116 protein-coding genes, 2 tRNA genes and 1 other RNA gene (2 of these 119 only partly in view) are annotated in these 115,343 nt (G+C 41.8%); 88 read left to right on the forward strand and 31 right to left on the reverse strand.

The window, feature by feature from the left end; translation table 11 throughout:
• Window positions 1-82 carry the final stretch of a MarR family winged helix-turn-helix transcriptional regulator gene (locus tag R8389_RS02970; RefSeq protein ID WP_317637998.1) on the forward strand. The gene continues 344 nt to the left of window position 1, outside the view, so the window shows 82 of its 426 coding nt (coding positions 345-426); its start codon lies off the left edge, out of view; its stop codon occupies window positions 80-82.
• Window positions 83-144: 62 nt separating this feature from the next.
• Here R8389_RS02970 and guaB read toward each other — a convergent pair whose 3' ends face one another.
• Both guaB and R8389_RS02980 read right to left on the reverse strand, forming a co-directional pair.
• Window positions 145-1,290, reverse strand: coding sequence for an IMP dehydrogenase (gene guaB, locus R8389_RS02975; protein ID WP_317637999.1), 1,146 nt, complete (start codon window positions 1,288-1,290; stop codon window positions 145-147).
• Window positions 1,291-1,341: 51 nt separating this feature from the next.
• A complete protein-coding gene (locus R8389_RS02980; protein ID WP_317638000.1) occupies window positions 1,342-2,247 on the reverse strand; it encodes a LysR family transcriptional regulator in 906 nt (301 codons plus the stop codon).
• 106 nt (window positions 2,248-2,353) lie between these two features.
• On the opposite strand from R8389_RS02980, the gene R8389_RS02985 reads away from it, so the two are divergent.
• The 4 genes from R8389_RS02985 to R8389_RS03000 all read left to right on the forward strand — a co-directional run bounded on the left by R8389_RS02985 (window position 2,354) and on the right by R8389_RS03000 (window position 6,542).
• Entirely contained in the window at window positions 2,354-3,220 is an 867-nt protein-coding gene (locus R8389_RS02985; RefSeq protein WP_317638001.1) for an aldo/keto reductase, read from the forward strand.
• Between the two features lie 11 nt (window positions 3,221-3,231).
• Complete coding sequence (locus R8389_RS02990; protein WP_317638002.1) at window positions 3,232-4,092, forward strand: aldo/keto reductase; 861 nt, start codon at window positions 3,232-3,234, stop codon at window positions 4,090-4,092.
• A gap of 157 nt (window positions 4,093-4,249) precedes the next feature.
• Complete coding sequence (locus R8389_RS02995; protein WP_317638003.1) at window positions 4,250-4,621, forward strand: cupredoxin domain-containing protein; 372 nt, start codon at window positions 4,250-4,252, stop codon at window positions 4,619-4,621.
• Between the two features lie 16 nt (window positions 4,622-4,637).
• A complete protein-coding gene (locus R8389_RS03000) occupies window positions 4,638-6,542 on the forward strand; it encodes a copper-translocating P-type ATPase (protein ID WP_317638004.1) in 1,905 nt (634 codons plus the stop codon).
• A 349-nt stretch (window positions 6,543-6,891) separates the two neighbouring features.
• On the opposite strand, the gene R8389_RS03005 is transcribed toward R8389_RS03000, so the two are convergent.
• The 5 genes from R8389_RS03005 to R8389_RS03025 form a co-directional block, all read right to left on the reverse strand.
• Window positions 6,892-7,440 (reverse strand): hypothetical protein, encoded by a 549-nt coding sequence (locus R8389_RS03005; protein WP_317638005.1) that lies wholly within the window; start codon window positions 7,438-7,440, stop codon window positions 6,892-6,894.
• 246 nt (window positions 7,441-7,686) lie between these two features.
• Window positions 7,687-8,532: a helix-turn-helix domain-containing protein gene (locus R8389_RS03010; protein WP_317638006.1), complete on the reverse strand. Its 846-nt coding sequence runs from the start codon at window positions 8,530-8,532 to the stop codon at window positions 7,687-7,689.
• A gap of 18 nt (window positions 8,533-8,550) precedes the next feature.
• Window positions 8,551-9,270 (reverse strand): antibiotic transporter permease, encoded by a 720-nt coding sequence (locus tag R8389_RS03015; RefSeq protein ID WP_317638007.1) that lies wholly within the window; start codon window positions 9,268-9,270, stop codon window positions 8,551-8,553.
• On the reverse strand, window positions 9,267-9,998 hold the full coding sequence (locus tag R8389_RS03020; protein WP_317638008.1) for a multidrug ABC transporter permease: 732 nt from the start codon (window positions 9,996-9,998) through the stop codon (window positions 9,267-9,269). The genes R8389_RS03015 and R8389_RS03020 overlap by 4 nt, the downstream gene beginning before the upstream one ends.
• Window position 9,999: 1 nt before the next feature.
• Window positions 10,000-10,764, reverse strand: coding sequence for an ABC transporter ATP-binding protein (locus R8389_RS03025; protein ID WP_317638009.1), 765 nt, complete (start codon window positions 10,762-10,764; stop codon window positions 10,000-10,002).
• A 242-nt stretch (window positions 10,765-11,006) separates the two neighbouring features.
• On the opposite strand from R8389_RS03025, the gene rsgA reads away from it, so the two are divergent.
• From rsgA to R8389_RS03040, 3 genes are all read left to right on the forward strand, one after another.
• Window positions 11,007-12,035, forward strand: coding sequence for a ribosome small subunit-dependent GTPase A (gene rsgA / locus R8389_RS03030; protein WP_317638010.1), 1,029 nt, complete (start codon window positions 11,007-11,009; stop codon window positions 12,033-12,035).
• Between the two features lie 21 nt (window positions 12,036-12,056).
• A complete protein-coding gene (locus tag R8389_RS03035; RefSeq protein WP_317638011.1) occupies window positions 12,057-12,629 on the forward strand; it encodes a GrpB family protein in 573 nt (190 codons plus the stop codon).
• Window positions 12,630-12,787: 158 nt separating this feature from the next.
• Entirely contained in the window at window positions 12,788-13,000 is a 213-nt protein-coding gene (locus R8389_RS03040) for a hypothetical protein (protein ID WP_317638012.1), read from the forward strand.
• Window positions 13,001-13,090: 90 nt separating this feature from the next.
• Here R8389_RS03040 and R8389_RS03045 read toward each other — a convergent pair whose 3' ends face one another.
• From R8389_RS03045 to R8389_RS03060, 4 genes are all read right to left on the reverse strand, one after another.
• Entirely contained in the window at window positions 13,091-15,877 is a 2,787-nt protein-coding gene (locus R8389_RS03045) for an FtsX-like permease family protein (protein WP_317638013.1), read from the reverse strand.
• Between the two features lie 12 nt (window positions 15,878-15,889).
• Window positions 15,890-16,591 carry an ABC transporter ATP-binding protein gene (locus R8389_RS03050; RefSeq protein ID WP_317638014.1) on the reverse strand — a complete coding sequence of 234 codons (702 nt, stop codon included), beginning with the start codon at window positions 16,589-16,591 and terminating at the stop codon, window positions 15,890-15,892.
• Window positions 16,592-16,643: 52 nt separating this feature from the next.
• Window positions 16,644-17,456, reverse strand: coding sequence for a Cof-type HAD-IIB family hydrolase (locus R8389_RS03055; protein ID WP_317638016.1), 813 nt, complete (start codon window positions 17,454-17,456; stop codon window positions 16,644-16,646).
• A gap of 145 nt (window positions 17,457-17,601) precedes the next feature.
• Window positions 17,602-19,257 carry an APC family permease gene (locus tag R8389_RS03060; protein WP_317638017.1) on the reverse strand — a complete coding sequence of 552 codons (1,656 nt, stop codon included), beginning with the start codon at window positions 19,255-19,257 and terminating at the stop codon, window positions 17,602-17,604.
• A gap of 213 nt (window positions 19,258-19,470) precedes the next feature.
• Here R8389_RS03060 and R8389_RS03065 point away from each other — a divergent pair, with 213 nt between their 5' ends.
• From R8389_RS03065 to ssrA, 14 genes are all read left to right on the forward strand, one after another.
• Complete coding sequence (locus R8389_RS03065) at window positions 19,471-20,199, forward strand: YebC/PmpR family DNA-binding transcriptional regulator (RefSeq protein ID WP_317638018.1); 729 nt, start codon at window positions 19,471-19,473, stop codon at window positions 20,197-20,199.
• A 157-nt stretch (window positions 20,200-20,356) separates the two neighbouring features.
• On the forward strand, window positions 20,357-21,376 hold the full coding sequence (locus R8389_RS03070) for an aldo/keto reductase (RefSeq protein WP_317638019.1): 1,020 nt from the start codon (window positions 20,357-20,359) through the stop codon (window positions 21,374-21,376).
• Window positions 21,377-21,402: 26 nt separating this feature from the next.
• Window positions 21,403-21,930, forward strand: coding sequence for an NAD(P)H-dependent oxidoreductase (locus R8389_RS03075; protein ID WP_317638237.1), 528 nt, complete (start codon window positions 21,403-21,405; stop codon window positions 21,928-21,930).
• 119 nt (window positions 21,931-22,049) lie between these two features.
• Complete coding sequence (gene comGA / locus R8389_RS03080; protein WP_317638020.1) at window positions 22,050-23,024, forward strand: competence type IV pilus ATPase ComGA; 975 nt, start codon at window positions 22,050-22,052, stop codon at window positions 23,022-23,024.
• Entirely contained in the window at window positions 22,990-23,994 is a 1,005-nt protein-coding gene (locus R8389_RS03085) for a type II secretion system F family protein (RefSeq protein ID WP_317638021.1), read from the forward strand. The genes comGA and R8389_RS03085 overlap by 35 nt, the downstream gene beginning before the upstream one ends.
• A 12-nt stretch (window positions 23,995-24,006) precedes the next feature.
• Window positions 24,007-24,351, forward strand: a complete 345-nt coding sequence (gene comGC / locus R8389_RS03090) for a competence type IV pilus major pilin ComGC (RefSeq protein WP_317638022.1) — start codon at window positions 24,007-24,009, stop codon at window positions 24,349-24,351.
• An 85-nt stretch (window positions 24,352-24,436) separates the two neighbouring features.
• The gene (locus R8389_RS03095; RefSeq protein ID WP_317638023.1) at window positions 24,437-24,763 is read left to right on the forward strand and encodes a Prepilin-type cleavage/methylation protein; all 327 of its coding nucleotides are present in this window, start codon (window positions 24,437-24,439) and stop codon (window positions 24,761-24,763) included.
• Window positions 24,750-25,028, forward strand: coding sequence for a hypothetical protein (locus R8389_RS03100; RefSeq protein WP_317638024.1), 279 nt, complete (start codon window positions 24,750-24,752; stop codon window positions 25,026-25,028). The genes R8389_RS03095 and R8389_RS03100 overlap by 14 nt, the downstream gene beginning before the upstream one ends.
• On the forward strand, window positions 24,988-25,524 hold the full coding sequence (locus R8389_RS03105; protein WP_317638025.1) for a competence type IV pilus minor pilin ComGF: 537 nt from the start codon (window positions 24,988-24,990) through the stop codon (window positions 25,522-25,524). The genes R8389_RS03100 and R8389_RS03105 overlap by 41 nt, the downstream gene beginning before the upstream one ends.
• 168 nt (window positions 25,525-25,692) lie before the next feature.
• Complete coding sequence (locus R8389_RS03110; RefSeq protein WP_317638026.1) at window positions 25,693-26,694, forward strand: class I SAM-dependent methyltransferase; 1,002 nt, start codon at window positions 25,693-25,695, stop codon at window positions 26,692-26,694.
• A gap of 42 nt (window positions 26,695-26,736) precedes the next feature.
• Complete coding sequence (locus R8389_RS03115) at window positions 26,737-27,921, forward strand: acetate/propionate family kinase (RefSeq protein ID WP_317638027.1); 1,185 nt, start codon at window positions 26,737-26,739, stop codon at window positions 27,919-27,921.
• A 159-nt stretch (window positions 27,922-28,080) separates the two neighbouring features.
• Entirely contained in the window at window positions 28,081-28,494 is a 414-nt protein-coding gene (locus tag R8389_RS03120; RefSeq protein ID WP_317638028.1) for an HIT family protein, read from the forward strand.
• Window positions 28,491-29,300, forward strand: coding sequence for a Cof-type HAD-IIB family hydrolase (locus R8389_RS03125; RefSeq protein WP_317638029.1), 810 nt, complete (start codon window positions 28,491-28,493; stop codon window positions 29,298-29,300). The genes R8389_RS03120 and R8389_RS03125 overlap by 4 nt, the downstream gene beginning before the upstream one ends.
• Before the next feature lie 77 nt (window positions 29,301-29,377).
• Window positions 29,378-29,746: a transfer-messenger RNA gene (ssrA, locus tag R8389_RS03130) on the forward strand.
• A gap of 164 nt (window positions 29,747-29,910) precedes the next feature.
• On the opposite strand, the gene R8389_RS03135 is transcribed toward ssrA, so the two are convergent.
• The gene (locus tag R8389_RS03135; protein WP_317638030.1) at window positions 29,911-30,780 is read right to left on the reverse strand and encodes a LysR family transcriptional regulator; all 870 of its coding nucleotides are present in this window, start codon (window positions 30,778-30,780) and stop codon (window positions 29,911-29,913) included.
• 126 nt (window positions 30,781-30,906) lie between these two features.
• Between R8389_RS03135 and glpK the strand changes: the two genes are divergently transcribed.
• The 4 genes from glpK (at window position 30,907) to R8389_RS03155 (ending at window position 35,768) form a co-directional block, all read left to right on the forward strand.
• Window positions 30,907-32,418, forward strand: a complete 1,512-nt coding sequence (glpK, locus tag R8389_RS03140; RefSeq protein WP_317638031.1) for a glycerol kinase GlpK — start codon at window positions 30,907-30,909, stop codon at window positions 32,416-32,418.
• Between the two features lie 36 nt (window positions 32,419-32,454).
• The gene (locus R8389_RS03145; RefSeq protein WP_317638032.1) at window positions 32,455-34,197 is read left to right on the forward strand and encodes an FAD-dependent oxidoreductase; all 1,743 of its coding nucleotides are present in this window, start codon (window positions 32,455-32,457) and stop codon (window positions 34,195-34,197) included.
• Window positions 34,198-34,383: 186 nt separating this feature from the next.
• The gene (gene manA / locus R8389_RS03150; RefSeq protein ID WP_317638033.1) at window positions 34,384-35,352 is read left to right on the forward strand and encodes a mannose-6-phosphate isomerase, class I; all 969 of its coding nucleotides are present in this window, start codon (window positions 34,384-34,386) and stop codon (window positions 35,350-35,352) included.
• Window positions 35,353-35,372: 20 nt separating this feature from the next.
• On the forward strand, window positions 35,373-35,768 hold the full coding sequence (locus R8389_RS03155; protein ID WP_317638034.1) for an SdpI family protein: 396 nt from the start codon (window positions 35,373-35,375) through the stop codon (window positions 35,766-35,768).
• A gap of 291 nt (window positions 35,769-36,059) precedes the next feature.
• Here R8389_RS03155 and R8389_RS03160 read toward each other — a convergent pair whose 3' ends face one another.
• On the reverse strand, window positions 36,060-36,929 hold the full coding sequence (locus tag R8389_RS03160; protein ID WP_317638035.1) for an SPFH domain-containing protein: 870 nt from the start codon (window positions 36,927-36,929) through the stop codon (window positions 36,060-36,062).
• A gap of 45 nt (window positions 36,930-36,974) precedes the next feature.
• Window positions 36,975-39,164, reverse strand: coding sequence for an LTA synthase family protein (locus tag R8389_RS03165; RefSeq protein ID WP_317638036.1), 2,190 nt, complete (start codon window positions 39,162-39,164; stop codon window positions 36,975-36,977).
• A gap of 143 nt (window positions 39,165-39,307) precedes the next feature.
• On the opposite strand from R8389_RS03165, the gene R8389_RS03170 reads away from it, so the two are divergent.
• Both R8389_RS03170 and R8389_RS03175 read left to right on the forward strand, forming a co-directional pair.
• Window positions 39,308-39,931, forward strand: coding sequence for a VanZ family protein (locus tag R8389_RS03170; RefSeq protein ID WP_317638238.1), 624 nt, complete (start codon window positions 39,308-39,310; stop codon window positions 39,929-39,931).
• Window positions 39,932-40,008: 77 nt separating this feature from the next.
• A complete protein-coding gene (locus tag R8389_RS03175) occupies window positions 40,009-41,358 on the forward strand; it encodes a glucose-6-phosphate isomerase (RefSeq protein ID WP_317638037.1) in 1,350 nt (449 codons plus the stop codon).
• Between the two features lie 135 nt (window positions 41,359-41,493).
• Here the strand turns inward: R8389_RS03175 and pgmB are convergent, their stop codons facing one another.
• The 3 genes from pgmB to R8389_RS03190 are packed head-to-tail and all read right to left on the reverse strand — an operon-like array spanning window position 41,494 to window position 46,671.
• On the reverse strand, window positions 41,494-42,153 hold the full coding sequence (gene pgmB, locus R8389_RS03180) for a beta-phosphoglucomutase (protein WP_317638038.1): 660 nt from the start codon (window positions 42,151-42,153) through the stop codon (window positions 41,494-41,496).
• Window positions 42,134-44,953 carry an alpha-L-rhamnosidase gene (locus tag R8389_RS03185; RefSeq protein ID WP_425604656.1) on the reverse strand — a complete coding sequence of 940 codons (2,820 nt, stop codon included), beginning with the start codon at window positions 44,951-44,953 and terminating at the stop codon, window positions 42,134-42,136. Before R8389_RS03185 ends, pgmB begins: the two co-directional genes overlap by 20 nt.
• Window positions 44,954-44,967: 14 nt before the next feature.
• Window positions 44,968-46,671 (reverse strand): glycoside hydrolase family 3 protein, encoded by a 1,704-nt coding sequence (locus R8389_RS03190; protein WP_317638039.1) that lies wholly within the window; start codon window positions 46,669-46,671, stop codon window positions 44,968-44,970.
• A 185-nt stretch (window positions 46,672-46,856) separates the two neighbouring features.
• Here R8389_RS03190 and R8389_RS03195 point away from each other — a divergent pair, with 185 nt between their 5' ends.
• From R8389_RS03195 to R8389_RS03210, 4 genes are all read left to right on the forward strand, one after another.
• On the forward strand, window positions 46,857-47,867 hold the full coding sequence (locus tag R8389_RS03195) for an AraC family transcriptional regulator (protein WP_317638040.1): 1,011 nt from the start codon (window positions 46,857-46,859) through the stop codon (window positions 47,865-47,867).
• A gap of 165 nt (window positions 47,868-48,032) precedes the next feature.
• Window positions 48,033-49,307, forward strand: coding sequence for a PTS sugar transporter subunit IIC (locus R8389_RS03200; RefSeq protein WP_317638041.1), 1,275 nt, complete (start codon window positions 48,033-48,035; stop codon window positions 49,305-49,307).
• Window positions 49,308-49,309: 2 nt separating this feature from the next.
• The gene (locus R8389_RS03205) at window positions 49,310-50,734 is read left to right on the forward strand and encodes a glycoside hydrolase family 1 protein (protein ID WP_317638042.1); all 1,425 of its coding nucleotides are present in this window, start codon (window positions 49,310-49,312) and stop codon (window positions 50,732-50,734) included.
• A 403-nt stretch (window positions 50,735-51,137) separates the two neighbouring features.
• Window positions 51,138-51,314, forward strand: a complete 177-nt coding sequence (locus tag R8389_RS03210) for a hypothetical protein (protein WP_317638043.1) — start codon at window positions 51,138-51,140, stop codon at window positions 51,312-51,314.
• Window positions 51,315-51,341: 27 nt separating this feature from the next.
• Here the strand turns inward: R8389_RS03210 and R8389_RS03215 are convergent, their stop codons facing one another.
• The 3 genes from R8389_RS03215 to R8389_RS03225 all read right to left on the reverse strand — a co-directional run bounded on the left by R8389_RS03215 (window position 51,342) and on the right by R8389_RS03225 (window position 53,408).
• The gene (locus R8389_RS03215) at window positions 51,342-52,352 is read right to left on the reverse strand and encodes a serine hydrolase domain-containing protein (protein WP_317638044.1); all 1,011 of its coding nucleotides are present in this window, start codon (window positions 52,350-52,352) and stop codon (window positions 51,342-51,344) included.
• A gap of 160 nt (window positions 52,353-52,512) precedes the next feature.
• Window positions 52,513-52,968 carry a DUF3021 domain-containing protein gene (locus R8389_RS03220; protein ID WP_317638045.1) on the reverse strand — a complete coding sequence of 152 codons (456 nt, stop codon included), beginning with the start codon at window positions 52,966-52,968 and terminating at the stop codon, window positions 52,513-52,515.
• Entirely contained in the window at window positions 52,965-53,408 is a 444-nt protein-coding gene (locus R8389_RS03225; protein ID WP_317638046.1) for a LytTR family DNA-binding domain-containing protein, read from the reverse strand. The genes R8389_RS03220 and R8389_RS03225 overlap by 4 nt, the downstream gene beginning before the upstream one ends.
• Before the next feature lie 250 nt (window positions 53,409-53,658).
• Here R8389_RS03225 and R8389_RS03230 point away from each other — a divergent pair.
• The 5 genes from R8389_RS03230 (at window position 53,659) to R8389_RS03250 (ending at window position 57,354) form a co-directional block, all read left to right on the forward strand.
• Window positions 53,659-53,730: transfer RNA gene (locus R8389_RS03230), tRNA-Glu, on the forward strand.
• 10 nt (window positions 53,731-53,740) lie between these two features.
• Window positions 53,741-53,812, forward strand: a tRNA-Gln gene (locus R8389_RS03235).
• A gap of 508 nt (window positions 53,813-54,320) precedes the next feature.
• Entirely contained in the window at window positions 54,321-54,704 is a 384-nt protein-coding gene (locus R8389_RS03240; protein WP_317638047.1) for an ArpU family phage packaging/lysis transcriptional regulator, read from the forward strand.
• A gap of 1,478 nt (window positions 54,705-56,182) precedes the next feature.
• Window positions 56,183-56,770 (forward strand): hypothetical protein, encoded by a 588-nt coding sequence (locus R8389_RS03245; protein WP_317638048.1) that lies wholly within the window; start codon window positions 56,183-56,185, stop codon window positions 56,768-56,770.
• Complete coding sequence (locus R8389_RS03250) at window positions 56,752-57,354, forward strand: hypothetical protein (protein ID WP_317638049.1); 603 nt, start codon at window positions 56,752-56,754, stop codon at window positions 57,352-57,354. Before R8389_RS03245 ends, R8389_RS03250 begins: the two co-directional genes overlap by 19 nt.
• Window positions 57,355-58,234: 880 nt before the next feature.
• Here the strand turns inward: R8389_RS03250 and R8389_RS03255 are convergent.
• Window positions 58,235-59,065: a hypothetical protein gene (locus tag R8389_RS03255; protein WP_317638050.1), complete on the reverse strand. Its 831-nt coding sequence runs from the start codon at window positions 59,063-59,065 to the stop codon at window positions 58,235-58,237.
• 638 nt (window positions 59,066-59,703) lie between these two features.
• Here R8389_RS03255 and R8389_RS03260 point away from each other — a divergent pair.
• The 4 genes from R8389_RS03260 to R8389_RS03275 all read left to right on the forward strand — a co-directional run bounded on the left by R8389_RS03260 (window position 59,704) and on the right by R8389_RS03275 (window position 62,104).
• Entirely contained in the window at window positions 59,704-60,072 is a 369-nt protein-coding gene (locus tag R8389_RS03260; RefSeq protein WP_317638051.1) for a hypothetical protein, read from the forward strand.
• A 12-nt stretch (window positions 60,073-60,084) separates the two neighbouring features.
• Window positions 60,085-60,663: a hypothetical protein gene (locus R8389_RS03265; protein WP_317638052.1), complete on the forward strand. Its 579-nt coding sequence runs from the start codon at window positions 60,085-60,087 to the stop codon at window positions 60,661-60,663.
• Between the two features lie 223 nt (window positions 60,664-60,886).
• Window positions 60,887-61,204: a hypothetical protein gene (locus R8389_RS03270; protein WP_317638053.1), complete on the forward strand. Its 318-nt coding sequence runs from the start codon at window positions 60,887-60,889 to the stop codon at window positions 61,202-61,204.
• A 528-nt stretch (window positions 61,205-61,732) separates the two neighbouring features.
• Entirely contained in the window at window positions 61,733-62,104 is a 372-nt protein-coding gene (locus R8389_RS03275; protein ID WP_317638054.1) for a hypothetical protein, read from the forward strand.
• A gap of 202 nt (window positions 62,105-62,306) precedes the next feature.
• On the opposite strand, the gene R8389_RS03280 is transcribed toward R8389_RS03275, so the two are convergent.
• From R8389_RS03280 to R8389_RS03290, 3 genes are all read right to left on the reverse strand, one after another.
• On the reverse strand, window positions 62,307-62,645 hold the full coding sequence (locus R8389_RS03280) for a hypothetical protein (RefSeq protein WP_317638055.1): 339 nt from the start codon (window positions 62,643-62,645) through the stop codon (window positions 62,307-62,309).
• Window positions 62,646-62,796: 151 nt separating this feature from the next.
• Complete coding sequence (locus R8389_RS03285) at window positions 62,797-63,330, reverse strand: ClbS/DfsB family four-helix bundle protein (protein WP_317638056.1); 534 nt, start codon at window positions 63,328-63,330, stop codon at window positions 62,797-62,799.
• A gap of 402 nt (window positions 63,331-63,732) precedes the next feature.
• Complete coding sequence (locus R8389_RS03290; protein WP_317638057.1) at window positions 63,733-64,353, reverse strand: NUDIX hydrolase N-terminal domain-containing protein; 621 nt, start codon at window positions 64,351-64,353, stop codon at window positions 63,733-63,735.
• A 302-nt stretch (window positions 64,354-64,655) separates the two neighbouring features.
• On the opposite strand from R8389_RS03290, the gene R8389_RS03295 reads away from it, so the two are divergent.
• The 3 genes from R8389_RS03295 to R8389_RS03305 are packed head-to-tail and all read left to right on the forward strand — an operon-like array spanning window position 64,656 to window position 67,168.
• Window positions 64,656-65,585, forward strand: a complete 930-nt coding sequence (locus R8389_RS03295; RefSeq protein WP_317638058.1) for an ABC transporter ATP-binding protein — start codon at window positions 64,656-64,658, stop codon at window positions 65,583-65,585.
• A gap of 6 nt (window positions 65,586-65,591) precedes the next feature.
• Window positions 65,592-66,386, forward strand: a complete 795-nt coding sequence (locus R8389_RS03300; protein ID WP_317638059.1) for an ABC transporter permease — start codon at window positions 65,592-65,594, stop codon at window positions 66,384-66,386.
• A gap of 2 nt (window positions 66,387-66,388) precedes the next feature.
• Window positions 66,389-67,168, forward strand: coding sequence for an ABC transporter permease (locus tag R8389_RS03305; protein ID WP_317638060.1), 780 nt, complete (start codon window positions 66,389-66,391; stop codon window positions 67,166-67,168).
• A gap of 133 nt (window positions 67,169-67,301) precedes the next feature.
• Here the strand turns inward: R8389_RS03305 and R8389_RS03310 are convergent, their stop codons facing one another.
• Window positions 67,302-68,654 (reverse strand): Mur ligase family protein, encoded by a 1,353-nt coding sequence (locus R8389_RS03310; RefSeq protein WP_317638061.1) that lies wholly within the window; start codon window positions 68,652-68,654, stop codon window positions 67,302-67,304.
• 147 nt (window positions 68,655-68,801) lie between these two features.
• Between R8389_RS03310 and R8389_RS03315 the strand changes: the two genes are divergently transcribed.
• The 18 genes from R8389_RS03315 (at window position 68,802) to R8389_RS03400 (ending at window position 82,774) form a co-directional block, all read left to right on the forward strand.
• Window positions 68,802-69,401, forward strand: a complete 600-nt coding sequence (locus R8389_RS03315) for a thymidine kinase (protein WP_317638062.1) — start codon at window positions 68,802-68,804, stop codon at window positions 69,399-69,401.
• A gap of 21 nt (window positions 69,402-69,422) precedes the next feature.
• A complete protein-coding gene (prfA, locus tag R8389_RS03320) occupies window positions 69,423-70,511 on the forward strand; it encodes a peptide chain release factor 1 (protein ID WP_317638063.1) in 1,089 nt (362 codons plus the stop codon).
• Window positions 70,504-71,352: a peptide chain release factor N(5)-glutamine methyltransferase gene (gene prmC / locus R8389_RS03325; RefSeq protein WP_317638064.1), complete on the forward strand. Its 849-nt coding sequence runs from the start codon at window positions 70,504-70,506 to the stop codon at window positions 71,350-71,352. The genes prfA and prmC overlap by 8 nt, the downstream gene beginning before the upstream one ends.
• Window positions 71,352-72,356 carry an L-threonylcarbamoyladenylate synthase gene (locus R8389_RS03330; protein WP_317638065.1) on the forward strand — a complete coding sequence of 335 codons (1,005 nt, stop codon included), beginning with the start codon at window positions 71,352-71,354 and terminating at the stop codon, window positions 72,354-72,356. The genes prmC and R8389_RS03330 overlap by 1 nt, the downstream gene beginning before the upstream one ends.
• 82 nt (window positions 72,357-72,438) lie before the next feature.
• Window positions 72,439-73,068, forward strand: a complete 630-nt coding sequence (upp, locus tag R8389_RS03335; RefSeq protein WP_317638066.1) for a uracil phosphoribosyltransferase — start codon at window positions 72,439-72,441, stop codon at window positions 73,066-73,068.
• Window positions 73,069-73,173: 105 nt separating this feature from the next.
• Entirely contained in the window at window positions 73,174-73,887 is a 714-nt protein-coding gene (gene atpB, locus R8389_RS03340) for a F0F1 ATP synthase subunit A (protein WP_317638067.1), read from the forward strand.
• Window positions 73,888-73,905: 18 nt separating this feature from the next.
• A complete protein-coding gene (atpE, locus tag R8389_RS03345; protein WP_317638068.1) occupies window positions 73,906-74,130 on the forward strand; it encodes a F0F1 ATP synthase subunit C in 225 nt (74 codons plus the stop codon).
• Window positions 74,131-74,173: 43 nt separating this feature from the next.
• Window positions 74,174-74,686, forward strand: a complete 513-nt coding sequence (gene atpF, locus R8389_RS03350) for a F0F1 ATP synthase subunit B (RefSeq protein ID WP_317638069.1) — start codon at window positions 74,174-74,176, stop codon at window positions 74,684-74,686.
• Complete coding sequence (gene atpH, locus R8389_RS03355) at window positions 74,686-75,234, forward strand: ATP synthase F1 subunit delta (RefSeq protein ID WP_317638070.1); 549 nt, start codon at window positions 74,686-74,688, stop codon at window positions 75,232-75,234. Before atpF ends, atpH begins: the two co-directional genes overlap by 1 nt.
• Window positions 75,235-75,248: 14 nt before the next feature.
• Window positions 75,249-76,760, forward strand: a complete 1,512-nt coding sequence (gene atpA, locus R8389_RS03360) for a F0F1 ATP synthase subunit alpha (protein WP_317638071.1) — start codon at window positions 75,249-75,251, stop codon at window positions 76,758-76,760.
• Window positions 76,761-76,769: 9 nt separating this feature from the next.
• A complete protein-coding gene (locus R8389_RS03365) occupies window positions 76,770-77,732 on the forward strand; it encodes a F0F1 ATP synthase subunit gamma (protein ID WP_317638072.1) in 963 nt (320 codons plus the stop codon).
• 23 nt (window positions 77,733-77,755) lie between these two features.
• The gene (atpD, locus tag R8389_RS03370; protein WP_317638073.1) at window positions 77,756-79,195 is read left to right on the forward strand and encodes a F0F1 ATP synthase subunit beta; all 1,440 of its coding nucleotides are present in this window, start codon (window positions 77,756-77,758) and stop codon (window positions 79,193-79,195) included.
• An 11-nt stretch (window positions 79,196-79,206) separates the two neighbouring features.
• Window positions 79,207-79,644 (forward strand): F0F1 ATP synthase subunit epsilon, encoded by a 438-nt coding sequence (locus R8389_RS03375; RefSeq protein WP_317638074.1) that lies wholly within the window; start codon window positions 79,207-79,209, stop codon window positions 79,642-79,644.
• A 73-nt stretch (window positions 79,645-79,717) separates the two neighbouring features.
• Entirely contained in the window at window positions 79,718-79,948 is a 231-nt protein-coding gene (locus R8389_RS03380) for a DUF1146 domain-containing protein (protein WP_317638075.1), read from the forward strand.
• Between the two features lie 83 nt (window positions 79,949-80,031).
• Window positions 80,032-81,021 (forward strand): rod shape-determining protein, encoded by a 990-nt coding sequence (gene mreB, locus R8389_RS03385; RefSeq protein ID WP_317638076.1) that lies wholly within the window; start codon window positions 80,032-80,034, stop codon window positions 81,019-81,021.
• A gap of 13 nt (window positions 81,022-81,034) precedes the next feature.
• Window positions 81,035-81,328, forward strand: a complete 294-nt coding sequence (yidD, locus tag R8389_RS03390; RefSeq protein ID WP_317638077.1) for a membrane protein insertion efficiency factor YidD — start codon at window positions 81,035-81,037, stop codon at window positions 81,326-81,328.
• An 8-nt stretch (window positions 81,329-81,336) separates the two neighbouring features.
• Entirely contained in the window at window positions 81,337-81,564 is a 228-nt protein-coding gene (locus R8389_RS03395) for a DUF2969 domain-containing protein (protein ID WP_317638078.1), read from the forward strand.
• Window positions 81,565-81,580: 16 nt separating this feature from the next.
• A complete protein-coding gene (locus R8389_RS03400; RefSeq protein ID WP_317638079.1) occupies window positions 81,581-82,774 on the forward strand; it encodes an FtsW/RodA/SpoVE family cell cycle protein in 1,194 nt (397 codons plus the stop codon).
• Window positions 82,775-82,839: 65 nt separating this feature from the next.
• Here the strand turns inward: R8389_RS03400 and R8389_RS03405 are convergent, their stop codons facing one another.
• From R8389_RS03405 to rpsD, 5 genes are all read right to left on the reverse strand, one after another.
• The gene (locus R8389_RS03405; RefSeq protein ID WP_317638080.1) at window positions 82,840-83,289 is read right to left on the reverse strand and encodes a universal stress protein; all 450 of its coding nucleotides are present in this window, start codon (window positions 83,287-83,289) and stop codon (window positions 82,840-82,842) included.
• A gap of 44 nt (window positions 83,290-83,333) precedes the next feature.
• On the reverse strand, window positions 83,334-83,615 hold the full coding sequence (locus tag R8389_RS03410) for a hypothetical protein (RefSeq protein WP_317638081.1): 282 nt from the start codon (window positions 83,613-83,615) through the stop codon (window positions 83,334-83,336).
• A gap of 441 nt (window positions 83,616-84,056) precedes the next feature.
• Window positions 84,057-85,370: a replication-associated recombination protein A gene (locus R8389_RS03415; RefSeq protein ID WP_317638082.1), complete on the reverse strand. Its 1,314-nt coding sequence runs from the start codon at window positions 85,368-85,370 to the stop codon at window positions 84,057-84,059.
• Window positions 85,367-85,840, reverse strand: a complete 474-nt coding sequence (locus R8389_RS03420; RefSeq protein ID WP_317638083.1) for a YueI family protein — start codon at window positions 85,838-85,840, stop codon at window positions 85,367-85,369. The genes R8389_RS03415 and R8389_RS03420 overlap by 4 nt, the downstream gene beginning before the upstream one ends.
• A gap of 68 nt (window positions 85,841-85,908) precedes the next feature.
• Window positions 85,909-86,520 (reverse strand): 30S ribosomal protein S4, encoded by a 612-nt coding sequence (rpsD, locus tag R8389_RS03425; protein ID WP_317638084.1) that lies wholly within the window; start codon window positions 86,518-86,520, stop codon window positions 85,909-85,911.
• Window positions 86,521-86,890: 370 nt separating this feature from the next.
• Here rpsD and ezrA point away from each other — a divergent pair, with 370 nt between their 5' ends.
• The 10 genes from ezrA (at window position 86,891) to mreD (ending at window position 99,148) form a co-directional block, all read left to right on the forward strand.
• A complete protein-coding gene (ezrA, locus tag R8389_RS03430) occupies window positions 86,891-88,603 on the forward strand; it encodes a septation ring formation regulator EzrA (protein ID WP_317638085.1) in 1,713 nt (570 codons plus the stop codon).
• A 138-nt stretch (window positions 88,604-88,741) separates the two neighbouring features.
• Complete coding sequence (locus R8389_RS03435; protein WP_317638086.1) at window positions 88,742-89,899, forward strand: cysteine desulfurase family protein; 1,158 nt, start codon at window positions 88,742-88,744, stop codon at window positions 89,897-89,899.
• A 4-nt stretch (window positions 89,900-89,903) separates the two neighbouring features.
• A complete protein-coding gene (thiI, locus tag R8389_RS03440; RefSeq protein WP_317638088.1) occupies window positions 89,904-91,121 on the forward strand; it encodes a tRNA uracil 4-sulfurtransferase ThiI in 1,218 nt (405 codons plus the stop codon).
• A gap of 264 nt (window positions 91,122-91,385) precedes the next feature.
• Window positions 91,386-94,025, forward strand: a complete 2,640-nt coding sequence (locus R8389_RS03445; RefSeq protein WP_317638089.1) for a valine--tRNA ligase — start codon at window positions 91,386-91,388, stop codon at window positions 94,023-94,025.
• Between the two features lies 1 nt (window position 94,026).
• Window positions 94,027-95,304 carry a bifunctional folylpolyglutamate synthase/dihydrofolate synthase gene (locus tag R8389_RS03450; RefSeq protein ID WP_317638090.1) on the forward strand — a complete coding sequence of 426 codons (1,278 nt, stop codon included), beginning with the start codon at window positions 94,027-94,029 and terminating at the stop codon, window positions 95,302-95,304.
• Complete coding sequence (locus R8389_RS03455; protein WP_317638091.1) at window positions 95,285-95,962, forward strand: HAD family hydrolase; 678 nt, start codon at window positions 95,285-95,287, stop codon at window positions 95,960-95,962. The genes R8389_RS03450 and R8389_RS03455 overlap by 20 nt, the downstream gene beginning before the upstream one ends.
• Before the next feature lie 35 nt (window positions 95,963-95,997).
• The gene (locus R8389_RS03460) at window positions 95,998-96,621 is read left to right on the forward strand and encodes a JAB domain-containing protein (RefSeq protein WP_317638092.1); all 624 of its coding nucleotides are present in this window, start codon (window positions 95,998-96,000) and stop codon (window positions 96,619-96,621) included.
• 97 nt (window positions 96,622-96,718) lie between these two features.
• Entirely contained in the window at window positions 96,719-97,723 is a 1,005-nt protein-coding gene (locus R8389_RS03465; protein ID WP_317638093.1) for a rod shape-determining protein, read from the forward strand.
• 46 nt (window positions 97,724-97,769) lie between these two features.
• Window positions 97,770-98,621 carry a rod shape-determining protein MreC gene (gene mreC / locus R8389_RS03470; protein WP_317638094.1) on the forward strand — a complete coding sequence of 284 codons (852 nt, stop codon included), beginning with the start codon at window positions 97,770-97,772 and terminating at the stop codon, window positions 98,619-98,621.
• A complete protein-coding gene (gene mreD, locus R8389_RS03475) occupies window positions 98,621-99,148 on the forward strand; it encodes a rod shape-determining protein MreD (RefSeq protein WP_317638095.1) in 528 nt (175 codons plus the stop codon). Before mreC ends, mreD begins: the two co-directional genes overlap by 1 nt.
• A 34-nt stretch (window positions 99,149-99,182) precedes the next feature.
• Here mreD and R8389_RS03480 read toward each other — a convergent pair whose 3' ends face one another.
• The gene (locus tag R8389_RS03480; protein ID WP_317638096.1) at window positions 99,183-99,323 is read right to left on the reverse strand and encodes a DUF4044 domain-containing protein; all 141 of its coding nucleotides are present in this window, start codon (window positions 99,321-99,323) and stop codon (window positions 99,183-99,185) included.
• Window positions 99,324-99,424: 101 nt separating this feature from the next.
• Here R8389_RS03480 and R8389_RS03485 point away from each other — a divergent pair, with 101 nt between their 5' ends.
• The 16 genes from R8389_RS03485 to ileS form a co-directional block, all read left to right on the forward strand.
• Window positions 99,425-99,751 carry a DUF3397 domain-containing protein gene (locus R8389_RS03485; protein WP_317638097.1) on the forward strand — a complete coding sequence of 109 codons (327 nt, stop codon included), beginning with the start codon at window positions 99,425-99,427 and terminating at the stop codon, window positions 99,749-99,751.
• A gap of 160 nt (window positions 99,752-99,911) precedes the next feature.
• Window positions 99,912-100,343, forward strand: coding sequence for a division/cell wall cluster transcriptional repressor MraZ (mraZ, locus tag R8389_RS03490; RefSeq protein WP_317638098.1), 432 nt, complete (start codon window positions 99,912-99,914; stop codon window positions 100,341-100,343).
• 4 nt (window positions 100,344-100,347) lie between these two features.
• Window positions 100,348-101,295: a 16S rRNA (cytosine(1402)-N(4))-methyltransferase RsmH gene (gene rsmH / locus R8389_RS03495; RefSeq protein ID WP_317638240.1), complete on the forward strand. Its 948-nt coding sequence runs from the start codon at window positions 100,348-100,350 to the stop codon at window positions 101,293-101,295.
• 13 nt (window positions 101,296-101,308) lie between these two features.
• Window positions 101,309-101,671: a cell division protein FtsL gene (gene ftsL / locus R8389_RS03500; RefSeq protein WP_317638099.1), complete on the forward strand. Its 363-nt coding sequence runs from the start codon at window positions 101,309-101,311 to the stop codon at window positions 101,669-101,671.
• Complete coding sequence (locus R8389_RS03505; protein ID WP_317638100.1) at window positions 101,671-103,836, forward strand: penicillin-binding transpeptidase domain-containing protein; 2,166 nt, start codon at window positions 101,671-101,673, stop codon at window positions 103,834-103,836. The genes ftsL and R8389_RS03505 overlap by 1 nt, the downstream gene beginning before the upstream one ends.
• Window positions 103,837-103,842: 6 nt before the next feature.
• Complete coding sequence (gene mraY / locus R8389_RS03510; RefSeq protein WP_317638101.1) at window positions 103,843-104,805, forward strand: phospho-N-acetylmuramoyl-pentapeptide-transferase; 963 nt, start codon at window positions 103,843-103,845, stop codon at window positions 104,803-104,805.
• A gap of 9 nt (window positions 104,806-104,814) precedes the next feature.
• Window positions 104,815-106,194 carry a UDP-N-acetylmuramoyl-L-alanine--D-glutamate ligase gene (murD, locus tag R8389_RS03515; protein ID WP_317638102.1) on the forward strand — a complete coding sequence of 460 codons (1,380 nt, stop codon included), beginning with the start codon at window positions 104,815-104,817 and terminating at the stop codon, window positions 106,192-106,194.
• Between the two features lies 1 nt (window position 106,195).
• A complete protein-coding gene (gene murG, locus R8389_RS03520) occupies window positions 106,196-107,302 on the forward strand; it encodes an undecaprenyldiphospho-muramoylpentapeptide beta-N-acetylglucosaminyltransferase (protein WP_317638103.1) in 1,107 nt (368 codons plus the stop codon).
• Between the two features lie 19 nt (window positions 107,303-107,321).
• On the forward strand, window positions 107,322-108,185 hold the full coding sequence (locus R8389_RS03525) for a cell division protein FtsQ/DivIB (protein ID WP_317638104.1): 864 nt from the start codon (window positions 107,322-107,324) through the stop codon (window positions 108,183-108,185).
• Between the two features lie 62 nt (window positions 108,186-108,247).
• On the forward strand, window positions 108,248-109,603 hold the full coding sequence (gene ftsA, locus R8389_RS03530) for a cell division protein FtsA (RefSeq protein ID WP_317638105.1): 1,356 nt from the start codon (window positions 108,248-108,250) through the stop codon (window positions 109,601-109,603).
• Between the two features lie 14 nt (window positions 109,604-109,617).
• The gene (gene ftsZ, locus R8389_RS03535; protein WP_317638106.1) at window positions 109,618-110,931 is read left to right on the forward strand and encodes a cell division protein FtsZ; all 1,314 of its coding nucleotides are present in this window, start codon (window positions 109,618-109,620) and stop codon (window positions 110,929-110,931) included.
• Between the two features lie 14 nt (window positions 110,932-110,945).
• Complete coding sequence (locus R8389_RS03540) at window positions 110,946-111,383, forward strand: cell division protein SepF (protein ID WP_425604659.1); 438 nt, start codon at window positions 110,946-110,948, stop codon at window positions 111,381-111,383.
• Window positions 111,384-111,448: 65 nt separating this feature from the next.
• Entirely contained in the window at window positions 111,449-111,685 is a 237-nt protein-coding gene (locus R8389_RS03545) for a YggT family protein (RefSeq protein ID WP_317638242.1), read from the forward strand.
• 157 nt (window positions 111,686-111,842) lie between these two features.
• Window positions 111,843-112,664 (forward strand): YlmH family RNA-binding protein, encoded by an 822-nt coding sequence (locus R8389_RS03550; RefSeq protein WP_317638107.1) that lies wholly within the window; start codon window positions 111,843-111,845, stop codon window positions 112,662-112,664.
• Window positions 112,640-113,428: a DivIVA domain-containing protein gene (locus R8389_RS03555; protein WP_317638108.1), complete on the forward strand. Its 789-nt coding sequence runs from the start codon at window positions 112,640-112,642 to the stop codon at window positions 113,426-113,428. The genes R8389_RS03550 and R8389_RS03555 overlap by 25 nt, the downstream gene beginning before the upstream one ends.
• Before the next feature lie 219 nt (window positions 113,429-113,647).
• Window positions 113,648-115,343, forward strand: partial view of an isoleucine--tRNA ligase gene (ileS, locus tag R8389_RS03560; RefSeq protein ID WP_317638109.1) — the 5' portion only. The gene runs 1,094 nt beyond the window's last position; only the first 1,696 of its 2,790 coding nucleotides appear in the window; the start codon lies at window positions 113,648-113,650; the stop codon falls past the right edge of the window.

Raw genomic sequence — 115,343 nt, forward strand, 5'->3', positions numbered from 1 at the left:
GGCTAGAATTCTAGGCGATCAGACCAAGCTGGAATTGATGGAGAATTTGCAAAAGTTGGACCAAACTTTGGCTGAAAAGTAAAAAACTAGTCATTACACTTGGGGTGTAGTGACTAGTTTTTTAATGTCTTTGATTATCTTTCGTTACCGCTCGTAGTTTGGTGCTTTTTTTGTAATTTGAACTTCGTGGGGGTGAGATTCTTGTAAGCCTGCATTAGTGATCCTAACAAACTGGGCATTTTCTCTTAGTGCGGCAATGGTATTGGCTCCAACATAGCCCATACCAGAACGCAGTCCGCCGATCATCGGGAAGATAATGTCAGCAACATCGCCCTTGTATGCTACGCGCGCCTCAACGCCCTCGGGTACCAGCTTATTGGCCGCGTTAACACCGCCCTGGAAGTAACGATCGGAAGAACCGTGAGCTTGGGCCATTGCTCCAACTGAGCCCATACCCCGATATGCCTTGTATTTTTGGCCAGCACTTTCAAAAATCTCACCTGGTGCTTCAGTGGTCCCAGAAAGCATACTGCCGAGCATCACCGCATTGCCACCAGCACCTAAAGCCTTAACAATATCACCTGAATACTTTACTCCGCCGTCGGCAATAATGGCTTTGTCGTATTCACGGGCAGCAGTTGCAGCATCATAGATGGCGGTCACTTGTGGCACGCCCACACCTGCAACAACACGTGTAGTACAGATTGAGCCGGGCCCAATACCTACCTTAACCACTTCAACGCCGGCATCAAACAGTGCGCGGGTGGCATCACCAGTAGCGACGTTGCCGGCAATTAGGCAAATAGTTGGAAAATGTTTGCGTATGTCTTTAATCTTCTGTAAAACCCCGGCTGAATGCCCGTGAGCAGTATCGATAACCAGCGCGTCAACGCCTTGTTCTAGAAGAGCTTCAGTCCGAAGGAAGGTGTCACTGGTCACGCCGATAGCAGCTGCAACGAGTAGCTGATGGTTGTCATCGGTTGCAGCCTGAGCTGCAGTGCTTGGAATAATTGCGTGCTTAACAGTAGCAACTTCACTAGCTTGGGCGCTAATTGTCATGTTCTTATGGATTACTCCAAGGCCGCCTTGCCTTGCCATTGCGATTGCCATAGTACTTTCGGTCACGGTATCCATGCCAGCACTGATTAAAGGAATGGTTAATTTGAGCTGGGGTGCTAAGACAGTAGTTAAATCAACTTCCTTAGGTAGAACATGACTTTCAGCTGGAATTAATAAGACGTCATCAAAAGTTAGTCCCTCTTTAACAAACTTCGTTGACCAATTTGACATTTAAGATACGCTCCTTGGATTAATTATAACTGTTAAATTTATTTCACTGTACTAGTGATTTTCAAGTTGGTCAAGCGGGAAGTTTGGTGGCCAAGCAGCCTGAACAATTTTCAAAATGGGAGTGACCCGGTGGGCATTGACCGTCAGATAGTTACCGTATATTGGCATTTGGGCGCTAGCATCGCTGATTGGAAGTTCAATCCGATTATCGTCTAAGTTCTGCGAAATGGGATTGTCTGGATCTAGCCGCGAAAGATTGGTGCTAAAGTAAGGAAAATCAGAAAATTTGATTAGCTCTTTCATTGCCTGCCATTCTGATTGGTACATGAAGTTGGCGTTAGGAATTTCTTGTTGAATAATATCCCGCCAAACCCCAATGTCGCCATAAACAATAAAACTGTGTCCCGTAATATCTGCAAAATGGAGGCGGGGACGCTTGGCTTCAGCCATATTCCGGTTAAGGTCAACTGCGAGCTGTTCTGTTCCCAGATAACGGGATTCAATTTGCGGAGCAAATAGTTCTTGGTTAGAAAAAACGAGCAAGGCAGCATTTTGTTGAAGTAGGTCAGATATTTCTGCAATTTTTATTAGGTCATGACTAATGAATAAGTCAGCTGAAAGACGTGCTTTAATCATGGTTAAAATAATAAAAGGCCCAGGAATTGTTGCCATAATTGTTGGACGGTGTTGTAGTTGATCAAAATTGCGAATTTTGGTGACAAAGTCCTGGTTATTTTGCAGTAATTTTTCTGCTTCTATTGCCGCGAGCTGGCCCGTTTTAGTCAAGACAAGGCGGTTAGCATGTCGCTCGAATAGTTTTACCCCGAGCTTTTCTTCCAACTTCTGCATGCCCCGCGTAATAGAAGGTTGAGTCATGTTTAACTGCTCAGCAGTCTTGGTTAATGTCCCCACTTGGTAAAATGTGGTTAGCTCCGTCAATAAATAAGGATCAATCATGGTTCTTCTCCAGTATACGTTTCAGGTATGCTAGCATGCATAATTGCTAATTGTCAATTCTACTGACTGAGTCTATGATAATGGCAACTTAAAGGAGGTATAGATAATGACAACAGTTCCAACTATCGAATTAAATAATGGGGTGAAAATGCCGCAATTAGGACTCGGCGTGTATCAAGTAACTGATTTGGCTGAAGCAACAGAGGCCGTAAGTGCAGCAATTGCAGCAGGCTATCGCTTAGTTGATACAGCAGCGGTTTATCAAAATGAGGCAGCAGTTGGGCGCGCAATTAAGACCAGCTCGGTTCCGCGAGAACAAATTTTTGTTACTTCAAAGTTATGGGTTTCAGACTATACTTATGAGCGGGCTAAGCAAGGGATTGAAGCTTCATTGACTAAGCTGGGTCTTGATTATCTCGACCTATACTTATTGCACCAGCCATACGGTGACACGATGGGAGCTTGGCGTGCCTTAGAAAAAGCATATCAAGCAGGAAAAATCCGTGCCATAGGTCTTTCCAATTTTTACGCTGACCAGGTAAAAAACCTAGAATTGACGATGTCAATAAAACCGGTTTTGAATCAGATAGAAATAAATCCTTGGAACCAGCAGCGCGATGAGGTTAGCTTTAATCAACAAGAAGATATTCAAGTTGAAGCTTGGGCACCTTTTGCAGAGGGGCGGGGCGATATCTTCAACAATAAGCTGATTGCTGACTTGGCTGCCCACCACCATAAAACTACGGGTCAAATCATCTTACGTTGGCTACTACAACGTGGAATTATCGTTATTCCTAAATCGGTGCACCAAGCACGAATTGAGGAAAATATTGCGGTTTTTGATTTTGACTTAAGCGCTGATGAGATGACCGCTATGACAAAGTTAGATAAGCATGAGAGCCAGTTTTTTGATCATCGAGATCCAAGCACAATTGAACAAATCTTTGGTTCAAGTTTACGGCAATTAAGTTAAGGAGGAGAAAAATGACAACAAGCACAATTAAGTTAAATGATGGTAACGAAATTCCCGTAATTGGCTTTGGTACCTTTCAGATTTCCAATGATGGCTCTACTCGTAGAGCCGTGGCTGAGGCAATTGAGGCCGGTTACCGGCATATCGATACGGCGGTGGCCTACTTTAATGAAAGTGAAGTGGGCCAGGCAATTAAAGACAGCGGGGTGCCGCGTGATGATATCTGGATAACCTCAAAATTGTGGTTGCAAGATTATCATTATGAGGCAGCTAAAAAGGCTATTGACTTGTCACTAACAAAGTTGGGTACAGACTACGTTGATCTGTATTTGATCCATCAACCTTATGGAGATGTTCCTAGTGCATGGCGTGCCCTAGAGGAAGCAAAGCAGGCGGGCAAAATCAAATCACTTGGGGTATCGAATATGACACCTAAGATCTGGCAACAGTTTGTTCCGCAAATTTCGACAATACCGGCAGTTGACCAAGTTGAATTTAACCCTTATTTCCAGCAGCAGACTTTGCGTAAGCTGCTTGCGCAAAATAATGTGCGTTTGGAAGCCTGGTCACCGCTAGGACAGGGGAACCAAGCCCTGTTAACTGACCGAGTAATTCTAGCACTAGCTGAAAAATATCATAAGGATGCAGGGCAAATTATTCTTCGTTTTGAAAATCAAGAGGGTATTATTACTCTGCCTAAGTCAGTCCATGAAGCTCGAATTAAAAGCAATTTGAATATTTTTGACTTTGAGTTAACAGAGGTCGAAATGGAGCAAATCAGAGCCCTGGATACTGGCAAGGGCCACCATGACCCAGAGGCACCAGGAGTGGTTGAGATGCTTTCTGCTTATGATGTTCATGCAGATGACTGAGTTATTGAGATGAGTATGAAAAATAGTATTGATGAATTTCACCAATACTAATTTTTTGATGCTTTAATGTTTACAAATGTAAATTGAATAAGTATAATAATTATAGTTTACGGATGTAGACATAAAATGAATTGAATTTTAAACAGGAGTACCAGTTATGATAAAAATCATTAGTTTACTTGTAGGATTAGTTGTTATTGCCTTTATCGCGTGGTGGTTCTTTGGTAAGCGTAGTGTGCAAACCGGCGAAGCGGTCGTTGATGCGGATAAGCAAAGTATTGACATCAAGGTTAAAGGTGGTTATTTGCCCGAGCAAGTTGTTTTGAAAAAAGGAATTCCAGCGACGCTTAACTTCAAACGGTTGGACTCGTCCAGCTGTTTAGATCATGTGATTTTTCCTAAGTTCGGCATCAATCAAAAACTGCCCCAGGGCGAAGTTGAAAAGGTCGAGATTGATACCAGTAAGCCGGGCGAGTATGACTGGGAATGCAGTATGAACATGTTTCATGGCAAAGTAATTGTTAAATAGCAGAAACTGGTAAAATATGAATGTCACTAAGCGTTTTTGGATTTCACTAATTTTGTCTCTACCGTTACTGGTAGAAATGTTGGTTCGTCCTTTCACAGGTTGGATGCTTCCGGGTGGAGATTGGACTATGTTGATTTTGACCAGCATGATCATGGTGATTTCAGCTAGGCCTTTTGTCAGTAGCGCATGGTCAGCCTTTGAACAGCATCATGCTAATATGGACACGCTAGTTGCCCTGGGTACTCTGACGGCCTACCTTTACAGCATTTATGCCATGTTTATCAATAAGCCAGTCTTTTTTGAAAGTGCAGCCTTTGTCATTACTTTTGTGCTCTTAGGCCAGGTTCTAGAAGAAAAAATGCGCAGCAATGCATCGGGTGCGATGAGTAAATTGCTTACCCTGGGAGCAAAAAGTGCACTGGTTAAGCGGGGCGCAGAATTCATTGAATTGCCAATTGAGCAAGTAGTTTCGGGTGACTTGATTCAAGTCAGGCCGGGGGAGAAAATTCCGGTTGATGGTCAGGTTGTTTCGGGTCAATCTAGTATTGATGAATCAATGGTAACTGGCGAAAGTATACCGGTAAAAAAGCAGGTTGGCGACAGTGTCATTGGGGCTACCATTAACCAGACTGGGTCTATTGTCATAAAGGCCCAGAAGGTGGGCAGCGATACCATGTTGGCCCAAATTATCGAGATTGTGCAAAAGGCCCAGAACAGTCATGCGCCAATTCAAAATTTGACGGATAAAGTGTCTGATATCTTTGTTCCGGCGGTATTAATAATTGCACTAGTGACCTTTTTGGTTTGGTTTGTGTTTTTGGGCAAAAGTGTTGCAACTGCATTAATTTATGCTGTGTCAGTCCTAGTTATTGCTTGTCCGTGTGCCCTCGGATTGGCAACACCAACGGCACTCATGGTTGGAACAGGTCTTGGGGCTAAGCATGGGATTTTAATCAAAAACGGTGAAATCTTGGAAGCAGCGAATAAGTTAGATACGATTGTTTTTGACAAGACCGGCACAATCACGGCAGGTAAGCCGCAGGTGACTGAGGTAGTTGGTGACCGCCATGTCTTGCAACTGGCTGCTAGTCTTGAACAGTTATCTGAACATCCCTTGGCGCCAGCAGTCTTGGCTGCAGCTAAAGCAGCACAAGTAAAACTATTGCCGGTTAACCACTTTAGGGCGCTTGAGGGCCAGGGGATTAGTGGCCAGGTTGATGCGCAAGCAGTCTTTGTCGGGACGCTTAAACAAGACTTAGGCCTGGTAGTGGCACCTGCTTTAACAGAAAAAGTTAAGGTCTTACAAAAGGAGGCCAAAACGGTCGTTTTGGTTGCCATAAATCATACGGCAATTGGGCTGATTGCCATTCAGGATACTCCTAAAAAAGAGGCCCAAAAGGCAATTAAGGAGTTGAAGCAGCAAGGCTTGAAGACAATCATGCTAACGGGAGATAATCAGGCAGTGGCGGGCGCGATCGCTAATCAAGTTGGTATTGATCAAGTCATTGCGGGTGTTTTGCCAATTGATAAAGCTGCTGCAATTGCCAAGTTACAGCAGACAGACCGAGTTGCCTTTGTTGGTGACGGCATTAATGATGCTCCAGCGCTGAGTCAGGCTGATGTTGGTATCGCCATGGGGTCTGGAACTGATGTAGCGATTGAAGCCGGCGGTATCGTCTTAATTAAGAACAATTTGAAAGATGTGGGCCGAGCTTTAAAGTTGAGTCAAAAAACTTTTAATCGCATCAAACTCAACTTATTCTGGGCCTTCATCTATAACGTGCTGGGTATCCCGGTGGCCGCCGGTGTCTTTAGTGGCATTGGCTTGGTCCTTAGTCCCGAGCTTGCGGGGCTGGCTATGGCTTTTAGTTCACTATCGGTGGTAAGCAGTTCAGTTTTGTTAGGTCGGAGCAAGATTTAGAAAACGCAAAATGCAGTCGAATTTCGACTGCATTTGTGCTGATTCAGCAATTAACTTCCTATCCAACTGGTATAAAATGTTAACAAAATACATCCAATCCCTGATAGTAAAGTACCAATAATTAAACTTAGAAATAAATTCCAAGAGTGTTGCTGCAACAAGTTGCAAAACCAATCTGCCAGGAAGAAAAAATAAAAGCCAATTATCCAATAAGTAAGATTTTTGATTTGTACTAAAGGCAAAACAAGAATTATACATATACAAATCACTAAAAGAAAAGTTATAATTTTAAATGCTGTATGGGTTAGCCATGTTTCTCTTACAGTTTTGCTTTTTTTGATCATATTGTTTATTGGTAACTCCAGCCTGTATAACTCCAATTACGAATTTTGTATATACGACCTGCTTTAAAAGGATTTACTTGATTCAACATTGCACTTACCAAAGATCCGGATGCCGCCATAATTAATACAGATGCTACCCCCATAGTTGGTATACCCGCAACAGCTGAAATTAATCCAACTACAATTTTATAACCTGAGCTATAACCCATCCCTCTAATTCTATTTAGCATATCTTTTGAAAGATAAACATTCATATTACCATTACCATAGTACTTTATTTTAGTAACTCCTGCACTATGTTTTCTTGCTAATTCTGTGTTAGAAACTTTATTTCCAAAAGTTTTGTTAATTACTTTTTCTAATGCAGCATCTGAGATTTCAAATGTTGTAATACCGTTTCCAGAAGTTTTAGTTCCTAATTTTTCAATTTCTTTAGTTAAACTAGTTTGTTCGACTCTATCTGATTGAACTACTTTATGACTCTGTTGACCTGAAATAGAATTTAAGGTTGATGCATTGACAGTACTGGATAAAATGGGTGTGATAATTGTCAAAATAGTGCTAGCAAACATTATAATTATTGATTTTTTTCAAATTTTTTCATGATTACCTCCTCGAATTAAAAATTATTCCGTTAAAATTAACTCTTAATTTCTACTAAATTTTAGTCAAATTCCAGCAAGACCTAATTAATTCCCACCAAACCATAAATTAATTCTCCTTTCTTTCGAATTTAAGATAATTATCTATGCAAATCATAAAACATTTTATAAGTCTGGATAAACTGTGTATCATATTTGTTACAAGTCACAACTCGGCCAACTAGCAGTTATTTTGTCATAACCGTATTTTTTTAGATCATTTTTAATCTCTATCGCTCGCTGGATATCGTTCTCAAATAATGAGGTCATATAATAAGTCTGTATGCGATAGATCATCAGTTTAAACGTTGAGGTTTCATTAATGGTGTATTTGATAACGTCATTAATGTGATCATGATATTTCTCATTATGATAAATTTCTCGCTCGTAGCAAGTGACTAAATAATTACCAAATATTCTTAAATATTGTTCAAGCATTAATTCGGGAAGCTTTTTGTTTTTGATTGATGTCAGCAGTCGGCCTATTAAGAAGTCCAATTCATCTTGTGGCCATAACGGTATAGTGTTAGCTAACAGTCTTAGTAGCTCGGGATGCTTAGTCCAGTTTTCACCTTCATTCAAAATTTTTTTCAATTTTTCCGGTAAATTATCACTTATTTCGTCTAAATTACCTTTAAAATAAGCTACAGTCACTATTGCACGTAACTTGAATATTTCATTGTCCGGTAAAGCTAATATTTTATGACAGTATCGCTCTAATAAGTCGATGTTTTTAGCATTAACTGCCCAATACATGTTGTTTTCTAGTTGTTCAGTTAATATTTTTTCTTGTGACATGTATGTCTTTTTGGTTAATTCAAAAAAATCATTAACGTCGATATGATGTGCAAGTAAGATGCGCAATAAATTGTCAGCACTAATGCCATTCTTGCCACTTTCAACTTTGGCGTAAAAAGGTCTGCTAAGAATATCCTGACACATCTGTTTTTGGGTTAAACCTAAGTTTAAACGTTCTAGCCGTAATGCTTCTCCGATTTCCATCATCAACTCTCCTGATTTAATCTAATACCTGTGCTTACCGCGGGCTAAGACTGGTCTGATCTGTAAGACGTATGCCAGCAGACCGATTGCCAGCCAGATTGCTGTAGTAATAGCGCTACCACCTAGGCTTGCAGTGCCGAACTTGATGAAGTTGACTGGACTGGAATAGGGTAAGAGCAGGGCAAATAGCTGTAGCCATTTTGGATAAGCAGTAATAACAATTAAAATCCCGGCGGCAATTTCTGTGATGCCACTAACAATGTTTTGCAAGAAGTAGGGATCATTCATTTGCCATGATAATGCCCAGGTGGCAAAGCCCAAAACAGTGCCGTACAGGCAGAACAAAGGCAAAAGAAACAGTCCCCGGCAGATAATCGATAATGGTGCACCAAAGCAAAAGGTAAGCAGTAAGTTGATCAGTGCCAGGGTTGTCCCAATGACACCAGCAACTAATGACTTGGCCAGCCAAAAGCGCAGACTGAAGGGTCTTTTGGCAATTAATTCAAAATCGACTCGTAAGTCGGAGTCATTTACTAGCAGCTGGTTCATGGTCTGCATACTTAGTCTGGCTGCATCAATAGCAATCGAGGCAATGACTACCCGCCAATCGAATTGCTTAGTATATTGCAAGTTGATTAGGACTAGCAGCATAAGATCAATTAGTGGCGTGATCAAGAAGTAGGTGATTTTGGTGCGCCAATTACTTAAAAAGCTAAGGCCTGAAAATTGAGTCGCAATCATATAATTTTCAGCGCTCCCTTCTTTCTTACCAGGTAGTTGATCTTCTTAACCAAGATTGCCGTTAACCAAATCCAAAGAAAAAGGCTACAAGAATAGGCCGGCCAATTAAATGGAACGCGGTGAATTAGTGTGGCAATGGGAGCTGTGAGGGGAATGAACCACTGTGAAACGCGAGTTAAGGGTGCTAGCAAGGTGGAACTGCCAAACAGGCCTGCAAGTAATAAAATTGGTGTCCCGATTAGCGCTTCATAAGTTATCGCATTAGGTGAGAGCGTTAGGAAGGCGGCGATGAGAATACCCATTACTGAACAGGCAACCCACATTAAGAAGATGATAAGCAGCATGTTGATGGTAAGTGTCCCCGTGGATACACCTAGTACTTTGGCTAAGATGAAGGCGATGGGAAAGGAGAAAAGACCGTAGCTGGAGGCCGGCAAAAGTAGAGTAATGAGGGATGCCCGCTCGTCATACTGACTGTTCATGAGGTAAGGCAATGTTCCTTTATACCTTTCGAAGCTGATGCAGCCAGCAACAGTGGTGCAGGATGTCCACATGCCAAAGCTACCGCTCTGGCGCCACAACATGGTATTACTCAAGTCCTTATTAGCATAAGCAATGGTGTATTGCAGTAGAAAAATCCCGATGGTTGAAGTAATTGTTAACCAGACAAAGTACTGATCGGATAGGTAATCATGCAAATGAAAAAGGAAGAGGCGGATAAAACGCATTTTAGGGCCTCCTTAATTGTGGAGCTAGTTTTAAATAGGATTCTTCTAGAGTCGCAGGTCGACCATCTGTTTGAATATTTGCTAATTTGATCACGCCGCTAACCGTGCCTTGATAAAAGACTTTGCCTGCACCCAGTAGGATAACTCGGTTAGCCAGCTTTTCAATTTCTGACATGGTGTGACTGGTCAGCAAGATACTGATACCAGAATTGGCCAGTTTTTGAACTGTGTCTTGCACACTTTTAGCGATCTCAACATCTAACCCGCTGGTCGGCTCATCGAGTAAGAGCAGACTTGGGTTACCCAGAAGTGACCGAGCGATATGCAACCTTTGTGTCATTCCTTTTGAAAATTCGCCCACTTTTTTATTGGCAACATTGGTCAAGGAGACTACTTCCAAAACTCGTGCAACTTCATCTTTTTGCTTGCGGTAGGGTACTTTGGCCAAGTCAGCAAAGAACAGCAAGTTCTGCCTGGCTGTGGCATTGCGATAAAAGCCCATTTCACCGCCGAAAGATACGCCGATTTGAGGACGTTTACGAGCTGCAGTGATATCCTGACCATTCATTAGAACTTGTCCCGAACTGGGGATGAGGTAACCACCAATAACTGAGACAATGGTAGTCTTACCTGCTCCGTTGGGCCCCAGGAGTGACAGAATTTCCCCCTGGCTAATTGTGAAAGAGACATCATCTAAGGCAGTAAAGTCTTGTTTGCGGCCGGTGTAAGTCTCTTTTAGGTGTTTAACTATTAAAATATCTTTCAAAATTGATTCTCCATAATTCAAGTGTAAATATACTCAGCCACTAATAAGGAAGGGGTGACTATTTGAGCAATTACAGGTCAATCTGAAGATCTTGTGATGGATAACATTAAAACTATCATTTTTATTATAGCATAAATTAATTTAATTGATTTTTTATTGTAAAAAAATTTGAAATTACTAAAAATATGTGGGAAGATAGCAAAAATAAGCTTGATTTATTCGTTATCATATAGGAGATAATCATGGAACTAGGGTTGGATACATACAAGCAACATGAGCAAGTCGATGATGGAGTAACCGTGGCCCGAATTTCACTTAGCTCGGCCAACATTTACAAGGTCATGCACCTAGATGGTAGTGAAACTACTGCCACTCCCAAAAATCGGACTACTCAGTTTTTAGTTGGTGATTGGGTGGTCATAGATCCGCAGCTTGACTTTGACCTCATTAGTGAACGTTTACCACGTTACAGTACCTTAGGACGAATAACGGGTGATCGTTACCAGGCTCAAGAAAAGGAGGCAGTCAGCAATCTTGATCAATTGTTCATCTGCATTTCAATGAATAAAAACTTATCGGATAGCCGGATTAACCGTTATCGCTATGCCTTTCAAAAAGACAATGAGTACCAGACTTCGTTGGTTTTAACTAAGTCTGACCTCTGGCCTGATGCTGCACAGCTGGCAGCACAACTAGCAGATGAACTGGGCGTGGCCGTGTTATGTACTTCAAGTCTCACTGGGGCAGGAATTGCAGATTTACAAGCTAGCATTTTACCGGGACAGACGGTTTCTTTTTACGGTAATTCGGGTGTGGGCAAATCAAGTCTAGTTAATGCAGTAGCACAAGAGGAAGTAATGGCGACTCAGCAGATTAGTGCAAGGACGGACAAGGGGCGGCATACAACTACTAGTTCGCGCTTGTTTCCGATTAGTCGGGGTGACTTCATTTTGGTTGATACGCCAGGAATCAAAAGCGTCGGGGTCGGCACAAATGACTTAGCAATGGTGTTTCCCGAAATCGTAGACTTGGGTAAGGGCTGTCGTTTTCATGACTGTACACATAAAGGTGAACCAGGCTGTGCCGTTCAGGCAGCTGTTAATAACGGTCAACTAGACCAGCAAGTATACCAGCAGTTCATTTCTTTACAAGCAGAAAGCCAGGCAACGCAGACTTATCTGGATGCCAAAATAGCTAAAAAGTTGATGCGCAAGGCAAGAGACAAGAAACAGGCAGTTAGCAAGCGCCATTATCGTAAGCCGCCAATGTAGTTGTCAAAGTAAGGAGATTCAATGACGTCGTTTTCACATTTACAAAAGGTAACAATTGGCCACATTACCCAAAATCAACCGATTAAATTGGTTGACTATGACCCAAGCTGGCCGGAGTTGTTTCAATTAGAGCGGGAAAAAATTACTGAGGCAATGGATGAGAAGGCGCTTCAAATTGAACATGTCGGTTCAACTGCAATTCCGCATCTTTGTGCCAAGCCAATCATTGATATGCTGTTGCTGGTTCCAGATCCCAGCAAGGAGTCGACCTATGTTCCTCAACTGGAGAAGGTCGGTTATGTTCTACGGATTCGTGAACCAGCCAGTGAGGGGCACCGCATGTTTATTGGAAATAAAAACCAGCTCCACATTCATGTCTATGGTCCTAAAAGTGAAGAGGCTCGTGATCTAGTTTTGTTTCGGGATTGGTTGAGAATTAACCAGGCAGACCGACTAAAATATCAGGCATTGAAAGAGCAACTGGCCCAGCGTTCATGGCAAACGGTCCAAGACTATGCGGATGCCGAGGGGCCAGTAATTACAGAAATTAAGCAGCGGGCGCGCGAACACATAGCTGATGTTTGGAATCAATAAGCGAGGTAAGAATAGTAGGTCAACCTGCACTCTAGTTGGAATAAATTTGCTTGTTTAAATTATCATTAAGAGTATAAAATTGTTATTAACTTTTTAATTTATACACAAATTTATGATATAGTTATCTAGATAAATTTACTACATAAGGAGAAAATAATATGGGTTTTGATATCATGATGATTTGTTTAGTGGTTGGAATAATATGCTTAGTCTTGGTTTATAAGAAGAACTTCTCTAAAATAAGCAAAGATATTATTCTAGGCCTAGGCATCTTTTTCGTGGCCGTAGCAATTTTCCTGGCTACACCATGGGGTTCTGGTATTGCTCATCATGTCTATGATAGCTTGTACGCGCAAGGACTATTTAAGTAAACTGCTTAAATAAAAAATAAAACCATCTTAGAAGATATCTTCTAAGATGGTTTTTTTACTAACATACTTTAGCTGATTTTTTGTCAAGAATTAATCAACCGATTGCAAGGCTTCAAGCATGTTTAGATTTTTCAGCTGCTTGTTAACAATGAAGCCGAGAATCAAAGTAATGATGCCGATAACACCTAACGGCCACAAGAAACTTGAAGCTGACAGGGCCGGATTAAACATGACGTTGTCTGGCGGTACGACGTACAGGATATAGCGGTAGAGCAAGTCACCAGTTAAATAGCCAACTAGAATTCCCAGGCCAGTTAACAGGATGGTTTCGCGGTAGATGTACATTGTGACCTCACCATCGTAAAAACCTAGCACTTTTATAGTCGATAGTTCGCGGATTCGTTCGGCGATATTGATATTGGTTAGGTTGTAGAGAATGACAATTGCTAATAGGCCGGCAACGATAATCAAAACGACCATGATCATGTTGAGTGACTGAACCACGACGTCGAGTTCTTGACTAATTGCAGTATTCTGCACGACCCCACTAACACCGTCTAAGGACATGTAACGAGCGGCGACTTTTTTGGTATTTTGTGAGCTTCCTGCTTTTAAGTTAACTAGATGGGCATTGGTCTGATATTTACGTTTAAATACTTGACGATATTGGTTCCGATTCATAAAGGCAAAATGCCCCATATACATTTCGGTGATCCCAGCTACTTTCATGGTACGTTGGTGGTTGTCTTGATCAGTTAAGGTGATTTTACTCCCCTTTTGAACCTTTAAAAGGCTAGCCAGTCGCTCTGAGATAACAACACCATTATTATTCAGTGCAATTGGCTGCCTAGCCCGCCGGTCATTCAGGTGAACATACTGGTTGAGCTGGTTACTTGAGCTGGGAACAATCAAGGTAATGTCTTGCGTATCGCCAGTACGGCCGACAGCCTTAGTCATTGATTCGTAGTACACTTGCATTTCTGCTTTAACATTGTTCTGGTGCAATTTGTTCTCGAGTAGCTTTTTTTGCTTAGCTGAACTAGGTGTTTTTTGCGCAACAATTAGGTTGTAATGGATTAAGTCAGAAAACTGCCGCTTATTCATGGTACTAATCGAATTTTTGACAGCAAAGCCTGAAAAGAGAAGGGTGGCCGCCCCGCAGACACCAAAGATAGTCATCAGCATCCGTTTCTTGTAACGAAAGATATTGCGAGCGGTAACCTTGTGGGTAAAACTCAAGTGCTTCCAGATTAAGGGGATCTGCTCAAGTAGGATTTTTGAACCTGCGGCAGGTGGCTTGGGTAGTAATAAAGCTGCTGGTTTTTCCCGGAATTCATTTTTGGCGGTTAAATAAGCAGGCAAAACTGAACTGACCCAAGACAAGACTAAGGCCACCAGACTAATTTGCCACTGGAAGTGTTCTTCAATTGGTGGAATAGTTAAAGATTGATAATAGGCGTGGTAGACAATTTGCGGCATCAGGGTGTGACCTAGAATAATACCAATTACCGTTCCCACTGTCCCCGCTAAAAAGCCGTAGAAAATAAACTTATTGATGATCACCAAATCATCGTAACCTAGTGCCTTCAGCGTACCGGAATTAATTCGTTCTTCATCGATGAAGCGGTTCATCGTCGTAAAGGTAACTAGTGCAGCAACAAAGTATAAGAAGATTGGAAAAACCTTGGCCAGGTCTTCGACCACTTGAGCAACTGTTGTATAAACCAGATTCCCATCGCCACCAGGCACTTCGCGCCGATTATAAACACTGTATGAAGGTGGGGCCATTTTTTTGAGTTGCGCTTTGGCCTGGGCGATTTTGTGCTCCCCTGCACTAATTTGCAAGTTAGTTTTTTTGGCGCTTTTTTGCAGTTTGGCTTTTTTACTGCCCAAAATTCTTGTTTGGCTAGCTAGCTCAATTTCAGCCTGCTGCAGCTGGTCGCTGAGTTCAGCAGAAGGCTGCACTCCTTGAAGTTGCGACTTTTGCGCAGTAAGTTCGGCCCGCTTACTTGCTAATTGTTTTTCAGCTGCGGCAAGTCCTTGCTCTGCACCTTGCAGCGCTTGCTTGGCCCGTTGTAATTTTCTTTCCTGCGGGGACAGTTTCTGGGCGACCGCAGTATTAATCCGCTCTTGTCGCCGATAAGCATTCTTCTTTAGAACGGCCTGCAAGTCTTTTTTATGTTTACTAGTGCGGTCAGTGTATTCGCGGCTGTATGAATCAAGTCCATGCAAGTCTTGGTAAGTTATATTGGCGGTAGTGTATACCGTCCGGTTAAAGGCTTGCGGTGTTGCCACAGCATAACCTTTAAGTTCACCAGTGCCGCTATTGCTTTGGCCCAAATTGACATTAGAGAGGATCTGGCTCGAGCGGACAAAGCCAACTACCTTAAAAGTTTTCTGCTTAAGCAGGGTGGTGCCAAGGATATTTTTCTTTTCAGTAAAACTGACTTGCTGGCCGACCTTGTACTTAGGGTAATAGTGATCAGCAAGCGCAATTTCGTTTTTTTGCTTAGGCAAGCGTCCCCGTCTTACTTCGTACTTTCCTACGGTCTTTGGCTTTGAAAAGATCCGAAAACTAGTGTGACTGTTTTTCAAGACAGTGTCAGTCATGTAACCAAATTCAACATTTTTAATGCCTTTGACCTGGTTGATTTCTTGGGTATCCTCATGGTCAAAGCCATAATTACCAATAATGGTTAGATCAGCTGCATTTAGGCTCTGGGCGTAGTGGTTACCAGTAGCACGCATGTCGGGGCCAGTTACCATCAAGCCAACTAAGGCAAAGGCACCAATCATCATTAGTCCTAAGATAGATAAGAACTGTCCTTTTGTGTGTTTAACTGATTGCCAAAAGTCTTTCCAAATTATCTTATTCATTGTCAGACCCTCTTACCATTTAATATTGGCGATGTCTTCGGGATGGTCATTCGGTTCAATTTTGGTTACCTGACCATCGTGAAAGTGAATTACGCGATCAGCAATCGGAGCCAAAGCGCCATTGTGCGTGACGATAACTACGGTCGCACCATTGTTGCGGCTTAAGTTGGTGATTGTCTGCAGGACGCTCTTACCAGTCTGATAGTCAAGGGCACCAGTTGGTTCATCGCAAAGCAGGATTTTGGGGTTTTTAGCGATTGCCCGGGCAATGGCAACACGTTGCTGTTCACCGCCTGATAATTCGGCGGGAAAGTTGTTGATTCTGCTCTTAAGGCCGACATCTACTAGGGCCTGCACCGGGTCTAAGGCATCAGAAACAATTTCCGCAGCCAATTCGACGTTTTCCTTGGCCGTCAGATTTTGAATTAAGTTGTAAAACTGAAAAACAAAACCAATGTCAGTGCGCCGATAGCTGGTCAGTTGCCGCTTGTTATATTTAGCAATATTTTGACCGTCGATAATCACTTCCCCAGATGTGTTAGTGTCCATTCCCCCTAGAATGTTGAGCATTGTTGACTTACCAGCGCCGGATGCACCAAGAATGATTGCCAGCTCGCCTTGATTAATCGTGAAATTCACGTCATTATTAGCAAGAATCTCAGTGTCACCGGTTTGATAGCGTTTATAGTTGTGCTTTACTTCAATGTAACTCATGAAAAATCACCTTTTAGTAATCTGACAATGTTGTATGTCTACTATTGTCATTCTAGTCCAAATACTGTTCAAGTACTTGTAATACGCCCATCTCATTGTTACTTGGTGCTTCATACTTGGCAATTTTTTTCAAGCGTTCATCACCATTTTTCATGGCATAACTGTAACCAGCCAGCTCAATCATTTCGCGGTCGTTCATGCCGTCACCAAAGGCAATTAACTCTGCTGGTTCAACGTTAAAATAGCGTAAGAAATACTTGATTCCTTGTCCCTTGTTAACGCCAGCAGGCATTACATCGATATTATCAAAGCCGCTGGTAGTACAGTGAATTTGTTCACCATTGTTCTGGTTGAACTTTTTTTCGATTTCATTAGCTAGGCTAGATGAACAGTTGAGCGTCAACTTGGTCAGGCTATCGCTACTGGGAAGGTCAACCAAGTTGGCAATTTCGACCATATCCGGATAAAAAAAGTGCATCGTGTTTTTGAACTGCGCCGGTGCCTTTTTACTAACGTAGGAGCGGTCGAGACCGCTTGCGGCAATCCGAATGTCAGGATAGTTGTTTTGGATGAAGTTGAGTAGTTTGATGCCAGTTTTATAAGTAAAAACGTGGCGCACAATAATTTTGTTATCTTGAGTTAAAATCGAACCATTATCGGCGACGATATCGATGCGGTCCAAAAAGTCATAAAAGTCTTGGCGCAAGCGGGACAGAGGTCTGCCACTAGAGACGATAAAGTGGACGTGGTGCTCACGCAGGGCCGTTAAGACTTGTTCAAATCGGCGCTGGTCAAACTCGCGTTTATCGTTTTCAAATGTGCCATCCATATCGACGGCCACAGCCTTAAAAGGGATTGATTTCATGTTGTTCTCCTTGATTTTTCTAGTTATATGTATTATATAGTAGATAACGAAAGTTGGGGATGTTGGTTACGGTTTTTAACTTTTTAAAAATAAAAAACAGATTCATGCTAAAAATGAATCTGTTTGATGATTTTGTCAATTGCAGCTAATTCGCAGTTGGCTTTCTTTTGCCAACTAACCAGCAAATGAGAATTGCAATAAGGTTTTCGACCATAATTAATATAATATTTAGCCCCAAATGCACCTGGCCCAGACTCAGCACTTGACCATTAAGGAGCTGGTTTTGCTCTGCAAAGTAGAGATCAAAAACGATCGAGCCGCAAACAACTGCTAGCATCGTAACCCATTGCCCGCGGCTAAAGGCCAGGCCGTACCGTTCTTCGCGGCGTCTAATACTTGGTAAGATGGCACCAAGCCCGATTAAAACTACTACCGCAATGATGTTGATAATTAATTCATACCACCAGTAGCCGCTAAACTGTTTGATATCTTGCGGTGCAATGCCCAGAATTGTTGCTACAGCAGTAACAATTAGGAGAAAGAAGCCAGCCCAGTATCCCAGCCGGTCGTTTTTTAAGAAAACATAATCAGCTGGAAATTTTTGGGGATTTTTGCGAATCTGCATGAAGGAATAGAAGATCCAGCAGGTTACACCTGGAGAGATAATGCCGTTCAGGTTGAGTAACCAGTTAAAAATATCATTCATATCAGGCAGGAAGATGCCCAAGAGCATAATGAAAGCTGATAAGGCGACGGTAAGAATGTAGCCATTGATGGGGAGGCCATTTTGGTCTTTTTTCTGTAAAAAGCGTGGCATATACTTGTCCCCGGTATCGGAAATCAGCATCCGTGTCATGGCGTCAAGTAATACCGCGAGCAACGCTGCATTGTAAAAAACAGAAGTCCAGGCCCACACGTATAGCAGGGTTTTGCCCAGACCGTATTGCTGGCCCACCATGTCAAAGACATAGTAAGCCCCGTTCATTTTGAGGTCGTTGGGAATATGATAGCTGTCAAAGTAAATTCCTAGTGCAAAAGACCCAAAAACAGTCAGGAAAATAGTCATTACGGCCAGGGCGACCATAGCTTTGGGAAAGTCGGACTTCGGCTGCTTCATTTTGGTTACGTAAGGCGCGACCAATTCGCACCCGTTAAGAGCAAAGATGAGCATGGCAATGGTTGTCCAGTAGTGCATGTTAAAGTTGGGCACCAGCGTGTGCCAGGTAAAAGGCTGGGTTGCCATGTGTCCCCCAGACTTAGCCAATCCCAAAAAAGCTAACAGGACAAACATCAGGGTCATGATCAGCATCAGACCACCGCCGATGGTCGACAAAATTTCCATTGAATGAGAAAAGTAATGCTCAATGATTATAAAAATGATGAACATGGCAAAGGTTAGGAGTGCGAACTTAGCATTAGAAATTTGGCTTTGGAATTTTTCCGAACCGGTCAACGCCCAGCCAATATCAACAATAATTTCATTGGCAGAGTCCACGGCATAGGGGATTGAAGCTGCCCAGTAGGTCCAAGCAGTAAAATAACCCAAAAATTCCCCGTTGGTACCGCGCACCCAGGAAGATAGCCCGCCACCTTCATTATTAAAGACTGAACCGAGCTGTCCGACCATCAAGGAATATGGAATGACATAAAAAAGACACATGATAATCCATGAGGTAACAACGGGCATTCCCTGGTTTTGGAAATTGTACATGATATCGTCGAGCCCGATTACCGTGCAAAACGCCATTAAGGTCAAAACGGGCCATGACAGATATTTTTTCTTGGAATTTAATTCCTCCACTAAAATTCGTCCCTTCTAAAAATTATTAACTTTTATATTCTACTAATTAACGCAGAAGTTGACTAGAGCAAAGACAGAAATAGTTTAGAAAAAAGTTGGCCTTGATTTTTGCTTCTGGCAGTGATTTCTTTAACAAGGGCTAGTATTGAATTTTATGCGGCCGTGCGGTAAGATGATAACGATAATATCTTAATGAAAGAAAGAAGGATTCTTATGTCAGGACATTCAAAATGGCACAATATTCAAGGCCGCAAGAATGCGCAAGACGCAAAAAGAGGTAAAATTTTTCAAAAGTTATCTCGTGAAATATACATGGCTGCAAAAAACGGTGGTCCTGACCCTTCTGGGAATCCAAACTTACGAATGGTAATGGACAAGGCCCATGCCAACAACATGCCCAAGACCAATATTGATCGTGCCCTTAAAAAGGCTGAAGGAAATTCAGATGAGCATTATGATGAAATTACTTATGAAGGCTATGCGCCAGGAGGTGTTGCCATCTTTGTTGAAGCTTTAACTGATAACAAAAATCGGACTGCCTCTTCAGTGCGTGTTGCCTTCACCCGTAATGGTGGTTCACTTGGTGCCAGCGGATCGGTTGCCTACATGTTCAACCGTAAGGGTTACATTGTGATTGACCGGTCAACCACAGATGCTGATGAAGACCAGATGCTGCTAGACGTGATGGACGCCGGTGGTGATGACTTGCAGACCAGTGATGATGCCTTTGAAATCTACACTGATCCAAAACAATTTGCGCAAGTCCGCGATGCCCTGGTCAAGGCGGGATATAAGTTAGCAAACGCTGAGTTAACGATGATCCCAGAAAATACGATGGCAGTTCCAGAAGAAAAGCAGGACCAGTTTAATAACTTAGTTGAAGCCTTAGAAGATGATGAAGACATTCAAAATGTCTACACGGCAGCAGCTGACGAAGACTAAATAATTCAAATTACCCAAATCACCCAATTACTTGGGTGATTTTTTGTATTTGCCATGTTTAAAAGATATGAATAAATATAATTTTTAGGTATTAGACACGGTCTAAAGAAACACTTAGACTTATTCCAAAGCTTAATTAAAAAAGGGGACATTATAAGTGGAATACGCAAAGATTGGAAAGACGAATCTTAAGGTATCAAAATTGTGTTTGGGCGGAATGAGTTTCGGGCAGGCAGGAACGATGCATGACTGGACACTCGATAAGGACCAGACAGAAGAGATGGTTAGACATGCACTAGACCTGGGCATCAACTTCTTTGACACTGCCAATAGCTATTCGGCCGGAACGGGTGAAGAGTATCTGGGTCAAGCACTAAAAAATAATGTTCCAAGAGAGCAAGTAGTAATTGCCTCTAAAGTCTACTTTAATCCGGGTAGGTTATCGCGGGAAGCAATTAAGCGCGAAATCGACGGAACTTTGACACGACTAGGAACCGATTATTTAGACCTCTACATTATCCACCGCTTTGATTACGAAACTCCGATTGAGGAAACGATGTCAACTTTGAATGATCTGGTTAAGGCCGGGAAAGTGCGTGCGCTTGGTGCCTCAGCCATGTATGGCTACCAGTTTTATAACATGCAGCTGGTTGCCCGTGACCATGGGTGGACGACATTTTCAGCAATGGAAAACCACTATAATTTGCTATACCGTGAGGACGAACGCGAACTAATCCCGATCTGCAAGCAGATGGATGTAGCACTAATGCCTTATAGTTCACTGGCAGCGGGTCGCTTGGCACGACCAACCTGGTCAGCTGGCACTGTGCGCAGTAAGACGGATCGGGTGGCTAAGGGAAAGTATGACCACACCCAGGAAACTGATCGGGCTATTGCTGAGCGCGTTCATGAACTGGCGCAAAAACATGATGCAACAATGGTTCAGATTGCTTTGGCCTGGATGTGGGCCAAGGGTGTAACCGCACCAATTATTGGTGCTACGAAGATTAAGTATTTGGACGATGCGGCTGGTGCCTTTAAAGTCAAGCTAACGAATGATGAACGCAAATATTTGGAAGAGTTGTACGTGCCCCACAATATTGTGGGTGCAGTTGACCAGAATCCGCCAGAAGGAACAATTTTACTCGACCAAGACAAAGAAAACAAAAACCAATGAGGTAGCGGAGGTAAAGCAATTTGCGAATGACAGTATTAGTTTTTCATCCTCACCTCAATGAATCACGGGTTAATCAGCGGTTAATGGCAGAAATTACCAAATACCGCTCAGATAAGGTGATCGTCTGGGATGAATATGCGATGTATCCAGACGGAAAGATTGATGTTCAGGCGGAACAACAACTATTAATGGCAAGTGATCGAATAGTGTTGCAATTTCCGTTTTACTGGTACAGTTCACCAAGCCTGCTAAAAAAGTGGGAAGATGAAGTGCTGCTCCACGGTTGGGCTTATGGGTCGGGTGGTACTGCTCTGCATGGCAAGGAGCTACTTTTGGCTATTTCAGCCGGAGCTGCTCCCGAGAAATATCATATCTATGGTGAATTTGGCTATACCATGGAGGATATGTTATTGCCATTCATGGCGACCAGTAATTTAATTGGTACTAAATTTGTTGAACCCTTTATTTTACAAGGAGTAATGCAGAATTTAACAGACGAGCAGCTGGAGGATTATGCACGGAATTACGTCGATTACATTTTAAAAAGTAAGTAAGCTAATCTAGCTAGATTAGCTTCAGTCACCCAATTACTTTGGGTGATTTTTTTTGTGTTTATTAAAAAATTTAGCCCTTTTTTGCGTAACTAATAGTGCAGGTAAAAAAGGAGGCTTTTATGCGAATTAAAGAAGTGGTCAACAGCCTAATTGAAAATGCAATTAAGGTCCATACCAGTGATATTTTTTTCTTAGTGCAGCATCAGCAGATTATGGTTAAGTTCCGTACTATCAGCGGAATTACTAACCAGACCACCTTTGGGTTTAATGAAGGTCGAGAAATTATTAACTTTTTGAAGTTTGCCGCACAGATGGACATTGCTGAGCACCGTCGACCCCAAGTTGGCGCATTTGAATATGAATATCAACAAGTCAAGTATTACTTACGCTTATCAAGCATTGGTGATTTTACTGATTGTGAATCCTTGGTAATCAGGATTATTTATCAGGTAAATGATGGTAGTTATTTCTTTACCGAACAGATTGAGCAATTGAAAGACCTGTCCCAAAAACGTGGTCTAGTTGTTACCAGTGGGCCAACCGGCTCCGGCAAGACCACGACCATGTATAAATTGGCCAAGTATGTTGGTCAGAGGCAGATGGTAATGACAATTGAAGATCCGGTTGAAATTAATGAGGAGGCTTTTTTACAGACACAAGTTAATCTGGAAGCCGGCATTACCTACACTAGTCTACTGGAAGCAGCATTACGCCACCGCCCAGATATTTTAATCATCGGTGAGATTAGAAACGCATCAACGGCCCGGTTGGCTGTTGATGCCGCCTTGAGTGGTCATTTGGTGTTTGCAACGGTTCATGCCAAAAGCACGCTGCAGACTATTTCACGTTTGGAGAGCTTAAAGATCAATACAAATGAGCTAAGTAATTGTCTGACAGCTGTTTGCTACCAGCGTTTGTTGCCAACTGCCGGGGGCTTCTCCTGTTTGATGGATATTGCTAGTGGGGCAGTTTTACAAAGTAAAATTGCCCAAAAAAAACGCGGTAATCACGTTGAATGGACCAAACACTTAGTTGGTTTGAAAGAAAGGGGTGAAATTAGTGCGGAAGTATTTGATCAATTCAAAGCAGGATAAGTTGACGAGTCAGGAACGGTTGAATTTTCTAGATTACCTGCAAAATAGCCTGTCCAATGGCTTTTCCCTGAATGCCAGCCTTGAGTTAATGCCAATCCTATGGCCTGAGCGGCAGAACTTAATTAATAGACTCAGCGAAGGAATTCAGACGGGGACAAGTCTAGGCAAGGAACTGCTTAGACTGGGCTTTTCTAAAACAGTGGCTGCTCAGATTGACCTGGCAATGGAACAGGGGAGCTTGTCCGAGTGCCTGGAGCAACTGGCTACGCTCGACCGCTTAAAAAACGAACAGATTAAAAAACTCAAGACAGAGTTATCGTATCCCCTAGTTTTGACAGGGATGATGATCTGCTTGTTATTGTTTATGCAGACTTTTGTCTCAAGCCAGTTCACTGAAGCGGGCGAACATACGGGGGACATTTTGCTGGTTGGCTTACTGGGCTTGGGTTTGTTCTTTGTTTACTACTTGGTGCAGGTCTTAAACCTACTTAAAAAACAGGACTACCGATCTTTGTCCAAATTAGCGCATTATCCGCTTGTCGGTCCGCTCGTCCAGCTCTATGTTAAGTACTTGTTGGTTTATGATGTGGCGATGCTCATTTCAAGTGGTTTTTCACTACAAAAAATGTGTGAGTATGCTATGCGACAAGAAGCCGGGTCGTTGCAACAATTTATTGGGGCTAAGGTGGGTGAGCAGCTGGCCGCTGGCAAGGGCTTGAAAGAAATAGTTGAGAAAGAAGCCTTTCTACCCAACGAGTTGTTACTGCTACTTCAGACTGGTTCGAAAAAGAATGATTTGGGTAGCCGTTGCCTGCTTCTAGGCCAGACACTTTTTGCCGATTTAACAGGTAAAATTGAAAAATTAATTATTAATGTCCAGCCATTTTGTTTTATCTTAATTGGCTTAGGGGTGATTGGGATGTATTTAAAGTTACTATTGCCAATGTATACCATGATGCAAAGTATTTAGGAGGTTTTTAAGATGAAAAAGAAAATGAAAAAGTATCTGCTTAACATTATTGCTAAAACTAGAAAAGCTCAAGGCTTTACGCTGATTGAGATGGTTGTAGTGGTTGCTATTATTGTGATGCTTTTGCTGGTTATTGCACCCAACTTAATGAAGCAGAAGCAGGGCGCAAATGACAAAACAAGTGATGCCTTTAAGACTACCTTGCAGACGCAGGTTAATCTTTATGAAGATGACAAGGACCGTAACAGTAAAGAAATCAGCTTCAAAAACATGTTTGATGACGGTTACTTAACTAAACGACAATTAGAAAAGGCTAAGAATTATCGGGTAAATAACGGTGTGGTTGAAAAGAACTAGGGTAAAGCTGAGAGCTTTTACAGTTTTAGAGATGGTAATTACCCTGGCCATTGCACTTAGTCTCCTGGGGCTAGGAGCGGTGCAGTTGACTACTTATAACGAAAAATTAGTTTTGAACAATACAACTAGACAGCTTAAGAGTTCACTTGAGCAGGCAGCTAGAATTTCGACTATCCGGCATAAGGCTGCGGTAATCAGATACTATCCGGATTCAAAAAAGATCACGATTATTGGTAATGGTTACTCCCGGGTAATCAAGATTAATCAAAAAATAGAAATTCATAACTTATCCAGTCTGAGAATATCTGCGAGTGGTTCAATGCCACCGCATACGATTGTGATTACTAATCAGCGCTATCGGCAAAAGGTAAAGCTACAAATGACGTGGGGAAGAGCAATTGATAGTACTTAATAAGTTAAAAGGCTTTTTGTTGGCAGAAAGTATGACAGCCCTGATGATAGCTGTGATAGCGGTCTCTCTATTGGCACTGGTTGTGGGCGAAAGCAGAGCAACAGAGCGGCAGGTTGAACTAAAAACGGATCGGACCTATGCATGGCATATAATGATAAAAAATGACTTGTCTGAAATCAAGGTTCATGACCATGTCTATCAACTGCGGGGGACAAAGTGTATTTATGATACAACTGAAAAAGAAACTTATTGCGTCAAAAAATAGTGGCTTCATGGTAGCTGGAGCGGTGTTTTCAGTTTTAGTAACATTGCTGGTTGTTTTGCTGTTGCAGGGTTTATTAAAGAGCATAGCTAGTGCTGATCGAGCAACGCACAAGACAGACGACCTAGTTTTTGCATATGTGCAGTTTAACCGCTTCGTAAATGAAGATAAAAATATGGCCTACGTTTTAACTAAGGAGTCGAACTCCAGGCAGGCCGCTCTGGTTAAAATCGATCAAAAGGGCAAGAAAAAAATTTACGTTTTAACTTTCTATAAAAATATGATTCGTGTGACCACTCCAGAAGGTGGGCACATGCCACTTCTACTTGGTGTTAGGACTGCCTCTTTTGAGAGCCGAGAACGACAGATTAAGATCACAGTTACTGAAAAAGACAAACGAAAATCGGAAATTTACTTTAAATTGGATGCCAAGCCAAAGGAGAAAACCAAAGATGAGCCTAAAAAGAATAAAGCTGAAAGCAAGCGCACTATTAAGTAGCGTCTTAGTGCTCTCAACCTGCCTGATTTTTGTGCAGTTCTATCAAGAAGTCTATCGTGATAGCATGCAAAACGATTTTTTGTTAATCGAATACCTGCTTAACAATTGATTTTCTTGTACTTATTACTTCCTTTCTATTAAAATGTTTAAAAGATAGGGGTAAAAGCAATGAAGAGAATTGAAGAACTGTTTAGTGAATTTTTAGATTGTGTCACCTGCTTGCAAGATGCTCTAAATGTATCCTTTAGCGAGGCTCTTACTGAAACCTTTGATAACCTGGAACAAGGCAGAATCAAGGTGGAGATGGGTGCACCAGACAAGGATACGGTTAGTAAGCTAGGCCAAAAGTATGCCGACTTGCACTATGATGACCTTACGCAAAAGATGAAAGTGCGAGTTTATACTTATCTGACGCTTAAGGCCGTTAATGAAGATGGGTTAGACAATAATCAGCTGCCTACGCCGCCGATTGTTTCCACCTTGGTGGCAATGTTTATGAAAAAACTATTGCCTGACCAAAAGCTTGAAGTGGTTGATCCTGCCATTGGAACGGGCAACTTATTGTTTGCTGTAATCAACCAACTAAAAAATGCTAGTCATTCCAAGCTAGACTACCAACTACGCGGAATTGATAATGATGAAGAAATGCTCAACTTGGCTGATGTTGGTGCACATTTGAACCGGATCGAGATTGAGTTATATTGTCAGGATGCACTAACACCGTGGCTATTTGGTCATCCAGATGTGGTCGTCAGTGATCTGCCGATTGGCTATTACCCAATCGACGAGAATGCAGAAAAGTATGCAACGCGAGCTGAAAAAGGCCATTCATTTGCGCACTACCTGTTCGTTGAGCAAATTATTAATAATCTGAAGGCGGCAGGGTATGCTTTTTTGGTTGCTCCGCAATCAATGTTATCCGGTAAGGGCGGAAGTGATTTCATGCCCTGGTTGTCTGAAAAAGTTTTTTTGCGGTCAATTATTGAGCTACCAGACAGGATGTTTCAAAATAAAGCCAATCAAAAGTCTATTTTGATCTTTCAAAATCATGGCGAAAACGTTCAAAGCAGTGAAGTTTTGCTCACAAAGTTAGACTCCATCAAAAGGGAAGAAGACCTAATAAAACTTAATGTTAAACTAAATGAGTGGTATACTAAAAACATTAATTAGTTTGTGAAAAGTTGAAATGATGTGTATGGAGGAATCTAATTTATGAAAAAAGTTTTAGCAATTAACTCGGGGAGTTCTTCTTTTAAATATAAGCTATTTGCTATTCCAGAAGAGCAAGTATTGGCCGAGGGCATGGCAGACCGGGTGGGAATCACTGGTTCATCTTTTGAAATTGAACTGGCAAATGGTGAGAAGCACTCCGAAGAAGTGGCTATTCCCGACCAGGAAACCGCGGTTAACTTATTGCTCAAGGCGCTGAAAGAATATAAAGTAATTGAAGACCTTAACGAAATTGTCGGTATTGGTCACCGAATCGTTGCTGGCGGCGAAGATTTTACTGACTCTGCGCTGATTGACCGGGATAAATTACAGAAAATTTATGATTTGAAGGAATATGCGCCGCTTCATAATCCAGCTCAAGGCAAGGGCATTGAAGCTTTCATGAAGCTGTTGCCAGATGTTCCAGAAGTTGGTGTGTTTGATACTTCATTCCATCAAACATTAGATCCAGTGCACTATATGTATTCAATTCCTTACAAGTACTACGAAAAGTATGGTATCCGAAAATATGGTGCTCATGGCACCTCAGTGCGCTACATTGTTGGTCGGGCCGCGGAAATGCTTGGAAAGGATGCTAAGGACCTCAAGCTGGTTGTTTGTCACTTGGGTTCAGGCGCTTCAGTTACTGCCGTTAAGGGTGGTAAGTCTTACGACACCTCAATGGGCTTTACCCCGATTGCTGGAGTTACCATGGGTACTCGGTCAGGTGACGTTGACCCCTCTGTTCTGCAATACATTATGAACAAGGAAAAGATTGATATTAATCAAATGATTGAAATTTTGAACGACAAGTCTGGTTTATTAGGAATTTCAGAAATTTCTTCAGATATGCGTGACTTGGAGAATAATGCTAGTCAAAAAGCAGATTTAGCACGTGACATTTTTGTTAATCGGGTTAGACAGTATGTAGGTGCCTACATTGTTGAAATGGAAGGTGTTGATGCCATTGTCTTCACTGCTGGAGTAGGCGAACATGATGCTGGTGTACGAGAAAAAGTCATGAAGTCATTTGAATTTATGGGTCTTAAACCCGATCTTGAGGCCAACCAGACAAATGGAGAGAAATTTGTTTCTAAAGCTGATTCTCAGATCAAAGCAATGATTATTCCGACTGATGAGGAATTAATGATTGAACGAGATGTTGTGCGCTTGGCCCATTTAAACTAAAAATTTGCATGAATAAAAAACCGTTAAGTGAAATTCTTAGCGGTTTTTTTGGTTAATTTTTGCTATTATTTAAGAAGACCAATATCGGAGAATATGGAAAAACTTATGAAAGATTAGCAAGTAGATCGGATCGGTTCTGCCATTGCAGGGACCAATCCAATGGTGATAACTGAGTTAGCGGGTGGCTATGTTGTTATGGGCGATACCCAGTTTTTGCCGGGTTATTGCGTGTTATTGCCTAAAAGACACGTCGCTTCTTTAAATGACTTGAAACTTAAAGAAAGAGTAGAATTTTTAAAGGATATGAGCTTGCTTGGTGATGCAATATTAAAAGCGTGCCGGGTGGAAAGAATTAATTACGATATTTTAGGTAACACGGATCATTTTTTGCACGCACACGTTTTTCCGCGGTATAAAACTGAAACAGCAAAAAGGCTGACTAGGCCGGTTTGGTTATACGAGCCCTGCTTTTGGACAGCTGTGAAATATCAGTATGATGACAAAAAGCACGGAGAGATTAGACAGGCAATAGCTGAAGAATTGAAGAGAGAAGTAGAGGAAAAAAGTGAATGATTAAACTAGTAGCAATTGATGTGGATGACACTCTATTAAATAGTCAAGGTAAATTATTGGAATCGACCAAAAGGACGATTAAGCAGGCGGTAGAACAGCAGGTTAAAGTGGTCTTGTGCTCTGGTCGCCCCTTGGCTGGAGTTAAGCACTTCTTGCAAGAGTTAAACATTGTGGCAGATGATCAATATGTCATTACCTTTAATGGATCCGTCATTGAATCAGTGACAGGTAAAGTGTTAAAGAAGTCAGGGCTCAGTTTTACCACGGCCCTAGAGATTGAACAATATTCCCAGCGCCATGATGTGGCCTTTAACTTTGTCGATGCCAATAGTCGGATCATTACGAGTAATCATCACGTTGGCCGGATTACTGTGGTTCAGGCCTGGGAAAACAGTGCTGGCATTTTAGTGAGAGCTACTAAAGAACTTTCAAAGGATAATCAAATAATCAAGGCGGTTTTTGGTGACGAACAAAAAAAACTTGATGACATTGAGAATGATGTCATTAGGCAGTTTGGAGCAGAAAATTATGTTGTTCGTGCAGCTGATAACTTTTTGGAAGTAATGCATAAAAACGTTGATAAGGGTGCGGCACTAAAATTTTTAACTGCCAAACTGGGTCTTGTTCCGAGCGATGTTATGGTAATCGGTGATGAGCGTAACGACATTCCCATGTTTAATTTTGCTGGTACTGCGGTTGTAATGGGTAATGGTTCTGACCTTGCCAAGGAACACGCTGACTATGTTACTTCGTCAAATGATGCTGATGGTATTGAACAGGCGTTTAATGAGTTTGTTTTTAAATAATCACCCAGCAAAATAGGCGCAATAGCGTAGTTTGATAGTAAATGGGAGTCCAATATGCTATAATGAGTGAATCCTAAGGGGATGTTTTGGGATTCGACAGGCGTAGATTCGCATTGACTGCGGTTCGTAGGTCACGTCTACGTAAAAACGTCACAGTTTTTTTCTAACTGCAAATAAAGAAAATTCTTACGCATTAGCTGCCTAATTTAGGCGCATGCGTTGCTTCTTGCCAGATTACTCACGTCTGGCTTCAAGTATCAACTTAGTGAGTTACGTTTAACTACCTCATCTGAATAGTTAAAAAGAGTCATTCCAGGTTAGCTAGTCCATACTAGCCCTGTTATATGGCGTTTTGGACTAGTGAAGTTCAAATAGTATAACTATGATCGTAGAGGTCAGTGACGGAATGCGTCTGGACAGGGGTTCAATTCCCCTCATCTCCATATATAAAAATAAACAGCTTGATAGATTAACGTTTATCAGGCTTTTTTGATAAAAAAGTTCGAAAAAAATAATTAAAGATTTAAAGTGTCCTTATATTGCCAGACACGCTCACTACTTGACTCAGAAGCACGGACAAAAAGTAAATTTACCCAGGCTACTTTTCACTTTATCTGCTCTTACTTAAAAGGTCACCAACTGCGGGATTTTTGTAAATAGCTACTACATCGTATTTTAACGAGGGGAGGTCAGGTAGGTAGGTGACTTGGCCGGCATAAGTTTCCGGAATTGGCACTTCTTTTGGGAAAATTGCCATGCCTTGTCCCAAAAAAACGTTAGTCAAAGCGGCATCGAAACTGTCTTGATAGATCACGTGTCGGTAGTCAATTTTTAAGTCATGCAGAATATTTTTGATTTTTCTTTGGACATCGTTACTATCGGTAGCGGACCATTTTTGTAAAAACAGGGGTTGCTGGGCAATAGCCTGTTTCTTGATTTTGCCGTGTGCATTAAGCAGGCCTTGGTTGAGCAATACACCGAAATTGGCGGTGCCAATTTTTTGACGGTGAATACTTTTGATTTTGCTGACTGCCGTAGAAAAACTAATCAGGACATCAAAGTCACCGCTATCAAGCTTAGGAATACTTCCTGAAAATTTCTCGGTGTCGAGTTGTAGTTGGATACTGGGATGAGTCCTTTTGAGGGCGCGGGCAAGCTGAATGGTCCAGTAGCTGAAGCCGCGTAGATAGTGAATCCGCATAATGTTGTGGGTATTGTCAAGCCCGCTAACTTTTTGAGTAAATGCATAGTATTGCTTCAACAGGGGGACTGCATAATGGTAGAGATTGACCCCCGCAATCGTAACCTTAAAGTGTGAAGTAGAGCGATCAATTAACTGAACCTTTAACTCTTTTTCCAGATTTTTGATAGCGTTACTAATGGCGGTTTGAGAGACAAAATTTCTTTTGGCGGCGGGCGTGAAGCCCTGGGTTTCGACCACATCGACAAAGTATTTAACTGTTAGTAAGCTATATTTCATAGTACCGTATCCTTTTGCTTATAACTTTACCTAATAAGTTATTATCATTATATGTTAGCGCTTACTAAAAAGCGAGGGTAAAATTATCTATGTAGAAATATTAATACTAGCAAAAAGGAGATATAGATGGCTGAAAAATATATTTTGGCGATTGACGAAGGTACGACTAGTACGCGTGCAATCATTTTGGACCATTCTGGTAAAAAGGCAATTGACTCACGCAAAGAGTTTAACCAATATTTTCCTAAACCTGGTTGGGTAGAGCATGACGCCAATGAAATTTGGAATTCAGTATTATCAACAATTGCTAATTCTTTTATTAATTCTGGCATTAAGCCCGATCAAATAGCAGCAATTGGAATTACCAATCAGCGCGAGACCACGGTTATTTGGGATAAAAAGACTGGTCTACCTATTTACCATGCAATTGTTTGGCAGTCACGTCAAACCGCAGAATTGGCAGACCGGTTAATTGCTGATGGTTATCAAAAGATGATTCATGAAAAAACTGGTTTGATTCCAGATGCCTACTTTTCGGCAACCAAGATCAGGTGGATTCTGGATCAGGTTCCGGGCGCTCAAAAACGGGCAGAAAATGGTGAATTGCTGTTTGGAACGATTGATTCTTGGTTGGTATGGAAACTAACTGGTGGTAAGGTTCATGTTACTGATTATTCTAATGCTAGCCGGACAATGCTTTTTAACATTACTAAGTTAGACTGGGATGATGACATTCTTAAGCTGTTGAATATTCCACGTGCCATGTTACCCGAAATCAAAACCAACTCGGAAGTTTATGGTAGCACGGCTGAATATCACTTCTATGGTAGCCAAGTCCCAATCGCTGGGATCGCTGGTGACCAACAGGCTGCACTTTTTGGTCAACTAGCCTTTGAACCAGGTATGATCAAAAATACCTACGGTACTGGTGCGTTTACGGTGATGAACACAGGAGAAAAACCGCAGTTCTCTCACAATGATTTGTTAACGACAGTCGCCTATGGCATTAATGGCAAGGTTAATTACGCCTTAGAGGGGAGTATTTACGTTGCTGGTTCAGCAATACAATGGTTGCGTGATCAATTGGGGCTGATTGACGATGCACCGCAGTCTGAGGAAGCCGCAAGACGCTCAAAAGATAATAATGAGGTCTTTGTGGTGCCCGCTTTTACGGGTTTGGGTGCACCTTACTGGGATTCAAACGTGCGAGGGGCTGTTTTTGGCCTTTCACGAGGCACTTCAAGCGACGACTTTGTCAAAGCAACATTGCAATCGCTCGGCTATCAGAGTCGAGATGTAATCGATACGATGTATAAAGATACGAATATTAAAATTCCTAAGCTCAAAGTTGATGGTGGCGCTGCAAACAATGATTACTTAATGCAGTTTCAAGCTGATATTTTGGGGATCGAAATTGAGCGTGCTGCCAATTTAGAAACCACTGCTTTGGGGGCCGCCTTTTTAGCTGGGCTAGCGATTGGCTTCTGGCAGGATATGGATGATATCAAGAAAATCCAAAAGGCAGGTAAAATTTTCAAACCGCAGATGAGTGGTCAAGAACGCGACCACTTGTATGAGGGCTGGAAGTCAGCCGTCAAGGCAGCGCAAAGTTTTTCTTACAAGCCTTATCAAAAATAAAATAATAGCATTAATTTAAAGAAAGAGATAGTTAAGATGGACTTTTCAATTACGACCCGTAACGAAGAAATAAATTGTTTAAAAAATGAAAAATTAGATTTGTTGATTATCGGTGGTGGAATTACCGGTGCTGGGATTGCTCTGCAAGCAAGTGCTGCTAAAATGAAAACAGGCATAATTGACATGCAGGACTTTGGCGGAGGCACCTCATCTCGTTCTACAAGGTTAGTTCACGGTGGTATCCGCTACTTGAAGACCTTTGATGTTCAGGTGGTTTCAGATACGGTTAAAGAACGGGCAGTTATCCAACACATTGCACCACATATGACCCAGCCGGATCCGATGATTTTACCGATTTATGACGAACCTGGTACAACTTTTACGATGTTTTCGGTTAAGGTGGCGATGGACTTATATGATCACCTGGCAGGGATTGAAGGCGATTCGCCTCTTACCAAGTATGCTAATTACACGATTGATAAGGAAGAAGTGCTAAAGCGCGAACCACAGTTAAACCCGCGGAATTTACAAGGGGCAGGAGTATATTTAGATTATCAAAATAACGATTCAAGACTCGTTTTAGAAAATGTAAAAAAAGCTCATGAACTTGGCTGTATTGCAGTTAGTCGCCTAAAAAGCATCAAGATTCTGCATGATGAACACCAGCGGGTGAATGGGGTCCGAGTTCATGATAACTTGACTGGAGCAGAGTTCGATGTTCATGCCGATGTGGTAATTAATACTTCGGGGCCATGGTCTGACCAAGTTCGTGAGCAAGATGATGCGATTTACAAGAAGCCGCGATTGCGTCCGACTAAGGGGGTTCACTTAGTGGTTGATCAGTCCCGGCTGCAGGTTCCGCAACCGACCTATTTTGGCTCAGGAACAGCTGACGGACGGATGATTTTTACCATTCCTAGAGAAGGTAAGACTTACATTGGAACGACCGATACGGATTTCACGGCGGATTACGCCCATCCAACGGTTGAACAGCATGATGTTGACTACCTGCTGAATATCATTAATAAAAAGTACCCGAGTGCCCACCTCACTATTGATGATATTGAAGCTAGCTGGGCCGGTGTTCGACCTTTAATTGAGGTGGAAATCGAAAAAAATACAGCAGCAGATGCAACCACTGGAGCCAGTGTTTCAGACAGTACGTCTGCGCCATCAGCCGTTTCGCGTGGTAGCTCACTAACCGAAGCTACTGACGGACTGATTACCTTAACTGGAGGTAAGTTGACGGACTATCGCCTCATGGCTAATGGTGCAATGGCCAAGATTAGGGCGGTCCTACATGACCAGTTTAACAAGGAGTTTGAACTTAAAGATTCAGCTAAAATCAAAGTTGCAGGTGGTGACTTTGATTCTGCCAATGCTGAAGCAGAACTTGCGAATATTGCTAAACGTGGTGTTGAAGCTGGTATTAATCCAGAAGATGCAAAAGAAATCGCTAACCTCTTTGGATCTGAAGCTGAGCAAATATTCCACCATGCTCAAGAAATCAAGGCAGCTGATGGTCTGAGCTTAGGTGAAACGGCGGCGCTTGATTACTCACTGGCGGAAGAAATGACTTTAACGCCAGTTGACTATCTATTACGCCGGACCTATCACGTGCTGTTTAAAAATGATACGTTGGATCAAGTTAAAGTAGCTGTCCTCAGGCATATGGCCGATTATTATGGCTGGGATCAAGTACAGATGGAAGAATATACAGAGGATTTGGACAAAGAGATTGCAGAATCGCGATTGGAGGAGTTGAAGCAGCGGAAATAATATTATCAAAAGCAAAGTAGTAAATTATATCCCCAAAAAGTCTAGCAGTAATTGACTGCTGGGCTTTTTACGTGGATGAAGTGGTCAGTATTGAAAGCCGATTGCTCAGCTTTTTCAAATACGGAATAGCAAAAACGGTTTTAATTTTTGAGTGTAAAAGGTTAAACTTAACAAGAGGTGATTTTCATGGAACCGATATTTTTAACGCCATACTTTAGACCCAAAATTTGGGGTGGTCGTAAATTAAAAACGCTGTTTAACTATGACATTCCAGCAGGTAAAGTCGGCGAGGCTTGGGTGATTTCTGGGTATCAAGATGATGCTTCAACCGTTAGTAGCGGTAACTTAAAGGGTGAGAGCCTGCGAACGGTTTACCAAAAATACCCAGAGCTTTTTGGAAATCCCAAAAGTAAAGAGTTTCCACTGCTAGTTAAGTTTCTTGACGCTAATGACAGTCTGTCTGTCCAGGTTCATCCAGATGATGATTATGCCCGCAGAGTGGAGCATGATCGTGGCAAAACGGAAAGTTGGTATGTTTTGCAGGCGGATCCCGGCTCTTACCTGATTTATGGGCATACAGCCAAAAACCGCGCTGAGCTCGCTGAACTGGTCAATCGCGGTGAGTGGGACCAGCTCCTACGCAAGGTTCCGGTCAAAGCTGGTGACTTTGTCTACGTTCCTGCAGGCACAATTCATGCCTTAACTAAAGGTATTTTAGTGATTGAAACCCAGCAGTCAAGTGACGTTACATACCGCCTGTATGACTACGACCGAATTGACCAAAAAACGGGTAAACCCCGTGAACTTCATACGCGAAAATCAATTGATGTTACAACTGTGCCACATGTTGATCCCCAGTTAGAAGTTAAGGTGCAAAAAGAGCAAGATGCCACAATTAAAACGATGGTTGAGCCTCCCGTGTCGCCGCACTTTGCCCTGTGGCAGGTTGTACTTAACGGCAAGTGGGCGACCGGCTTGAAGAATCATCCTTACTTGCTAGTAACGATTATTAAAGGTGAGGGGCAGCTTGAAACTGCTACTGAAAACTATAGTCTACAGCTTGGTACTAACTTGATTATTCCTAATCAGTTAAAGGACTTCACCTTTACTGGTGAAATGGAAATGATTATTTCTACGCCTGGTAGTGATGACTAATTGACCTAGAGGAGAGAAAAATGATTTACATTGCTTGTGGTGCGATTATGGTGGTAGTAGGGCTTTTATGGTGCATTTCACCCTCCAAAAGTCCGAATCCATTGTATGGCTACTCTTCATATTTAGCTCGGGTTAACGATACCAGTTACCACTTTGCGCAGGTAAAGGCTAGGATGTATTTTATCTTGTTTGGAGTAATTCAGTTCTTGCTTGGAGTTGGAATCCATTTCTTAAAGTGGGATCGGTATTTCATCTTGTGGCTGCTGACTTTTTATCTGTTTATTATTTTTCCAATTATTGCGACAGAAAAAAGCCTGAAAAAATTTTTGCTTAATCGCGGCGAGCTGCCACATGATTATGTTGATCCTGATCAGGTCAAACATGAGCAGGTAAAGGGCTTTCGTGGTCATAAGTAAAGTGACGACAACGAAAACACAATAAAACACAATAATACATAAAAAAGCAAGAAATTTAAAAATTTCTTGCTTTTCATTTACATTGATTATTACTATTTCTTTTCAGGAACTGGTAAATTAGGACCAGCTAAATATTTTACATCCGAAGCTTTTAGAGGAATCTGTCACGAATCTACTTACTATTTTACCGTCCTTAGCATAATATGGTGCATCTTTTACAAGATACACTTGAGAGAAGACGCTATACTAATGTAAACAAAAAAGCACTTCTGCAGAAGTGCTTTTTGCTAGTTAATCACTATCCTTTGTCGCCTTGTGCCAAATTTTGGCAGTGGTAGGAATTGCAGCAAGGTTGGTCATATCGTCCTTACTTGTCACGATTAAGTTGTTGGGACCCTCAGCCAGTTTGTTAAAACTGTCAAGACTTTGATTTTTGAAGTAACCGTCACTTGCTGTTGCCAGACTGGCTTGCAGTTGGTTGATTCGGTATGCTTCTGCATCTGCTTCAGTTTTAACTGCCGCAGCCTTAGCTTTAGCGGTAGCAATCAAGGCATCGTTCTTAGCTTTAGTGGTTAGCTCGATGTTCTTAGCCTCACCCTCAGCCTTTTCGATGGCCGCAATTTTTTCTCGGTCAGCGGTCAGTTGCTTATCCATTGCTCGTTGGATTTCGGCACTTGGCAGTAATTCGTCGATGTTGACCCGGACTACCCGAATACCGTAGACATCGGTTAGGTCACCAATGGCATCGGCCAGTTGCGTGTTGATACTGCTGGTTGAACCTAAGGCATCGTTCAGGTCCATGCGACCAATAATATCGCGCAAGTGCCCTCTGATTAACTCGACCATCGACTTAACGGAATCCGTGTTGTTGTAAAAATACTTGTAAGAGTCAGTTACTAAGTAGTTTAACGTCAGACTCGTAGTTATTTCAGCGTTATCCTTGGTGATAATTGAATATTTGGAAATTTCAGCAGGAAACATGGCCAAAGAAACGCGACGCATTTTTTGAATTACCGGAATAATAAAGACTAGACCGGCTTTGACAGTTTTAGAATATTTGCCCAGGGTTTCAATTAAGCCCTCATTATTTTGCGGCACTACCCGACACCCTGATAATAAGAAAATAATAACAAGTAGAGCAATAATTAAAAAGACAAGCAAGGTTAGACCTCCAAGATTAATACTTTTATAATGATAGATTATTTGCTAATTATATGCCTTTTTATTATTTTTTCCAGATTTATTTTTCTTTTCGATTAAATGATTTCCAGAAACAGATTCGGGAATATCAGTAATTTCTTCATGGCGCCCGTTAAGCTCGGGTGCATCAGTCTTGTAAAGGCCGGTCGTTGACTTGTGGTATTTAGAAATCAAAGCAGTCGACTTAGCCTGTAGCTGGTCGCGGATGCCTTCCATTTGCTGAAAGTTGGTCAGATAGTCAAACTGGTCGGGGTCAACGGGTTTGAATCCAGTGGGAGTGTAAAAGCGGAGTAAGTTGTGATTATTGAGTAAATCGGAGTACTTGAGTGATTTTTTGCCTGCTTTAGCCAGTTGGGCAATTTCAATTTCTTCTTGCCGAGTAAAGTTGACAATTTCTTTGCCACTTTGTCGGTCATAGACCACGCCTTTTTGTCCTTTGCCACCAATTATGATGTATTTTTGGCTGACAATCGTGCCATTACGGAAGACCACCCAGGGCTTGTAGGCAGGTGAGAGCAGGTCGCTGCCAAACTGAATATAGTTGTGGTTAGAGATACCTAGCAAGTGGAGCAGGGTCGGGAGAACATCAATTTCGCCAGCTACTTCATGCCTAATCCCGCCCTTTAAATCAGGTGAATAGATCATGAAAGGGACGCGTTGCATTTGGACATTATTGTAATTGTTCCAAGTATCGGAACTTTCGCCAACGATTGGGGCGAGAGTTTCATTTTCAGAATTAGTTAAACCATAGTGGTCACCGTAGATTACTACCATGGTGTTTTTGATTAAGCCCGACTTTTTGAGATAAGTAAAAAACTCTTGAATTGCCTGGTCGAGGTAGTGGGCAGTTTCAAAGTAATTATTGATTGACTTATCACTTGTTTCAGTAGTTTTGAAATTGTGATCTAAGTCTTCATCATCCATTTCGAAGGGAGTATGGTTAGTTAGGGTGATGAACTTGGTGTAGAACGGCTGTTGCATTCTCTCTAAGTACTTGATACTTTCTGCAAACATCAACTTGTCTTTAACGCCGTAGCCGATACGATCGCTCTTGTCATGACTAAAGTAATTTTGGTCAAAAAAGTAGTTATAGCCCATATTCTTGTATACATCGTCACGGTTCCAGAAGGAACCAACGTTGCCATGGAAAACCGCTGAAGTATATTTTCCATGTTCCCGCAAAATTTGTGGGGCTGCCTGAAAGGTATTACTGCCACCGAGTGCAGTAAACAAAGAGCCATCAGAAATGCCGTAAGTTGCTGTTTCAAGCATATTCTCGGCATCACTAGTCCGACCAATACCAACCTGGTGGTAGAAGTTGTCAAAGCTGAGGGTATGTTGGTTGTGGTAGATGGAATTTAAAAAAGGAGTGACTTCCTTACCATTTACCTTTAAGTTAAGCAAAAATTGCTGAAAGCTTTCCAAGTGAATGACAATCACATTTTTACCCTTGGCGACACCATAGTAGGTACTGTTTTTGGGTAGCTTATTCTGTTTGGTGTAGGATAGGATTTTGTTCAAGTCAGCAGTATTGGCGTTACGGTTGACTTGCTCTGTTTGTTCATTCTTAATGCCGTCGTAGACGGTGTAAGTATCAATTCCCAGGTATTTGACGATATACGAACGATCAAAGGTCGTGCCCAGAAGACGGGGCCGGGAGGTTTCGGCCAGAAAAATATTTGCCACCAAAACAAAAGCACCGACCGAAGTAATCGCAAAGGGGGTCAGCAAACCGTATGATTTTTGGGCAATTTTAATTTTACGGGCAATTAGCAGGGCAATGATGATAATCAAATCTAGCCAAAGCAGCAGGTCTGAAGGATGCAGCATTGCCACTGCACTTTTACCGAGACCAGGAGCCACCTTGCCGGTATTGACAATTGTTTTGACGGTGATGAAGTCAGAGAACTGGCGGTAATATAAGATATTAGCAAAGAGTAAGCCGGTATTGGCAAAATCCATGAACAGCATCACACAGTAAGATACCAGTGGTTTAGAAAAATAAAAGCCAATGCTAAACAATAAGATTGCACTGCCGAAAGGGCTAATCCACATAATGAAGTGCTGGTAGGGATCAGTAAGCCCCAGACTAAAGTCGTGATACATGGCAAAGATATATTTAACCGCGAACAAAAAGATTAACAGACTAAAAAAGCCAGTACGAGTTTGAATAAAGTTAAGTAGTTTATTTTTCAACGTGAACGCTCCTTATTTTATTATTTTAAAAGTTTAGATAACTTTAGACAATCTTTTCTGGATTGTTAGTCGTTTTTTAAGAAATAATTGCCCTGAATTTGGGTATAATTTAAATGAACATTATTTTAGGAATTGAACAAGACATGATATTTTTAGGACCGCTGTATAATTCGCTGGCGCAGCACTATGCAACTGAAGTAAACCATTTCGCATTGATTAAGATGATTATGCTAGCACTGGATAAAACCATTTTCTACTTTTTGGTTTTTATGGTGTTGCGCTTATTTTGGTTACTCCTAGTTAGACGGCGGCGAACTATCAGGTCTGAGGCCATGGTCTGGTTGTTTGCTTTTTATGTGCTCATGGTATTGATGCTGACGACTTTTCGCAATGCCTATTTTCCTTGGGCGCTCAGCTTTAACTGGCACCGCCCGCTTAGTGATATTAACCTGGTTTTTTTACGGGAAACCTGGAAAATGTTCTATGCCCAAAGCCGACTTGACTTCATTTATAACTCTTTTGGCAATGTGGTTTGCTTTATTCCATTTGGATTTTTGGCGCCAGTTGTTTTTTCCAAAAAGCAATCCTTTGCCCGTGTGGTAATAGCTGGTATCATCTTTTCAGTCTTGATTGAAGGGCTGCAATTTTTATTGGGAACTGGAGTCAGCGATATTGATGACGTCTTCTTTAACCTTTGCGGGGCAGCTTTAGGGTATTTGCTTTATCTACTTTGTTGGCGAATTAGACAAAAACTGCAAACCAGGTAAAAGCACTGGTATTTGTAAAATAAGATTGCTAAAATATTCTTGTGAAAAGAATATTTAATTCAATAGGGAGTGTATTCATGAGTTTAATCAAATTTGATGCCAGCAAATTAACGCCGTTTGTTCAAAAAAATGAACTAAGCGAAATGCAAGCGATGGTTAATGCGGCAGACCAAGAGCTAAGAGAAGGTTCAGGCGCCGGTAGCGACTTTTTGGGTTGGGTTGACCTGCCGGTAGACTATGACCAAGGCGAGTTTGCCCGCATCAAGGAAGCGGCTAAGAAGATTCAGAGTAACTCAGAAGTATTGGTTTGTATCGGTATTGGTGGATCATACCTGGGTGCTCAAGCAGCGATTGAGTTTCTGAACAGTGCCTTTTATGGCAAGGCTAAAGAAAAATATCCGACAGTTGTTTTTTGCGGGAATTCACTTTCTGGTTCTTACCTGCATGACCTAATTGAATGGCTTGGTGACAAGGACTTTAGTATCAATGTTATTTCCAAGTCGGGAACGACAACTGAACCAGCTGTTGCCTTCCGCGTATTTAAGGCCAAGCTAATCGCCAAATATGGTAAGGAAGAAGCGCAGCGGCGGATTTTTGCCACCACTGACCGGGCTAAAGGTGCTTTGAAAACTGAGGCCGATGCTGAAGGTTATGAAGAATTTGTTGTCCCAGATGACATCGGTGGACGCTACAGTGTCCTGTCTGCTGTTGGCCTTTTGCCGATCGCAGCAGCTGGTGCTGATATTGATGCATTGATGAAGGGTGCTGCCGATGCGCGGAATGATTATCGCGACACTGACTTACAGCAGGCAAGCCCCTATCAATACGCCGCCTTGCGCAACATTCTTTACCGCAAGGGTTATACTACAGAAATTGTTGAAAATTATGAACCAACGCTGAGAATGTTTAGCGAGTGGTGCAAGCAATTGATGGGTGAGTCAGAAGGCAAAGATAATAAAGGTATCTGGCCAGCCAGTGCCAATTTTTCAACTGACTTGCATTCACTTGGGCAGTATATTCAAGAAGGGATGCGTAACCTCTTTGAAACAGTAATTCGGGTAGAAAATCCGGCAAATGATGTTAAGATTCCAGCTGATGATCGCGATCTGGACCAATTGAACTTCCTAGCTGGTAAGAGCCTGAACTATGTTAATGACCGAGCATATGAAGGGGTTGTTTTGGCCCATACTGATGGTGGTGTGCCCGTGATGACGGTCAACATTCCAGACCAAACAGAACATACTTTGGGCTACCTCATTTACTTCTTCGAACTAGCAATTGCGATTTCTGGTTACTTGAATGGCATTAACCCATTCAACCAACCGGGAGTTGAAGAATATAAGCGCAACATGTTTGGCTTGCTTAACAAGCCTGGCTTTGAAGAGCTCCATGATGATTTAACTGCGCGCTTCAATGAATCAAACTAAGTAATAAACCAAATAAAATCGAAAAACTTAAAAAGGTTAAAAAATCACTGTCTGAACAGCCTATTTTTTAACCTTTTTGTTTTAAATGTTTTTTCTAACTTTGTTCTTGTTTAATTGGGATTTTATGCGAACATACTAGCTAAATTTTTCCCAGGCTTGCTCAATTTGTTGGTAATTCAAAGCAGAAGTTTGAGGGAAGAGTAAACCAGCTTGGCCCAGTTCTGACTGAGAGCCAACTCCAACAGAGAAGGCCCCGGCACGATTGATTGCCCTAATGCCTGCAATTGAGTCTTCAATCCCAACACAATCACGAGTGTTTAAGTTAATTGCTTTGGCAGCCGCAAGAAAGATATCTGGAGCTGGTTTGCCAGCTGCCACTTGGGCGGGATCAACGATGGCATCAAACGCATTGGTAAGTTGTAATTTTGTGAGAATGAAGGGCCCATTCAAGCTTGCCGAAGCCAAGGAAAGTTTAACATTATGTGCTTGAAAAGCTGCAATCAAAGCCGTTATTCCTGGTAAGATATTTTCAGGAGTGAGACTAGTTAACAGTTCACGAAAGACTATATTTTTTTCTTCAGTCATTTCTTGAAATTCTTTTTCGGTAACTATAATGTTTAAATAATTTAAAATGGCAGTTAATGAATCGGTGCGACTCACTCCCTTGGTTTGTTTTTCCAGTTCATTAGGTAATTCGCGGTTAAAATGATCCTTGATCAATTTGCGCCAAGCCTGAAAATGGTATACCGACGTATCTGCAATAACGCCATCAAGATCAAAAAGTACGCCTTTCATGTAAAAATTTCCTTTCACTAGCTAATGGTGTTTTAGCCATAATTGATTTAATTTCAGCAAATTCTTCAGCAGAAATATTGATAAACGGCAATGTTTCATTTAATTCAAGTAATGAGTTCGATCCGAAAGTCTTTAGGTTTTCGGGACGCTTTAAAAAGGTGAAGACGCCGCTAATTGCTTGTAATTTAGTCACTAATTCTTGGTCAGCCATTATCTGGTTGACTGACATAGCTAAATTGTAGTATTCAAGGTAGCTGGTATGTGGACGGTAAGTAATAGTGTAGCGTCCACTTACTAGTTTTAAGGGCAAGCTTTTGGCAGCCCCATTAACTACTACTGTGTTAGCAACACGTGGCAGTTTAACAGTCACTTCCTGGCCAAAGGGGATATTTAATTCTATTTTGATGGTGTGGTTTTTATCTGTTTCCAGCCGATAATCGACTTCTAAGTTACCGTATGAGCTTTTATAGTGTCCCTGGACGTGTTTAAGGCGGTAGTCAAATTGCGGGGCAAAAGTTACTTGTTGGTAGCCATTCTTTTGGGCGGCTAACCCCAAAACTTGCTGGTAGACCCATTGCATAACGGCTCCTATGGAGTAGTGGTTCAATGAATTCATTCCCTCAGGATTCATTGAACCGTCCGGCAAGACAGAATTCCAACGTTCCCAAATAGTTGTTGCGCCAAGATCAACAGCATAAAGCCAACTAGGAAAGTCTTTGTTCAAGAAAATTTGCATGGCTAGCTTGTGCTCGCCATTTTCTGAAAGAACTTGGCAAATTATAGGGGTGCCGACAAAACCGGTCTTTAAGTGGTTATTGTCCTTGCGAAGACGGTTAACCAGATCCTTGACAACACGATTTTTATGTTCTTTTGAAACGAGGTTGAAGTGTAAGGCAAGTGCATAAGCAGTCTGGGTATCAATAGCCAGCCGGCCAGTAGTTGTGATGTATTCATTAGCAATTGCTTCTTTAACTCTCTGGGCTTGGTCAGAATAATGTTGGGCCTCATTTTGGAATCCAAGAACTTTAGCAGCTCGCGCGACAATCAAACTAGAATAATAATAGTAAACCGAAGCAATAAAGTCTTCATCCGTTTTACCTGTTGGAATGGCGGGATTTTCGCCATCTAAGGAGAGCCAGTCGCCAAATTGAAAGCAACCAGTCCACAAGTCCCTGGTTGAGCTTGCTTGGCTAATCCAATTGACCCAGGCCTTCATGTTTGAATAATTTTGCCGTAAAATAGCTGGATCATTATAGGCCTGGTAAACTGTCCACGGAATAACGGTAGCGGCATCACCCCAAATTGCGGCACCACCACTATCATTGCCAAATGCAGGGGCATACATGGGCAACATGCCTTGGTGAGTCTCCTGTTCAATTTTCATATCTTGAGCGTATTTTTTAAAGAAAGCATAACAGTCCATATTTAGGACAGCGGTCCCGACAAAAACAGCAGCATCGCCAGACCAGCCTAACCGTTCATCTCGTTGGGGACAGTCGGTAGGAATATCAAAAAAGTTGCTCTTTTGTCCCCAGACGATATTTTGTAAGAGGCGGTTAACCTTCTCATTATCAGTCTTAATGCTACCAGTTACTGCCATATCAGAGTAAATAACGGCTGCTCTAAAGTCCCTTTTATTTAGTGGCTTGGTGTTACCAGTTACCTTAACGTAACGGTAGCCAAAGTAAGTGAAGTGGGGCCGTACCCACTTGGACTTTCCGCCGGAAGTATAATGAAAAGCAGCTCTGGCTGCCCTTAAGTTATCCCGGTAAAAATTGCCATTTTGTAAAATTTCGCCTACTTGTAGTTTGATGGTTGTACCGGTTGGCTCTTGGTTGAACAGTTCAGGCCAACCAGCATGATTTTGTCCAAAGTCTAAAACGGTTTCGCCTGCAGGGGTATAAATAATTTTTTTAACAGGTAGATATTCTTTAACTTCAAGTGGCAAGCTTAGCCGATCCTGCAAAATACTTTTGGAATAATCAAGTTTAATAGCGGGTTGCCAATTAGCAGGTTCGCTAGAATCGTCGTAATCTTCGCCATAATATATTGCTGAATGAGTAATTTTTCCAGCGGTGGTTAACCAAGAATTATCGCTTACGATGATTTCTTCTGAACCATCAGTGTAGTGAAGATGAAGTTCAGCTAGTGCCATTTGACGGTTACCATAAATATTTTCCTGGCCGCCCTCAAAACCGAAATTGCCTTTATACCAGCCATCACCCAAGGAAATTAACAGTTCTTGGTTGGTAGCTGGGTGCAGAAAGTTGGTTACATCGTAGGTTTGGACTTGCGTTAACTGATCATAGGCCGTAATGCCAGGAGCCAGTACTTCTGCACTGATTTTCTTGCTGTTTAAGTAAGTTTCATAGACTCCTAAGCCAGTCATGTAAAGTCGTGCCTGGGCTATTTTTTTATGCAAGCGGAATTCTTTTTTAAGAAGGGTGTTTTGCAGGTGATGATCAGGATTACCGATCCAGCTTGCGGTAAAGGGTTCGTCCATTTTGCCCGTTTCAAAAAAACTGGTCTTACTTCTTTCAGTAGCTGCATTTTTGATTGAAACAGTCACTGCGTAGCGCGTGCGCGGAATTAGGTTAATTTCAAAATCAAAAAAATTGTTGCTATATTTTTCCCAAGCAGATTCGTAAACAACGGTATCGGCGGTCACAGTGATTTTTTTCTGGGCATCTTGTGGTGGCTCTGAACTACTTACGTCGAAGGTGACATGTAGGTGATTATCTAACTGATAGCCTAGGGGCTCGGTTAAGTGGTTAATTGCCAGCTGATTAATTGCAATCATTGTTGTAGTCTCCTCTACAAATGGGTATCAAAGCTGCCGCAGAAAGGATCGACGGGATTTTTACCGACAAATTCTTCTTGTCCCATCATCTTTTTAATAAGGGCATCGATGGTTACATCATTTCCGGTGTAGGCATTGATATAAGTCGAAACCATTGGGACATCAAACAAGTGATATGGGTTGCAAGTTGAAACAAAAACGGTGGGAATATCCCTCATAAACCAAGGTGCATCCGCAGCCATCAAGTGCACCCAGTTCAGTCTAGTGGTAGTTTGGTTGCTAGCGGTCTCCACGTTGGCAACATAGAGAGCTAAATCGAAGCGGTCTTGCTCATATCGAATTCCGCCAGCAAAAACTTCCTTGAAGTCTAAGTTTTTTTGCTCAAAAACAGTGACTAGAAAACCTTTTTCTGCAAGTTTTTGCTTAAATTTAGCTGTTACCTGACCGCCTTCCTTAAAGCCACCATCGTCCGTGTCACCTAAAACAACCAAACGGACCCGGGGATATTTTTGGGGCGTAAGGGGTAGGAGTTGGTCTCGGTCCTTTACCAAAGTTACGGCTTCTTTAGCCACTTTAGCAGCAAGTTCCTGGTGTTTAGTTAGTTGTAAGTCAATTCTGTTTTTTGCCGGCTCACAAAGTTGGTTGTTAGTATCCATAACTCCTTGCGCAACTTTAGTGGCAATAATTCTAGTTACGGCTTCGTCAACGCGCTTCATTGTGATGATGCCGCGTTCAACAGCATCAGTAATATATTGATAATCTTCGTCAATGTCCTTATTAAAAAGAATCATATCTATTCCAGCATTGATGGTTGCGGGCAGGGCCTTTGCGCGAGGCAAGATGGCATTATAACCAATCATTGGCGTAGCATCAGTAATGGCCAAGCCGTTGAAGTTTAAAGTTTGCCGAAGTAGACCATCAATTAAGAGTTTAGAAGTAGAAGCGGGGCGTAAGTCTTGGTCGCTGATCCCGGCTTGCAATTTGCGTTCCCATGCTGGTTGCATAATGTGCCCAATCATAATGCTGGGAAGGCCGTTTTCAATTAGATGACGGTAGATTTGCCCGTATGATTCCAGCCATGCAGTGGTCGAAAGTGAGTTGATTGAACTTACTAGATGTTGGTCGCGTTCATCTACTCCGTCCCCCGGAAAATGCTTGGCTACCGGAATTATCTGATTGGCCTTAAGACCGGCAATCTGAGCGTCTGCCATGCTGCTGACCTGCTCTTGGTCACTACCAAAGGTCCGGACATTCATGATTGGATTGTGGAAGTTTTGATCAAGATCAACAATTGGCGCAAAGGACATATTGCAACCAACTTGCTTTGCTTCATAACCAGAGACTTCACCGAGATTATAAGCATTTTCCGTATTAGCGGTGGCAGCAACTTGTAAGGGCCGGCCAAACCAGGTACCGCCATTAACTAAGCCATTACCGCCGGCTTCTAAATTGGCTGCGATAAAAAGTGGGGTGGTACTAGACTTTTGTGAAGTCATGATGGCATGTTGCAGTTTTTGGGCGTCATCTGGACGATACATAATGCCGCCCGGTTGATAAGTTTTAACAAATTTTTGCAATTCATTGCTTTCCCCAACTTGCCCAATGACAAAGAAGAGTTGACCAATTTTTTCATTAGTTGACATACCCGCGACTTTTCTATTAACAAAGTCGATTTGAGAAGCAGATAAGTTGTACGGCTTCCTAGATAGATCTGTCATATTTTTCCTCCATCTGATATAAATATAAATTAAAGTTTAGCTTTATTTTATGCTAGTACCCCCATTCTTGCTATTGCTAAAAGACATATAAGTTGTGTTGATTTCACAGTTTTTTATACAATGAAGTTACTGCAGGGTAAATATTGATGTAAATTATTAGAGACTAAGGAAGGCGGCAAGAACAGTTGAAAGAGCAAATTTTACGATTACTGCGAAAAAACAATTCTCCCAAAGACTGGGCAGACGTGTTAGCAGCGGTTGAAAAGAATGGTAATCTGACTGAACAGGTAGGCAGAATTGGCGATGAACCGGTCTACCGCTTCTTTGACACGTATTCTGACCACTTAATTCTTAATAGTAGTTCGATCTCAATTGCGGTTCAACCCACTGAATCTTTCATACCTTTTCACACACATGATTATGTAGAAATTATGATTCCATTGGTAAAAGATTGCACAGTGGTTTTAGAACATTCGGAAGTCACGGTTAAAAAGGATGACTTAATCTTCATGGGTAATAGGACGATTCATAAGGTTCAGCCAATTGACAAAAATAGTGTTGTGGTCAACATTGCCCTAAGAAGTTCAGCATTTTCGTTAAATGAACTCGACTATTTAAATCGCAAAGAAAAAGGTTCCAATATTTCTAACATACTCTTTTCTCTGTTGTCAGATGAAGAATATGGGGAGGGGCGTTACAGCTTATTTGAGATTAACCATGATGCTAAAATCAGACAGCTAGTTTATGATCTGATAGCAGAGTACTACCATCCTGATGTGCAATCCGATCAACTGATTCGGCTCGAGATGCTGACACTTTTTTCGCGCTTAATTCGCCAAGCTGCTAAGGCAGAAATTAAAGTAAAAGATTATCAAAAAAAGCATAACAATTTATTATCACTATTGTTGTATATTGAAAAACACTACAGTAATATTACCCTACAAAAAATGGCTACCCATTTTGGCTTCAACCCGAATTACTTATCAGATTATCTTAAAAAGCACACGGGCAAGACCTTTATTCAGTTGGTGCACTTGCAGCGCATCAATGTTGCGGCTGAATATCTGACCTATACTACAGCGCCAATTGAGCGAATAGCCAATCGCGTTGGTTATGAGAATCCCTCTTACTTTTATAAGATCTTCAAAAAATATGTTGGAATATCGCCGGCGCAATATCGTCAACAAAACGATTAAGCGGACTGACAACTTATTTGTCAGCCCGATTTTGCGGTAGTTGCTTAAAAGAAAACTGGGAAATGAATATAATTTGTCTGCTTTTTGAATATGGTTATCTTGGGATCTGACTAATATACTTTATTTGAAAATGAAAGCGAATAAAAGTATTAAGGAGAAACGAAAGTGAAAAAATTCCAAAAATGGCTAGAAAAATACCTAGTCCCATTTTCAAACAAATTAGGGCAAAACAAGGTCCTGCAAAGCATTTCGGCTGGAATGGTAATGACGCTGCCAGTCACAATTGGCGCCTCAATTTTCTCGATTTTTGCTAGTTTTCCGATTAAGCCAGTAGCTGATTGGTTTGCAAAGATTGGCGTGACCAGTTCGATGACAGCTATTGTCAATGGTACGATGAACATTTTGGCGGTTTTTATTGCCTTTTCAATTGCCTATAACTATGCGCAAAAGGCTAATGCCAATGGTGCCATTGCTGGATTATTCAGTTTAGCCAGTTTTTTTATTTTGATGCCACAAGTTGTTCCGGGCAAAAAGCCAGTGAACGCTTTTCAAATTACTTATCTAGGTAGTGAAGGGATTATTGTTGCAATTTTACTTTCTGTTTTAATTGGCGTATTTTACGTGAAATTAAGTAGAAATAAGAAATTGACGATTAAGTTACCAGATTCGGTACCAAGCATGGTCAGTTCTTCACTCGAACCTCTGATTATTGGGATCATTATCTTTATAGCAGTTTTTATGGTTAGAGTGATTTTTGATTTTTCACCATTTGATAGTGTCTTTGACTTTATTAATAAGTTAATTACAAGTCCACTGCTGCACGTTGGTGGTTCACCGATTACCTTAATTCTCATTATGGTTTTGTCAAATCTATTGTTTACGTTTGGTATTCATCCAGCGGCAATTCAATCTGTGATTATTCCAATTGTTATCTCAATGATGGTGGGCAGTACGCCTGCATATCAGGCTGGTAAAACGATTCCTTATTTAAGCAATCTAGTAGTGTTTGCCTTTTCAAATAATGATGCCGCAGGTGCCACCCTTAGTTTAGTGTTAATTGCACTACTTTTTGGAAAATCAAAGCGGTACAAAGAATTCTTCAAGGTATCAGCTTTACCTAACATTTTTAATATCAATGAACCAATTATTTTTGGAATGCCAATTGTGTTAAATCCACTGATGTTTATCCCATTTATTCTGTCCAGCTTTATTTCTGGCGGGGTAGCTTTGTTGGCAGTTAAAGTTGGTTTTATAACCAATTACAATCCGAGCCTGGGCATGGGGATGCCGTGGACAATGCCTAAGTTAATTTCTGATGCAATGATTATGGGCTGGCAGGGTGCAGTTGTATGGTTGATTAACTTTGCATTGATGGTTGTTGTTTATCTGCCCTTCTTTAGAGTAGCTGACAACCAAGCTTTTGAGGAGGAAAATAAATAAGGATGAGTAATTATTATCAGCTTGCAGATGACTTTCCCCAAGACTTTTTGTGGGGGGCGAGTACTTCTGCCTTTCAGGTCGAAGGTGCCGCCAAAATTGATGGTAAGGGTATTACCGTGGCGGATCAACGTTCTAAAAAAGGTAAATATCTTGATACTTCAATTTCAGTTGACCACTATCATCACCTTGAAGAAGATGTTGCGTTAATGGCTGAACTCGGCCTAAAAAGTTACCGTTTTTCAATTTCTTGGGCCCGTATTTTTCCTCATGGAAATGATGAAAAACCCAATCAAAAGGGGGTTGATTTTTATGACAAATTAATCAAGTTGTTAGTGAAAAATAAGATTGAGCCCATCGTTACACTATTTCATTTTGACTGTCCCGTAGCCTTAGTCGAACAGTATGGCGGCTGGGCTAGCCGCCGAGCAATAACGGACTATTATCGCTATGCCAAAACCCTGTTCGAATTGTATGGTGATCGGGTAAATTACTGGTTAACGATCAATGAGCAATCTTTACTGGCAAATGTACCAGCGATGAACGGAATTAAAGATGATAATATGCTCAAGTTGCGGCAAAAAGGTGAAAATTCCAATTACAACATGTTCTTGGCACAAGCAAAGGTTTATGCGCTATGCCATGAGCTGTTTCCTGAAGCAAAAATTGGGCCAGCAGTTTCGTATATGACGAATTTCCCTTATGACCATACATCAGCCAATGCCTTAAAGAGCAAGTCGATGGAAGATTTGATTTCTTTTATTGACATGGATGTAGCCTTGAGAGGTGAATTACCGTCTTATTACCTGCGCTACTTAAAAGATAATAAATTAGTTTTAGATATTCACGATGGTGACGAAGAAATATTGCAAAACGGGCGGGCCAACTTTCTTGGACTAAACTGGTATTCAACTTCGGTTTTCAAACTTAGTCACCAAGAAAATCCCAAAATGCTTGCTGGTGTAATTTCAAACGTTGAGAAGGTAAGGGATAAGCGGTTAATGAACTCTGAATGGGATTTTTCGTACGATCCGGTAGGCTTGCGGTTTGCATTGCAAAAGGTTAATGATCGTTATCCTAACATCCCAATCATCATTACCGAATGCGGCTGGCCTGAGCGGGAAGAACTGGATAATGGGGCAGTTCATGATCAAAAGCGAATTAAGTACTTGAATGGACATATTTTTGAATTGCGGGAAGCGATAAGAGATGGGGTCAACGTAATATCCTTTAACCCTTGGTCCTTCCTGGATTTATTAAGTGTTAATGATGGCATGGATAAGCGCTATGGCTTAGTTTTCGTTAATCGCGACAACGAGTCGGAAAAAGACCTGGCAAGATATCCAAAGGATAGTTTTTACTTTTACCAAAAGGTAATCAAGACCAACGCCAAGAATGTCGTTGAGTTAAACATTAACGAAGCAAAGTAAAAGGACCGAAAATAGGCTTGGCTAAGATTGATATATCGACCTGAATGATGGCTAGAACTAAGCTCCCGGCTCAAGCCAATCAGTTGATGAGTAGATAGCAAACTAGTAGGCTGTATTTTATCTAAGTATCTAAAGAGCTGTAAATTTAATAGTTTACAGCTTTTTGTGTGACTGATGATGGGATTAAATTACATAACTAACAATTGGTTAGTGAATCGATAATTTTAGCTAAAGCAAATTAAAAAAGTTTATTAATGCTTACGATTGTAAACATTTTGCAACAATAACATTTATAACAACGGGTTGCTAGAATAATCTTTTTAGACATTTAAATAACGCCCAAGGGGGTCGATTTTGTCCGTGAATCCGGTATAATTAGGGTATCTCAAAGGAGGTTTTAGCAATGATGTGTGATAATATTTATCTCAAAGTTTTATGGGTAATTGTTTATGCGATTACCGCTTACTATACTTTTACGGGCAATATGATGATGGGAATGTACTGGATGGCTGGTGGGATGCTAGCCCAAGCCGTAGTTGATTTGGTTTACCACTTTATGCCTGGCAGTAAGAAATGTTAAAAAGCAGCTTCAGCTGAAGCTGCTTTTTTAGTGCTTATTTTCTGTAATGAAGCTTTGGATGATTTTTTCGCGAACCGCTAAAAAAATCTGGTTGTGGCCGGTGGGGTGGACCCGGTTGGTTAATAAAATTAGTCCTGTCTTTTTGACACGGTCTAATAAGAGTAGGATGCCTGTATATCCGGTGTGTAGAATTAGGGGATAGTGCAGCTCGGGATCAAAGCACAGGTCCCACCCCCAAGAGCGCGGCCGAAGACCGGTTGGATTTTTATTGTCAAACAATAGGCTGACCACCTCTTGGCTGAAAGGCAGAATCTGGTCGTCCAGTCCCAGGTATCCCTTAGAAATTGTAATCAGATCATTCATGGAAGCAAAGAGACCAGCAGAACCACAATCACTACCTAGTTGCCGCGCCTTGGGGTCATGCGGAACACCTTGCAGGCTACTGTTTTGAAACATGACTGTGGGCACACAGTCGGTTTTTTCAGGGGTAAAAGTAGTGTTTTTAAGTCCCATTGGCTTGATAATCTCTTGCATACCGACTTTTTGCACAGGCTGACCATAAATGGCCTTGATAACCAGACCCAGCAAAATAAAGTTGGTGTCGGCGTAGCGGACGCGCTGTTCAAATTCTTCTGTTACCGGTAGGTGAATGATCGCATTAAGCAACTCGTCGTGGGTTAATTGGTCACGATGGTCGATCCAGCCGCGAATACCGGAAGTATGAGTCATTAGATGAAAGAGGCGAACTCTTTCGTCTTTGAATTCGGGGATAAAATCATGAAGCGGTTCAGTAAAGTTGAGCCGATCTTCCTGGTAGAGTTTGAGCAAAATATTTTCCGTAACCAGAACTTTGGTTAGACTGGCTAAATCATATTCGGCAAAAGGACTGAGTTGGGTCACGTTGGGATAGGTGCTGGCAAAGCCAACCGTGGAAGTGAAAAGCTGCTGATTGTTGATAAAGGCGTAATTCACGCCAGGCACGATACGTTCGGTGACCAGAGACTCAATTAAGTTTTGGGTGCTTGAATAATCAATCATAAAATATCCTTAATATAATTTGTTCCGTTACTGTATATTATAACTAATTAGCGCAGAATTATACGGATTTACGGCATAATAGAGCTTTTAACGATAAAAGTGGTTTTTAAAAAATGCGCTAGTTAGTCTGTAACTTAGCGCATTTAATCGTTTAAAGCAATTATTTAGAGATTTTTTTATTTAACTGGTCGATTGTCTTACGGGCAAAAACTTTTGAAGTGATTCCGATGCTTACGTAAATAATGCTGTAACCTAGAGTGAAGCCGATAAGCGTTGGAAAATTGCCAGGCATCCATCCAGCAAGCACAAAAATTGGCATCTGTAAGATATAAGTAATTAAGAAGTGAGTGAGGGTCTGCTTATTGATACTCCATTTTTCTTGATCAAAACAAGTGCTACTGCCGCCGTAAATTGCTCCGATTAATGCCCATAAGCTCATGGCTGCTAGCGTTGCCTGCACGGGATTGGCAAATTGACTGACAAACTGGGGGGTGGAAGGCCAAAATTGGGTTGAATGGACTGCAAAAGAATAGCTAATTGCTAGTAACAATCCGATTGTCACACCGATTGGGGCACTAATAAGAACGCGGATAATAATGGCTTTGATATTTTTCATGGTAGGTACTCCTTGTTGATTACTTGCATGTAGCGACGCGAGGTATAGGTTGTTTTGCCATTTTTGAGGATGACTTGGTAGATTCCGTTACGGGTAAGAGCAAATTCCTGAATGCAACTAAAATTTAGGATTTCAGAACTAGAAATTTGGACAAATAGGCGGTAGGGTAAAAGTTCTCTGATTTCATAAAGTCTTTTTTTGAGCTGGTAGAGTCCATCTATGGTTTCGCAAACAACTGCCTTGTTTTCAGTATGAATTGAGATGATTTCATAATAGGGAATAATTTTTTTACGACCTGCGCGGTAACCGGTAATGGCTTGGTCATTCAAGAACCGATCCAGGTTATTGCGCAGGTTGGTGCTATCCGCATCAATCTGGGGCGTGTTGACAGTAATAAAAAGCTCCTTTAGATCAGCAATTGCTGTTTGGTTTACTAGCATATGGTAACTTCCTTTCTTGAAGCCTAAGATAACAAAAACTGCCAAGTCCTGGCAATTGCTTACGGATAATCGGTTGATTTGCAGGCATAAGTGGTAAGCAGAGCAGCCATTAGTATTGCGTTTAAAATAGCTAGCATGCTATAATACTCTTTGCCAAAGCAGTTAGTGGAGAGCAGACAGTATAACTTTCATTTGGAAGAAATTGCTTGACAATCATGATGTAGTCTAGCATAATAATTACTGTTGATTTTGCCCGTTGGTCAAATGGTTAAGACGCCACCCTCTCAAGGTGGAGTTACGAGTTCAATTCTCGTACGGGTGATTTTTAACACTGGGATATAGCCAAATGGTAAGGCACAGGTTTCTGGTTCCTGCATGTTTCGGTTCGAGCCCGGATATCCCAATTTTTGTGATTTGTCTTAGTTTCAACTAGCTTCAAACGTTGATACTAAGGCATTTTTATTTTTTCTGATTTTCTGAAATTAACTGAAATTAGCCCATTCGGTGCAAAATTCGGTGCAAAATTTTTGGCAGTGGTGGATTAATCAAAATATCCTAAAATTGGTAAAGTTAACTACTAAAAAGTGTTATAATACCAGGTGTTCGTAGCTTTAATAGTTTATAGTTTAATTACCTCAGAAAGTCCATTCCGGGCTTTCTTTTTTTGCTTAAAATAGCTAAATCGGTGCAAAATTTTACGTTCAAGAATATAGGCGTCCCCCGAACATACCAAAAAGGGATGCACAGATAACTTAGCGCATCCCTATATAGTTGATTTTTATTTGATTTGTACCAGGTACATTAGCATATTCTAGCGTTGTCTTTGCCTTTTAGGCATAGTTTATGTAAGTTTATGTATAAATAAATCAAAACGCTTAGAGGGCTGAAATAAGCCATATTAGGAGGGCATAAGTGGAAACAGTAAGAGTATTTCTTAAACATGATTTAGGTATATTTGCTATTCGTTCCGGAAGACGCAAGACAGATTTATTGGCTGATAAGGTCGACCACTTAACCACGGTTAATGTGGAACGTACTACTGAAAATATAGCATTTGCTGAAAATGTTACCTGGTGCGTTGGTAAGGCTATTCAGGCATGCTCTATTAAGTCTAGGAAGATACTTACTGGTGTTTACCTGTTGGATCAATTAAATAAAACGGTCATGAAAGAAATAGGCTATGGCCAATCTAGGTATTGGGAGCTAAAGCAGATAGCCTTAGATGAATTCATGGAAAACTTTGCTGCATACCAGAAAGAGATAGGATTAGAACCATATATTAAGTTAGTAAAATAGAGGTCGCATTTTACGACCTCAGGTTATATGGTTTGAGGTCGTTAAGAACGCCCACGATCTAACCACCCCAAAAGTGGGGTCGTTGATAGGTCATAGCGTAAAATTGCGTTTTGATTAATCATAACTCAGAATTGAGTTTTGTCTTTAGGAGCACCCAAAAGTGGGGTGTCGTGTTTTACGACTCCCTTAAGGAAAATGTTCAGGTTTTTTCAGATTCTAAATAGGTCTGAACGATTTAAAACAAGTGTAGTTATAACTACGGTTGTATCCTAGCAAATACTAGCATTTACTAGGGTATTTATTTAACAAAAAACAGGCTAAAGTATTGATCTACAGCCTTTTTGCTACTGCACACTTTTTAAATGATGTGCACCCTTTTTTGATGCGTAAGTATTCAACGATTATGGCAACCAATCCAAAAATGGTTTGGTTAAAATATAATCTGTAGGTACATCTATTAAGCCAAATAGGTATTCCCCAAAAACGGGGAATAATAAATTATGCATCCCTAATAATCTAACTACCTAAGAAAACATGTAATTTTATTTAGCAGCCCTCAATATTGAGTTGTCCTCGAGTTTGTAGGAAGGCGCAAAATTGAGCTCTCTTTTTGCTGTAATAAGTATTAACGAACGCAATTATGCGTTGGTACATTAAGGGGTGTCCAAAATGGACCTCCCTTTGGCCACAGTATGAATGACGGCGAACGAAACGTTCTCCTCTTTGGTAGGGATGAACCAATTAGAATAGATAGTTATATGAATTTTAGGAGAAAGCAATTATGGATTCTCCTATAGTGTACCGGGCTCAATTTTGCGCCGGGCTAAACAGGTCGTTCTGAACGATCTGTTTTTGTTTGAAGAATATCAGAATCCAATTGTGGTTTTTGACCTAATTGGGCATAACAGGTCAATTAGATTGACTTGTTTTTACGTTAGTAATCAATACGGAATAATGGGGCTGCAATCCTCTTGGCCACGGCATAATCTCACTAACAATTTGTTATTGAGAAGGCAGCATTAACTCTTAACGGGCTCAAATGTGAGCTGGTCGTGGACAAATAAATTTATTCCGAAATGGGTCACAACCATAACGGATTTTCTAAGTGGGTCTGAGCCACTTAGAGATATTTAATAAGTAGTTGTAGCTATATAAGAGGGCCCTGAATTGTGGCGTCATGTTTTTATGATAAGGGGTCGGTAATTCAAAGCCCCCTTTAGATTAATAGGTAGAGGTTCGTGTGCGTACTCCCTATACAATTAAACGATAACGGGATACCAGAGCATCTATTCAGGAGGCTGTAGTTGTAACTACACCCTATACAGTTATAAATAATTATCCACAGCCCCCCTATCTTAAAATGTTTTGAATTCAGTTTTTAAAAGAGAAGGCACCATTATATAATAAGATATTTATGATTATTATATGATAGATACTTGTGATAATATATTTACAAAATATTTGTTAGGAGTAACACTATGAAAGTAAATATTAAGAAATTTGGGTTTGCATTAGTCTGTGCTAGCTTATTAGCATCTGCGGCACCAGCAACAGCACCTGTTTCGACTGTTTCAGCGACTAGCAAAAGTCAAACAGTTAAGATTAATGGCGTTAAGATGACTATAAAAGAGTTTGAACGCAGACTGAATAAAGCCAAGGTAGTATATTATGCCAGTAATGAAGAAATTGATAAAGCCTTAAAGCAAGGTGGCAGAGTTTCTAAAGTGAAAACTGTCAAGAAAATTAAAGGTAGTAAAAAAGCTCCTAAAGCAAGTGCTTCAGGTGCCGGAGTAGCAGCTCCTGTACTGGCGCTTGCTGCAATTCCGGAAGTGGGAACAGCAGTACTTATTACGGGGGGTATCATTCTTGTAGGAGGTGCAGCCATAGCTACAGGAACCCGTTTGTACAGCAAAATTAAGGATAAGTTTAATAACGCTAAACCTCATAAGTCGCATGCAAGGCGTAGTACCCATGACAAACATACTGGAAAAGGATCCGGTGGCTATGAAAAGAAAAAAGGCGGAGGAAAACATGGTAGAGGGAAAAAATGGAAAATAAACAAGTAAAAATTGAAAAAATTTTAAGACTAGATGAGTATATAGGTAGCAATAACTTGTTAGAAGTTTATTCTAAGTATCGTGATAGTGATAGTTTTTTGCTTGGTTATTTGATAGACGAGCTGGATGAATATTATATATTTGAAACAATCGATGATTACGGCGCGTTAGATGGCTTTTCATTGTATGCGAAATCAGACGTTGACGAGATACTATCCCATACCAGTTACACGGGAATATATGAAAGTTATGTTCATTTACAAAAAGAAAAAGGAACTTATGACATTTTTTCTTTAGGACAGCAATATAAATCTGTGCCTAAAAAATCCATTTTGAGTATACTAGAATATTGTTATCTTCATAAAAAAATAATTATGCTTAATGAAACTGATCACGAAATTTCAAGAGGTGGAAGAGTATTAAGTATTGATAATAGCACAATTACTTTAGATCAGGTTAGTTATTATAATGATTGGGAAAACTCTGAAATAGAAATTAACCAAAATGTGCCAATAGAAATCAGTAAAATAATAGGATTAGACATTATTAGTAAAGATAATTACCTTTACGAACAATATCTTAAGCAAAAATAGCTAATTAATTTATTCATACAATATAAGTTAGAAAGTCACCCTTTGGGTGGCTTTTTTAGTGAATATAGCAGACCATGAGTTTTTTCGTAATCCTTTAGGTATTTCAGTAGGTAAGCAACTGCGGTTAAGCTTGTTATAGCAAGGTTTACTATTTTTATACCCCCCTATAAAAAAGTTTGAAAAATTGGTGTATCACGCAAGGAAACGACACTGTAGCGTCTCCTCTGTAGCGAAAATAGGAGGGGGCTTATAAATTATAGCTGCAGCACTGAATCGGTGCCTCAGCATCCCTGGTAGTGGTAATGCTATGGTCATTGAATAAAAAAGCAAGCATTTTCCAGCAATTAGGGTGTAAAGATAATAGCTACAAAGACCGTTGTATAAGGATTAATGCAATTAAAAGATGTGCGCAAAGTGCACACAAAAAAATTCATAAAGGGTGCACTCACGGAATTTATTATTGTGAGGGATGCTGTCTACTATTCCCTCTATACCAGTCTTTATAAGCTGCGTTCCTGTTTTAGGTACGCTGCATACTAACCATAGTAAAAGTTAGCATTTGTAAGCATAAAAAAGCAGTCGCACTTTACGACTGTATTCTGATTTATATAATATCTTCTAGCCGTTTGACTTTACGCTTAACTTGGTTGTCCTTGAAGGTATAAACGTAAAACTTTTTAGTTGAAAAGGAGCCACATAACAATATAGGTGTGCCATCATGTTCAACGGCTATCCTAGACCAGTAGGCCTAGTTTATGCATAAATAAATTAAAAGACTTAGAATGCAAAATAGTATTTACTAGGATTTCTATTTAACAAAAAAGGCCAAAGTGGTAATCATAGTCTGTTTTAGCACTGCCCACTTTTTTAAAATATCCCGCTATTTTAGTACATGGGTAAACAACAATACTCCCAAAATTAATATTGTTGCTAAAATAACCAAGGCAATCCAATTAAACCAATGTTTGTGCTTGTCTTTCGTGCTATCTGTTACTCCTTTAATTTTTATAATCCAGTAAAACAATAGTTCAATAATGCCCCACATCATTAATCCAAATACGGCGGCAAGAATTAAAGTTTGTCCTAATGAAGTTGGTGTACTACCGATATTTTTGAATAAATCAGTAAGTAAATTCATCCCACCAAAGATAACAAATGTGATAGCCGTGAAAATACCTAGAATTGTAATGAATTCAGTATAGATGCTATTTATTTTACTGGTGATTTTTTGTAAATCATGTTGTTGATCTGCAATTATGATTTTTTGACCGTAAATTTTATTCTCTTGATTACTGATATCATCAGATAATGAAGTTTGTTTTTCTTCTAATTCTTTTTGTTGCGTAAACAGTTCTACTTTTCTACCATCAAGATAGTTAATCCTGTCGATATAATTATTCGAACGGATTAGATCAGTGTACATTTCTAATCCGTAAAATAAGTCTTGATAATTATTTTTAATAAAATTCATTTTTTCAGTAAATGGACTGTTTAAGTTATCTCCTGCATCTTTTTTGTGAAAAAATTGTTCTAAATTAGTGTATGTAGAATCAAGACCCTGCTTTTCCTTACTGTACATAAAAGCGGGGTGACTTGTTAGCACGCTATTATTATTCCTTAAAAAAGTTGAAAATTCTTTTTGGTTATCTTCATTACTACTTAAAGTAATGAAAAAAATTTTGATGGTTGTTTCGTATTCATCATTGTTCAATTTTAATCACCTCAAAATCAATTATACATTAATAAAAGTGATAGTTTGATAGATATTTAGGCGAGCAAATAATAAAATCGGTTTAGTAACCAATTTAGAAATACTGTGGTTAAAAAATCTGTAGGTAGATTGGTTAAGCATAGCTTAACTACCTGAAAAGCAGGTAATTTTATTTTAAGAGCCCACAATATTGATCTATCTTCAAGTTTTTAGAAAAATTGGAAAACTGAGTTCGCATTATCGAAAATCAGATTTGAAAACTGCTGGTTACTGATAGTCAAAGCTGTTTTTTAGGTTACAGGTTATGTTTATTATATAATAAGTAAATGGTGATTTTTATATAATCTATAGTTGTGATAATATCGTTAATGAATTATTTGTTAAAGCAATTACAAAAGTACAGATTAAGAAATTTGGACTTGCATTAGTCTGTGTTAGCTTATTAGGATCTGCGGTGGCGCCAGCAGCAGTACCTGTTTCGAATGCTTCGGCGACTAGCAAAAGTCAAACAGTTAAGATTAATGGCTTTAAGATGACTATAAAAGAGTTGAACGCAAACTGAATAAATCAAAGGTAGTGTATATGCCAGTAAGGAAGAGATTGATAAGGCCTTAAAGCAGGGTGGCAGAGTTTCTAAAGTGAAAACTGTCAAGAAAAACAAACGTAATAAAAAAGCCACCAAAACGGGTGCTTCAGGTGCCGGAGCGGTTGGAGCAGCAGCTCCGGCATTAGCACTTGCTACAGGCTCAGGATTCGCTCCAGTTGTGTTAACTGTAGGTGGTACTATACTTGTTGGGTTAGTAGCTTTAAAAGCTGGTTCTGCTGCTTATAGAACAGCTGCGCAATACTTTTCCAAAAATTCGGGAAGATATAAAGAGAATAAGAAAATTAAGGAACATAGGACCCATCAGTCAAAACATAACAGGAACAAGCATCAAAGGGGACGAAGACGAGTTGATAAACTCGAAAAGAAAAAATTGAGAGAAAGTTGGAAGAATAACAAATAGAGGAGACTCCTGATGATAATCAAAAGAGAAAATTGGAATAACTACCTTGGTAAGGATATTTTACTAGAAGTTTATGGCAGGTCGCGAGATAGTAATTCATTTTTATTAGGTTACATGGTTATTGATATAGATCAATATTATATTTTCAAATCTATTGATGAATATGGTCTAATTGATGGATATGTTTTATATCTGAAAAATGAGATTGAAAAAATTGAATGTGATGACAAATATATAAAGACAATAGGTTTTAATATCGATTATCTTAAAAAAAGAAATTTGTTTGATCAACTAAATCTCAAACATATATATGATCAAATTCCTAAAGATAGTATTATCAGTATACTAGAATATTGTCGTGATAATCACTTTTATGTGACATTGACACAGACTAAAGATGACTACGTTGAAACCGGAGAAATTATTTCTGTTGACTCACAAAAAATAGCTGTTGATGAAAAAACTTACTGTAAAGATTTTGAAATAGCAGATGAAATTAGAAATACACCAATTTATATTAAAGATATTTTGACACTTGAGATTGTTAACAAAGAAAATTTTCTTTACAAACAATATCTTAAGCAAAAGTAGTTATTTAGCTTTATTCATACAATATAAATTGGAAAGTCACCTTTGGGTGGCTTTTTAGTGAATATAGCAGACCATGATATTTTTTCCGTAATCCTTAAGGTATTTCAGCTATTGCTTGGTGACTGACCGCACGGTTGCGCAACACTTTGTCAAACATCCTGGAGAGACTAGAAAACGCACGCTTGAGTATAAATAAAGCATAATAACAAATAAGGAGAAATTTATGATAATTAAAAGAAAAAATTGGAATGACTATCTTAACAAAAATATTTTAGTAGAGAAGTTCGGGGAATCGCAGTCAAACGGTGCATTTACCTTGGGCTACATGGTAGCTGATTTAGGTCAATATTATATTTTCGAAATCCTTGATGATATTGGTCGCTTATTGGTGTACACTCTGTGCAAGAAAACGGACATTGAAAGAATAGAATGTGATGATCCTTACACTAAAGTGTTCGATTTTTACGTAGATTATCAAAAGAAAAACAATAATTTTGATCGATTAGATTTGCAAAAGATGTATAAGCGTATTCCTAAATAAAGCATTAATACAATATTGGAATATTGCCGTGACAATAATTTCTACGTCTCACTTACTGAAGAACAGAGCGACTTTTACAAAACTGGAAGAGTTGTTTCAGTCGATTCGCAAAAAGTATTAATTGATGAAAAAACGTACAATAAGGATTTTGAGTTCGATACGACAGATGAACCTCCTACCAAGATTAGTGACATTTTGACATTGGAATTCGTATCTGAAAAGAATTATCTTTATGGACAATATTTAAAGCAAAAAAATAAGCAGTTGAAATCATAATTTCTTTTAGAAGACCAACTTTTGTTGGTTTTTTCGTTTGTTTCAGCTGCTTGTTATTTCTTTTATATTTGTATCATCAGAGTTTCTTGTTTTGTCCTAAATATGTATATTTAGCTTATTGCTGGGGAGCCACAAAGGCAGCATTGAAAATTCTCATGGGTGGCCTCATATTGTTAGACCTCATTACTTAGTTGGTAATTTTGTAGGCTCTTTTACGCCCAAGTTGATTGGTCGAGTAGGAAAGTATTGATTATGAAAAAGATAAAAGTTTTTTCTGTTATTTTAGAAGTCTTGGGATTTTTATTAGGTTTATTATTATTTCTAAATGAAGTTGGGATACCACTTAATACTGATTTTTATGGAAAAACTTTCAGTATTATTTATACGACTGGTGGCATTTTAACCATGACTAGCTGCCTTGTTCATGCAATCGATACTTTTAGTAAGTCGAGGATTAGGATGGTGATGACTGCTAGTTTTAGCTGTACCATCTTAAGTTGGCTATATGACTTAATCTTATTTCAGTTTGACCTGGGATTTTCAGATGTTACAGGGATACTAGCAATATTAGCTGCATTAATTATGTTAACCTATCTCAAAGATAAGAGACAATCTATGGCATAAGAAAACTGAGAAATGAGTTATAACAATAACTGCTTCTCTAAGCGGGTACTGCAAAAGCTGAAGTAAATGATCGTCGATGCTGTTAAGTTCTGAAACACGTCCAATATCCAATCATCAAAAAGGGTCCTAACTCCGATTAGTTGAAGTCAGGACCCTTTTTGTAATAAGGTCAGTTTGCATCTTTACCCTGAATGGCTAAGAACTATTTCAAATACTTAAGCAGCTGCGAGATTTCTGCTTCTTTTTGGGCTTGCGGCAGGCTATTATCCTGCAAGATTTCGAGCGCTTGACGTGCTACGGAATATACTTGTTCATCGCCACTGTCGCTTAGAGTGTAACCAATATTTAAAAATGTTTCCAAGCTGCTAGTGTTTTGATCTGCTAAGGCCTTTTTTATTAGAAGTTTAGCAATGGTTTTGAAATTTCGTCTTTTTTTACGTTTTTCCTTGCTTTTTTCGTAAGCTGGTAAGAACAGGGCAATACAAACAGCGGCTATTTCGGCAAATGCTGTTACCCATTCAGACAATGGACCAATTTCCATAATTTATCCCTTTCTGTAATAGTAATTATAATTTACTATCATAGCTCAATTAGCACAGTCTGGAAACAAGTTTGATTGTGAATATTTGCCATTGCAAACGCAAAATAAAGTTAAATATTTTGCCACAGAACAGTATTATTGGGGAGTTTGTTTATTTTAATGATCGCTTATGTTTACGTAATTTCTTTAAGGCCCATTCATAGTGGCTTGAAGTATTAGAAATAAAGTACGATCCAAGAGCATTATTGCCAGTCCACGAAAAAGTCTTCTTGGTAAAAAGTTCGTCATTGGTAAAGGAGGCCAGTAATTGCATTACTTGCTCGTGACTCTTATGCAACAGTTCTTCCATTTCTGCTAAATTAGTGGACTGGTGTTTTTCCTGAAATTTGTTGTTCAGATCGCCATAGTTGCGCCAATTGTATCCAGCTGGCAAAAAAGCTTGCTCTTTGCCGGCTTGGTTATTATTAATCCAATTCAGTAGCAAATTTTGCCATTCATACAGGTGAGCCAATACATCACGTACATTATGATCACGTTGCCAATGTGCCTCCTTCAGGTTACTAGTATCGAAAGTAAAATCAGCTTCACGGGCATCTTCAGGTAACGAACTAATTAAAGCAAGCAGTTTTTGATAAGCAGTATTGCTCGCATCAATCAACTCGGTCTTATTGGTGGGTCTGGTCATATTCAGATCTCATTTTAATTTATGGTATTACTAAAACAAGTTTAGTATACCGAAAGAAAGAGCTTTTTGAAAATCTGCTAGCTACTGAAGATCAAAACATTACTAAATTCGAAAATGAATGTAACAACACATTATTTAATGATATGATTGTTTTTCAAATACAGAGCCACAAATTTGGGATTAAGTAACAGATGGTAGTTTTGCTGCCACCAATAGGGCACTCCCGCCTAATAGCTAGCGGAGTCAGTGCGTTTTGGAGCAAACTTGCGGTGACATTGGTGAGCTGCGGGATATTAACAAATTGACCATCTCTTAACGTTTTTAAAATTTGAGGAGTGCTGGCTTAACTTTTACAAAAAATCTGAAAAAATAAATTTATTTCGTTAAATTAAAGATACTCTCTTATTCAAAGATAGTTTTCCAATTGGTGCTGGAGTATGCATCAAAACACATTCGAACCTGTTCTTCAGAACCTTTGTCACTACTTAAGTTAGGGAGATCATCAAATGAAAAATAAGAACTTTGAGTAGTTTCGTTGTTCTTGGTAAAGTGACCGCCGATTGCCTTACAAAGAAAGAAAATTTCACAAACTCCGTAAGGATACGCTACCGTACTGTGTTTTGCTAAATCATGAATGGCTATTACATTTTCAACCGTAATATCAATACCAGCTTCTTCCTTAGTTTCTTTAATGCAATTTTCTGCGACTGATAAGTTAACTTCGCACCAACCGCCGGGAATGGACCAAGTTCCGTCATTTTCTTTTACTAATAATATCTTATTATTAGTAAAAATTGCAGCTCGAGTAGCAATTTTGGGAGTTTGATATCCTACTTCATTACAGAAAAGTTGTTTAACTTGTTCAATTTTTAAACTTGATTTTTCTGCTATCATTTCAGCAGCTATATCTCTAATTCGTTGGTATCGTTCTTGGTCGAATTTATCTTTACCGTAGGTCAACCCGATTTGAGCTAAACTTTGTAACTCAACGGCCCATTTGATTAGTTTGTCATTTTCTTTCATAATGTAAACCTCTAATATATTTCAGATAGCAATATTATATGTTGGCTTAAATTAAAAGTAAATATATTTTTAATTTCACTTGAGTCTTGGCCTATCACATGATTTCAGCTATAACAACTTTTAGCTTCTTTGACTTTAATATTAATTTAAGCTTAAATATAAATAAGATATAAAATAAACAGTAACCGACATTTTTATACAAGGTGTATTTTGTTTCGTGCTGTCTATCTAGAAATAGAAAAGTGGGTGGAATGTTGACTAAGCAGATTATTAATGCTCACCAACTGACAAAGGAATACTAGGTGGTCGATCGCAAAAGCACTTTAGGTTCGGCCATCAAGTCTGTTTTTGCTCCCCAGACTACTACGGTTAGAGCGGTTGACCACTTAAACTTTGGCGTCAACGAAGGCGAAGCCGTTGGCTTTATTGGGCAAAATGGTGCAGGTAAAACCACAACGATTAAGATGTTGACGGGTACGCTTTACCCAACGTCTGGATACTGTTGGGTTAATGGTTTTGACCCGGTTAAGCGTCAAAACGATTTTAAGCGGTCAATTTCCGTTGTCATGGGAAATCGGTCTCAATTGTTTAATGATCTAACGCCTCGTGATTATCTGAACTTCCTGCAGGCAGTCTATGATCGAAATTTGGCCGAATTTAATGAAATTGTTGACCAAATTGCTCAGACATTGAAGGTCGAAGACAAGTTGAATTTGCAGACACGCAAGCTGTCTCTAGGTGAACGGATGAAAATTGAATTTTTGGCTGCAGTATCGATCAAGCCCAGGGTGCTTTTCTTAGACGAACCGACAATTGGGTTAGATGTCTTGGCAAAAAGAGATATCCGCAGTTTTTTGGTGAAGTTGAATAAGGAAAAGGGACTCACAATCTTCTTGACGTCTCATGATATGGAAGATATTGCGACCATTTGTGATCGACTAATAATTGTCAACCAGGGTAAACTCATTTGGGACGGACAGACTCAGGATCTAATCAAAAAATTCCAACAAAACAAGTACATTACTTTTAATAAGGCTGCGTCTTTTCGAGCTTTTAAGTTGAATGAGGACATTGTCAGTCAGGATGAGATTAAGATTACGATCAGGGTTCCAGCTAGTCAAGTTGATCAAAAGTTAAGCGAATTGATCGACGTTAAGGCGGGTACAGACTACAGTATTCAGGACTTAAAACTGGATGACATCATTTTTGAATTGTTTTCAAAAGGAGAATAGTAAATAGTGCGGGCCTATTTTGCAATTATGAAAATTGCTATGAAATCAATCCTTAATAATAAAAGCAGTGTCGCTATCTTATTATTGCAGTCGCTCGTCCCAATTATTGTGATGGGCTATTTGTGGTCAAGTATCTTGGCTCCCGGACAAAAAATCGGTGGAATGAGTAAAAATCAAATGCTGGTTTACTATTGCGGGGTCAACTTCATTAACTTTTTCGTGTGGTATGCGATCGATTGGGACCTGAATAACGATATCCATTCTGGTGAATTGTCCAATATCTTACACCGGCCAGTTGCTCTGCAGACCTACTACTTTTGCCGCATGTTAGGTGATCGTGCGGCAAATTTCTTGCTCTTGGCGCCGCTGGTGCTACTCGGCCTGGTCTACCTGTGTATGCACAGCGGCCTAGCCGTTTCTGTAATAACAATTGTTAAATTTCTGGTCAATATCGCCTTAACAGCAACCCTTTGGTTTATGTTTTCCTATCTCGTAGGTTGTTTGGCCTATTGGTTCGAAAATTTGTTTTTTGTGTTATTAGTCAAAGAAGTAATGGTTTCACTGCTTGCCGGTTATTATTTTCCCTTGGCAATTTTGCCTTCAGCTTGGCGCAGGGTCCTTAACTGGTTACCCTTTCAGTATTTTGGCGCTTTTCCAGTCACTTCCCTAATCAAGAAAACCTCTACAGTCTTTTGGCTCCAAAATGTTGCACTAGAAGTGATTTGGCTGGGGATTTTTTATGTGCTAATGATGGTAGCCAATAAAAGGGGACTGCATCAGTATTCAGATGTTCGAGGATAACAATGAAACAAAATTTATTGATGATCAAATCGTTGGTTAAAGTTTCTTTCTTGCAGGCGATGTCATATCGATTGGATGTTTTGTTTGGTCTACTATCATCAGTTATTTGGTTAGGCGTGCCCATTATCTTTTTCAAAGTTTTATATTTAAACGTCGATCAAATTGCCGGTTGGACTTTCAATGAAACACTTCTTCTGGTGGGTGTGTATACCCTAATTGATGGTATCATGATGGCTTTTTTGGTTAGTTCAATGCCTAGCCTAGAGCAAGACATTCGCGAGGGCACACTCGACAACATCTTGCTTAAACCGATTAATCCGCAATTATATTACTTCTGTCATGCAATTGACTTTACCCAGTTTTTAAATGCTCTGCTGGGATTAGCGGTGATTGTCTATGCGACTTGGGGTTATCAATTTAGGCTGACCCAAATCTTGCTTTTCATTATTTCATGTCTAGCCGGCAGCATCCTGTATTATTCGCTCTGGTTCTTGTGGACGATTACAACCTTTTGGTTTCCAACTAATTTTGGTCGCTCCGACCTCTTCTTGAGTCTGATTCAGCTTAGCCGCTACCCGTCCAGTATTTACCGGGGTGCTGGTAGCATCCTGTTTAACTTTTTGCTCCCTTTCGGAATGGTGGCGACACCAGCTACGGTCGTTTTATTGCATAAAAGTATGGCTGTCCTAATAGTGCAGCTTTTAGTAGCTGGGGTTTTTGCTCTACTTGATATGCTCTTTTGGAAATTGGGAATTAGCAAGTATGATGGAGCAGGACGCTAGCAATCAGAATGGTCCAGCACTCTAAAACATAAATTCCTGCGGGGTAAGTGGCCATTTGGCATCTGTATACCTGAAATTAAGTTTGAAATTAAAAAAACGCAAGCTGCTTTTGCAACTTGTGCTTTTTGTATGGCTACATGCCCGCCTTGATAATCTTCTGCTCGGCCATGGCCTTGCGCAAGGCCAGGAGGGCGGTATAGGTTGATAGGATGTAGACTTTCTTGGTAGGCAGCTGGGCTAGCTGATTAATTACTTCTTCGTAATTGTTGCAAGTAGTCATATTATCCGGCTCAAAACCGGCTACTTCAAGCCGGAAATGCATGTCTTTAGATCGTTCACCGCCGACCAAGATGTGCTTAATCTGATCATGGTTTAAATCTTCAAATTGGCCATCCCAGATCCAGGAGGTGTCGATACCATCGGCGTGATTGGCGTTAAGCAAGGTCACTAGGGAATAGTTGTCTTGTTCTGTATCCAACATGTGCAAGACTTCATCCAAGCCAACCGGATTCTTTACCAAAATTAAGTCGATTTTCTTGCCTGCATAAGTAATTAACTCTTGCCGGCCGAAGACGCGTTTGTTTCTGGAAAAGGAGCGGGCGATTTCATCTTCGCTTAAATCGAAGTGGCGAGCAACGGCATAAGCCGCTAGAGCATTATAGATATTGTAAGTACCACCAATGTCAATAGTGTATTCTTTAAGCCCCATTTGAAAGTGTAACCGGTTGGGGTTCTGTTCGATAATTCGATTGACCGAATAGGTTAATTGAGGGCGCTGGTAACCACAGTTGGGACAGAAGAAGTCGCCAAGATTGGCATAAATACGGTCGTGGTAGTGCAAAATGTGGTCACAACGCGGACAGAGGATGCCATCTGTGTTAACCGGGGCCGTCGTATCGTTTTGCTGCTGGTCACTGGGTAAGTTGAAGCCGAAAAAAAGTTTGGGGTTAGCTAACTCAACTGAAGAGAAAATACTGGCGTCGCCATTGGCAATAATCGTAGCTTGGGGTGCTAACTTGATGCCGGCCACGATTTTTTCATAAGTGGTGTAGATTTCGCCGTAGCGATCCATCTGGTCACGAAAAATATTAGTGAGGACGAAGCAAGTCGGCTGAAGCAACTTGGTTACCAGCTTCACGTTGGCTTCATCGACTTCCAAAACGGCAATACGCCGGTCAGCACCATTGTCCTTATGGGCCAAAAAAGCCGTAACAATTCCTTGTTCCATGTTTGAGCCAGACGGGTTAGTAAGGACATCGCCGTATTTCTCTCGGAGCGCCTCGACAATCAGTGCTGTAGTCATGGTTTTACCGTTGGTACCAGTTACAATCACGGTTTCGTAGCCGCTGGCTAAAGAAGTCAAAACTTCGGGGTCAAACTTCATGGCCAACTTGCCGGGAAAGCTGGTGCCTCCTTTAAGGACATTGTGAAGGAACCAGTAGCTCGACTTACCAGCAAATTTGGCGATTCTAGATTTTAGATTCATATTTATCCCTCGCTTTAAAATCACTAACAACTATAGCATAGCCGCCAACTGAAAACGAGTTTTTGGCGACATTTGCCTGCACGAATTTTGATTTTCATCTATACTAGATTAGTTAGATGAATTTTAACTAAAAATAGAGGAGCAAAAATGGCACAATTATTTTTTCTTTATGGTGCAATGAGCAGTGGCAAAACCATTGAAATTTTAAAGGATGCACATAATTACGAGGCCCAAGGCCGTAAAATTGCTCTGCTGACGAGTGGAGTAGATAATCGCAACGGGGTTGGTACGATTGCTTCGAGAATCGGAATGGAACGTAAGGCTGTCCCGATTGATGCTGAAATGGACGTCTTTGCTTACATCAAAAAGATTAATGCCGAGGATCAGGCTCGTGGTGATGGTCCAATTGCTTGCGTCCTTGTTGATGAAGCCCAATTTTTGGAGCGACATCACGTGATGGAATGTGCTAAAATTGTCGACGAATTAGGAATTCCGGTAATGACCTTTGGCTTGAAGAACGACTTTCAGAACAACTTGTTTGAGGGTAGTAAGAACCTATTGATTTTTGCTGATAAAATTACGGAAATCAAAACAATCTGTCACTACTGCGGACGCAAGGCCACAATGAATCTGCGTATTCACAATGGCCTGCCAGTCTATGAGGGTGACCAGGTCAAAATTGGCGGCGACGAGAGTTATCACCCGGTGTGTCGTTTTCATTACTTTCATCCAGAGCAAATAAGATAGTTATAGAGGAGAAGAAAAAATATGGATAAGATTATGGCCAGGCTTGAAGGTCTTGTAGCGCACTACGATGAGCTGCAGGAAATGATGGCTGATCCAGAGGTTATTAATGACACCAAGCGTTATATGGAGATCTCCAAGGAGGAGTCAGACCTGCGCGAAGTGGTTGAAAAATACCGTAAATACAAGGCAGATAAAAAGGAAATTGCCGACAATAAGGAAATGATGGCTAGCGAAAGTGATAGCGATTTAGTTGAGATGGCCAAGGAAGAAAATAGTACGCTAGAAGCAGAAATTACTGACCTTGAAGATGAGATTAAGCTGCTGATGCTGCCCCAAGATCCTAATGATGACAAGGACATTATCATGGAAATCCGCGGTGCTGCAGGAGGTGATGAGGCCTCGCTGTTCGCTGGGGACTTACTTCGGATGTATGAAAAATACGCCGAACAGCAGAATTGGCAGGTTTCCATAGTTGATAGCGACCCTACCGAAGTTGGCGGTTACAAGCATATCGCCATCATGATTACGGGTAATAAGGTTTATTCAAAATTAAAGTATGAGAATGGTGCACACCGTGTACAACGGGTTCCAGTTACTGAGTCGCAGGGCCGGGTTCATACCTCAACGGCAACGGTTGCAGTGATGCCAGAATACGAGCAAGTTGACTTTGAGTTAGATCCCAAAGACCTTAGAGTTGATGTTTACCGTGCTAGTGGTGCTGGTGGTCAGCACATTAACAAGACTTCCAGTGCCGTACGCATGACGCACCTGCCAACGGGAATTGCTGTTGCAATGCAGGACCAGCGGAGCCAGCAGCAGAATCGGGAAAAGGCGATGCAGATTTTGACTTCGCGAGTTTATGACTATTATGAAAGCCAAAACCGGGACCAATATGACGCTGAACGTAAGAGTGCAGTCGGTACCGGTGATCGTTCTGAGCGAATTAGAACATACAACTATCCGCAAAATCGAGTTACGGACCACCGCATTGGTTTGACTCTCAACAAGTTGGACCGGATTATGAACGGTGAACTAGATGAAGTTATCGATGCTTTAAGTCTCTACTTCCAAACTAAGCAACTAGAGGAGCTGGCCAATCAAAATGCCTAAGATTAAGACTTTAAAAGACTTGTATGCTTGGGCAAAAGACGAAGCAGGTGACCACCGAGATGAAGAGGTTGCTTATTTACTGGCAGAGCGTTTACAACTTAGCCCAAGCGAATTTCAACTGAAACCAGATATGGAACTAACTGCAGGCCAGGTTAAGCAAGCGCAAAAAGATATGCAGAAACTGGTTAAGGGTATCTCGCCCCAGTATATCTTGGGCTATTCCTGGTTCTTGGGCTATCAAATGATAGTGCAACCAGGTGTGCTAATTCCGCGCTTTGAGACCGAGGAGTTGGTTGAGTGGGCACTGGACCGCTTAAAAACGGGAGACAAGGTACTTGATCTAGGCACGGGGTCGGGCTGCATTACAGTAGCTCTGGCAATGGAGGCTGCTAAGCGCGGAATCGCCAACCTCGACCTGTATGCGTCAGACGTGACCGATGCGGCCTTAAGAACTAGTGAAGAAAATTTTCTAAAGTACGATCTTGATGTGACTGTCCGCAAGGCCAATATTTTGATTGGCTTAGAAAAGTTTGACAAAATCATTTCTAATCCGCCATACATTAAAGAAACGGAAAGAGCCGTTATGGACCAAAATGTTTTGCAAAATGAACCAGAAGAAGCTCTTTTTGGGGGCAAGGATGGCCTGAATTTTTACCGTAAGTTTGCTCAAACAGTGCCTGAACACCTAAACAGCGGGGGCGAATTCTTTTTGGAGTATGGCTTCAGTGAAAAGCAGCAGTTACAGGACTTGTTTGCGCGTGAGTTGCCGGACTTTACCTGTGAATTTAAAAATGACCTGGCGGGAAAGCCGCGGATGGTTTGGGGGAAGTGGAACAAGTAATGGAAACAGAAATTTTTTCTGCAGGCCAAATTGATGCTGCGGTTAACTTGTTGGCTAAGGGGGAATTAGTCGCATTTCCGACCGAAACAGTCTACGGGTTAGGCGCACTTGCAACTAATGAAGAAGCAGTTAAGCAAGTTTATGCAGCCAAGGGCAGGCCAAGTGACAATCCGTTGATTGTGACGGTTGCAGATAAAGAAATGATGTCGCACTATGTCCAAGAAGTTTCGGATCGAGCTGAAAAGCTGATTAACCATTTTTGGCCGGGACCGCTGACGATTCTGCTCAAGGCTAGGCCAGGCAGCTTACCTAAGGCCGTTACTGGCGGTCTAGCCACTGTTGCCTTGCGCTGTCCTGATGATCAGCTGACTCGTGAAATGATTGCCAAACTCGGTTCGCCAATTGTCGGCCCCTCTGCGAACACTTCGACTAAGCCCAGTCCAACAACTGCCCAGCATGTTTTTCATGACTTAAGGGGGAAGATTGCGGGTATTATTGACGGTGGCCCAACTAAGGTGGGGCTTGAATCAACTATTATTGATATAGCGGTTAAAAGTCCCGTTGTTCTGCGACCAGGTGCAATCACTCCTGAAGAACTTAGCCGGGTGCTTGGTGAAACCGTGCTAATCAACCGCGGTCAGGTATCCGATCAGGAGGTACCTAAAGCTCCAGGCATGAAGTACCGCCACTATGCTCCTAGTGCCGCGGTGGTGGTTGTAGATGATGCACAGGATTTTGCACAAATCAACTTTGACGAAAATACAGGGGTCATGGCGCTAAATGCAGAATTGACCAAGCTTGATCTGCCAGCCCAAAACAAGTTTGACCTGGGCAATGGTCTGGCTGATGCTGACCGCAACTTATTTGCGGGTCTACGTTATTTTGATGATCAGAGCCAAATTAAGCAAATTTTTGTCCAGGGTTTTGGCGGCAGTGAGCAGACTTTAGCCTACATGAACAGGCTAAATAAGGCGGCCGCGGGTCATCATTTTCAAGTAAAATAAAAAATAACTAGCAAAGGACTTTAAACCCTTTGCTTTTTTGATTAAAATAACTCTAAGCATGTATATTTTTTAGGAGGAACAAATGGGCAAATTTACGGTATTGGATCATCCATTAATCCAACACAAGTTAACTATTATCAGGCGCAAGGAGACGAGTTCAAACGAATTTCGTCAAATTGTCGGCGAGATTGGGGGACTCATGACCTATGAAATCACCCGCGACTTGCCGCTGCAAGATGTTGAAATCGAGACCCCGATTGGCAAGACCACGCAAAAAGCGATTGCTGGTAAGAAATTGACCATCGTTCCCATCCTGCGTGCAGGTATTGGGATGTTAAATGGGGTAATGGAAATGATTCCGGCTGCTAAGGTTGGTGTGATTGGGATGTACCGCGACGAAGAGACACTGACACCGCACGAATATTTTTGTAAAATGCCAAAAGACATTGCGGAACGTGAATGCCTAGTTGTTGACCCGATGCTTGCGACTGGCGGCTCTGCTAATATGGCCATCAGCGCCTTAAAGAAGCGCGGTGTCACGGATATTAAGTTGGCCGTTTTGGTTGCAGCTCCTGAAGGAGTAAAAGCAGTCCAGAAAGAAAATCCCGACGTTGATATTTTTGCGGCTGCAGAAGATGATAAATTATTGCCAAATGGCTACATTTTCCCAGGTCTAGGAGACGCTGGTGACCGCCTGTTTGGCACGAAATAAGTAAATTATTGTAGAATTCGCTTACAAACTTACACAAAATTATTGAATGGTGTTAATATTGTATGAGTGTTCGAAAATGGGCACAAGAAGGGAGGTCACGAAGTATTGGAGGAATCATTTGTTTTTAAATTTTTGGGTTTAAACTTTGATCTCGCAGGGATCATCGGTTCAACTTTAATGGCAGCTGCAGTTTTATTGGTCTGCATTTGGCTGTCACGGACAGTTGAGCTGAAACCAAACAAAAAGCAAAACGTACTGGAATACCTACTCGACTTCACTGATGGCATTGTTAAAGACAACGTCAGTGATTCCGATGCACGGAAGCACCTCTCGCTGTATGCCTTTGTTTTGTTTCTCTTTATCTGGTTTATGAACCAGCTGGGGATGTTCCTGGAGGTCAAAGTCGGTGACTTTATGTTTATTAAGTCACCAACAGCGGACCCGGTAACGACAATGTCATTTGCAATGATGACCTTGCTCTTATCATTTACCTTTGGAATGCAAAAATTTGGCACGCGTGGTTATTGGCGTAACTATGCTGAACCAGTTGGTTTTTTGTTCCCAATCAATATGATTGAGGAAATAACTAACTTCTTAACACTATCTTTGCGTTTATATGGTAATATCTATGCGGGTGAAGTTTTATTAACGTTGATTGGTAATAACCTGGCTCCTAGCTTTGGAATTCCAACAATGATTTTGGCAGCTCCACTGGCTATGATATGGCAAGGTTTCTCTGTCTTCATTGGCTCTATCCAGGCATATGTTTTCGTAACTTTATCAATGGTTTACATTGGTAAAAAAGTTACAAAAGAATAATTTTTTGGAGGTTTAAATATGTCACAAGCTTTTAAATATCTTTCAGCTGCACTTGTAGCTGGTATTGCAGCCCTTGCTGCTTCTTGGGGTAACGGTAAGGTTATCACTAAGACGGTTGAAAGCATGGCGCGCCAACCTGAAAGTGCTGGCAACCTGAGATCAACAATGTTTATTGGTGTTGGTTTGATCGAAGCTGTTCCTATCTTGGCGATTGTTGTTGCTTTCCTGATTCTCTTCCTTTAATTTGCCAAGAGTTAATAGGTTAAAAAAGAGAGAAGGGCAGTAAATGACATTTCAAACATTATTTGCAGCCTCAGCGAATCACATCTACATCGGTAATACCATCTGGTACATGATTGTCTTCGCAATTTTGCTTCTTTTAGTTAAGCATTATGCTTGGGGACCAGTCTCCGACATGATGGAGAAGAGACGGCAAAAAGTAATCAATGATTTGGATTCAGCCGCAGATAACCGCAAAAAAGCCGAAGTTTTGGCTAATGAACGTGAAGCTGCTTTGAAGAATTCAAAACAAGAGGCAATGCAAATTCTCTCTAGTGCAAAGACTGACGCGCAGAAGACGAGCAGTCAGATTGTCGCAGAAGCTAACGATGATGCTGCTGCGATTCACGCTAAGGCTCAAACCGATGCCGCTCAGGCAAAGGCTGCAGCTTTAGATGAGGCACGTGCAGAGGTGGCTGATATTTCGGTCACAATTGCTGAAAAAGTAATTGCACGGAATTTGTCTGCTGATGACCAAAAGGATTTGGTTGATCAATTTATTAAGGGGCTGAATAAGTAATGGCCTTGAGTAAAGAAGAAATTGCTGCACGTTATGGTACTGCACTGTTTGATTATGCGCAGGATATGAAAGCTTTAGAGGCTGTTCATGCGGATTTACAGGAGTTGCGCCAAGCACTGTCTGCTCATCCACAAATTTTACAGGTTTTTAGTGATCCGATACTAAACACTACAGAAAAGAAAAAGGCTTTGTCTGCAATTGAGCAGGGTTTGGTCGATGAAGTCCAGAACTTTCTGAACTTACTACTCGATTACAATCATTTTTCTGCTCTGCCAGCTATTATCGCTTACTTTAACGACTTGTATAACAAAAACAAAAAAATCATGGCGGGAACCGCAATTACGTCAATTGAATTAGACGAGTCCCAGCTTAAGGCTTTGGGCGAGAGTTATGCACAAAAATATGGCTTGACCCAGGTTCACCTTGATAACGAGGTTGACGATAGCATTATTGGTGGTGTGATTCTGAAAGTCGGCGATTATGTCGTTGATGGTTCCGTCAAAAACAAGCTGACCAAGATTCGTGCGCGGTTAATTAGTAAAGATTAAAAGAGGTGAAACCATTGAGCATAAAAGCAGAAGAGATTAGCTCTTTGATCAAGCAGCAGCTTGAACACTATGATGACAAACTCGACATTAAAGAAGTTGGAGTTGTGACTTACATAGGTGATGGTATCGCCCGGGCTCACGGATTGAATAATGTTCTGGCCAATGAATTGTTGGAATTTGACAATGGTTCTTATGGTATTGCTCAAAACCTTGAATCAAATGATGTTGGTATCATTATTTTAGGTAACTTTGACAATATTCGAGAAGGCGACCAAGTCAAGAGAACCGGTCAAATTATGCGGGTTCCGGTTGGCGATGAGTTAATCGGTCGGGTGGTTAACCCTTTGGGTCAGCCAGTCGATGGGTTAGGCGAAATCAAGACGAAGAAGACGCGGCCAATCGAGGACACGGCTCCAGGCGTGATGGAACGGCAGTCGGTTAATCAGCCACTGCAAACCGGTATCAAGTCAATTGATGCCCTCGTTCCAATCGGCCGGGGTCAGCGTGAACTCATTATTGGTGACCGTAAGACGGGTAAAACCAGTTTGGCCATCGATACCATTTTGAACCAAAAGGGTCAAGACGTAATTTGTATTTATGTCTTCATTGGACAAAAGGAATCAACGGTTAGAACCCAGGTAGAAACATTGAAGCGTTTCGGTGCAATGGATTATACGATTGTGGTGGAAGCCGGACCAAGTGAACCGGCACCGATGCTGTACATTGCACCGTACGCTGGGACCGCGATGGGTGAGGAATTCATGTACAAGGGCAAGGATGTTCTGGTGGTCTTTGATGACCTCTCCAAGCAAGCCGTGGCCTACCGTGAACTTTCCTTGCTCCTTCGTCGTCCGCCTGGTCGTGAAGCCTACCCGGGTGACGTTTTCTACTTGCACTCACGCCTTTTAGAGCGTAGTGCGAAGTTGAGTGATGACCTGGGCGGAGGATCGATGACGGCAATACCGTTCATCCAGACCGAGGCCGGAGACATCTCAGCTTATATTCCAACCAACGTGATTTCAATTACGGACGGCCAGATCTTCCTGCAGAGTGACTTGTTCTTTGCAGGGACACGGCCGGCGATTGACGCTGGTAACTCTGTTTCCCGGGTTGGTGGTAGTGCCCAAATCAAGGCGATGAAGAAGGTTGCGGGTACCTTGCGTACCGACCTGGCCGCCTTCCACGAACTGGAGAGTTTTGCCCAGTTCGGTAGCGACTTGGATCAGGCAACGCAAGCCAAGCTGAACCGTGGTCGCCGGGTTGTTGAAGTATTGAAGCAGCCACTGCACGACCCAATTCCGGTCGAAAAGCAGGTTGTCATTTTGTACGCTTTGACTCACGGCTACCTGGATTCCGTTCCGGTAGAAGATATCGCACGCTTTGAAAAAGAGCTATATGATAACTTTGATAATGCTCACGCAGACTTGCTTAAGCAGATTCGTGAGACTGGTGAATTACCTGATGAAAAAGAGTTACAAGCTGCACTTAGCGCATTTGCAGATAGCTTTTCACCAAGTAATAACTAGGAGGTAATTATGCCTGCATCATTACTTGAGTTGAAGAATAAAATTGCTTCAGTTAAGCAAACTGGTAAAATCACGGAGGCCATGCGAATGGTTTCCGCGGCAAAATTAAACCAAACCGAAAAGCGCGATAAGGGCTACACGACCTATAATGATCATGTTCGCAATACCCTGTCGCGCCTAATGAGTGCTGAAGTTATCAACCACCTACATCGTGAAAACGTTAAGGTGGATACTGATAGTATGGGTAAAATTGACTATGAAAATGTGTTTGATCTCGGAATTATCTCTGATATGATTCAAGCACGTAAAGAAGTCAAATCTACCGGCTATTTAGTTGTTACTGGTGACCGGGGCTTGGTTGGATCTTATAATAGTGCAGTCATAAAAAATATGATGGGACTAGTTGAAGATTCAAGAGCCCAGCACCGGGACATCAAGATTTTGGCAGTTGGTTCAGTTGGTGCGGAGTTTTTTAAGAAAAATCACCTAAACGTGGTTTATGAAAACAATGCGATCACTGATGTGCCGACTTTTGATGAGGTTTTGCCAATTGTTTCAACGGCGATTAAAATGTATTTGAACGGAGTTTACGACGAGTTGTACGTTTGTTATACCCACCACGTTAACTCTTTGTCATCTGCATTTCGGGTTGAAAAGATGCTACCAATTGTCGATATTGATATTGGCATTAAAGAAGCTGAAGCGCACAAAGATTTAGAATATGATATTGAACCTGATGTTAATGCAGTCTTAACCACTTTAGTTCCGCAATATGCGCGGTCGACTATTTATGGTGCAATTTTGGATGCCAAAACATCCGAGCATGCAAGCTCGATGACAGCCATGCAGAGTGCAACGGACAATGTTAATGATCTGGTTTCAAGTCTAACTACTAAGTTAAACCGTGCAAGACAAGCAGAAATCACTACTGAAATTACTGAAATTGTCAGTGGTGCCAATGCTTTGAAATAATTAGAGAAAAGGAGGTAGATATTTTGAGTGAAGGTGAAGTTGTTCAAGTAATCGGCCCTGTGGTCGATGTAAAATTTCCACTTGATAAAGGCCTACCTGACATTAATAATGCTTTGCGTGTAATTAAGTCCAAAGACGAGACGATTGTCCTTGAAGTTACGCTAGAGCTTGGTGATGGGGTCCTTAGAACAATCGCCATGGAATCTACCAATGGTCTGATGCGCGGGATGAAAGTCCAAGATACTGGTGGCCCAATCTCAGTACCAGTTGGCAGTGATACCTTGGGCCGGGTGTTTAACGTTTTAGGCGACACGATTGATAATGGACCCGAGTTTGGTCAAGATCATGATCGTGATAGCATCCACAAGGAAGCACCTAAATATGATGAATTGACTACTAGTCAGGAGATTCTTGAAACCGGAATAAAGGTTATCGACTTACTCGAGCCTTACGTTCGTGGTGGTAAAGTTGGTCTGTTTGGTGGTGCTGGTGTTGGTAAAACGACGATTATTCAAGAGTTGATTCACAACATTGCCCAAGAACATGGCGGTATTTCTGTCTTTACCGGTGTTGGTGAAAGAACGCGTGAAGGTAATGACCTTTACTTCGAAATGAAGGCATCGGGCGTTTTGAGCAAGACCGCGATGGTCTTTGGTCAGATGAACGAGCCGCCTGGTGCCAGAATGCGGGTAGCCTTGACCGGACTGACTTTAGCTGAGTACTTCCGGGATGTTGAAGGGCAAGATGTGTTACTTTTTATTGACAACATCTTCCGCTTTACCCAAGCGGGTTCCGAGGTCTCGGCCTTGCTGGGACGGATGCCAAGTGCGGTTGGTTATCAACCGACGCTGGCTACAGAAATGGGTCAATTGCAGGAAAGAATCACTTCGACTAAGAAAGGTTCGATTACTTCAATTCAGGCCGTTTATGTGCCAGCCGATGACTATACTGACCCGGCACCAGCCACAACTTTTGCTCACCTGGACGCAACGACCAACTTGGAGCGTAGCTTGGTTGAGCAGGGGATTTATCCAGCTGTTGATCCGCTCCAATCCACTTCTAGTGCCTTGGATCCGGAAGTTGTTGGGCAGGAGCACTACGAAGTTGCTACCCAAGTGCAGCACGTCCTGCAACGTTACCATGAATTACAGGACATCATTTCTGTTTTAGGAATGGATGAATTGTCTGATGAAGAAAAGGTAATTGTTAGTCGGGCACGGAAGATTCAGTTCTTCCTGTCACAAAACTTCTTTGTTGCAGAGCAGTTTACCGGTGTTCCCGGTTCTTATGTTCCGATCAAGGAAACGATTAAGGGCTTTAAGATGATTCTGGATGGTCACCTCGATGACTTACCAGAAGATGCTTTTCGGAGTGTTGGTCCAATTGAAGACGTTTTGAAAAAAGCGCAGTCGATGGGCGTAACTGCTAGCGATCCAGAAGCTAAAGCATTGCTAGAAAAGTAGGGTGATGTCAAATGGCAGATCCAGAAAAACTTTTCAAAGTAAATGTGGTAACTCCTGATGGCTTGGTCTTTTCCCATCGTTGTAGTCTCGTCGAGATGCGTGCAATTGATGGGCAACGTTCAGTCATGTATAATCACTTACCGCTTTTAACCCCACTAGCAATTGGTGAAATCAGGGTTAAACGCAGTCGTGAAGACAATGAGACAGTTAATCATATTGCTGTTTCAGGTGGTTATTTTGAATTTTCTGATAACGTTGCCACAATCATTGCTGATAGTGCTGAGCGTTCGAGCAGCATCGATGTTTCTCGGGCCGAAGCGGCCAGAAAACGAGCACAAGCGGCGATGGAAGAAGCTAAGGCCAGTCATGATCAACAATCACTTGAACGTGCTCAAGTTGCGTTGAAAAGGGCTGCGAACAGAATTAGTGTTTACAATTCCAGTAACTAGTATTAGAGTTTTAAACGGATGCACCAAAAGTGTGTATCCGTTTTTGTTTAATTAGAGAAAAGCGAGAATTAAGATGTTTCAACTAGGTGTTCACGCCCTAATCAGTATTATTATTTACCTATTTACGATTGCCTTATCATTTCAAATAATGAAAAATGTCCAAGTCGAAAAAATTATCCGCAAGGGGAGAGTTTTTGAAGCCCAGTTACTGCTCATCTTCAGCGCAATTGCCTTAGGCTTTTTAGTGGGGAACTTTTTGATTGCCCTCATGGATACGTCAATGCAGCTACGGAATTTCTTTTAAAACTTGGTAAAGTGACCTAAGTTCCCGTCAAACTTGCCTGCCTTTATGGTAGAATATACAATGAATATTTATGGAGGATTATCGTGGCACGAGATATAGGAATTGATTTAGGAACAGCCAATGTGCTCATTAACGTTTCTGGTAAGGGAATTGTACTGAATGAGCCATCTGTAGTTGCTGTTAACACAAGTACAAATAAGGTAGTTGCAGTGGGAACTGAAGCATACATGATGGTTGGCCGGACTCCCGGTAATATTCGGGTTGTTCGCCCACTTAAAAACGGCGTCATCGCTGATTTTGATATTACTGAAGCGATGCTTTCATACTTCATTGAAAAGCTTAACGTCAAGGGTTTCATGTCCAAGCCAAACATCATGATTTGTGCACCAACTGGGGTTACTTCGATTGAGCAGAAAGCTATTATTCAAGCTGCCGAAAAATCTGGTGGTGGTAAGGTTTACCTCGATTTTGAACCTAAAGTTGCGGCCATTGGTGCCGGGTTAGATATTTTCAAACCTCAGGGCAACATTGTGATTGATATCGGTGGCGGCACCACTGATATTGCCGTTTTGTCGATGGGTGAAATTGTTACCAGCCAGTCATTGCGTTTTGCCGGGGATCACATGAACCAGGCCGTAGTGGCATACATTAAGAATAAGCATAACTTACTGATTGGTTCAAGAACTGCTGAGCAGATTAAAATTGAAATTGGTAGTGCCTTTGAGCCGGATCAGGAGCAGACAATTACTGTGCGCGGGCGGGACGTCGTTGATGGCTTACCCAAGCAAGTGACGGTGTCGGCGCCAGAAATTCAGGAGGCGTTGCATGATGGCTTGATGACCATTATTGCGTCAACTAAGGATGTGCTCGAAAAGACTCCGCCTGAGCTTTCAGCAGATATTATTGACCGCGGCATTATGCTGACTGGAGGCGGGGCTCTGCTAAAAAATATTGATAAGCTAATTTCGTATTACTTGAAAGTGCCAGTGCTAACGGCCGATCAACCGCTTGAAGCGGTTGCCTTAGGCACGGGGATTTTGCTTAACAACATTGAGAAGCATCAGCTTGGCTAATTAGGAGATTACTTTGCGTAAAATTTTGATTTACCTGGTAAAATTTTATCAAAGGGTTATTTCACCGGCTTTACCTAAGAGTTGCCGTTACTATCCCACCTGTTCAACTTATATGATTGATGCTTTAACTAAGATGGGACCGCTCAAGGGGCTAATTATGGGTTTATGCCGGATTTTGCGTTGCAATCCTTTCGTCCGCGGCGGGGTCGATCCTGTACCTGATGAGTTTACGATTTTTCGTAATCCGCATCCAGAAAAATACGAGGATGAAATCATTGCCAAAAAATTCCACCCATCAACGAAGTAGGAGCTATTATGTCAAAGAAACCAGAAAATATTAATGTTGAAATTAATGAGTTAAAGGGGAAAGAAAATCCGACCTGGGAAGTGATCATTCCCAATAAAAAGACCATTGGAACAATTGAGAAGGGTTCCGGACGCTACCGCGCAACAACTAGCAAAACGAATAATGTTTTGTATGCCAAGAGCCTAGAGAGCAGTATCAATGATTTGCTGTCTTACTTTGCACTACATGAAAAATAATGGACAGTGATTTTTAATGGTAAAAGTAGAAAATAAGACTAACCTGTTTGACCAGATAGCTTGGAAGATTGTGGTTCCGGTGCTGTTGTTGGCGGCGGTCGGTCTTTATGCAATTTATTTTGCAGCAGTTGATGACCCCAGTCATATGGGGAGCCCGCTAAAAGCGGTCCTCATGCAGGGGCTATGGTATGTTATCTCCCTTGGAATCGTAGTATTTGTTATCCAATTTGATGCAGAGCAACTCTTTCGAATAGCACCTTATGTCTATGCTTTTGGGATTATCTTATTAATTGCGGTTTTGTTCTTCTATAACCGGTCAGTTGCAAGCAGTACGGGGGCAAAGAGTTGGTTTAAAGTTGGTCCCATTTCTTTCCAGCCTTCAGAGGTGATGAAGCCCGCGTTTATCTTAATGCTGGCCCGGGTGGTTCACGAACACAATCAAAAACTGCTGCACACGCTGCGCAATGACTGGCTACTGATTGGAAAGATTATGGCCTGGCTATTGCCAATTGCCATTCTGCTCAAGTTGCAGAATGACTTTGGCACGATGCTGGTCTTTATTGCAATTGTGGGTGGGGTGATTTTGGTTTCGGGTATCTCCTGGAAAATCATTACACCAATGTTTGTGCTTGTTTTTATTCTGGGCGCAATTGTCATTTTTATGGTTACCACGGCAGGCGGCCAGTCATTCTTGAGTCATTTCTTTCAACCTTACCAATTCAAACGAATTATGTCATGGCTTAACCCTTCGACCGATACGTCATCAGTTGCTTATCAACTCTGGTTGAGCATGCAGGCCATTGGCTCTGGCCAAATTTTTGGTAATGGTTTTGGTAAGCTGAGCGTTTATGTACCAGTGCGGGGCTCCGATATGGTTTACTCTGTTATTGGTGAATCCTTTGGCTTTATTGGCAGTGTGGCTGTAATTCTGCTTTACCTATATTTGATTATTCAAATGGTCCGCATTACTTTTGATACTAAGAATGCCTTTTACTCTTACGTTTCGACTGGGGTCATTATGATGATTCTCTTCCACGTTTTTGAAAACATTGGTATGAGCATTGATTTGCTACCATTAACGGGGATTCCATTGCCGTTCATTTCTCAAGGTGGTTCAGCGCTGATTGGCAACATGATTGGAATCGGGATGATTTTGTCAATGAAGTACCATAATAAGGATTACATGTTCAGTCAAGCTGGCGACTTTTAAACATAAAAAAGCAGTTCACATCATTATTGAACTGCTTTTTTGTTTACTTTAATTAAAACTAATTATCATGCTGTTTCGGTGGACCGGCAGACCAGTACGTCACAATCCGCTGTTCGCGTGACGTATTCAGTCACACTGCCAATCAAGATTCGTTCAACTGCATTAAGCCCGGTTGCACCGATCACAATTAGATCTACATCATGCTTTTGCGGAAACTGGTGGGCAATAATTTCTTTTGGTGCGCCAAACTCAATAGCATAGTGGGAGTCTTTTACGCCTGCACTTTCGGCAGTATCATAATAGTCTTGCAATTTTTTCTTGGCATCGGCGGATACCTGTTCCACCATTTGAGAGTCGAAGCTTGACACATTTTGAAACGACCGGGTATCAATAACGTGTAAAATTTCTAATGTGGCGTCATTGCGTTTAGCAGCCGCGACGGCTTTTTTAAACGCCAAGTCAGCCTCTTTAGAACCATCAACGGCAACTTGAATGTGGTGATATTGTTTTGTCATGTAAAACACCTCTTTCACCATTATTCTACCAAATTTTCACAGAATTAATAATCCTTTTGATTGATCAAAATGCTAAAAATAAAAATAGTTACTGAGCTGAGAATAAGCGTAATTAGGTTAAGGTAACGGTTGCCCAACAGCAAAATGAAGAACCCAATAACACTTTCCAAAAATAGGATTACCGCCGTCCAAGACATAATTGACCGAAAATTTGCATTGTTCTTACGGTTAAATATCAAAAAATGATCTGTCCGATTGTACCAAAGGTAGTAGGCAGTAGTTAGTAAAACGATTAAATAGATGATCATAAAAACTTTGAGAGTCATAAAAAAGCTCCACACAAAAAACGGTCCTGAGACCGTTCTCTTATAAATTTCAAAGAAATCCGAGTCGACTAAACATAGCAAAACAGTGCTTGTTGAACCCGCAGTGTTCAAAAAATGAGAAGTATCACGACGAATATGGATCCTATGCAAAATTGATAGTATTCCGATTCGATAGTTATTTACTATCTCGCACGTATTATGTTTGACCGGTCAACTTTATACAATTAAACTAAGCAGTCAACTCAGATCAAGTATTATACTAAGCTAATGGAGTAGGACTTGTCAACTTTTTTATAGGCAAGTTGCTGCAACTGTGGGTAAACTACTTTTAAGTTATCCAACCAGAATAACGGCATTAGTTAGAGTACTGGTGCACTTGTTATGGCCCTGATAATTGAGCAAAAGCCAATTCTTGCCTTGAACTTATTGGTTTTGGTTGATTCACTGGGGCTTTTTCTTCAATCCTTCTTTTTGCATGTTTTGTAAGACTAAATACTGCTTTTGGAAAGCTTTTTCAATTTTCGAATTACCCTTGGGGTCAAAGTAATGCTGACCGGTTAACTTGTCGGGTAAATATTGTTGGGCTACCCAGTCGCCTGGATAGGAGTGTGGATAGACATAATTAGTTCCATGCCCCAATTTAGCCGCTCCAGAGTAGTGGGCGTCCTTCAGATTGTCAGGAATGGCACCAAAATCATGCTGGCGCACGTCGTTTAAAGCCTGATCGATGGCCTTAATGGCACTATTACTCTTAGGTGAGAGGGCTAGTTCAATTACGGCATTGGCTAGGGGAATACGGGCTTCTGGAAAACCCAAGCTTTGGGCTGCTTGAATAGCAATTATGGCATGCTGGGCGGCCGCTGGATTAGCGAGGCCAATGTCTTCGTAAGCGATCACACTCAAGCGCCGGCAGATAGCTGGAAGGTCCCCTGATTCAACTAACCGGGCTAAATAATGGAGAGCGGCATCCGTGTCAGAACCACGAATCGACTTTTGAAAAGCTGAAACCAGGTCGTAATGCCCGTCACCACTGGCATCAAAGTTTTGACTGCGCAATTGGATAGAATTTGCCATTTCTTCCTGGTTGATGGTAAAACCTTGTTCGGTGCTCTTGCCCGCTGCAATCATTTCTTGTTTGGTTGACCGAACTGCAAGCTCCAGGCCATTCAAGGTGGAACGCAGGTCACCGTTGCCTTTTTGAATGAGCAGTTTTTGGGCATCATTAGTGACTTTAACCTGGTATTTTCCAAGTCCATTCGTGGTATCCTTTAAGGCCCGGTCAATAGCCTGCTTGACATCTGCTGTGGATAGAGACTTTAATTCAAAAATCTGACAACGTGACCGAATGGCAGGTGAAATGGAGATGTATGGGTTTTCCGTGGTTGCGCCAATTAAAATAATCTCTCCCTTTTCGAGTAAGGGAAGGAGGAAATCCTGCTTAGTTTTGTCCAGGCGGTGAATTTCATCTAATAGCAAAATGACCGTACCGCTCATTTTGCCCTCAGTTGCAACCTGTTCTAATTGCTTCTTGCCATCAGTTGCCGCATTGAGCTTGCGAAAGGCATACTTAGTTGAACCGGCGATGGCACTGGCAATACTAGTCTTACCAATTCCAGGTGGACCATACAGAATCATTGAGGATAGTAGTTTGGCTTCAACCATCCGGCGAATAATTTTACCCGGACCGATTAAATGCTGCTGACCTACGACCTCATCCAGATTTTTTGGTCTCATCCGATAAGCCAGTGGCTTCATGATGATTCTCCATGAAAGAGCCGGTGCCAAAAACCAGTCTTTTCGGAGCCAGTTTTCTGACTTAGCTCGGATTTCGGCATTTCTGGTGCGTACACCTGACCAATTTCAACGCGCAGCTTATTAATGGCCGTTTTGGCGACTACTAAGATCGCGGTATCAGTTGGGCCGGTTTTGGCTGTTTCATTATTGACTAGCGTGAATGGAATGTCGTACTTACTGCAACTTAATTCGACTTGGTTTAAAAAGTCATTGTGGAGGTTGCCATTGACCAAAATGGAATAGCCCCTGAAGTCTTTAAAGTGTAGCAAGAACTGTTGAGTTAACTGGGGATCTTCGACTTCGGTGTTATTCATGCGCAGCAAAACGCGTTCACGTAAAGAACCGAGAAACTGTCTGCGTTCATCGGGCCGCGTTTGGGGGGTAATCCCTTGGGCAGCATTTTCGATTCTGGTATTTAAATCATCGGACATTGCTAAACTTCCTTTCGAGTAACAAAAACCCCTTTCCCAGGAGGAAAGGGGTTTTGTGATTGAAGAAATTAAAGTAGCTTGTTGTAGTATTCAACAACTAGGGCTTCGTTAATTTCAGGTTCCAGTTCGTCACGTTCTGGAAGACGTACAAGAGAACCTTCCACCTTATTGTCATCAAATGAAACAAATGATGGGCGGCCCACAACTGCTTCAAGTGCATCTTTGACTTGTTGCAAGTTCTTTGATTTTTCCCTGAGGCCAATGATTTGACCAACCTTGACATCATATGAAGGAATATCAACGCGCTTGCCATCAACAGTAATATGGCCGTGGTTAACTAATTGTCTAGCTTGTTCTCTAGTAGTGGCAAAGCCAAGACGGTAAACCAGGCTGTCCAGGCGGCATTCAAGCAGAACCATGAAGTTGGTACCATGCTCGCCCTGACGAATCTTACCGGCCCGCTTGAACAAAGTTCTAAATTGACGCTCGTTCAGGCCGTACATCCAACGCAGCTTCTGCTTTTCGTGCAATTGTTCGCCGTATTCTGACAGGCGACCGCGTGAGTTAGGGCCGTGTTGACCTGGCGCATAGTTACGCCGACTAAGTTCTTTACCAGTACCTGAAAGTGAGATACCTAATCTTCTTGATCGTTTCCAACTTGGACCTGTATATCTTGACATAAAATCCTCCAATAAAATCTGCTGACAGTTTTTGGAGTAAAATATTACACATAAGTTCAGCATTCGTGCATCTTAATTTTCATTTTCGCCTGTTGCAGCGTCGGTTACTCGTTCACTAAAACGTATTAAGATGTTGACGTTCTTGCCACTTATAGCTGCAAATATTTTACACGTCCCATATTATAGCGGTCTGGCCGGCTTAAAGCAAGAAAAATCACCAATTTAGCATATATATGGTAGAAAAAGCTGGAAAAAGACTTTTTTCTGGGTTATTATTCCTGTTACCTGAACTCTGTTATGACGGTTCGAAAACAGTTTCCACAGTATAAGATAAATTTGGTATAATTGGGGTAGTTTTTGGAGGAAAATTATGTCATCAACCCAGTCGATTATTGTAATTATTGCGATTTTAATCATTATTTTTGTTGTGGCCCTTATGTTAGTGGTCAATCGGCGGCAATTGCGCGAAATTCTTGAACTTGACAACATGATTTCGAAGATTGAACAGATGGACCTAGCTGCCGACATTGTCAAACTCGACAAGATGGATCTGGCTGGTGAAAGTTTGACAACGCTCACGACTTGGCGCAAGAGTTACCAGCAAGCCTCCAGTAAAAAAATTCCGCAAGTGCAAGAGCTGTTGGAGCAAGCAGCTGAACAGAATGCCCACTATCAATTGCTAAAGGCTCATAAGACTATTAAAGCGGCCCAGGAAGTTATGCGGCCGACTTATAGTGATGCTAAAAACACCAAAGAAGTTTTTACCGAGTTACTTGAATCCAATCGGGAAAACCAAATTCAGTACGATGATCTAAACCAAAGTTATCAAAAACTACGCAAGTCAGTCTTGGCCGATTCCTATGAGTACGGTAATGCTATTGACCGAATTGAAAATGACCTGTCAGCGATCGAAAGTGATTTTTCTGAAGCAAAAAGTTTAACTGCCCAGGGTGACCAGGTGGAGGCCAAGCGGGTTTTATCTCAAATCAAAGTAGCGCTAAGCTCAATTAGCAGTATTTTGCCTAAGATTAGAGCAGGGCGTCAAGCACTCGATACGGTCTTTCAAGAGCAGCTCAGGGAACTTTCTGATACTTATAAAAAGATGATGTCGTTGCAGTATTATATAACTGAAATTGACGTACTTGCCGAAATCAAAAAGTTGCACCTGCAGGTTGATGAAGCTGGCAAACTGCTGGCAGAACTAAAAACTACTGAACTGGAGCAACGAATTACCGCAATTAAGTCTGCGATAACCCACTTGTATGACGTTTTGACCAAGGAGTATAAGGCACGTCCCTTTGTTGAAGATAATCAGGACAAGATTCAGCGCCTCCTAGCCCATGAACAAGTTGAGTCCAAGAATTTGGTTGAAAAATTGCGCCACATTGATGAAAGTTATGAACTGACGCATGGTGAACTGGCCGCCAGCCGGCAGCTAGAGCAGGAAATCAATGAGATGAACCGGCAATATACCGTTGATACGCAAAATTTAGCGGATGGTAAAGGGGTATATTCGGAAATTAAAGCTTCGTGGCTAAGCATGCTTGAGCGTTTGCGTGAAATCACCGCTGAGCAGAAAACAATGGCCCAAGACGTAGATGGTTTGTATGACGCAGAAAATGTTGCTAATGATTCGATTAACGAGTTTAAGCAAGAAGTTTCCTTGATCTATCGCCGCCTTGAACGCAAAAAACTGCCTGGTAAACCCGACACCTTTGTCCAGATGTACACTTTGGTGGTCAATGAGATTGGCCATGTGGCTAAAGAACTAAGTCAAGTTCGCATAAATATGGAAAAGATTTCCAACGAATTAATTCAGATTTCTGACGATGTTGAACGTTTGAAGCGTGAGGCCGATGACATTATTAGCTCCTCTGACCTAGTTGAACTGACCATGCAGTACTCAAACAAATATGCGGGAAACAGTGTCATCAAGCAGGCTCAACAAGAGACCATGGCACTATACGGCCAGGAATATAACTATAAGGATGCCCTGGATACAATTGCAACGGCCATTGAAAAAGTTGAACCTGGTTCATATCAGCGGCTTGAGAACCTGTATTATTCAGAAAATAATCAATAAAGCGCTATGTGGTAAGCAGTTTTAAAGAGATAACTTAGAACTGCTTTTTGCTTGGACAAGGACTATCAATTGAAGGAAGTCAGTATTTAAGCTACAATTGTTAAGTTATGCAGGATTGTTTGAGGGGAGCAAAGATTAGTGATTTATTTTGATAATAGCGCAACAACCAAGATTGACCCAACAGTTTTGACTACATATGACCAAGTGGCGCGAGAAATCTGGGGAAATCCCTCGAGTTTACATCGGTTGGGTGATCGTGCAGCCCAATTGTTAGCAAGCTCACGCGAACAACTCGCTGACCTCTTAGGAACAAAGCCTAGTGAACTCTTTTTTACTTCAGGCGGAACCGAGGCCAATAATTGGGCCATTAAGGGTACAGCCTGGCAAAAACAAACATTTGGCCAACATTTAATTACTTCAAGTGTGGAACATGCCTCGGTGGCCAATGCTTTTACTGCGCTGGAAAACCAAGGCTTTCGGGTTACGCGCCTGCCAGTTGATAAAGCTGGCCGGGTCAATGTTAATGACTTGCGCGCCGCTCTGGATAGTGACACCACACTGGTGTCAGTTATGGGGGTCAATAATGAAATTGGGACAATTCAACCAATTGAGGACATTAGTGACTTGCTTGCCAATTATCCGACCGTCAACTTTCACGTTGATAATGTGCAGGCTATTGGTAAAAATATTTGGTCACGAGTCTTCACTCCTCGGGTTGATTTAGTCAGTTTATCGGCACATAAATTTCATGCACCACGCGGAACTGGCATCCTCTATAAAAAAGCCGGTAAAATGATACTGCCACTCCATGATGGTGGTGGTCAAGAACAGGGCTTACGATCCGGAACGGAAAATTTGCCAGCAATAGCGGGAATGGCCAAGGCACTGCGTTTGCTACTTACTGATGAAGTGGAAAAGGCTGATCGGGAAGCGGCTATCAAGCGCAAAATAGTTGACTACTTGCAAGCTAAACCGGGAATTGAAATTTTTTCACCAGTTTCTCTGAATTTTGCTCCGCACATACTTTGCTTTGCCTTAACTGGTATTCGGGGGGAGACATTGGTCCACACGCTAGAAGAATACGACATCTACACTTCGACCACTTCAGCTTGTGCTTCTACTCGGTCTGCTACAGCAAGCACCTTGTCAGCGATGCAGATTACTGATCGAGTAGCGACTAGTGCCATTAGACTCAGCTTTGATGAGACCAATACGATGGCAGAAGCTGAAGAGTTTATCAGGGTCTTTGAGGAGATTTACCAACACTTTGCCCCAATTAATCATTTAGGAGAATAAAGGAATGAAATACACTGAAATTATGGTTCGCTACGGTGAACTTTCAACTAAGGGAAAGAATCGCAAGGATTTTATCGGTCGGCTAGCTGGCAATGTGACCAAAGTCTTACGTGACTTTCCGGAAGTAGAAATTCGGCCCAAGCATGACCGCATGCACATTATTCTTAATGGAGCACCTTTTGCTGACGTCGATCAACGACTTAAAAAAGTTTTTGGGATTCAAACTTATTCGCCGACTATCAAAATCAAAAAAACTTTAACGATGATTGAAGAGACAGCACTTGCTTTGATGAAGGCGACATTTAAGCCGGGAATGACTTTTAAGGTTAATACCAGGCGTAGCGACCACAACTTTGCTTATGATACTAACGAGTTAAACCAAATGATTGGGGACTACTTGTTTGGTCAAATGGATAACTTAAAAGTTGAGATGAAGCAACCTGACTTGGTCCTTCGAATTGAGGTGCGCCAGGATGCGGCTTACCTTTCTAGCCAACTACTTCGCGGTGCCGGTGGCATGCCGGTAGGTACCGGTGGTCGTGCTGTCATGATGTTGTCTGGCGGGATTGATTCACCGGTTGCTTCCTATCTAGCACTCAAGCGAGGAGTTGAGATTGACATGGTTCACTTTTATAGTCCACCATATACTACTGAGAAGGCGCTGAATAAAGCTAAGGAATTAACTGGTATTTTAGCCAATTATGCTGGGCGCATTAACTTTATTGCCGTGCCGTTTGCGGAAATTCAGGAGACGATTAAAGCCAAAATCCCTGAAGGCTACTTGATGACGATTCAGCGCCGTTTTATGTTGCGGCTGGCCGACCAGCTTCGGGCAAAACGCGGGGGTCTGGCAATTTTTAATGGCGAGTCGGTTGGTCAAGTTGCTTCGCAGACACTCGAATCAATGGCGGCAATTAACGATGTTACCACCACACCGGTGTTGCGACCGGTAGCCACGATGGATAAGACAGAAATTATTGCTTTGGCTGAAAAAATCGGGACATTTGATCTTTCTATTCAACCCTTTGAAGATTGCTGCACAATTTTTGCTCCGCCTCGTCCCAAGACTAAGCCTAAGGTTGACAAAGCTCGTGAATATGAAGCACGGTTGGATACCAGTGCACTAATTGATCGTGCACTAGCAGGAATTGAGATCACGCCCATTTATCCGAATGACCAGTTTTTGGCTGATAAAGCCCAAGAAGATGCTGCATTACTCTAAAAAAAGTGCTATAATGTTGACAAAGTAATAACCAAGAGGTGTTAACCCGGTAAACAGAGAATGGTCCATTGGTGGTGAGAGGCTAAGGGTTAATTGGTAGCTTGGTTGGTCTGGTCAGCTGAACCAATAGTAAGCCGGCCCGGCAATTCGCCGTTATCACAATGAAAGAGAAGCAGCATTTATGCTGGCTTAACTTAGGTGGTACCGCGGTTAATTATATCGTCCTAGACAAGATGTCTAGGACTTTTTTATTGGAGGAAAATGATGACAGACTTAGCACCTAAATATGACCCGCAAGCGGTTGAGCAGGGAAGATATCAAGAGTGGCTTGACCAGGACTTATTCAAGCCATCAAGTGAGCAAAAGGCACACCCCTATGCAATTGTTATTCCGCCACCTAATGTGACGGGTAAGTTGCACTTGGGTCATGCCTGGGATACGGCTATTCAAGATGCCTTAATCCGGTTTAAGCGGATGCAAGGCTTTGATACGCTTTATTTGCCAGGGATGGATCATGCTGGGATCGCTACTCAAGCTAAAGTTGAGGCCAAATTGCGTGACCAGGGCAAGAATCGACATGAGATGGGGCGTACGGCCTTCGTTAAACAAGTCTGGGATTGGAAGGATGAGTATGCCAGCATCATCAGGAGTCAGTGGGCTAAGATGGGCTTGTCCCTTGATTATTCCCGTGAACGCTTTACTTTAGATGAGGGTCTATCTAAGGCAGTGCGGCGTGTCTTTGTTAAGTTATACGAAGAGGGGCTGATCTACCGCGGAGAATATATCATCAATTGGGATCCGGAACTGCAGACAGCCCTGAGTGATATTGAGGTTATCCACCAGGATGACGAGGGTGCCTTCTATCACATCAAGTATCCGTTCGCCGATGGCTCTGGCTTTGTTGAGATTGCTACCACCCGTCCAGAAACCATGTTTGGTGATACGGCCGTTGCCGTAGCCCATGGTGATGATCGCTATAAGGACATTGTTGGTAAGGAACTGGTTCTGCCTCTAATTGGCCGTCACATTCCGATCATTGAAGACCAACACGTAGATCCTGAATTTGGGACGGGTTTAGTAAAAATCACACCGGCACATGACCCGAACGACTTTGCGGTAGGTAACCGGCACAAGTTGGCGCGGATTAATGTCATGAACGACGATGGGACAATGAATGAGCAAGCCGGCAAATATGCGGGGATGGATCGCTTTGAGTGTCGTGAAATGCTGGTTAAAGACTTAAAAGAGCAGGGCTATCTCATTAAGATTAAGCCGATTGTGCACTCAGTTGGGCACTCGGAGCGGTCGGGTGTTCAGGTTGAGCCTCGCTTGTCAACACAGTGGTTTGTTAAGATGAAGCCGTTAGCCGAAAAGGCGCTGCAAAATCAGGAAACTACTGACAAGGTCAATTTTGTGCCCGAGCGGTTTGAACTTACCTTCAAGCAATGGATGGAAAATGTTCACGACTGGGTAATTTCGCGGCAATTGTGGTGGGGCCATCGGATTCCGGCTTGGTACCAGAAGCAAACCGGTGAAGTGTACGTTGGTGAAGAAGCACCTGAAGATATTGAAAACTGGGAGCAGGACCCCGATGTGCTGGATACTTGGTTTTCAAGTGCGCTGTGGCCATTTTCAACGCTAGGCTGGCCGGATGAAAAATCCGCTGATTTCCAGCGCTATTTCCCTACCAATGCCTTAGTCACTGGTTATGATATTGTCTTCTTTTGGGTTTCGCGGATGATTTTTCAAAGTTTGCACTTCACGCATGAGCAACCATTCAACGATGTTGTCTTGCACGGCTTAATTCGTGACGAACAAGGACGCAAGATGAGCAAGTCTCTAGGCAACGGGGTTGATCCGATGGACGTGATTGACCAATATGGTGCTGATGCTTTGCGCTGGTTCCTGCTTAATGGTACTGCTCCGGGCCAAGATACACGCTACAACCCCAAGAAACTGTCTGCCGCCTGGAACTTCATTAATAAGGTTTGGAATGCGTCTAGGTTTGTGATTATGAACTTACCCGCTGAGACAAAACCAGCCCACAAGCCGAATACTGCTTCCTTTGACTTAGCTGATCGCTGGATTTTTGACCGTTTAAACCATACGGTAGGTGAAGTTATTCGCTTGCTTGATGAATATAAATTCGGCGAAGCGGGTCGGGAAATGTACAACTTCATTTGGAATGACTTCTGTGACTGGTACATTGAAATGGCGAAAGTTGCCTTAAATGGCGAAAATCAGACCTTAAAGGTGCGAAAACAAGATAATCTAGTCTGGATTTTGGATCAAATTTTGCGCATGTTACACCCAATTATGCCATTTGTGACCGAAAAACTGTGGCTGTCGATGCCACACCAGGGCAAGTCAATTATGGTGGCTAAGTATCCAGAAACTCATGATGAATTTGTTGACGATCAGGCCCGGCATGAGATGGACTTCTTAATCGAAACAATTAAGGCTGTCCGCAACATCCGTATGGAAGTTAACGCCCCGCTTTCTGCGCCGATCGATATTATGATTCAACTTGAAGACCCTGAAAATGAGCAGATTTTAGCAGATAATACCGATTATGTTAAGAATTTTTTGCATCCTAAGAAGTTGACGATTGCCGGTCAAATTGCTGCTCCTAAGTTGGCCAAGACTGCGGTCATCTCCGGCGCTCAGATTTTTGTGCCTTTGGTTGACCTAGTTGATGTGGATGAAGAAATTCAGCGCATGAAAAAAGAAGAACAAAGCCTCAAAGATGAGCTTGAACGGTCAAGTAAAAAGCTGAGTAATCAAGGCTTCGTGGCTCATGCTCCGGAATCGGTAATCGCCAAAGAAAAATCCAAGCAGGCCGACTATGAGCACCAGCTTGAAAGCGTCAAGCAGAGAATTCAGGAATTAAAAAAGAGTGAGTAACGTGAATTTTACAAGTGCCCAAGCAGTGATCAACCATTTATATGCACTGCCGCGTTTGCACCCAAAAGCCGACTTAAGCTATATCAACCGGGTCCTACAAATTCTGGGTAATCCGCAGAATCAGGTGAAGACGGTGCATGTAACGGGAACGAACGGCAAAGGTTCGACTTCTTACTACCTAAGCAACTTGTTGCAAAAGGCCGGTCAAAAGACGGGCCTTTTTGTTTCCCCCTATGTCTTTAGCTTTAACGAACGAATTCAATTGAATGGAGAAAGAATTAGTGATCACGACTTGGTCAACGTCGCCAATCAGGTAGAAGAAGCAATTCTGCAGGTGCAGCGGCAAGATCCTGACTTTGGCCTCGTTATCTTTGAGTATGAGGTAGTACTAGCCTTTGTTTATTTTGTCCAAAAGAAGTGCGACTATGCTGTGATTGAGGTGGGGATTGGAGGTGAACATGATAAGACTAATGTGATTACACCAGAAGTTAGCATAATCACCACGATCGGACTTGACCATGAAGAAGTTATTGGACCGACTATCAAGGAAATCGCTCAGGAAAAGAGTGGAGTAATCAAGTTTCAGCGTCCAGTTGTACTTGGTTATATTCCGGCAGAAGCGCTGCCCATTATTACCCATAAAGCAGCAGCAGAAGCAGCTCCAGTAAAGAGATTGGGGCTTGACTTTTCATTAACTTGGGGAAGGAAGATACTTTATTCAGATAAATTCCACACGGTAAAATTAACCAGTAGACCCCAAGTCGAAGAAATTGATGCCGCGCTTGCCATTTGCGCCTTTAGCTTGCTGCACTTGCCACTTAGCAGTGGCGAAGTTGCAGCTGCAATTAACCAGACTGTGATACCGGGCCGATATCAAATCGTGCAAGAGCGCCCACTAGTTATCTTGGATGGCGCCCATAACGTGCAAGCAATGCAAAGTCTGCTAGCATTTGTTCGCCAAGAACAAGTGGACCGGCGGGGGCGCTTGCGTATCTTACTGACGATGATGCAGGATAAAGATATGGAGCAGGTTTTTGCTTTGTTTAATCAGACCGAAGAAGTTGAGTTGACGACGCTTGACTATCAACGTGCTGCCAAAAAAGCGGATTTTCCTGGCTGGGTTCAGCAGAAATACCCTTATCAGCCCGACTGGCAAGAAGCATACCGGGAAATGCGACAAGCTAGTCAGACAAATGATATACTGCTGGTAACGGGGTCATTTTACTTAGTTGGTAATATTTTGCAAATGGAGGATAAAAATGCGGGTACAGGGAAGTAAAGCCGATATTAAAGGTATCTTGTTTGATATGGACGGCTTGTTGGTTAATTCAGAAAGACTATACTGGAAAGCCAATATCCAGGCAGCTAAAGAAGCAAATTTAGGTCTTTCAGACGATGTGTACTTAAGCCTAGTTGGTTCAACCAATGCTGATATGACCGCCTTTTACCACCGGTATTTTGCTGATGACGAGCAGCGCGATCGCTTTATTAAGCGCACCGATGAATTAGCCTGGCAATGGACAGATGAAGGTGAGTTGAAGTTGCAAGCGGGCGTTCAAGCAGCACTTGACACTTTTGCGCAGTTGGGTCTGCCCATGGCGATTGTTAGCAGCAATACGGAAGCGGTAGTTGAGCATAATCTGTGGGTAACAGGTATTCGTAATTACTTTCAGTTCCACTTGAATTCAGCCGACGTCAAAAAACACCAGATCAAGCCTAAACCTGCCCCTGATATCTATCTTTTAGCGCTTGCTAAGCTGGGCCTGCCCGCTGCAAACGTCTTGGCCTTTGAGGATTCTTCAACGGGCTTGCAGGCCGCCGTCAATGCCGGAGTTGAGTGTGTGATGATTCCTGACTTGTTACCTGCTAGCAAAAAGGACGAGGCACTGGCCTTGATGGTCTGTCCAAATTTTAAAAAATTTTTGCAAAAAGTTTAGTTTTTGGCGTACCTAATAGTGAAAGGAGTGATTTGATGAAAATCAGCAAAGCCGATCGCTATTTGGTAAAGACTGACGTTGAATTGTTGGGAGCGTTGTTTAATCAGTTGAACGAAAGGAATATTACTAGCTTTGACCAACTAACTCAACAACTAAGACAACTAAAGATTAACAACTTCAATGACTTACTCAAGTACCTATCAGGCGAAACATGTAATGAAGATTTGGCCCTGCTCTGTGAAAATCTGCTAGACCGTTTGCGGGGTGCCCTACCTGACCGCGAATCAGTACTGACATCAAGTAGCGAGGTCGGAACATACCTAATTAATAAGCTTGCGGGTCATAAACAAGAGGAGTTGTGGGCCATTTATATTGATAATAGTAGCCATATTATTGCGGAAAAGCAGCTCTTTCAGGGTACGTTAGATAAGTCAGTAGCTCATCCGCGTGAAGTTTTCCGCTGGGCTGTTCTTTATGCCTGTGCTGGACTTTTGGTGGTTCATAATCACCCCAGTGGTAACCTGTTACCTTCTAAGAGTGATATTGCTTTTACTGAAAGTTTGCAGACTGCTGCTAAATTATTACACATTGACTTTTTGGATCACTTTATTGTGGGTAAAGGACACTATCTGAGCATGCGCGAGCAACAATTGTGTTAAATTCATCTTAAAGTCGTAAGCTAAATCTTTTTTAAATGCTACTTTATGCTATAATAATTCAAGATTTAGAGACTGCAGTATTTAAGGAGAGATTTACGTGTTTGGATTAGGAACAAAGAATATTGGCATCGATTTAGGTACAGCCAATACGCTTGTTTACATGGAAGGCAAAGGTATTGTTCTTAGGGAGCCATCCGTTGTAGCAAAAAATACCCGTACCAATAAGGTGATTGCGGTCGGATCTGAAGCAAGAGAGATGATTGGTAGAACTCCTGCCAGTATCGTTGCCATTAGACCGATGAAAGACGGTGTAATCGCAGATTATGATACCACTGCCTCCATGCTCAAGTATTTTATTGAGAAGACAGTTGGCAATTCCAAGCCGTCAGTCATGATTTGTGTACCATCGGGTGTTACCGAGGTTGAAAAACGGGCTGTGATCGATGCGGCCCGCGTTGCAGGGGCTCGTGAAGCCTTCGTGATTGAGGAGCCATTTGCTGCCGCTATTGGGGCAGACTTACCGGTAATGGATCCAACTGGGTCAATGGTGGTTGATATCGGTGGAGGAACAACTGATGTTGCAACGATTTCGTTGGGCGGAATTGTCTCCTCCTCCTCAATTCGACAAGCTGGTGATAAGTTCAATACTGCAATTGTTAACTATGTCCACTCTAAGTTCAATTTATTGATTGGCGAACGGACGGCGGAAGATATTAAAATTCAAATCGGTTCCGCTTCCGTTGAAAAGGCGAAAGAAATAGAAGCCGTCAGTATTCGAGGGCGCGATTTAGTTACCGGTTTGCCTAAGTCAGTTGATATTGAGGCTGTCGATGTTTCTGAAGCAATTCAAGATGTTGTTCAAGATATTATCGTTGCAATCAAGGAAACCCTTGAACAAACTTCGCCTGAAATTGCTGCTGATGTCATTGACCACGGAATTGTCTTAACTGGTGGTGGGGCTCTCCTTAAGAACCTGCCTGACGTCATTTCAGATGCAACTAAGGTTCCAGTATTTATTGCGCAAGACCCACTTGACTGTGTTGCGATGGGTACAGGTAAGTCTCTGAAAAATATTGAATTAATGCGTAGAAGTCGCAGATAATACAAAAGTCGGCTAGTGGGCCGACTTTTTTAGGAATCAATACCATATGAAAAAGTTTTTACAAAATAAAAAACTATTATCAGTCTGTGTCGTTATCATTGTGATTTTTGCTGTTTCGGGTACAAGTGTTGGTATCCGCAATAAGCGCAATATGCCCTTGGTGATCCAAAGCTTTGGCAATGATGTGGTGGCAGTCGGGGTAAGAGTTGTCGATTTTCCCCTTAGACTAGTCTCTGGAACGATGAATACCGTACACGACTTACTGAACACACAAGATGAAAACAATTATTTGAAAAGTCGCGTAAGTGAACTGGAACAGACGAAGGTGCGTAATTCGAGCCTGGAAAGTGAAAACAAGCAGCTAAAGGCAGCACTGGGCTTAAAAAAAACTTTGAGTGACTTTGAAATGGTACCTGCATCGGTCATTTCGCGTTCCCCTGACAGTTGGACCGCCTTGCTAGTGATCAACAAGGGCACCACCGCTGGACTGCAAAAGAATATGGCCGTTATGTCCGGTGGCGGAATTATTGGCCGCATTATCGAAGTTAGTGCGGCATCATCAAAAGTGGAGTTAATCACCACTACTGATAAGTCTGCCAACCGTTTTGCTGTTGAAGCAGACGCTGCTGGTGGACAAAAGGTCCATGGCATCATTACTGTCATTGGGACAAAAACGTTAGCCTTTACGCAAGCAATCGATGGTCGCAAACTAAAGCAGGGCACAAAAATTTACACGAGTGGAATGGGCGGTAACTCCCCCAAAGGGCTTTTGGTTGGAACTGTTGCACACACAACAAGGGATACGTTTGGACTATCTGATTTAATCAAGATTAAGCCAGCTGGAGAATTGAATGATCCAGCTGTAGTCACTGTCGTAAAGAGGAAGGTGACTGATTAATGCGTTCACTGCAAAAATTCACCTTAGCCTTTGTCTTATACCTAATGCTCGCCCTTGACGCTAGTTTATCGCTTGTTTTACATCAGTTTTTGGCCCTTGCAGGGGGGATAAACTTACTGTTACCAATCAGTGTAATGTTGATTGCACTATTTGACGATATGAATCAAAAAGAAATTTGGCTTGCACTGGGGGCGGGCATCGTCAGTGACTTTTATTTTTTTGGCGTCCTAGGTCTTTATACGGTAGCTTTACCTGGAATTTGTTGGCTTTTACAGCGGTCAGCACGTTTTTTACCTGAAGTTTTTTGGGCGCGAATTGTGGCTGTCTTACTTGCTGTGGTTGCCCTATGTATCTACAGCTGGCTTGTTTTAAATATTACAGGCTTGGCTAGAGTGCCCTTGCTAGAGCTCTTAGTCAGTTTAGGATCCACTTTAGTTTGGTCTTTTGGCTTTGCCACGTTGACATATAAAATGTGGGCCTGGCTTGCGACTAGCTATCCTTTTATGGTTAAAAGAAGTAACTACTAAGAAAAAAGCGTGAGAAATAATTTTCTCACGCTTTTTATTCGAAAACGCCAGAGCTGGCTAGCGCACTGACAATTTGCATAAAAACTGCAGCTAGCGTGATGAATGCCATCAGCCAGGCCATTACAATCGTTAATTTTTGAAAACCCGATTTCTTCTTTTTTCTTTTTCTTGCCATGTTTGTCCTCCTGCTTGAACAATATTTTATGCTATTTAGTGGTTTTTTTCAAACGGATAGTAAGATAGAATAGGTAGCAATGAGTGGAGGAAGTAGTTTTTATGTTGTTAATTTTTCTATTACCCTTAATTGGCCTGGCTATTGCCGTTAGTTTGAACAAGTTTCTTCCCAAGGCAAAATTTCGTGGGTATGATGTTTTACCCTTCTTTATGCTTTATGCCTGTCACTTAATTACGGTTGAGCAGCATAAGCCTGAATTTTTGCCATATGGCTTTTTTATCTTTTTTATTTTGGTAATAATTTTGGCAGTGACAGCAGCAGCCAAAAATAAAAATATTGCGCTAGGTAAGACGATGCGTCAAATATGGGATTATCTTACCGTTAATGCCCTGTTTTGGTATCTTGGTTTGTTGTTCATGATGATTTGAGCTTTTTTTCAGAATAGTAAAGGCGTAGCCGAAAATTCAGTTGAATTTTCGGCTTTTTTGTTTGCGGCCCAGGAAGTTAAATTATTTTTACTTTTATTCCCAAAAAAGTGGTGGAAAGTGGTGAATTGTGGTAAATTATTATTTGGAAGGGGGCTAAACCATGTTCATGGGTGAATATCATCACAATCTTGACAACAAAGGGCGTTTAATTATACCCGCTCGTTTGCGTAGTCAGATTGGTGACAAGATGATTTTTACCCGGGGGATGGAAGGCTGTATTTTCGGATATACCACGGAGACGTGGGAGAAAATTGAAGCCAAGTTGGCCCAACTTCCGTTAACTAAGAGAAATACGCGTAGTTTTACGCGTTTGTTTTACTCTGGTGCAATGGAATGCGAATTCGATAAACAGGGACGTGTGAATCTGACCACGACATTGAAGACCCACGCCTCCCTTGATAAAGAATGTGTCATTGTTGGTGTTTCCGACCGAATTGAAGTTTGGTCCAAGGAACGCTGGGAAGACTTTAGCAATCAAGCTAATGAAAACTACGATGACATCGCAGAAGATTTGGAAGATATTGAACTTTAAAATGATGGATTTCAAACATACCAGCGTACTCTTAGCTGAAACAATTGAAAATTTAAAACCCAAAAACGATGGTCTCTATGTAGACGGGACTTTTGGCGGTGGGGGCCATGCAAGATATTTGCTGAGCAAGCTTGATCGAGGAACACTGGTTGCTTTTGACCAAGATGAATATGCGATAAATTCAGCTAAGTTGAACTTTGCCGATTTATTACAAGCAGACAGTAATCCGCAGTTAAAGCTAGTACATGACAATTTTAGTCATTTGCAGTTGAACCTGGTTAAGCTAGGTTATCCAGATGGCATTGATGGCATATACTACGACTTAGGAGTTTCTTCTCCGCAATTTGATCAGGCAGGACGCGGTTTTTCATACCGGTTCGATGCCAGGTTGGATATGAGGATGGACCAGAGTCAGAGTTTGGATGCATACCAGCTCGTAAACAACTCTAGTCAAAAGGAGCTAGCCGATATTCTGTATAAATTTGGTGGTGAGAAATTCTCGCGTCAAATTGCCCACAAAATCGTCGAAAGTAGACAAAAAACCCCGATTGCAACAACCTTTGAATTGGTAGATGTAATTAAGGAAGCTATTCCTGCGTTTGCCCGTCGGACAGGGGGACATCCTGCCAAGAAAACTTTTCAGGCCCTACGTGTAGTAGTTAACCGTGAGCTTGAAGTTTTACATGATTCGCTTGAAGAAGCTATTGAACTGCTAAAACCAGGTGGTAGAATCAGTGTAATCACTTTTCAATCCGATGAAGACAAAATCGTCAAGGGCATTTTTAAAAAATATTCCGAGGTTGAGGTACCAAGAGGCATGCCAATGGTTCCCGATAGTATGAAGCCAACACTTCGCTTAGTCAACCGCAAACCAATTGTGGCCTCGCCTAAAGAATTAAAAAACAATAACCGCTCACACAGTGCTAAATTACGCGTTGCGGAAAAATTGTGAAGAGGAATAGATAATGGCTGATAGTTTAGCAAGACAAGTAGAATTTAATCCCAATCAGGAAACTGAGCTCAAAAAAAGGCAGCGGCAAGTTCTCAATCCACATCGGGTTACTTGGACCGGCTTTGAGAAGTCCTTGCTAGTGCTGGGAGGCATAGTAACAGTTGGACTAATGACGTTTCTAGTTTCCGCGAGCATTTCTGCAACATCAGCACAGCATGAACTTACCGGCGTGCAGCGTGCAGTTGCAAAGGGACAAAATGAAGTCAGTGATTTACATCAAGAATTAGGTGAGTTATCTTCGAGTGCAAGATTAAATAAGATTGCGCGAAGCAAGGGGCTAACTCTCATTGGAAAAAATATTAGGACTATCCGCTAATGAAAAAACACATTAGTAAGCTAAATTTGCAAAAATCCAAAGCCCGCAGGTACCGCTTTACAGTAGGGAGATTTCTCCAGGTAGCTGTAGCTTTGGTTTTTCTTGTATTTGTAGGCAGATTTTTATATATTGGTATTTCAAAAACCGTCAACGGCCAGAATTTGCGCCAGCGAACTGAGCAGTTGTATATGCGCAACCAGGTTCTAAAGGCCACCCGAGGTAATATTTATGATCGCAATGGCTTAGCGGTTGCGCAAGATACGCATCAGTATACTGTATATGCGATTTTGGATAAGTCTTCGATTAATTACAAAAATAAACCTGAACATGTTGTTAATAAAGCGGAGACAGCACAAAAGTTAGCAGAGGTGCTGCCGCTATCGGCCCAGCAAATTTTGCATTATTTGGAACCGCAGCACGCGGCCTTTCAAGTTCAGTTTGGTGGTGCAGGTAATGGCTTAACTAAGGCGCAAAAAGATAAAATTGTCAAAATGAAACTACCGGGTATCAAATTCTTTGAAACGCAAGCCCGCCTGTATCCTAACGGCAACTTTGCTTCGCATGTGGTTGGTCTAGCCAGTCCAAAGTATGACAAAAAATCCGGCCGACAGAGCTTGGGAGGAACGATGGGACTTGAAGCTTGGTATGATAAAGTGCTTGCTGGCAAAGATGGCTATCAAGTTTCATCAGTTGATGCCGCTAATTATCAAACCCCCAACAGTGTTCAAACATATCAAGCGCCAAAGGATGGCAAGAATGTTTATCTAACGATCGATTCACAGTTGCAGGAATACTTAGAAACCAGGATGAGTTATGTTCAAAAAGCGTATAATCCGGTTTCGATGACGGCAATTGTTGAGGATATGAAAACAGGTAAGGTTTTGGCAGCTTCACAGCGACCAACTTTTAACCCGCAGACCAAGCAGGGAATGAGTAAGTCTTACCGCAATATCTTAGTTCAAGATACATTTGAACCTGGGTCGGTCTTTAAAGTTTTAACTTTAGCAGCTGCAGCTAACAGTGGAAATTACCACCCGAACCAGTACTATAACTCTGGCTCGGTAACTGTTAATGGCTCGGTTATCCACGATTGGCAACCTCGGGGCTGGGGTAATATTCCATTTTCGCAGGCCTTTCCCCGGTCCTCTAACACAGGTTTTGTGCACATTGAACAACAGATGGGAGCAAAAACTTGGCGTAGTTACCTGCGTAAGTTCCATATTGGCCAAAAGACCGGTGTAACTCTGCCAGGTGAACAGGTTGGATTGTTAGCTTTTAATTCTCCCATTGACCAGGCGGTTACTAGTTTTGGTCAGGGTGTTAACGTTAATGTTATGCAAATGATGCAGGCATTTAGCAGTTTGGCCAATAATGGTCAGATGGTGAAGCCGCAGTTTGTTGATAAAATAACAGACCCTAATGGTAAGACCATTAGTGGTTATCAAGTCAAAAACGTTGGTCAGCCGGTTTACTCTAAAGAAACGGCTCAGGTGGTTTTGGCTAATATGCGGCGAGTCTTGAATAAGCGGATTGGGACCGGTTCGGTATATCAAATTGGTAACGAAAGTATCGCAGTCAAGACTGGTACGGCCCAAATTGCCAATCCTAAGGGCGGCGGCTACCTCAAGGGCGATAGTAACTATACGTTTTCAGTAGTTGGGGTCACCCCAGCCAAACATCCGCGTTACTGCATTTACATCACGGTAAAGCAACCGAGACACATGTCTAAACCGGCCGAAGTGATTTTATCGTCGATTTTCAAACCAATGATGACCCGAATCATTCTAATGTCCAAAAACCAATTGAATGAGTCTACTGCTGTTACAATTCCTGACTTAGTGGGACAAAGCTATGCTCAAGCGGAAAAGCTTGCTAACAAGCTAGGCTTAAGACTGGTTAAACTTGGTAACGAAGGTAAAATCACCGCTCAGGCTTATCCTAAGGGCCAAAAAGAGCAGTCGGGTAAGCGTTTGTTTGTGTTAACTGGAGGTGAAATCACCTGTCCTAACATGAAGGGCTGGAAAATCGACGATTTACACCAGTTCGCTGACCTTACCGGGGTAAAGCTGGAAGTTAAGGGGACAGGCACTGTGCATGCGCAAAGTATTGCCGTTAACGCTGCCGTTAAGTCAGGGACAAAAATCACCGTAAAGTTAAAGGAGTAGCATTTTATGCTCATTACTAGCATTATTGCATTAGTTAGTTCATTAGCATTGACAGGCATTTTTTTGCCGTGGATGATTATTTTTATGCGCATTCACCATGAAGGCCAAGAAATTCGTGACGAAGGTCCTAAGTGGCACCAAAAAAAATCTGGCACTCCCACTATGGGGGGCGTGGTCTTTGTTCTGGCAGCTGCTATTTCAACTGTTTGGGTAGTCGCTTGGCAACAGCAAATGACCCAACTAATTTGGATTTTAGTAATTAGTCTGCTAGGTTATGGAATTATTGGCTTTTTAGATGATAGGCTCAAATTGTTTTATAAACGTAATTTGGGCTTGAAGGCATGGCAAAAATTTTCTTTGCAGATTCTAGTTGCCCTGGTTATTGTAGCTATTGCGGCGAGTGCTAACTTCAAGTTCCAACTCTTTATTCCTTTTTTCGGCTTAATCAACAGTGTTATTTTATTCACCTTTTTTGTGGTTGTCTGGTTGGTGGGCTTTTCTAATGCGGTAAACCTGTCGGATGGCTTGGATGGTCTGGCCACTGGGTTAACCATTATTGCGTATGCGACATATGCCTATCTTGCTTTGAAACAGCAAAATTTTGCAATTTTAATCTTTTGCATGAGCGTAATTGGTGGCTTGATTGTATTTTTTATTTTTAACCATAAACCTGCTAAAATCTTCATGGGTGATGCGGGTTCCTTGGCACTTGGTGGTGGCCTGGCCGCAGTCAGTATTTTTTTGCAGCGGCCCTGGTCCTTACTATTGGTCGGGATTGTCTTTGTCGGTGAGACTGCCAGCGTTATTTTGCAGGTGATTTCTTTTCAGACTACGGGTAAGCGGATTTTCAAAATGACCCCAATTCACCACCACTTTGAAATGATGGGCTATTCTGAATGGAAAGTCGATATTCTATTTTGGGTGGTAGGACTGCTTGGAAGTATGTTGTATTTATTGATTTGGAGCTAAGGGTAAATAATGAAGCAGATTGAAACGTATCGAAATAAGAAGATCTTTATTTTGGGTCTGGGCAAAAGCGGTTTTGCAGTAAGTATCTTATTGCTTAAACTTGGTGCAAAGCTGACTTTAAACGACCAGGCCGACCTAGATCACAATCCGCAAGCCCAGCAGTTGCAAAAATTAGGAGTGCGCGTAATCGGCGGTGGCCATCCAACCGAGCTGCTTGAGCAGGAACACTTCGACTATTTTGTTAAAAATCCTGGTATTCCATACGAAAATCCGCTAGTAAAACTGGCTCAAGAATTACATTTGCCCATTATTACGGAACCTGAAGTTGCTCTTAGTGCTAGTAGTGCCCCGTATGTGTGCGTGACTGGTTCAAACGGCAAAACGACCACGGTACTGCTGGCTCAGCGGATACTTGACCATCATCTGGCTCCGACGGGCCATCACGCGTACGCTGTTGGTAATATTGGTGTGCCGATTTCAGAAGTGGTACTGACAGCTTCTAAAGATGATCTTTTGGTAGTTGAGTTATCTAGTTTTCAGCTATTAGGGGTGACTGACATCAACCCGCGAGTGGCTGCCATTATTGACATTTATGATAATGTCCATTTAGATTATCATAAGTCCTTTGCAAATTACGTAGCGGCCAAATTACGGATTACTAAAACTCAATCGTCAGACAATTATTTCCTGGCTAATTTTGACCAGAAAGAGCTTTTGGCCAAAGAAAAGAAGCTGACCCGGGCGCAAGTTTTAACTTTTTCTGAAAAAGACCCAGCAGCTGACTACTATATTGCTAACGGCTATCTGCAAAGTCAGAAGGGGCGGATAATGAAGACGGCTGAAATGAAGCTACCCGGATTACATAACCAGCAAAATGCTTTGGTAGCTTGTGCCATTGCCGAATTAATGGGTGCTAGCAGTGAAGATATCCAAGCCGGCTTGACGACTTTTACCGGTGCCAAACATCGTTTACAATATGTAATGACCTTAAACGGACGGGCGATTTATAATGATTCAAAATCGACCAATATTGAAGCGGCCACTGTGGCCCTTCCGGCATTTCAGGAACCAGAAGTCTTAATTGCAGGTGGTTTGGACCGGGGTTTTACCTTTAATGCCTTGGTGCCCTTATTAAAAGAACACGTCAAGGCGGTTGTACTCTATGGCGAAACACGTTATTTGTTAGCTGATGCGGCTGGTCAAGCCCAAATCAAGCAAATTGTGGTTGTCGATACGCTGCAAGAAGCGGTTCCGCGAGCTTACGACCTGTCGGTTGCGGGCGATGTCATACTGTTTTCACCGGCGTGTGCTTCGTGGGATCAATTCAGGTCATTTGAAGAACGTGGTGACATTTTTATGGATTTGGTTAAGGAATTGAAGACAAAATAAAATGAGAGTTATTTTTACCGGTGGCGGAACTGGTGGCCACATCTACCCGATTATGGCAATTATTGAGCAGCTAAAGCAGCGTGGACTTGTAACAGATGAAGATATTTTGTTTGTAGGTACTGCCCAAGGCCTTGAGGCTAAAATTGTTCCCGCAGCTGGCGTCAACTTTAAGACAATTGAGGTTCAGGGCTTTTCGAGCAAAAAGTTATTAAGCAATTTAACAACAATTAATAAGTTTGTGAAGGCGGTTAAACAGGCTAAGCAGATAATCGGTGACTTTAAACCTGACGTGGTAGTTGGCACCGGTGGGTATGTCAGCGGGGCGACAGTCTATGCTGCTGCGAAGTTGGGCATTCCGACCATGATTCATGAGTCAAACTCGGTGGTTGGGGTTGCTAACAAGTTTTTGGGGCATTACGTCGATAAAATATGTTATACCTTTGATGATGCTGCTAAGCAGTTTACCGAAAAAAAGAAGCTGGTTAAAACAGGCAATCCGCGTTCACAGCAGGTTTTAAACTTGTCTTCGACGAGGTTTGATTTACAAGATAAGTGGCGCTTAAATGAAAAAATACCAACTGTGCTGATTTTTGGGGGTTCTCGAGGTGCACTTGCCATCAATCGCGTAATGCTGCAATCTTTGACCAAGTTAAAACAAAAACCGTACCAGCTTATCTGGGTGACGGGCAATTACTATTACCAGGAGATTAGTGAAAAGTTGGCAGGCGTCGACTATGGCAACAGGATAAAGATTGTACCTTACGTCAAAGATATGCCTGCTTTACTACCCAAAGTAACCTGTGTGGTTGCCCGTTCAGGAGCGACCAGTATTGCTGAGTTTACTGCATTAGGTGTTCCCGCGATTTTAATTCCTAGTCCCAATGTCACACATAACCACCAAATGAAAAATGCCCTTGATCTTGAACGAGCAGGAGCAGCCACGGTAATTGCCGAAAGTGACGTAAATACCAATAACTTTATTTCATCGATTGATCATATTTTACTTGATCACAAGTATGCCGATGAGATGAGTACAGCATCCAAAAAATTAGGCATTCCTGATGCATCAGATCAAGTCATTAATGTCATGAAAGAGATTGCCAAGTAGCAAAGAGGAGGTGAGGCAGTTGCCTAAAAAACGTGTGACCAAGATTGATCCCAAAGAAAAACTTTCGCCTTATTTAGACTATCAATCGAATAAAAATAAGCGCAAGTCGCAAAGTAAGACGCAAAATAAGCTTTCTGCCTCGCTAGCTAATTTACGCAGTGAACGTAAGTCCGCTTTGGTTAAACGACTAGGGTTGATTGTAGGTATTTCAGTAATTGCGTTGATCGGTCTCGGTTTTTATATTTCGCCGCTTAATGATGTAGTTAGTGTTAAGGTAGAAGGCGGCCGCGACCTGCCCCTGGCAGAACTAGTTAAAACCTCTGGCATTAAGACCAGTGACAAGGTAATTGATCATCTAGTTGATTCACGGGGCGTTAACCATAAAGTAAAACAGAAGTATAGTGAAGTCGAGCACATTAACATTGGCGTTAACCACCTTAACCAGTTGGTTTTAAAAGTAAATGAGTATCAGACCATTGGTTATATCAAAAAAGGAAATAAATATTGTAAGATTTTAGCGCATGGCAAGTTAGGCACCCAACTACTGCCTTGGAGCAAAGTAAGTCCCGATAAACCAGTGTTTATCGGCTATAATCACGACATGTCTTTGAATCAGAGTTTAGCCTTGTTCAACAGCTTGCCTAGCGGCTTTCAGAGTCAGATTAAGTTGCTCAGCGGTAATACGCGGCGCAAATCGCAGGTTATTTTTGTAATGAAGGATGGCAATGTAGTCATTGGTAACGTTTCTACTTTGAAAAGAAAATTGAAATACTATAATGAAATTAAAGCCAAGGCCACTAAAGATAGCTTAATTGACTTGGAAGTAGGGGCATACAGTCGTCCACTAACAGTTAAAGAAAAAAGAATTTATGGTTTAACATAAGCTGATTTTATATTTCTTTTATGTTAGAATTTTTACAAGAAGTATCGACGGGGGGTTAATTTTTGGACAATACAAATCTTTTAGTGGGTCTAGATATAGGTACCACAAGCGTTAAGGCAGTTGTTGCTGACGCCGGTAAAGTGATTGGAGCCGTTGCAATTCCCAACCTAGGAATGAGACACGGAAGCATTGTTGACATTGACGAGACAGCCAATGCGATTAGACGTGCTTTAAAAGAAATCGCGAAAAAAATTAATACAAATATTTATCGTGTTGTGACCGGCATTCCAGTCGGGATGTTGCAGCTAGAAACCGCGAGTGACTTAGTTAACGTTGGTGACAATGGTCGAGAGGTGGGTAATAGTGATGTCAAACGCGTTGTTCGCGTTGCCAGTAAGTCTGCCGTGAAGAGCGAGCGGGAGCCCATTGCCTTTTTACCCAGTCGCTTTGTTATTGATGGTAAAACTGAAGTTGATGATCCCCGTAAGATGATTGCCCACTCGCTGGCCGTGCAGGGGATCATGCTAACTGCGCCGACTAGTGCGCTGCATAATATCAAAAAAGCAGTTGAGCGAGCTGGCTACCAAAATAACTTCTTCGTCCCGACCCCGTTAGCCATTGCCAGTGTTGCCCTCACCGAAAGTGAACGTACTTTTGGGTCAATTATTCTTGATTCTGGTGGCGGAGTAACGACTGCTACAGTGGTTCATAACGGACAAATCAAGTATGCCAATATTGACTTTGAAGGCGGTAGGGATATCAGTAATGATATTTCTGCTGTCCTTAGTACCTCTAAAAAGGATGCAGAGCAAATCAAACTTGATTATGGCTATGCGGATCCAAGCCTTGCTTCAACTAAGAATAAATTTGCGGTTAATAGTGTCGGTACGAATGGCCAGCAAATGGTTGACGAGGTGTATTTAAGCAATATCATTAATGCCCGTATTATGCAGGCAGTTGAACGGCTTGATAAGGGGCTAGCAAGTCACGGTGCTTTAAAGTTGCCGGGCGGGATTGTTATTACCGGTGGTAATAGCCTATTGCAAGGTTTTGAGAATATTGTTGCCAATTCATTAGGGGTGAAAGCGCGAATCTATCAACCAGATCAGATTGGAATGCGGAATCCAGTATATTCAGCGGCTTATGGTATTGTCAATTATGCATATAAAATGTCTGACATTGACTTCTTAGTAATTAAGGCAATCTATGGTAGTGAGACCGCTGAGGAAGCGGAATCAGCTAAAAAAATTACCAAGAATTCAAAAAGTCCGACTACAAGTAATGAAACCAAGGTCAAAGAAGAATATAATAGACATGAGTTATTAAAGCGAGAACGTAACTCGCGCAGTAAAGAGAAAAAAAATCTGCAAAATAAAGATAGAAGCATTAAGAATTTCTTTAAAAAGTTCTTTGATTAAAGGTGGTTAATTAGATGGATTTTACATTCGATTCTGACGATAATAAGAACGCTATTATCAAAGTCATTGGTGTTGGTGGCGCAGGTGGTAATGCCGTTAACCGGATGATCGACGATGGCGTGCAAGGGGTCTCCTTTGTTGCTGCTAATACAGATGTGCAAGCGTTGAATAGCAATAAAGCAGAAACCAAGATACAATTGGGACCCAAATTAACGAGGGGACTTGGTGCTGGCTCACATCCAGAAGTTGGCCAAAAGGCTGCGGAAGAAAGCGAGCAAACGATTGAAGATGCCTTAAAAGGCGCTGACATGATTTTTATCACGGCTGGAATGGGCGGTGGTACGGGGACTGGAGCAGCTCCGACAGTAGCTAAGATTGCGCGCGAAACTGGTGCGCTGACGGTTGGCGTGGTTACCCGGCCATTCACTTTTGAAGGACCTAAACGGTCAAAAAATGCCACTGCGGGAATAGCAGAATTAAAGCAATATGTCGATACGTTGGTGATTATTGCTAATAACCGTTTGCTTGAAATGGTCGATAAGAAGACTCCCATGATGGACGCTTTCAAAGAGGCGGATAACGTTTTGAAACAAGGTGTGCAAGGAATTTCTGACTTGATTACCTCGACTGACTACGTTAACTTGGATTTTGCTGACGTTAAAACAGTGATGGCAAACCAAGGTGCCGCATTAATGGGAATTGGTCGTGCCAGTGGTGAAAACAGGACGATTGAAGCCACTAAACTGGCGATTTCGTCACCATTACTCGAAGTTTCAATTGATGGAGCAAAGCAAGTCCTCCTCAATATTACTGGTGGACCTGACCTGACGCTATTTGAGGCCCAAGATGCTTCGGAAATAGTTTCTAAAGCTGCGGGTGATGATGTCAACATTATCTTTGGTACGTCAATTAATCCTAATCTCGGCGATGAGGTTGTAGTAACAGTTATTGCAACCGGAATTAGTTCAGCGGCTGAAGAAAAAGCTTCCCGCCAGCTTCCGGGTCAGAGCCATCAAGTCAAGGCGAAGCCGCGGACAGCAAATTCAGAAAACATTAGTAACTCAACTTCAGCTGATGACCAAGGACTGGCAAGGCCGGCCGCTGCCAAGCACAAGCCAATGGTCGACCCAACCAGTGTTTGGGGTTTGAATAATGATGAAGAGGACCTGGAAGAAAGACGGTCAAAACCAGCTGCCTTTGACCAAAATGACAATCAAAGCATCTTTGACGATGATGATCAGACTAGCATTTCCCAAATTGAAACCAGTGCTTTAGACGATGATGATACAGAAGATATCCCGTTTTTTAGGCATCGTGGCAAAAAATAATTAGGAGGCAAAAAATGGCTTTTAGTAAAATAGGCAAATTTTTTGGCGTTTCAGATGATGACGAAATGCTTGATAACGAAGAATACTATGATGACCAACAAGTAGAAGAAGAGGAAGTACCTGGTGGCGGGCGTAATAGCGATAAGGTAGTTTCGATTAAGTCTGGACTTGATAGTAATAAGAGTAGGATTGTTCTTTACGAGCCCCGGGTATATTCGGATGCTAAGGATGTTGCCCAAAACCTATTGAATAACAAAGCGGTGATTATTAACTTCAGTCGCATGGAAGATCCTTCTGCCAGACGGATCGTTGATTTTATTACTGGAACTGTTTATGCATTAAATGGTGAAATCCAGCGGATCGGGGACAAGATATTTTTGGCCACACCACCCAAGTTTGTCACCAATGGCAAAATTAGCGACTTAGTTGACAAGAAAGATAGTTTAAGTTGATAGCAAAAACAATATTTTACACCCTTGAAATTATCAGTTGGATTATTTGGCTTTATAGTATCGTGATGGTGATTGACGCAATTATGAGTTGGGTTCCTGCTTTACGGGACTCGGCCGTTGGTCGCTTACTTGATCGCTTGATCGATCCTTACTTGGATATTTTTCGCAAAGGACCGATTCAGGCACTGACTGAGTCTACTGGCTTAGATTTTTCATTTTTAATTGGACTATTTTTGCTATATTTTGTCCAAGAGCACGTTCTTGATTGGATTTCCAATATTTTGTTGAGAATTTTTGTGTAATGAGTCAATCAGTTATTTTGAAAATAAAGAAAAAAACCAGTTCAGCTTGAGCTGGTTTTTAACTTGACAGCCGTTGATGTTTCTCATGCAGTCGTGCTGTTTAGTAAAACAGGGTATTATTTACGCATAAGTAATGGAAGTTTGGGGGTGCAGGCAGGTGGAAATAGAAGGCATTAGTAAGCGGCGCAATTATGCTAAGCAAGCATTATATCAAAATAGTCCTAATGAACTTAAAATAGTTGATCAAATGGCCACGCTGTTGACGCGGCTTAACGGCCAACAGCAGGCATGCTTGACCGCATTTCTGAATCCAGGCCAGCGAGCCATTTTGCGTTTGTTGGCTGGCGACGAAGTTGCTATCCATGAATTTGGGGGCTACCCACAAGCTGAAAAAAAGCGGGTATGGTTCTCTGGTAGTGAAAGTAATCCAGCTCTAGCAGACTATCAACTTGCGGTTTGCCAACTTGACTATCCGGTGAAGTTTGCGCAACTGACGCATGGCGCAATTCTCGGTTCATTAGCAAATCTAGGGGTTGAGACGGATACTTTTGGTGATATTATTACGGACGGAGCAGGACAGTGGCAGTTTTTGGTTAAGGCGGACCTGACCGCTTTCTTCCAGGCGGAGGTCACCCGCGTTGGCAAGACGCAGGTTCGTCTCAGGTCAGTTCCGCTGCAGGCCGTCCTTAAGCCTGTTGATGATAGTATAACGATTAGTATTGTAGTAGCATCACTAAGATTGGACGCGGTGTTAGCTGGACTGAGTAAATCGAGCAGAACGCAAATCAAAGCAGCCATTAGTGATAATTTAGTAAAATTAAATTGGCATAGCGTGCAAGATTCTAATATAATAGTAAAGGTAGATGATGTTCTTAGCTTAAGACATTTTGGTCGAAGCCAAATTAGGAACATCAAATCAACTAAAAAGGGTAAATATAAGGTGGTGCTAAAACTTTGGCAAACAAAAAAACACAAGTGAAGCGGCTAACCCCGATCGAAATTCACAAAAAGGAATTTAAAAAACGTGGACTTAGTGGCTATGATCGCCGCGAAGTTGACGGCTTTCTGGATCACATTGTTGATGATTACGGGAGTATTTTAGACGAAAACACAGATTTGAAAAATGAACTTTATCAAATCAAGAGTGAGCTTAACGACTATAAGAAGCAAGCTATCACACTTCAGCAAACTGATCAGACGGTCAAGGATACGATTGCCAAAGCACAGTTAAGGGCCCAGGATATTCTCAATGAAGCTGCTATTCGGGCTAATAACGTGACGGCTCAGGCCAAGGCCGATACTGATTACCAACAACAGCAACTGGAAGGACTAAGAGCCGACTATGATCGCGTTAAGCGTGAAGTTGCCGGATATCGTAATAATCTTAAAGAGATGTTGCAAGAAATCATGGACAATCTGGATGATGAGCGTTGGCAGAAGGCACTGGATAAGTACTTTGGAACCGAGCGGTTCTATCCGTCAGATGGTGGTGAGCCGGTTTTTATGGCTGACGGCGATGCTGATGCTGAAGAAGACGATGATGATAGTGGTATTGAATTTGACAACGACGAGGATAATGAAGTAAACTTTGGTGAAGATACCGCTGAGGATGATGAAGGGCCACGACCAATTGACGGAGACAGTCCTAATCTGGAGATGAATAATTTGCAGACCGACGTCTCAGTTACTAATAATTCGGGTCCAACCATTGTTTTCCCAGAGGATTACAAAAATCACAGTTAATAAACTGACAGTAAAACCAGAGAGCGAATTAGCGAACTAGCGTTGGTGGAAGGCTAGTGTAAATGCTTGAAGGTTGATTAGCTGCCAAAGGGTTTATTGCGTTAGTTGCACGATACGCAAGCAATAAGTGGAGCTTAAGAGCTCAATTTAGGTGGTACCACGATGATAAAACTCGCCCTATTTTTAGGACGAGTTTTTTTACAGAAAGGAATAATTAAAATGAGAGTGAAGGATACGCTGAACTTGGGCAAAACCAAGTTTAAGATGCGCGGCAATCTCCCCGTGCGTGAAGCTGAATGGCAAAAAGACTGGCAGGACAATAACTTATATAGCGAGCGGCTTAAGCTGAATGAGGGCAAGCCCCGTTTTGACTTGCATGACGGTCCCCCGTTTGCTAACGGTAATATTCACATGGGACATGCCCTGAACAAGATTTCTAAGGATATTATTGTGCGCTTTAAGAATATGGCGGGCTATTATGCTCCCTTTGTTCCTGGTTGGGATACTCATGGGTTGCCAATTGAACAACAACTCACTAAGCAGGGTGTTGACCGTAAGCAGTTAAGTCGCGCTGAGTACCGGCAATTGTGTGAGAATTTTGCCAGAAAAGAAATCAAGAAGCAGATGGCTGATTTTAAGCGGTTGGGTGTTTCTGCCGATTGGGACCATCCATATATTACTTTGCAGGCAGAGTATGAAGCTGAAGAAATTCGTCTTTTCGGTAAAATGTATCAGCAAGGCTATATTTATAAAGGCAAAAAGCCCGTTTATTGGTCACCTTCAAGTGAGTCGACTCTGGCTGAGGCCGAGGTTGAATACCACGATGTTAAGTCGCCCTCGATTTATATTGCCTTTCCTGTAAAAGATGGTAAGGGGCTGTTGGATCCCGAGAATACTTATTTTTTGATTTGGACCACCACACCTTGGACTATTCCGGCCAACCAAGGCATTACCGTTAATCCAGCTTTTGATTATTCGCTTGTTCAAGTGGGCGATAAGCGCTACGTGGTTGGAACTGACCGCTTGGCAGCAGTTGCGCAAGCGCTAGATTGGCAGAACTACCAAGTGGTTCAGCACTTCAAGGGGAGCGATCTGGACCAGCTGGTGGCCAAGCATCCGCTCTACGATCAAGATGCGCTGCTGATGAATGCACGTCACGTCACTGCTAGTGATGGTACTGGTCTCGTCCATACTGCGTCAGGCTTTGGTGAAGACGACTATAATGTAGCACAAAAATATGGCCTACCAGTTTTTAGTCCGTTGGACAATAAGGGGTGTTTTACTGAAGAGGTTCCTGATCCTGACCTAGTGGGGATGTTCTATGATGATGCCAATAAAGTAGTCAGTGAAAAACTAGAAAAATCAGGTAACCTGCTCAAATTGAGTTTCTTCATGCACTCATACCCGCATGATTGGCGCACCAAGAAGCCGGTAATTTATCGTGCCACTACTCAGTGGTTTGCTTCGATTGCCAAATGTCGTCAGCAGATTCTTGATCAAATTGACCAAGTCGACTATTCGCCGGCCTGGGGTAAGGTTCGTTTGCATAACATGATTAAGGATCGTGGCGACTGGGTAATTTCCCGTCAGCGGGCCTGGGGCGTCCCACTACCAATTTTTTATGCCGAAGATGGAACACCAATTGTAACTCCGGAAACAATTGAGCACATTGCGCAAATTTTTGCCAAAGAAGGTTCCAATGCTTGGTACAAGCTTACCGTTCAGGAATTGTTACCAGCGGGCTTCACTTCCGCACATTCACCAAACGGTCATTTTACCAAGGAAACTGATATTTTGGATGTTTGGTTTGACTCTGGCTCCTCTCACCAAGCCGTCATGGCCAAAAGACCTGACCTGCGTTTCCCGGCTGATTTGTATCTTGAGGGTAGTGACCAGTATCGCGGCTGGTTTAATT

Source organism: Lactobacillus xylocopicola (assembly GCF_033096005.1).
GTDB classification, from domain to species: Bacteria; Bacillota; Bacilli; order Lactobacillales; family Lactobacillaceae; genus Lactobacillus; species Lactobacillus xylocopicola.

Bases quoted from the DNA above. Each gene is read 5' to 3' on its own strand.
- prfA (WP_317638063.1), top strand. From the start codon at position 69,423: ATGGATAAGATTATGGCCAGGCTTGAAGGTCTTGTAGCGCACTACGAT.
- R8389_RS03145 (WP_317638032.1), top strand. From the start codon at position 32,455: ATGGACTTTTCAATTACGACCCGTAACGAAGAAATAAATTGTTTAAAA.
- mraY (WP_317638101.1), top strand. From the start codon at position 103,843: ATGCTCATTACTAGCATTATTGCATTAGTTAGTTCATTAGCATTGACA.
- R8389_RS03415 (WP_317638082.1), bottom strand. From the start codon at position 85,370: ATGAAGCCACTGGCTTATCGGATGAGACCAAAAAATCTGGATGAGGTC.
- R8389_RS03065 (WP_317638018.1), top strand. From the start codon at position 19,471: ATGTCAGGACATTCAAAATGGCACAATATTCAAGGCCGCAAGAATGCG.
- R8389_RS03210 (WP_317638043.1), top strand. From the start codon at position 51,138: ATGATGTGTGATAATATTTATCTCAAAGTTTTATGGGTAATTGTTTAT.
- R8389_RS02995 (WP_317638003.1), top strand. From the start codon at position 4,250: ATGATAAAAATCATTAGTTTACTTGTAGGATTAGTTGTTATTGCCTTT.
- R8389_RS02985 (WP_317638001.1), top strand. From the start codon at position 2,354: ATGACAACAGTTCCAACTATCGAATTAAATAATGGGGTGAAAATGCCG.
- R8389_RS03545 (WP_317638242.1), top strand. From the start codon at position 111,449: ATGGTGATTGACGCAATTATGAGTTGGGTTCCTGCTTTACGGGACTCG.
- R8389_RS03505 (WP_317638100.1), top strand. From the start codon at position 101,671: ATGAAAAAACACATTAGTAAGCTAAATTTGCAAAAATCCAAAGCCCGC.
- mreC (WP_317638094.1), top strand. From the start codon at position 97,770: ATGAAAAAGTTTTTACAAAATAAAAAACTATTATCAGTCTGTGTCGTT.
- R8389_RS03120 (WP_317638028.1), top strand. From the start codon at position 28,081: ATGGTGATAACTGAGTTAGCGGGTGGCTATGTTGTTATGGGCGATACC.
- R8389_RS03330 (WP_317638065.1), top strand. From the start codon at position 71,352: ATGGAAACAGAAATTTTTTCTGCAGGCCAAATTGATGCTGCGGTTAAC.
- R8389_RS03455 (WP_317638091.1), top strand. From the start codon at position 95,285: ATGCGGGTACAGGGAAGTAAAGCCGATATTAAAGGTATCTTGTTTGAT.
- R8389_RS02980 (WP_317638000.1), bottom strand. From the start codon at position 2,247: ATGATTGATCCTTATTTATTGACGGAGCTAACCACATTTTACCAAGTG.
- R8389_RS03020 (WP_317638008.1), bottom strand. From the start codon at position 9,998: ATGCGTTTTATCCGCCTCTTCCTTTTTCATTTGCATGATTACCTATCC.
- R8389_RS03400 (WP_317638079.1), top strand. From the start codon at position 81,581: ATGGTAAAAGTAGAAAATAAGACTAACCTGTTTGACCAGATAGCTTGG.
- upp (WP_317638066.1), top strand. From the start codon at position 72,439: ATGGGCAAATTTACGGTATTGGATCATCCATTAATCCAACACAAGTTA.
- R8389_RS03110 (WP_317638026.1), top strand. From the start codon at position 25,693: ATGAAGAGAATTGAAGAACTGTTTAGTGAATTTTTAGATTGTGTCACC.
- atpH (WP_317638070.1), top strand. From the start codon at position 74,686: ATGGCCTTGAGTAAAGAAGAAATTGCTGCACGTTATGGTACTGCACTG.
- comGA (WP_317638020.1), top strand. From the start codon at position 22,050: ATGCGAATTAAAGAAGTGGTCAACAGCCTAATTGAAAATGCAATTAAG.
- R8389_RS03115 (WP_317638027.1), top strand. From the start codon at position 26,737: ATGAAAAAAGTTTTAGCAATTAACTCGGGGAGTTCTTCTTTTAAATAT.
- R8389_RS03190 (WP_317638039.1), bottom strand. From the start codon at position 46,671: ATGACAGATCTATCTAGGAAGCCGTACAACTTATCTGCTTCTCAAATC.
- R8389_RS03215 (WP_317638044.1), bottom strand. From the start codon at position 52,352: ATGATTGATTATTCAAGCACCCAAAACTTAATTGAGTCTCTGGTCACC.
- R8389_RS03480 (WP_317638096.1), bottom strand. From the start codon at position 99,323: ATGGCAAGAAAAAGAAAAAAGAAGAAATCGGGTTTTCAAAAATTAACG.
- R8389_RS03170 (WP_317638238.1), top strand. From the start codon at position 39,308: ATGATATTTTTAGGACCGCTGTATAATTCGCTGGCGCAGCACTATGCA.
- R8389_RS03075 (WP_317638237.1), top strand. From the start codon at position 21,403: ATGACAGTATTAGTTTTTCATCCTCACCTCAATGAATCACGGGTTAAT.
- R8389_RS03040 (WP_317638012.1), top strand. From the start codon at position 12,788: ATGGGTTTTGATATCATGATGATTTGTTTAGTGGTTGGAATAATATGC.
- rpsD (WP_317638084.1), bottom strand. From the start codon at position 86,520: ATGTCAAGATATACAGGTCCAAGTTGGAAACGATCAAGAAGATTAGGT.
- glpK (WP_317638031.1), top strand. From the start codon at position 30,907: ATGGCTGAAAAATATATTTTGGCGATTGACGAAGGTACGACTAGTACG.
- R8389_RS03410 (WP_317638081.1), bottom strand. From the start codon at position 83,615: ATGACTCTCAAAGTTTTTATGATCATCTATTTAATCGTTTTACTAACT.
- atpF (WP_317638069.1), top strand. From the start codon at position 74,174: ATGACATTTCAAACATTATTTGCAGCCTCAGCGAATCACATCTACATC.
- rsmH (WP_317638240.1), top strand. From the start codon at position 100,348: ATGGATTTCAAACATACCAGCGTACTCTTAGCTGAAACAATTGAAAAT.
- R8389_RS03135 (WP_317638030.1), bottom strand. From the start codon at position 30,780: ATGAAATATAGCTTACTAACAGTTAAATACTTTGTCGATGTGGTCGAA.
- thiI (WP_317638088.1), top strand. From the start codon at position 89,904: ATGAAATACACTGAAATTATGGTTCGCTACGGTGAACTTTCAACTAAG.
- R8389_RS03460 (WP_317638092.1), top strand. From the start codon at position 95,998: ATGAAAATCAGCAAAGCCGATCGCTATTTGGTAAAGACTGACGTTGAA.
- R8389_RS03185 (WP_425604656.1), bottom strand. From the start codon at position 44,953: ATGATTGCAATTAATCAGCTGGCAATTAACCACTTAACCGAGCCCCTA.
- ezrA (WP_317638085.1), top strand. From the start codon at position 86,891: ATGTCATCAACCCAGTCGATTATTGTAATTATTGCGATTTTAATCATT.
- mraZ (WP_317638098.1), top strand. From the start codon at position 99,912: ATGTTCATGGGTGAATATCATCACAATCTTGACAACAAAGGGCGTTTA.
- R8389_RS03445 (WP_317638089.1), top strand. From the start codon at position 91,386: ATGACAGACTTAGCACCTAAATATGACCCGCAAGCGGTTGAGCAGGGA.
- ftsL (WP_317638099.1), top strand. From the start codon at position 101,309: ATGGCTGATAGTTTAGCAAGACAAGTAGAATTTAATCCCAATCAGGAA.
- R8389_RS03365 (WP_317638072.1), top strand. From the start codon at position 76,770: ATGCCTGCATCATTACTTGAGTTGAAGAATAAAATTGCTTCAGTTAAG.
- R8389_RS03205 (WP_317638042.1), top strand. From the start codon at position 49,310: ATGAGTAATTATTATCAGCTTGCAGATGACTTTCCCCAAGACTTTTTG.
- mreD (WP_317638095.1), top strand. From the start codon at position 98,621: ATGCGTTCACTGCAAAAATTCACCTTAGCCTTTGTCTTATACCTAATG.
- prmC (WP_317638064.1), top strand. From the start codon at position 70,504: ATGCCTAAGATTAAGACTTTAAAAGACTTGTATGCTTGGGCAAAAGAC.
- murG (WP_317638103.1), top strand. From the start codon at position 106,196: ATGAGAGTTATTTTTACCGGTGGCGGAACTGGTGGCCACATCTACCCG.
- R8389_RS03050 (WP_317638014.1), bottom strand. From the start codon at position 16,591: ATGAGTTACATTGAAGTAAAGCACAACTATAAACGCTATCAAACCGGT.
- ftsZ (WP_317638106.1), top strand. From the start codon at position 109,618: ATGGATTTTACATTCGATTCTGACGATAATAAGAACGCTATTATCAAA.
- R8389_RS03000 (WP_317638004.1), top strand. From the start codon at position 4,638: ATGAATGTCACTAAGCGTTTTTGGATTTCACTAATTTTGTCTCTACCG.
- R8389_RS03265 (WP_317638052.1), top strand. From the start codon at position 60,085: ATGATAATCAAAAGAGAAAATTGGAATAACTACCTTGGTAAGGATATT.
- R8389_RS03105 (WP_317638025.1), top strand. From the start codon at position 24,988: ATGATACAACTGAAAAAGAAACTTATTGCGTCAAAAAATAGTGGCTTC.
- R8389_RS03305 (WP_317638060.1), top strand. From the start codon at position 66,389: ATGAAACAAAATTTATTGATGATCAAATCGTTGGTTAAAGTTTCTTTC.
- R8389_RS03280 (WP_317638055.1), bottom strand. From the start codon at position 62,645: ATGGAAATTGGTCCATTGTCTGAATGGGTAACAGCATTTGCCGAAATA.
- R8389_RS03250 (WP_317638049.1), top strand. From the start codon at position 56,752: ATGGAAAATAAACAAGTAAAAATTGAAAAAATTTTAAGACTAGATGAG.
- R8389_RS03310 (WP_317638061.1), bottom strand. From the start codon at position 68,654: ATGAATCTAAAATCTAGAATCGCCAAATTTGCTGGTAAGTCGAGCTAC.
- guaB (WP_317637999.1), bottom strand. From the start codon at position 1,290: ATGTCAAATTGGTCAACGAAGTTTGTTAAAGAGGGACTAACTTTTGAT.
- R8389_RS03220 (WP_317638045.1), bottom strand. From the start codon at position 52,968: ATGAAAAATATCAAAGCCATTATTATCCGCGTTCTTATTAGTGCCCCA.
- R8389_RS03035 (WP_317638011.1), top strand. From the start codon at position 12,057: ATGACGTCGTTTTCACATTTACAAAAGGTAACAATTGGCCACATTACC.
- R8389_RS03380 (WP_317638075.1), top strand. From the start codon at position 79,718: ATGTTTCAACTAGGTGTTCACGCCCTAATCAGTATTATTATTTACCTA.
- R8389_RS03125 (WP_317638029.1), top strand. From the start codon at position 28,491: ATGATTAAACTAGTAGCAATTGATGTGGATGACACTCTATTAAATAGT.
- R8389_RS03225 (WP_317638046.1), bottom strand. From the start codon at position 53,408: ATGCTAGTAAACCAAACAGCAATTGCTGATCTAAAGGAGCTTTTTATT.
- R8389_RS02990 (WP_317638002.1), top strand. From the start codon at position 3,232: ATGACAACAAGCACAATTAAGTTAAATGATGGTAACGAAATTCCCGTA.
- rsgA (WP_317638010.1), top strand. From the start codon at position 11,007: ATGGAACTAGGGTTGGATACATACAAGCAACATGAGCAAGTCGATGAT.
- pgmB (WP_317638038.1), bottom strand. From the start codon at position 42,153: ATGAAAGGCGTACTTTTTGATCTTGATGGCGTTATTGCAGATACGTCG.
- R8389_RS03290 (WP_317638057.1), bottom strand. From the start codon at position 64,353: ATGAAAGAAAATGACAAACTAATCAAATGGGCCGTTGAGTTACAAAGT.
- R8389_RS03395 (WP_317638078.1), top strand. From the start codon at position 81,337: ATGTCAAAGAAACCAGAAAATATTAATGTTGAAATTAATGAGTTAAAG.
- R8389_RS03405 (WP_317638080.1), bottom strand. From the start codon at position 83,289: ATGACAAAACAATATCACCACATTCAAGTTGCCGTTGATGGTTCTAAA.
- R8389_RS03015 (WP_317638007.1), bottom strand. From the start codon at position 9,270: ATGATTGCGACTCAATTTTCAGGCCTTAGCTTTTTAAGTAATTGGCGC.
- murD (WP_317638102.1), top strand. From the start codon at position 104,815: ATGAAGCAGATTGAAACGTATCGAAATAAGAAGATCTTTATTTTGGGT.
- R8389_RS03045 (WP_317638013.1), bottom strand. From the start codon at position 15,877: ATGAATAAGATAATTTGGAAAGACTTTTGGCAATCAGTTAAACACACA.
- R8389_RS03175 (WP_317638037.1), top strand. From the start codon at position 40,009: ATGAGTTTAATCAAATTTGATGCCAGCAAATTAACGCCGTTTGTTCAA.
- atpE (WP_317638068.1), top strand. From the start codon at position 73,906: ATGTCACAAGCTTTTAAATATCTTTCAGCTGCACTTGTAGCTGGTATT.
- R8389_RS03375 (WP_317638074.1), top strand. From the start codon at position 79,207: ATGGCAGATCCAGAAAAACTTTTCAAAGTAAATGTGGTAACTCCTGAT.
- R8389_RS03270 (WP_317638053.1), top strand. From the start codon at position 60,887: ATGATAATTAAAAGAAAAAATTGGAATGACTATCTTAACAAAAATATT.
- manA (WP_317638033.1), top strand. From the start codon at position 34,384: ATGGAACCGATATTTTTAACGCCATACTTTAGACCCAAAATTTGGGGT.
- R8389_RS03275 (WP_317638054.1), top strand. From the start codon at position 61,733: ATGAAAAAGATAAAAGTTTTTTCTGTTATTTTAGAAGTCTTGGGATTT.
- R8389_RS03540 (WP_425604659.1), top strand. From the start codon at position 110,946: ATGGCTTTTAGTAAAATAGGCAAATTTTTTGGCGTTTCAGATGATGAC.
- R8389_RS03420 (WP_317638083.1), bottom strand. From the start codon at position 85,840: ATGTCCGATGATTTAAATACCAGAATCGAAAATGCTGCCCAAGGGATT.
- R8389_RS03485 (WP_317638097.1), top strand. From the start codon at position 99,425: ATGTTGTTAATTTTTCTATTACCCTTAATTGGCCTGGCTATTGCCGTT.
- R8389_RS03155 (WP_317638034.1), top strand. From the start codon at position 35,373: ATGATTTACATTGCTTGTGGTGCGATTATGGTGGTAGTAGGGCTTTTA.
- R8389_RS03055 (WP_317638016.1), bottom strand. From the start codon at position 17,456: ATGAAATCAATCCCTTTTAAGGCTGTGGCCGTCGATATGGATGGCACA.
- R8389_RS03285 (WP_317638056.1), bottom strand. From the start codon at position 63,330: ATGACCAGACCCACCAATAAGACCGAGTTGATTGATGCGAGCAATACT.
- R8389_RS03315 (WP_317638062.1), top strand. From the start codon at position 68,802: ATGGCACAATTATTTTTTCTTTATGGTGCAATGAGCAGTGGCAAAACC.
- R8389_RS03245 (WP_317638048.1), top strand. From the start codon at position 56,183: ATGAAAGTAAATATTAAGAAATTTGGGTTTGCATTAGTCTGTGCTAGC.
- comGC (WP_317638022.1), top strand. From the start codon at position 24,007: ATGAAAAAGAAAATGAAAAAGTATCTGCTTAACATTATTGCTAAAACT.
- R8389_RS03010 (WP_317638006.1), bottom strand. From the start codon at position 8,532: ATGATGGAAATCGGAGAAGCATTACGGCTAGAACGTTTAAACTTAGGT.